Raw genomic sequence first — 115,343 nt, 5'->3', positions numbered from 1 at the left:
CTCCAGCAGCGAATTGGAGGCCATGCGGTTAGCGCCATGCAGGCCGGTATAACTCACTTCGCCAATGGCATACAGGCCACTGACATCGGTCTGACCGTGCCGATCGACGACGACGCCACCGCAGGTGTAGTGCGCGGCAGGCACAATCGGAATCGGCTCTTTGGTCAGGTCAAAGCCAAAGGTCAGCAACTTCTCATAGATCATCGGAAAGTGTGCGCGCACAAATTCTTCAGGCTGGTGGCTGATATCCAGATACATACAGTCAACGCCCAGCCGTTTCATCTCGTGGTCGATAGCGCGGGCAACAATATCGCGCGGGGCCAGTTCGGCGCGTTCATCGAAGTCGGGCATAAAACGACTGCCATCGGGACGTAACAGCCAGGCACCTTCTCCGCGTAACGCTTCGGTTAACAGGAAATTCTGCGCCTGCGGATGAAACAGGCAGGTCGGATGAAACTGGTTAAATTCCAGATTGGCCACCCGGCAACCCGCGCGCCATGCCATCGCGATGCCATCACCGGAGGCGATGTCAGGGTTAGTAGTATATTGATAGACTTTGGCGGCACCGCCGGTTGCAACGACGACGGCCCGCGCCCGACAGGTTTCGACCTGCTCGCGATTACGATTCCAGATCCACGCACCCACCACCCGGCGAGCGCCAGGCAGGCCGATTTTATCTGAAAGAATCAGATCGACCGCGTTGGTGCGCTCCAGAATCCGGATGTTAGGGTGGCTCAATGCCTGGCTCACCAGCGTGGTTTCTACCGCGTGGCCGGTGGCGTCAGCACTGTGCAGAATGCGGCGATGACTGTGGCCGCCTTCGCGCGTCAGGTGATAGCGCATGTCACCCGCCGCCTGCGGATCGAGATCAAACGCAACGCCGTTGTCGATAAGCCATTGCACGCAATGCCGGGCATTACTGGCAATAAACGACACGGCCTCTCGGTCGCATAATCCCGCGCCGGCAATCAGGGTATCTTCGATATGTGACTCGATGCTGTCCGTCTCATCAAACACCGCAGCAATACCGCCCTGTGCATAAAGGGTTGACCCTTCATTGACCTGCGCTTTACTGAGAACGGTCACCTGATAATGTTTTGCCAGCCGTAACGCCAGCGACAGTCCAGCTGCACCGCTGCCCACAATCAACACATCACACTGATAATCCGGGTTCGCATTCATCATTATGTTTAATTTACTAAACAAGACCAGGCCTGAGCATAAGCGTAATAGGGAGTTCTGTGAAGTATTTTAAACATCAGATGCGCGCGTTAATCTGATAATTATTTAAAGTCACCTATAATCAGTAAGTTAAAAGCATGCTGCTTCAGCTGTGGTTTTATATAGCAAACTTATTAAACCTAAAGGATTTAATGATGAAAAAGCTGTTGTCATAGGTTACTCTGCCTGCGATTTACGCTCCTGACACTGAACGAAAACGAACAACCTGTGTTATCTCCATCGGAGCGGTAAATATCACGGCGGGAAGTGAACTTCGCACCACATCACAACTCTAAGCGCATGCTTGCTCAGAACATGAGATGTGCTGGCAGTTACTTTATGCATATGAAAAATTTGGGGAGACATTACCTCGGATGAGCGAGCAGTTAACGGATCAGGTCCTTGTCGAGCGGGTACAGAAGGGAGATCAAAAAGCGTTCAACTTACTGGTGATTCGTTACCAGCATAAAGTGGCGAGTTTGGTTTCACGCTATGTTCCCTCGGGCGACGTGCCTGATGTAGTACAGGAATCGTTTATTAAAGCGTATCGCGCACTGGACTCTTTCCGGGGCGATAGCGCGTTTTATACCTGGCTGTACCGCATTGCGGTAAACACAGCGAAAAATTACCTGGTTGCTCAGGGGCGTCGTCCGCCATCCAGCGATGTGGATGCTATTGACGCAGAAAATTTCGAAAGTGCGGGTGCACTAAAAGAAATTTCGAACCCTGAGAACTTAATGTTGTCTGACGAATTGAAACAAATTGTCTTTCGTACCATCGAGGCGCTACCAGAGGACTTGCGTATGGCAATCACCCTCAGGGAACTGGACGGTCTGAGTTATGAAGAGATCGCCGTCATTATGGATTGCCCGGTAGGCACTGTTCGATCACGTATCTTTCGTGCGCGAGAGGCCATTGATAACAAAGTTCAACCGCTTATCCAACGTTAGTGATAACGGCTACTGGAAGGGTACATAGGCATGCAGAAAGAAAAACTTTCCGCTTTAATGGATGGTGAGACCTTAGATAACGAGCTGTTTTCCGCCTTGTCTAAGGACGCAGAACTACAGAAAAGCTGGGCGAGCTATCATCTTATTCGCGATACCATGCGCGGTGATGTGGGCGATGTCCTGCATTTTGATATCTCTGCGCGCGTCGCTGCTGCTATCGAAAAAGAACCGTTGCGTACGGTTACCACGCTGATCCCTGAAGCTCAGCCAGAACCTTCCCGCTGGGAAAAAATGCCGTTCTTGAAAAAAGCGCGCCCTTGGGCTGCGCAACTGACTCAGGTGGGCGTAGCTGCCTGTGTGTCACTGGCCGTGATCGTGGGTGTTCAGCACTACAACCAGCCGCAGGGTAGCGCCACGCAGACCTCTGACTCTCCGGTGTTTAATACGCTGCCGATGATGGGTAAAGCTTCACCGGTGAGCCTGGGCGTGCCGTCTGATGCCTTTGACACCAACAGTTCAAATCAGCAGGTTCAGGATCAGCGTCGTCGCGTGAACGCCATGCTGCAGGACTATGAACTGCAACGTCGTCTGCATGCTGATCAGCTGCAGTTTGAAACCGATGCGCCAAAACAGGCGCAGGTTGATGTTCCCGGAAACCAGTCATTAGGACAGCAGCAGCAGTAATGAAGCCGTTTTGGTATGCTGTTAGCCTGCTGACAGGCAGCCTGTTGTGGTCATCTGCCGCCCCGGCGCAAACTACTGCGTCCGGGGCGCTATTGCAGCAGATGGAGCAGGCTAGTCAGAACCTCAACTACGAATTTGCCTATATCAACGTCTCGCGCATCGGCATTGAATCGCTGCGTTATCGTCATGCTGTGATCGATAACCGGATATTCGCGCAGCTGTTGCAGATGGACGGGCCACGTCGGGAAGTGATCCAGCGTGGCAACGATATCAGCTACTTCGAACCCGGCCTTGATCCCTTTTCGCTTCCAGGCAATCACATTATTGACGCTTTGCCGTCGGTGATTTTTGCTGACTTCACCAAACTCGCTACTGCCTACGATTTTATTACCGTGGGACGCTCGCGCATTGCCGATCAGATGTGTGATGTGTTGCGCATCGTGTCACGCGATGGCACGCGTTACAGCTATGTGGTCTGGCTGGATGTGGACACCAAGCTGCCGCTGCGCATCGACCTGCTCGATCGTGATGGTGAAACGCTGGAGCAGTTCCGCGTCATCAGCTTTGCGGTGGATGAAGGGGTGCGCAATCTGATGCAGGGGCTGGAGAAAGCGAATCTGCCACCGTCGCTGTCCGTACCGAAAGGGGACGCGGTTACCGTCGCCTGGCAGCCAGGCTGGATACCCGCAGGCATGTCGCTGGTGTCGCAGAATCGTCGCACGCTGCCGGGGCTGAACAAAAATATTGAGTCGAAGCTCTACAGCGATGGTCTGTTTAGTTTCGCGATCAACGTGACGCCAGCCGATAAAAGCAGCACAACCCAGACATTGCGCACTGGGCGTCGTACGGTCCAGACCGTTGTGCGCAATAATAACGAAATTGCGGTGATCGGCGAATTACCGCCCTCAACCGCAAAACGTATTGCGGACAGCATCGACCTGGGGTCACAAAAATGATGAGAGAATGGGCCACCGTGGTGGCATGGCAGGATGGCATTGCCACACTGCACACCGAAGCAAAAACGTCCTGCAACAGCTGCCAGGCACGCAAAGGCTGTGGCAGCCATATGCTGAACAAACTCGGTCCAAAGAATGCTCACGTGATGCAGATTGCCAGCAGCAAGCCGCTGCAGCCGGGACAGCGCATTGAGTTAGGCATCAAAGAGAGCAGCCTGCTGGGTTCAGCGCTGCTGGTCTACATGACGCCGCTGTTTGGCCTGTTTGTGGTTGCCGGCCTGTTTCAATCGCTGTTCAGCAGCGATCTGGCGGCCGCCTGTGGCGCACTGCTGGGTGGCATCGGCGGCTTTATTGTCGCGAAAGGCGTTTCAATGAAATTTGGCGATCGCGAAGCCTTTCAGCCGGTCATTCTGAACATCGCTCTCCCTCCCGATGCGCTGCGTGTTGAAAGCGAAGCGTAATGTACGTCCAGGCCGCGCATCCCGCGGCCTTTGTCCGTTCTGCCTTGCGCAGATATCTGTTTCGCTTCCACCACGTTCCATTCTTTTATGCGCGGCGTTAACAGTGTAATATGCGTCGTCATTAATGAGGCTGACAGGATTGTGGGTAAAGAGCGATCTTCCTGAATGTGTCTGTGCTCAGATTTTCAACTGAATTTTAAGCGAAGATATCCCTATAAATGAAGCACATAAGAAATTTCTCCATCATCGCTCATATCGACCATGGCAAATCTACGCTCTCTGACCGCCTTATTCAGATCTGCGGTGGCCTCTCTGACCGTGAGATGGCTGCGCAGGTTCTTGACTCCATGGATCTGGAGCGTGAGCGTGGCATTACTATCAAAGCACAGAGCGTCACACTCGATTACCACGCGAAAGACGGCGAAACTTACCAGCTCAATTTCATCGATACTCCGGGCCACGTAGACTTCTCTTATGAAGTTTCCCGCTCACTGGCTGCCTGCGAAGGTGCATTGCTAGTGGTGGATGCGGGTCAGGGTGTTGAAGCGCAGACACTGGCGAACTGCTACACCGCGATGGAGATGGATCTGGAAGTAGTGCCGGTTCTGAACAAAATTGACCTGCCAGCCGCCGATCCCGATCGCGCTGCGCAGGAGATTGAAGATATTGTCGGCATCGATGCGGCTGATGCGGTGCGCTGCTCCGCTAAAACCGGCGTCGGCGTTCCGGACGTGCTGGAACGCTTAGTGCGCGATATTCCGCCGCCGGAAGGCGATCCGGAAGGTCCGCTGCAGGCACTGATTATCGATTCCTGGTTTGATAACTACCTGGGCGTTGTCTCGCTGGTGCGTGTGAAAAACGGCACCATGCGTAAAGGTGACAAGATCAAAGTTCTCAGCACCGGGCAGGTCTATAACGCTGACCGCCTGGGTATCTTTACCCCAAAACGTGTTGACCGTAATGAACTGAACTGCGGTGAAGTCGGCTGGCTGGTCTGCGCCATTAAAGATATCCTCGGCGCACCGGTGGGGGATACCCTGACCACCGCACGCAACCCGGCAGACAAAGCGCTGCCAGGCTTTAAAAAAGTGAAGCCGCAGGTTTATGCCGGTCTGTTCCCGATCAGCTCTGACGACTATGAAGCGTTCCGTGACGCGCTCGGCAAGCTGAGCCTGAACGATGCCTCGCTGTTCTATGAGCCAGAAAGCTCAACGGCGCTGGGCTTTGGTTTCCGCTGTGGTTTCCTCGGTCTGCTGCACATGGAGATCATCCAGGAGCGTCTGGAGCGCGAATACGATCTCGATCTGATTACCACTGCACCGACGGTAGTGTATGAAGTTGTGACCACCGGCGGCGAAATTGTTCATGTCGACAGCCCATCCAAGCTGCCGCCACTGAACAACATCGAAGAACTGCGTGAGCCCATCGCGGAATGTCACATGCTGCTGCCGCAGGAGTATCTGGGCAACGTTATTACGCTCTGTATTGAGAAGCGTGGCGTGCAGACCAACATGGTTTACCACGGCAATCAGGTTGCACTGACGTATGAAATTCCGATGGCAGAAGTGGTTCTCGACTTCTTTGACCGTCTGAAATCCACCTCGCGCGGCTATGCCTCACTGGATTACAACTTCAAACGTTTCCAGCCTTCAGACATGGTGCGTGTCGACGTACTGATTAACTCTGAACGTGTGGATGCGCTGGCGCTGATTACTCACCGCGACAATGCGCCTTATCGTGGCCGCGATCTGGTTGAGAAAATGAAAGATCTCATCCCGCGCCAGCAGTTTGATATTGCGATTCAGGCTGCCATCGGTAACCACATTATTGCTCGCTCAACGGTTAAACAGCTGCGTAAAAACGTTCTCGCCAAGTGTTATGGGGGTGACGTCAGTCGTAAGAAGAAACTGTTGCAGAAACAGAAAGATGGTAAGAAGCGTATGAAGCAGGTTGGTAACGTTGAGCTGCCACAGGAAGCGTTCCTCGCCATTCTGCATGTCGGTAAGGACAGCAAATAAGGATTTCCAATGGCTAATATGTTCGCCCTGATTCTGGCGATAGCGACGCTGATTACTGGCATCGTCTGGGTAATTGATCGTTTCAAATGGGCACCCGAGCGTCGCGCAAAACAGGCGGCGGCACAGGCCCAGACCGGTAACGCACTTGACAGCAAAACGCTGGCGAAAGTCTCTTCACAGCCAGGCTGGGTTGAGACCACCGCGTCCGTGTTCCCGGTGCTGGCTGTGGTTTTCATCGTGCGTTCGTTTATTTACGAACCGTTCCAGATTCCCTCTGGCTCGATGATGCCAACACTGCTGATTGGCGATTTTATTCTGGTGGAGAAATTTGCTTACGGCATTAAAGATCCGATTACCCAGACCACGCTGATCCCAACCGGTCAGCCGAAGCGCGGCGACATTGCGGTATTTAAATACCCGAAAGATCCGAGCCTGGACTACATTAAGCGCGTTATTGGCCTGCCAGGCGATAAAGTCATCTATGATCCTTACAGCAAAACGCTGACGGTGAAACCGACCTGTGGTGATGATAAAGCCTGCGACACAGCGTTAGCAGTGACTTACACCGACGTTGAGCCAAGCAACTTTATCCAGACCTTTAGCGGCTTTGATGGCAACGAAACCGGCAACGGTTTTTATCAGGTGCCACAGGGCGATACCCTGCGCGGTGGTCTGCGCCTGGGAACACGTAAAGAGACAATCGGTAACGTGACGCATGACATTCTGCTGGTTAACGAAGCGCAGAGTCAGGCAGGCATGTATTATCAGCAGCCGGGTCAGCCGCAGGCGAGCTGGGTCGTGCCGAAAGGGCAATACTTCATGATGGGCGACAACCGTGATAACAGCGCCGACAGCCGCTACTGGGGCTTTGTCCCTGAGCGTAATCTGGTCGGCAAAGCGGTCGCTATCTGGATGAGCTTTGAGAAACAAGAAGGTCAGTGGCCAACCGGCGTGCGATTCAGTCGCATCGGCGGTATCCACTAATAATTTTGTCTGATTAACAGGCAAATCGGGTGGCCTCCTCAGGGAGGCCACTGCACACCAAACGGAACGTGTTGGACTGCCAGCCCCGTTTGGTATGCAGAGTCACAGACGCAACAAAGAACTGGAATCGCATGAACCCCATCCTGATTAACAAGCTTCAGCGCAAACTGGGCTACACTTTTACTCATTCGGAACTGTTACAGCAGGCCCTGACTCACCGCAGCGCCAGCAGTAAGCACAACGAGCGCCTGGAATTTCTGGGCGATTCTATTCTTAGCTATGTGATTGCGAATGCCCTTTATCACCGCTTCCCGCGTGTTGATGAAGGTGACATGAGCCGCATGCGTGCCACGCTGGTGCGTGGCAATACGCTGGCTGAAATGGCTCGCGAATTTGATCTTGGCGAGTGCCTGCGCTTAGGGCCGGGTGAGCTGAAAAGCGGCGGTTTCCGTCGCGAATCGATCCTGGCGGATACGGTGGAAGCGCTGATTGGCGGCATCTTCCTCGACAGCAGCATCGAGCGGGTAGAGCAGCTGATCCTCGACTGGTATCAGACGCGCCTGGATGAAATCAGTCCTGGCGACAAACAAAAAGATCCCAAAACGCGCCTGCAGGAGTATCTGCAGGGACGTCATCTGCCGCTGCCAAGTTATCTGGTGGTGCAGGTGCGTGGCGAAGCCCACGATCAGGAATTTACCATTCACTGTCAGGTGAGTGGCATGGCCGAGCCGGTCGTCGGCGTCGGCTCCAGCCGTCGTAAAGCCGAGCAGGCAGCGGCTGAGCAGGCACTGATAAAATTAGGTCTCGAATAGGTCTGTCGGGGAGACAGTGCCGGACCGGCGCTGAATCAATCACCCTCTGACAGCTCTATCCCGGCGTCAGAAGACGCTGAATGACACATGACTCAAATAGCACTCTTCGGCGCCGCATCAGGCGCTGAACAATTCAGGACTCGAATGAGCGAAAACGTTACTTATTGCGGCTTTGTCGCGATTGTTGGCCGACCGAACGTCGGTAAATCCACCTTACTGAACCAGTTGCTGGGGCAGAAGGTGTCGATCACCTCGCGTAAGCCGCAAACCACGCGCCACCGCATCATGGGCATTCATACTGAGGGCAACTATCAGGCGATTTACGTCGATACCCCCGGACTGCACATGGAAGAGAAGCGCGCCATTAACCGTCTGATGAACCGTGCAGCCAGCAGTTCTATCGGCGACGTAGAGCTGGTGATCTTCGTTGTTGAAGGAACCCGCTGGACGCCAGATGATGAGATGGTGTTAAACAAACTGCGCGACAATAAAGTGCCGGTTGTGCTGGCTGTGAATAAAGTCGACAACATCCAGGATAAAACCATTCTGCTGCCGCATCTGCAGTTCCTCAGCCAGCAGATGAACTTCCTTGATATCGTGCCTATCTCTGCGGAGAGCGGCAAAAACGTCGATACCATTGCGGCCATTACCCGCAAGCATCTGCCGCAGGCCGATCATCACTTCCCGGAAGATTACATCACCGATCGCTCTCAGCGTTTCATGGCGTCAGAGATGATCCGTGAAAAATTGATGCGCTTCCTGGGCGCTGAACTGCCTTACTCGGTCACCGTGGAGATTGAGCGTTTCGTGACCAACGAACGCGGCGGTTACGACATTCATGGACTGATTCTGGTCGAGCGCGAAGGGCAGAAGAAGATGGTGATTGGCAACAAAGGTGCCAAAATTAAAGTCATCGGAACAGAAGCGCGCAGGGACATGGAAGAGATGTTCGAAGCGAAAGTGCATCTCGAACTGTGGGTGAAAGTGAAATCCGGCTGGGCAGATGACGAACGAGCGCTGCGCAGCCTGGGTTATACAGACGATCTCTGATTCAATGGAAGGCTGGCAACGCGCCTTTGTGCTGCATAGTCGTCCCTTCAGCGAAACCAGCCTGCTGCTCGACCTGTTCAGCGAAAACGAAGGGCGGGTTCGGGTGCTGGCCAAGGGCGCACGCTCGCGGCGCTCCCAGCTGAAAGGTGCGTTACAGCCTTTTACCCCGCTGCTGGTTCGCTGGAGCGGGCGTGGGGACGTTAAAACCCTGCGCAACGCCGAAGCGGTGTCGCTGGCTTTACCGCTCAGCGGCATTACGCTCTACTGCGGTCTCTACGTCAATGAGCTGGTCTCGCGCGTACTGCAGCCGGAATCTCCCTTCCAGGAACTCTTCTTCGACTATCTCAACTGCCTTCAGGCTTTAGCCTCAACGCACGGCAAGCCCGAACCGGCACTACGCCGTTTTGAACTGGCGCTGCTCGGTCACCTGGGCTACGGCGTCGACTTCCTGCATTGTGCCGGCAGCGGCGAGCCTGTCAGCGACGACATGACGTACAGCTACCGTGAAGAGCGTGGTTTTATCGCCAGTCTGGTAGTCAATCAGCGCAGCTTTACCGGCCGTGAGTTGCACGCCCTGTGCGAACGTGAGTTTCCCGATGCCGACACGCTGCGCGCTGCGAAGCGGTTTACCCGTATAGCCCTGAAGCCCTACCTGGGTGGCAAGCCGCTGAAAAGTCAGGAGCTGTTCCGCCAGTTTATCCCAAAGAAAAAGCCCGAACAGGCAGATGAATAGCGCAGGGTGTCCCGACGGTTTATAGTTGCGCGGTACACTCAACATCACGATGGAAAAGAAGTGAGGATGGTTATGGCTGAGTTGCTGTTAGGCGTCAATATCGATCACATTGCCACGGTGCGTAACGCCCGTGGGACAAACTATCCCGATCCGGTGCAGGCGGCATTCATCGCCGAGCAGGCAGGCGCAGACGGCATTACGGTGCACCTGCGCGAAGATCGCCGTCACATTACTGACCGCGACGTGCGTATTCTGCGTGACACCATCCAGACGCGCATGAATCTGGAGATGGCGGTCACTGATGAGATGATCGGCATCGCCTGTGATATCCAGCCCCATTTCTGCTGTCTGGTGCCGGAAAAGCGTCAGGAAGTGACCACGGAAGGCGGACTAGATGTGGCAGGGCAGCAGGAGAAGATGAACGCGGCCGTACGACTGCTGCGTGACGCGGGCATTCTGGTTTCACTGTTTATTGATGCTGACCACCGCCAGATCGAAGCAGCCGTTGCTACCGGTGCGCCTTACATCGAAATTCACACCGGCGCTTATGCCGAGGCTCCCGAGGGACGAGCGCGTGACGCAGAGCTGGCACGTATTCGCCATGCCGCGACCTTTGCCGCCAGCCTGGGGCTGAAGGTGAATGCCGGTCACGGTCTGACCTACCACAACGTGCTGCCGATTGCGGCGCTGCCGGAAATGCATGAGCTGAATATCGGCCATGCGATTATCGGCCGTGCGGTGATGAGTGGCCTGCCGGATGCGGTCAAAGAGATGAAGCAACTGCTGCGTGAAGCCCGCCGCTGATGGCTATTCTGGGTCTGGGCAGCGACATCGTTGAGATTGAACGCATCGCCGACGTGATAGCGCGCTCCGGCGACCGGCTGGCGCGTCGGGTGCTGAGTGAAGCCGAATGGCAGCAGTATCAGGCGCACAAACAGCCGGTGCGCTTTCTCGCTAAACGCTTTGCGGTTAAAGAGGCGGCAGCCAAAGCCTTCGGCACCGGCATTCGCGGTGGTCTGGCATTTAATCAGTTCGAAGTTTACAACGATGCGCTGGGTAAACCGGGGTTACGCTTCTTTCAGCAGGCCGCTGACGTGGCAGAGAAGCTGGGCGTTAACCACGTTCACGTAACGCTGGCCGACGAGCGTCACTACGCCTGCGCCACGGTAATTATTGAAAGCTAGCCGTGCAGCAGCACGAACTTATCCCACAGCGCATCGCGTGATTCGGTGTGCTGTGGGTCAGTGATAATGGTGTTGTCGATGGGGCAGACCCGCTGACAGGTTGGCGCTTCGTAATGCCCGACGCATTCCGTGCAGCGGCTGACATCAATCTCATAGATCGCATCGCCCAGTGAAATCGCCTGGTTCGGGCACTCCGGTTCACACATATCACAGTTAATGCATCTGGACGTAATCAACAGCGCCATTTATCCCACCTGGTAACAACAGAAAAAACGCGGGTATTATACGCGCTGCCACTGATCAGACCAGCTTTTTCACCAGCGCTTCGCTGTGACGAATATGACTCGACGCACGTTCCGGATCGTTTTGCACCAGCGCCATAAACAGCAGATCGGTCAGGGCCAGCTGCGCTGTGGTCGAGGAGATCGCCGCGCTGCGGGTGCTCTGCTCTTCCGCCACCGTGTAGAGACAGTAGCTGGCGCTCTGCTGCAGGGTATTCGGTGTAAAGCCGGTAAACGCCACCACATCGGCCCCAACCTGAACTGCTTCCTGCGCCGCCAGATTAATCTCGCGCCGTTCCCCGGTGTAGGAAATAGCGAGTAGCACATCGCCTGGTCCCATCGCCTGCACGCTGGCCAGCAGGGCGTGCATGTCCTGTTCCGCCACCGCATTGATACCAATCTTCATCAGCTTCCAGGAGAAGTCCTTTGCCACCAGGCCCGATGCGCCGATGCCGACCAGTAAAATGCGCCGGGCATTTTTCAGCAGCTGTAACACATCGTTTAGCTTCTCTTCGCTATTAATATCCAGCGTGGCGCGGATCGCCGAGAGCTTTTCGGTCAGCAGCTTTTCCCCCACCATTTTAAGCGGATCGTCGCTGAGAATATGGTTATGCACGGTAATGGCATCCTTGTCCGCCAGTGACTCACTCAGAGCCAGCTTAAGCGCCGGAAAGCCTTTATATCCCAGCTTCTGAGCAAACTTCACCACGCTCGACTGGCTGACGCCCGACTCTTCCGCCAGCTTTTGCGAACTCAGGTGACGTGCCCGATCGGGTTGCGACAGTAAAAAATCCGCCAGCCGACGCTCGTTCAATGCCAGACGTGGATAAAGCTGGCGAATGCGCAGCAATGAACTCATGCCCAATCCTCGTAATCCAGGGATAATCAGTGAAGAATAAACTATTCATCGGGCATTGTAGTCATCGGAATTAAAAATGACCGTCATCGCCGTACCGCCTGATGATGGCTACACTACTCTTTATCATCCAGGAATCAGCCGTTAAGGAGAGTTGTTTGACCAGGGGAACACAACGTCGCATCGTATTTTTCGACCTCGATGGCACTTTGCATCAGCAGGACATGTTCGGCACCTTTATGCGCTATCTGCTGCGTCGCCGCCCGCTTAATCTGCTGCTGGTGGTGCCCTTACTGCCGGTGGTGGGCATCGGCCTGCTGTTTAAAGGCCGCGCGGCACGCTGGCCTATGAGCCTGCTGCTCTGGTCAATTACCTTTGGCCGATCCGAGCAGACATTGCTGCGCCTCGAAGCCGAGTTTGCCCAGTGGTTTCGCCTGCGCGTAAAAGCCTTTCCGGTGGTACAGCAGCGCCTGACGGATTACCTCGGCAGTGATGACGCTGACGTCTGGCTGATCACCGGATCGCCACAGTCGCTGGTAGAGCAGGTCTATTACGACTCCGCGTTTCTGCCACGCGTGAAGCTGATTGCCAGTCAGATGCGGCGCGGCTGGGGCGGGCGTGTGCTGGCGATGCGCTGCCTCGGTCATGAGAAAGTGGCCCAGCTTGAAGAGAAAATCGGCACGCCGTTACAGCTCTACAGTGGCTACAGCGACAGCAAACAGGACAACCCGTTACTGTTCTTCTGTCAGCATCGCTGGCGTGTAACCCCGGCGGGTGAACTGCAACAGCTGGAATAAGTTTCGACACGCTCGCAGAGATCGCTATAATGCGCCGCTTTTCAGTCGCCCGGAGTGGTCAGCGTGAAACAACAAGATGAATACTGGATGCGCCACGCGCTTAGCCTGGCGCGCCGCGCCTGGGAGCAGGGCGAAGTGCCGGTGGGAGCCGTGCTGGTTCAGAACGACCGGGTGATTGGGGAAGGCTGGAACCGGCCCATCGGCCAGCACGATCCGACCGCGCATGCAGAGATCATGGCGCTGCGGCAGGGCGGTAAAATACTGGAAAATTACCGCCTGCTGGATACAACGCTTTACGTTACGCTGGAGCCGTGTGTGATGTGCGCTGGTGCCATGGTTCACAGCCGTATTAGCCGACTGGTCTACGGTGCGCACGATATTAAAAGTGGGGCGGCGGGATCGCTGCTGGATGTACTGGGCCATCCTGGCATGAATCATCAGGTTGAACTGCATAGCGGCGTGCTGGCTGAAGAGTGTGCCGCCATGCTGAGCGACTTCTTCCGTATGCGTCGCGAGCAGAAAAAAGCGCTGCGTCAGGCGCAACGCCAGGGTTAGTTCATGGCGATCTTCGGTTCGACCGCCGGGTAGCCCTTCGCCAGTTCGGCCTGGGCTTCAGCCTGCCGCGCCAGACGCTTCTCCTGCTCCTGCAGATAACCCACCAGGCTTATCTGATACTTGCGGATATTCTCTACGTAGTTATAGGCTTCATGCCCACGGGCATAGCCATAAGCTGTCTGAGTGTAGTAGCGCTTCTGGCTTAACATGGGCAGACGTAGCTTCACATCCGCCCAGCTGTCCGGATTACCGCCCTGGCGTGCCGTCAGCTTGCGGACGTCAAGCATATGGGCATAACCCATGTTATAAGCCGCCAGCGCAAACCAGATGCGCTCATCTTCCGGGATGGTCTGCGGCACCTTCGCCATCATATCCTGCAGATACTGACTGCCGCCGCGAATGCTCTGTTCGGGATCGGTTCGATCGCCCACATCCAGGCTATCAGCGGTGTTACGCGTCAGCATCATCATGCCGCGCACGCCGGTCGGTGAGGTAGCCTGCGGGTTCCAGTGCGACTCCTGATAAGAGATCGCTGCCAGCAGCCGCCAGTCGATGCTGGTGGCATACTTCTCAAACAGCGGCTTGATGTCGGGCAGCGTATTGTCGATGGCGCGCAGGAATGTGCGGGTATCAACATAGTCAAAGGTGCCGACGTGACCGAGGTATTTCTCCTCCAGCCGCGCCATCGCGCCTTCTTCGCCCATACCATTAAAGAAGTCGAGCATTGCTGCATTCAGACTGTCGTCATCGCTGTGCCGCACATACCAGGTCACCGGCTCTTCATCGGTAACATCGAACGCCACCGCCAGCTGCGGATAGATGCGCTGCAGCAGGGCGATGGTCACCGAGTCACCAATGGTGTAGTCGAGCTTGCCGTCGGCGACCGCTTCCAGCAGGGCTTTAGGACTCTGATCGGTGGAGATCGCCCAGTCCAGATCGGGGAACTGATTGGAACGCGCGCTCTTCAGCGTGGACAGATAGGCCGATCCGGACGCAACCGTCAGCCGCCCCTTTAAGTCACCGAGGTTTTTAGGGCGTGGCTTATCCACGCGATAGACCAGCTGTTGTGAAACGTTGTAGTAACCTGGCCCGGTCTGATAGCGCGTCAGGCGTTCATTGTTGTAGTTCAGGCCAGCGGCCAGCAAATCGGCTTTACCCTCGTCAAGGTCATCAAACAGATCGCTCAGGTTAGGACGAACCGTCACCTTCAGTTTGACGCCAAGATAATCGGCGAAGCGTTTTGCCAGCTCATAATCCATACCGGCCGGTAACTGGTTAACTGTGTAGTACGTTAATGGGGAGTTGATGGTACTGACCCGCAGGACTCCCCGTGATTTAATCTGTGAAATCCTGTCCTGCCCACCCCCATACCAGGGAATGGATGGCCACAGCGCTAACGCTAACAGCACGGCAACCAGACCGATAAACAGATAATTAAATTTTAGGCGTTTCAAATAGTTATCTCTCGCTGGCTCTAAGGCCTCTGTCTTTTAAAGGCAGTATTTATCTTCTTTGAACTCCCAGAGCGAGGGGCATTTTGCGCAACAAAATCACACTGAGCAACTTTTATAGCAGCTTTTGCGCAAAATTCAGGCAAATCCGGGTTGCCAAAAATTGTGCGCAAACGGTTTCGTCGCGAGGTCGCTTTCTCTATAATACGCCCCGTTTTCCCTGTTGCGCCCAATCAAGCGTCGCCCGGCGCCCTGACGAGAGACTTATTAATGGAAATTCTGCGTGGTTCGCCCGCCCTGTCGGCATTTCGTGTAAACAAACTGCTGACCCGCTTTCAGGACGCTCATCTGCCGGTGAGTGATATTTACGCTGAGTACATCCATTTTGCTGATGTCAGTACGCCTTTAACCGCTGACGAACAGAGCCGCCTGCAACGCCTGCTGAAGTATGGTCCCTCTCTCGCTGAACATGCCCCGCAGGGACGTCTGCTGCTGGTGACGCCACGTCCCGGCACCATTTCGCCCTGGTCATCCAAAGCCACCGACATTGCTCATAACTGCGGCCTGCCGCAGGTACGCCGTCTGGAACGCGGTCTGGCTTTTTATGTGCAGGCTCTGCAACTGACAGAAGCGCAGTGGCAGACGCTGGGTACATTTCTGCACGATAGGATGATGGAGACGGTCTATAGCGATCTGGCGCAGGCTGAGCAGCTGTTTGCGCACCATACGCCGCAGCCGGTGAAGAGCGTCGATCTGCTGGGTGAGGGCCGTCAGGCGCTGGTTCAGGCAAATATCTCGCTGGGTCTGGCGCTGGCAGACGATGAAATTGACTACCTGGTGGCGGCATTTACCGCGCTGGGCCGCAATCCCAACGACATTGAACTCTATATGTTTGCGCAGGCGAACTCTGAGCACTGTCGTCACAAGATTTTCAACGCCGACTGGATTATCGACGGCGAGAAACAGCCGAAGTCGCTGTTTAAGATGATCAAAAACACCATGGAGCAGACGCCGGACTTCGTGCTCTCTGCTTATAAAGATAACGCCGCCGTGATGGAAGGGTCAGAGGTTGGCCGCTTCTTTGCTGACGCCGGCGAGAGCGAATACCGCTGGCATCAGGAAGCTGCCCATATCCTGATGAAGGTGGAAACGCATAACCATCCAACGGCCATCTCGCCGTGGCCTGGTGCCGCGACCGGTTCCGGTGGTGAGATCCGTGATGAAGGCGCAACCGGACGCGGCTCCAAGCCCAAAGCGGGCCTGGTTGGATTCTCGGTTTCTAACCTGCGCATTCCGGGCTTTGAACAGCCGTGGGAAGAAGACTTCGGCAAACCGGCGCGCATCGTCAGCGCACTGGAAATCATGACCGACGGGCCCCTGGGCGGCGCTGCGTTTAACAATGAATTTGGTCGTCCGGCACTGAATGGCTATTTCCGTACCTATGAAGAGCAGGTCACCAGCCACAACGGCACCGAGCTGCGCGGCTATCACAAGCCGATTATGCTGGCGGGCGGCATCGGTAACATCCGTGCCGATCACGTGCAGAAAGGCGAAATCACCGTCGGCGCGAAGCTGGTGGTGCTGGGTGGACCGGCTATGAACATCGGCCTGGGCGGCGGCGCGGCATCATCCATGGCCTCGGGCCAGTCGGATGCCGATCTCGACTTCGCCTCGGTTCAGCGTGATAACCCGGAAATGGAACGCCGTTGCCAGGAAGTGATCGACCGCTGCTGGCAGCTGGGCGATGAGAACCCGATTCTGTTTATTCACGACGTAGGCGCGGGCGGCCTTTCCAACGCCATGCCGGAGCTGGTCAGCGATGGTGGCCGCGGTGGCCGGTTTAACCTGCGTGACATCCTGAGTGACGAGCCAGGCATGAGCCCGCTGGAAGTCTGGTGTAACGAATCACAGGAACGTTATGTGATGGCCGTCGCGCCCGATCAGCTCGCACAGTTTGAGGCGATATGCCAGCGCGAACGTGCTCCGTTCGCGGTGATTGGTGAAGCGACCGAAGAACTGCACCTGAGCCTGGAAGATAGCCATTTCGATAATAAGCCAATCGACATGCCGCTTGACGTGCTGCTGGGCAAAACGCCGAAGATGACGCGTGATGTGGTGACACAGCAGGCACAGGGTACCGAACTGCAGCGCGACGGCATTACGCTGGTCGATGCGGTGAATCGCGTGCTGCATCTGCCTGCCGTAGCGGAGAAAACCTTCCTGATCACCATCGGTGACCGCAGCGTGACCGGCATGGTAGCGCGCGATCAGATGGTCGGCCCGTGGCAGATCCCGGTTGCCAACTGTGCGGTGACTACCGCCAGTCTCGACAGCTACCACGGCGAAGCCTTTGCCCTGGGCGAACGTTCTCCGGTTGCGCTGCTGGACTTCGCGGCGTCGGGTCGTCTGGCGGTGGGTGAAGCACTGACTAACCTGGCGGCAACGCAGATTGGTTCGCTGAAACGCGTGAAACTCTCGGCTAACTGGATGTCTGCAGCCGGTCATCCGGGCGAAGATGCCGGTTTATATGCAGCGGTGAAAGCGGTCGGCGAAGAGCTTTGCCCGGCGCTGGGGATCACTATCCCGGTCGGTAAAGATTCGATGTCGATGAAAACCCGCTGGCAGGAAGGCACCGAACAGCGTGAGATGACCTCGCCGCTGTCGCTGGTGATTACTGCATTTGCCCGCGTCGAAGATGTTCGTCGTACCGTCACGCCACAGCTGCAGGCGGAACAGGACAACCTGCTGCTGCTGATTGACCTGGGCAACGGCGCGAATACGCTGGGCGCAACCGCGCTGTCGCAGGTCTATCGTCAGCTCGGCGATAAACCTGCCGACGTGCGTGATGCGACACAGCTGGCGGGCTTCTTCAATGCGATTCAGGCGCTGGTGGCTGAGCAGAAATTGCTGGCCTACCACGACCGCTCCGACGGTGGTCTGCTGGTGACCTTGGCCGAAATGGCGTTTGCCGGTCACTGCGGTATCGACGTTGATATCGCCTCGCTGGGCAACGATGCGCTGGCTGCTCTGTTTACCGAAGAGCTGGGCGCGGTGATCCAGATCAATGCCGCCGATCGCGCGGTGGTTGAGCAGATCCTGGCGGATCACGGCCTTGCCGCCTCGACGCATCTGCTGGGCAGCGCACAGCCGGGCGATCGCTTTGTGATCCGTGCCGGTGACAGCGCGGTTTACAGCGAAAGCCGTACCACGCTGCGCACCTGGTGGGCGGAAACCACCTGGCAGATGCAGCGCCTGCGTGACAACCCGGCGTGTGCCGATCAGGAGCATGAAGCGAAGAAGAACGACAGCGACCCTGGCCTGAACGTGAATCTGACCTTCAATCCGCAGGAAGATGTGGCGGCGCCGATGATCGCAACTGGCGCACGTCCACGCGTTGCGGTGCTGCGTGAGCAGGGCGTGAACTCACACGTCGAGATGGCCGCCGCCTTTGACAGGGCCGGTTTCACCGCCATTGACGTTCATATGAGCGATCTGCTGGCCGGACGTCGCGGTCTGGAAGAGTTCCAGGCGCTGGTGGCCTGTGGCGGCTTCTCTTACGGTGATGTGCTGGGTGCCGGTGAGGGCTGGGCGAAATCGATTCTGTTCAACCCACGCGTGCGCGACGAGTTCGAAACCTTCTTCCACCGTCCACAAACCCTGGCGCTGGGCGTCTGCAACGGTTGCCAGATGATGTCCAACCTGCGCGAACTGATCCCGGGCAGCGATCTCTGGCCGCGCTTCGTGCGTAACCAGTCTGAGCGCTTTGAAGCACGCTTCAGCCTGGTTGAAGTGGCCGCCAGTCCGTCACTGCTGCTGGACGGCATGGCAGGTTCGCATATGCCTATCGCGGTGTCGCACGGTGAAGGCTTTGTCGAAGTCCGCGATGCGACGCATCTGGCAGCGCTGGAGTCGAAAGGGCTGGTGGCACTGCGCTTTGTCGATAACTTCGGCAAGGTGACAGAAACCTATCCGGCTAACCCGAATGGTTCTCCTAACGGCATCACCGCTGTGACCAATGAAAGTGGCCGCGTCACCATTATGATGCCGCATCCGGAACGCGTGTTCCGTACCGTCAGCAACTCCTGGCATCCGGCCGAGTGGGGCGAAGACAGTCCGTGGATGCGCATTTTCCGCAATGCGCGCAGACAGCTGGGCTAATTTAATCCACTGAAATGAACAGGAGGCCAGCGTGCCTCCTGTTCTTTTTTGCGCCGCTGTTGGCAAATGGCGACAACAGAGTCATTGCACTGTCGCTGTATGGTGACATTTATCTCGTTGATTTTTAATGTGTGCTTATCAGACTGGTTTTAGTGTCGCCTTAAGGAGACAGATAGCCTGTGCTGATATAAGATTTTTCGCGACAGTCAGCGGGCGGGACTGCTCAATTTGCTGAAAAATATAATTATTTATTTTCTGGCATGGAACTTGCTATACTCATGCAGCTGCTCATTCACCTGTTTATGATTGCCCCGCTTAGCGGATAAGAGCTCATAAAGCCCGAATGACGCACCAAACGGAGCCTGCCGTCCACCTGACCGATAATCGCTTGCGTTATCAAACACCGGACGTAACGTTGAGTAAGGCTCCACCCATTCTTACGCGATGCACTACGCGTCGTGCCAGCGGCAGGCGATTGAGCCTGCCGTTTTCTTTTGTTCCCCTTTCTTCCGCAGACAGAGTCCGCTAGCATCCAGACAGCGAATCTTAAGGAAGCGGCTGCGTGAAAAAATGGCGTTTATTTCCCCGTTCTCTGCGTCAGCTGGTGCTGATGGCGTTTGTCCTGGTGCTGCTGCCCCTGCTGGTGCTGGCCTGGCAGGCGTGGGAAAGTCTCTCTGCATTAAGCGAACAGGCTGCGGACACCAACCGTAATACCTTTACCGATGTACGCAGAAGTGAGGCGATGGCGCGAACGGCAGTTGAGCTGGAGCGTAGCTATCGCCAGTACTGTGTGCTGGATGATGCCTCGCTGGCGCGCCTCTATCAGACTCAGCATACCCGCTACAGTCAGATGCTGAGCTCACACAGCGCCAGCCTGCCCGAACTGCCCGCATTCCAGACCTTACAGGCGACGCTGCCGCTGCTGACGCCACTAAAATGTGACAATGGCAATCCGGTGCCGGTTGCCGCAGAGGCGCTGGATCGCTTTTCTGCGACCAATGCGCAGATGGTGCAGGACACGCGCGAGGTGGTCTTTTCGCGTGGCTTACAGTTGCAGCGCGAAATTGCCGATCGCGGCCAGTTTTTTGGCTGGCAGGCGCTGATTCTGTTTATCATCAGTCTGGCACTGATGACGCTGTTTACCGGCATGATTATCGGTCCGGTTAAGCGCATTGAACGGATGATTAACCGGCTTGGCGAAGGGCGGGCACTGGGTAACAGCGGGACATTTCGCGGTCCGCGCGAATTACGCTCGCTGGGACAGCGCATCGTCTGGCTCAGCGAGCGGCTTCAGTGGCTGGAATCGCAGCGTCATGAATTTCTTCGCCATCTCTCTCACGAGCTGAAAACGCCGCTGGCCAGCCTGCGTGAAGGCACGGAACTGCTGGCGGACGAAGTCGCCGGCTCGCTGAATGCCGATCAAAAAGAGGTGGTTACTATCCTCGACAGCAGCAGCCGTCATCTGCAGCAGCTGATTGAACAGCTGCTCGATTACAACCGCAAACTGGCGGATGGCCCGATTGCGCTGGAGCCGGTCAGCGTGGCGGAGATTGTGGAAGATGTCGTTAACGCACATGCGCTCTCGGCGCGCGCCAAACTAATGCAGACGGTCGTCGATCTTAAGGTCAGTCACTGCCTTGCAGAACCGATGTTACTGATGCGGGTCATCGATAACCTCTATTCGAACGCCGTGAACTACGGCAGCGAATCCGGTACCATCTGGCTTCGCAGTCAGCAGCAGGGCGATCGGGTCTGGATTGAGGTCGCGAATAGCGGCTCGCCGATCCCGCCGGAAGAGCAGGCAATGATTTTCGAACCGTTCTACCAGGGCAGCCAGCAGCGTAAAGGGCCGGTGAAAGGCAGCGGGCTGGGATTGAGTATCGCCAAAGATTGCCTGCGCCGGATGCAGGGCGACCTGATGCTGGTCTCATGCGAGCAGGCTGACGTCTGTTTTCGAATTGAACTGAACACCACAGCCGGGAAAGTCTGACTGATGAAATATTTACCTGCTTTGCTGTTGAGCACGCTGACTACGCTGCTCCTCAGCGGATGTACGACCTCCCCGGCCACCTCCTCTTTGCCGTCAGGCCATCAGGTGGCGGAACCCGAGGTCAGAATCGCTGATTACCTGGCGACCCGCTGCAGTGACCTGTGGCCGATAGAAAAGAGTACGGCGCTGGGTAACACCCTCTACTGGATGCGGGCGATCGATTGTGCCGAACGTCTTTCTCCCGCGGAGGCCCGTGCCGAAGCCCATCGCTGGCCGGCTGAAAACTGGTCTCGCGCCTTCAAGCAGGGCGTGCTGATGTCCAACGGCAATGTAACGCCGGTTGAGCGTCGTCGCTATGTTGAAACCCTGGATCGCTACAGCAGCGATTTTCCGCAGTCCGTGCGCCCGCTGATTCAGCTGTGGCGCAGTAATCAGACCGCGCAGCTTGACCTCAGTGAAGCGCGCACCCGTTATGCTCATCTGCAGCAGAGCAGTGATACGCAGCTTGAGTCGCTACGCCAGCAGATGGTGAAACAGCAGCAGCAGCTCAGCGACACACAGCATAAGCTGGAGCGGCTGACTGACATTGAGCGTCAGCTTTCATCACGCAAAGCCCCGGATGTGTCTGACAGCGGTCACGGCACGGCACTGCCGCAGGATGAGGAGCAATGATGGTGAGACAAGCGGCAAAATTGCTGCTGGTGGATGACGATCCCAGCCTGCTGAAGCTGCTGGGCATGCGTCTTCGCAGCGAAGGATATCAGGTCACCATCGCGGCCAGCGGACCCGAAGCGTTGCGTCTGCTGCAGAAAGAGAAAATCGAGCTGGTGATCAGCGATCTGCGGATGGATGAAATGGACGGTCTGGCGCTGTTTGGCGAAATCCAGAAACGCCATACCAACTTGCCAGTGATTATCCTGACGGCGCACGGCTCCATTCCGGACGCGGTCTCTGCCACGCAGCAGGGCGTCTTCAGCTTCCTGACCAAACCGGTGGACAAAGATGCGCTCTATAAAGCCATTGATGAGGCGCTGGCACAGCAGGCGCCGGTCAGCGATGACCGCTGGCGCGAAGCGATTGTCACCCGCAGCCCGCTGATGTTGAAGCTGCTGGAGCAGGCGCACATGGTGGCGCAGTCCGATGTCAGCGTGCTCATTAACGGTCAGAGCGGCACCGGTAAAGAGATGCTGGCGCAGGCAATTCACGCCGCCAGCCCGCGTAACGGCAAGCCGTTTGTCGCCATTAACTGTGGCGCACTGCCTGAGCAACTGCTGGAATCAGAGCTGTTCGGTCACGCTAAAGGGGCGTTTACTGGTGCGGTCAGTGCCCGTGACGGTTTGTTTAAAACCGCTGGCGGCGGCACGCTGTTCCTGGATGAGATTGGCGATATGCCGCAACCGCTGCAGGTGAAATTGCTGCGGGTGCTGCAGGAGCGTAAGGTCAGGCCGCTGGGCAGCGATCACGATATTGAGATCGACGTGCGCATCATTTCAGCTACCCATCGCGATCTGCCAAAGGCGATGGAGAAGAAGGAATTCCGCGAGGATCTCTTCTATCGTCTGAATGTGGTGAATCTGAAGATTCCGGCGCTGCATCAGCGCACCGAAGATATCCCGCTGCTGGCTAATCATCTGTTACGTCAGGCGGCAGAACGGCATAAACCGCAGATTCGCAGTTTTTCCGTCGATGCGATGAAGCGTCTGATGGCGGCCAGCTGGCCGGGCAACGTGCGTCAGCTGGTGAACGTGATTGAGCAGTGCGTGGCACTGAGTTCATCGCCGGTAATTAGCGATGCGCTGGTGGAGCAGGCCTTAAGCGGCGAGAACAGCGCGTTGCCGACCTTTGCGGAGGCGCGCAATCAGTTTGAGCTGAACTATCTGCGCAAGTTATTGCAGATGACCAAAGGCAATGTGACCAACGCCGCACGTCTGGCCGGGCGTAATCGCACGGAGTTCTATAAGCTGCTGTCCCGGCATGAACTGGACGCCAGTGATTTCAAAGAGTAGCGGGGGCGACGAAGTGATACCGGGAGGTTGACTGCTCAGGCCCGACGCAGAATGGCTGCAGTCAGCACAATCTGACAGCGCTTGCGGCAACCTGAAGAAACCCGGATATTACCGCCCGACAGCGCCAGTAACATTTATACTTGATAAACCCTCTGACCATGGAGGGAGTGAAAAAGGGTCTGACATGAAAAAGATTGATGCGATTATCAAACCATTCAAACTCGATGATGTTCGTGAAGCCTTAGCGGAAGTGGGCATCACCGGGATGACCGTGAGTGAAGTGAAGGGCTTTGGTCGCCAGAAAGGGCACACCGAGCTGTACCGCGGCGCAGAGTATATGGTCGATTTTTTACCTAAAGTGAAAATCGAGATGGTGGTGGGCGACGATATCGTTGATACCTGCGTCGAGACCATTATGCGCACGGCGCAGACCGGCAAAATCGGTGACGGTAAGATCTTCGTCTTCGACGTGGCGCGCGTAGTGCGTATCCGTACGGGTGAAGAGGATGAAGAGGCGATCTGATTGTCTTTTTATTAGCTCTTTATCAGCATAAAAGAAGCCCGCGCTGCGGGCTTTTTTTATGCTGGAAAAACCTGGTGAGGTTAGCTGTGAGACAGTATTTATCCGGCTTTTAGCTGATTTTTCGCTGCCAGATTTATATTGGATTAGCAGCAGTTTGCAACAGGTAGCTGCTTGATTGTGCCTGCTCAGGAAACACGGTCAGATCGGAAAGGCGCTTAAACCGTCCCTGGCCGCTCGGCCCGCGCCGTCCCTGGCGCGGGACGCTTTCCTCTTCTGCCCGTGTTCCCTTCGCTTTTAGTTTATGCGTAGCTGCCGGTTCACATCGGAGTGCCGGTTATCTAAGCCCGTAGCGCGGGCTTTTTTTATGGCTGAATCACATCCCTTTGTGCGGGCCAAAGAGTTCGTAATGGATGTGTGAATCTGCCACACCGGCATCACGCAGTTGCGCTACCACATGTTGCATAAAAGGCAGGGGGCCGCAGAGGTAGAAGTGGGTGTCAGGTGAGGTGAGACGTTCTGAAAGCGCGGTGATATCCATCAGACCCTGCGCGTCATAGCGACCGGCATCTTCAGTCGCAGGATCACGGTACCAGACATGACTGACGAAATCGGCGAGCTGCGCGCCAGTTGCAATAACTTCTTCGCTAAACGCATGCTGTTTACCGTTCTCTGCGGCGTGCAGCCAGCTGACCGGCGCATGGTGCTGGCTTGCTGCCAGCGCATGCAGCATCGCCAGCATCGGCGTCTGACCCACGCCTGCGGAAATCAGCGTTACTGGCGTGACATGATCGACCTCAAGGAAGAAGTCACCGTGCGGCGCGGCGAGCATCAGCTCATCACCCACCTTGCCATTCTGATGCAGCCAGCCGGAGACGGTGCCCTGCGCTTCGCGTTTCACCGCGATGCGATACGCTTTGCCGTTGCTGAGATGCGTCAGCGAGTACTGACGAATCTGATGATTTTCGAAGCTGGCAGGCTGCAGATGCACCGTCAGATACTGACCGGTCTTAAAGGCGGCGACCGGGCCGCCATCCACCGGCGTGAAGGTAAAGCTTTTAATCACATCGCTCTGCTGCGCAATCGCGCTGATGCGAAACGCCCGGGTGCCGCGCCAGCCACCGGTTTGCTGCTCTGTGGCCTGATAAATTTCCTCTTCGCGATTGATGAATACGCTCGCCAGTACGCCGTAGGCCTGGCCCCATGCCGCCAGCGCCTCTTCGCCTGGATCCAGCAGCTCTTTGATGGTGGCCAACAGATTTTCACCGACGATGGCGTACTGCGCAGGCTGAATATTGAGGCTGGTATGTTTCTGCGCAATCTTTTCCACCGCAGGCAGCAGCGCCGCCAGATTCTCCAGATTCGCGCCATAGGCGCAGATGGCGTTGAACAGCGCTTCACGCTGATCGCCGTTGCGCTGGTTGTTCATGTTGAAGACGTTTTTGAGTTCCGGATGGTGCGACAGCATGCGGTCATAGAAGTGGGCCGTAAGCTTTGGGCCGCAGGCAGCGATGGCAGGCAGGGTCGATTTAACGGTAGCGATGGTTTGGGCATCAAGCATAGAAGTAGCCTCTCAGATAAACATGTATTTTAAATGCATCTTATAGCCGCTCCGTCTGCGGTGTAAATAACCCAATGAACTTTCTGGTTGTTTGAGTGGCAACTTTTTAGTGCATCATGAAAAACCTTTGTCACAGTCTGAAGAAAAATCGTGGCGTCTGAACGGGGTAAAAAGGTGTAAAAATGCCGTGCCAGCAGTCAGCCAATCGTTTGCGTAAAAAGAGGCGGTTCACCCTACCTTCACCTGTTAAAACGGTTTACACTGTGGGCCTTCGCCCCTGAAGGGGGGTAAATACCGTCAGAAAGTTAGCTGAGTCAGGAGATCCGGATGTTAAAGCGTGATATGAACATTGCCGATTACGATGCCGAGTTGTGGCAGGCAATGGAGCAGGAGACAGTGCGTCAGGAAGAGCACATTGAACTGATTGCTTCTGAAAACTACACCAGCCCGCGTGTTATGCAGGCGCAGGGTTCTCAGCTCACCAATAAATACGCTGAAGGCTATCCGGGCAAACGTTACTATGGCGGCTGTGAGTACGTTGATATCGTTGAGCAACTGGCGATCGACCGTGCAAAAGAACTGTTTGGCGCTGATTACGCTAACGTGCAGCCTCACTCTGGTTCACAGGCTAACTTCGCGGTTTACACCGCGCTGCTGCAGCCGGGCGATACCATCCTCGGGATGAACCTGGCGCACGGTGGACACCTGACTCACGGCTCACCGGTTAACCTGTCCGGCAAACTCTATAACGTTGTTGCTTACGGTATCGATGAGACCGGCAAAATCGACTACGACGAACTGGCTGAACTGGCGAAAACCCATAAGCCAAAAATGATCGTTGGCGGGTTCTCTGCGTACTCCGGCGTCTGCGACTGGGCAAAAATGCGCGAAATCGCGGATAGCGTAGGTGCATGGCTGTTTGTCGATATGGCACACGTTGCTGGCCTGATTGCCGCAGAAGTCTATCCAAGCCCGATTCCACATGCGCACATCGTGACCTCTACCACCCATAAAACGCTGGCGGGTCCGCGCGGCGGCATCATTCTGGCGAAAAACGGCGACGAAGATTTCTATAAGAAACTGAACTCTGCTGTCTTCCCTGGCGGCCAGGGCGGTCCACTGATGCACGTTATCGCCGGTAAAGCAGTTGCCTTCAAAGAGGCGATGGAGCCAGAGTTCAAAACCTATCAGCAGCAGGTGGCAAAAAACGCCAAAGCGATGGTAGAAGTGCTGATCGAGCGTGGCTACGACATCGTGTCTGGCGGCACCCATAACCATCTGTTCCTGATCGATCTGGTGAGCAAGAACCTGACCGGTAAAGAAGCCGATGCGGCGCTGGGCCGTGCCAACATCACGGTTAACAAGAACAGCGTGCCAAACGACCCGAAAAGCCCGTTTGTGACGTCCGGTATCCGTATCGGTACACCAGCAGTTACCCGTCGTGGCTTCAAAGAAGCAGACGTGCGTGAGCTGGCTGGCTGGATTGCCGATGTGCTGGATAACATCAATGACGAAGCAACCATTGAGCGCACCAAGAAGAAAGTGCTGGATATCTGCAGCCGTCTGCCGGTCTACGCTTAATCGCTAACCTGTTGTGAGACAGCATAAAAAGGATGGCATCTGCCATCCTTTTTTATTGCCTGTCCCCCGGCGCTCTGCCAGAGTAGCGCCCACTCATGCTGCGAGGCAGCAAACCTGCTGGAGGGAATATGGCAATCGGCTCCGCCAGATGGCTCGGATTGGGCTACTTCACTTACTTCTTCTGTTACGGCATCTATCTGCCATTCTGGGGCGTGTGGCTGAAAGGCACCGGCCTGGATGCTGAGAAAATTGGCCTGCTGCTCGGCTGTGGCATGGTCGCGCGCTTCGTCGGCAGTCTGCTTATCGCTTCTCAGGTCAAAAATCCTTCACGGTTGATTACGGCGCTGCGTCTGCTGGCGTTGATGACCAGCCTGTTCGCCGTCGGTTTCTGGGTAGGTGAGCAGTGGATGTGGCTGCTGACTGTGATGATCGGCTTTAACCTCTTCTTCTCGCCGCTGGTGCCGCTCAGTGATGCGCTGGCTGCGACCTGGACACAGCAGATTGGACTGGCGTACGGGCCGGTGCGGCTGTGGGGATCGCTGGCCTTTGTGATCAGCTCGGCGTTAACCGGCGTGCTGGTCAGTGCTTACTCCTCTCAGGCTATTCTGCTGCTGCTTTCCGTTGGTGTCATCGCCATGCTGGCTGGCATGATGCTGAGACCGGCTACCCAGCCACAGGGTCATGAGCGTCAGAGTGCTGCGGGCGGCGGCTGGCAGGAATGGCGTGCTTTGCTGCGTGAAAATGCAGTATGGCGATTTATGCTCTGCGTAACGCTGCTGCAGGGCGCGCACGCTGCCTATTACGGCTTCAGCGCTATCTGGTGGCAGGAGAGCGGCTACTCCGCCTCGACGGTGGGTTATCTCTGGTCGCTGGGTGTAGTGGCGGAAATTATCGTGTTCGCTCTGAGCAACCGCCTGTTCCGCCGCTGGAGCGCGCGTGACCTGCTGCTGCTTTCAGGCATCTGCGCGCTCATTCGCTGGGGCCTGCTGGGAGCCAGCACCGCGCTGCCGCTGCTGATTGTGGCGCAAATCCTTCACTGTGGCAGTTTCACCGTCTGTCATCTGGCGGCAATGCGCTTTATCGCGGCGCGGCAGGGGACGGAAGTGATCCGGCTGCAGTCGCTCTATTCCGCGCTGGCGATGGGCGGGGGTATTGCAGTAATGACCATGATTTGCGGCGTGCTGTTCGCGCATCTGCAGGGGCATCTTTTCTGGGTGATGGCACTGGTGGCGCTGCCCGCACTGTTTCTGCGTCCCGGCTACGACTCCAGTAAATAACGAATGCGCTGCTGATGGTGCAGCGTCAGCGGCAGTTCCGCATGCACCAGCGGCGGAGAGAATAAGGGCAGCGAAGTAGGGTAGGGCGAAATGATGATGTCGACATCCCGCGGCGCGCCGTCCCGCTGAAACTGCTTTACGTCCAGGTAGGAAATATTGACAGGCAGCAGCGTGATCTCCCGGATCTGCTGCTCCACGTCCTGCTCCAGATCGGCATCGTCGCCGGTCAGGATCAGGACCTGTTTCTCCTGCAGCGCACTCTCCTGCATCAGCCAGGCACCAAATATAATGGTGACTAAACTCACCTCTTCCGGCGTAAAAGTAATGTTGTAATGCTGCTCAAAAGCCTGCAGGGCCTGCTGAGTGGTGCGCAGCAGGCGAGGATAGAGGCGGCTGACATCCAGTGCGACGCTATTGTCGATACCGATAGTAAAGTGAGTGCGATCCAGCGCCTGCGCCAGATGCGGGTAGAGCTGGTGCAGCAGTTCGTCGCGGTCAGCAAAGGTGATTTCGGCGCAGGCTTCAAAGTCATTGATCAGTTGCTGCGTCGCGTTCATCAACTGCTGCTCAGCAGGATGGGTAATTACGTCCACGACCGGCGTATGAATCTGGCTGAACAGCAGCGTCCAGAAGTCGGTTTCACTGACGTGCGGGGCAAGATGGCAGCGTTTTCGCCAGTGATGTATCACATCTTCGGCGGCCTGCCGCTCAGGCTTCTGCTGCAGCCAGAGAGACTGCGCCTCACTGAACAGCACCGGCTGACGCTGGCACAAGCCATACTTCATAAATATCTGCAGAAAAAGCCGGTCACGTTCGCTGAAATCACGTTTCAGACGCAGGCTGCAGTGCTGAATCAGCGCCTGTAAATTAGTCTCATCCCACAACGCTTTTTCAATCTTCATGACCTTCAGGCGCTGACGCAGCGGCGTGGCAAAATGCTGGCAGACAAAGTCCTGCGATAAACGCAGACTGCGTCGCAGGTTGTGCAACAGACAAAGGCGCCGGTCCAGCTCTGTACCATGAAGACGAAAGCTGCCATCCACCATCTGATGCAATTCCAGCTGGTGATATCGGTGTATCTCAAGGCCTACATCCGCGATATCCTGTCGGGCAACGGCAGGATCGATGCCATTCAGCTGGCAGATTTTTTCAAGCGTAAGCACGGGTGCGGGCAGAAACAGCAACAATAAAAGATGGCACTGACGCTGTGAACGGGTGAAGAGTGGTGCCAAAGGGGTAGCAGAACTCATCAATCAGATTTCCAGCAGGCTATTTTGAGCTAAGCGTAGTCAACCCGGTCAGCGCCCGCGCGGTTTACGCGGTTTATTTGCCGGAGGTTTAAGGCGGGTCACAAAATTTTGTTACTTATAGATTCTTTTCATCAGGAACGTTACTTTATAACATTATGAAACGCGCACTCTTTGCCTTACTGATGGTATTAAGTCCGGCTCTGCTGGCCCATCCTCACAGCTTCATCGACATGAAAACCGAACTGGTGGTGCAGGGTGACACCTTCACTGGATTAAAGATGACCTGGACCATGGATGAGATTACCTCCGCCGATCTGCTGTATGACGCCGGCGAGGCGAAGCCAGGCAGCGTGGTGTGGAAAAAGCTGGCGGCGGGCGTGATGGCGAACGTACTGGGCCAGCACTACTTTTCTGAAATCTGGCATAACCAACAGCGGGTAAAGTTTTTGAATCTGCCAACGGAATACAATCTGTCGCGTAGCGGCCACAAAGCGGTACTGGAATTTGTTCTGCCGCTGGCGGAACCCCCGACGCTGGCCGGGCAGCGCTTTGAGATCCTGACCTTCGATCCCACTTACTTCGTCGATATGTTCTATGACAATCCCGGCGCGTTAACGCTGCCGCCGGCGTTGCAGACCCGCTGTAAATTTGCGCTCAATACACCAAAACCCAGTGACTCTCTGAAGCAGTATGCGCTGTCGCTGGATAAAGCCGATGCGCCTGCGGAGGAGATGGATTTAGGTCGCCAGTTCGCACAAACGGTGGTACTGACATGTCAGTAATCTCCGCCCCCCTGCGGGCTTCCCGGCTCTGGCCGCTGTGGTTGCTGGCGGGACTCTTTATCGGCGGCGCATTACTGGTCTGGCTTTACTGGTCGCAGATTCTGCTGCAGAGCGTGTTATGGCAGAAAGATCTGCACCGGCAGATGACCCAGCTATTACAACAGGTGGCGGAGCAGCCCAACAAGGCTGGCCTCTCGCTGGTGATATTCAGCCTGCTCTATGGCGTGCTGCACGCGCTGGGACCGGGCCACGGCAAAGTCGTGATCGCGACCTTTCTGGCGACTCATCCGAGCCGCGTCAGAACGAGTATCAGGCTGACGCTGCTCGCCTCGCTGTTGCAGGGGTCGGTCGCCATTGTGCTGGTGACGGTGATGCTAGTGCTACTGAAAACGTCATCGCGCCAGCTGCATCTCAGCAGTTTCTGGCTGGAGAAGGGCAGTTATCTGCTGGTGATCGGGCTGGGCGTGATAATCGGTTATCGGGCGCTGCGTTCACTGTGGCGGGCATTGCGTCCAGCTCCGGTATTTCGTGCCTTCCGGCCCCACCATCAGCATGATGGGCATTGCGGCTGCGGACATGCGCATCTGCCGACGCCGCAGCAGATGAGCGGCAACGTTAGCTGGAAAACCCAGCTGCTGGTGGTGGTATCAATGGGATTACGTCCCTGTTCCGGCGCGATTATGATGCTGCTGTTTGCCAAAGTGATTGGTGTTTATGGCTGGGGCATTCTCTCTGCTGCCGTGATGGCGGTCGGCACGGCGCTGACCATTTCGGCGATTGGCCTGCTGGTTCAGCAGGCGCGCTCGGTGGCGCAGCGGCTGGCACAGCCTGGTGCTGTCTCAGGCATCTCGCGACTACTGATGCCAACGCTGGCTTTAACCGGCAGCCTGATTTTAATTGTGGCGGGTATCGTCTTATGGCAGTCAGCACAGCTGACGGCAGGTGGCGGAATTCGACCTTTCTGACTATAAACGCAGCGGGAATAACATTCCCGCGGTTATGCTTACCTCGCTAATTATCTCTGAATTCATCTCTTTATTTTTTTCTCTGAGCAGTTTAGTGGAGAAATGACTATTCCCTGTCTACGCTGTTAATACCAAAACGGCATTCCGCCGTCGGGATGATAAAAGATCAGAACAGCTTTCTGTTTATTGCGAGGAGTATATTTCATGGCTGATACCCGTATTAATAATGGCTACACCGAAACGCTGGCGACCGGGCCGGCAGGACTACCGTTAAAACGTATTTCCTGGAGCGCGGTGTTTGCCGGTGTAATTTGTGCATTAATCGTTCATATCATTCTGACGCTGCTGGGAACCGCCATTGGTGCTACCACCATTGATCCGATGAAAGAACAGAATCCGCTGGACGGCCTTGGTACTGGCGCGCTGGTCTGGACAGCCATTGAAATGCTGGTCGCGATGGCGGCGGGTAGTTATGTTGCCGGTCGACTGGCACAGCGTGAAGGCGCACTGCACGGTTTACTGATGTTTGGCCTTAGCACAATTTTCACTATTTACCTGGCTATTGCGCTGGCAACCAGCGTATTAGGTGGCGCGATGAATATTGTGGGGTCAGGCTTCCAGGCGCTGGGTAGTGGTATTTCCGCCGCTGCGCCTTCGGTCACTCAAATGGCAAAAGAAAAGCTGCAGGAAAATAATATTAATTTAGACAACCTGCAGAACGAACTGGAAACCACATTACGCCAGACCGGTAAGCCGGAATTACAGCCAGAGAATCTGAAGCAGGACGCAAATAAAGAAGCGCAGAATGCGGAAAACCAGGCTAACAACACTGCGAACCATCCGCAGACAGCCGATACCGATCTGACTAACTGGGTAAAAGGTGTGATGGATCGTCATTCAGATACCCTGCAGGCAGCCGATCGTGACGCACTGAAAAATATCATTAAAGCGCGCACCGGTAAAAGCGATGAGGAAGTGGATCAAATCGTTGCAAAAACCGAGCAGAGCTATCAGCAGGCTGTCCAGAAGTATAATGAACTGAAACAGCAGGCTGAGCAGAAAGCACGTGAAGCGGGTGAAAAAGCCGCTGCTGCGACCGCTAAAGCGAGCTGGTATGCCCTGATTCTGCTGATCATTGAAGCCGTACTGGCTGGCGTGATGGGTATGGTGGGTCGTCGTACTCAGCCCCGTCAGGTGCTGGCACACGAACGTCGTTAATCATCATGATTAGCAGGCAATAAAAAAGGCGGCTGATAGGCCGCCTTTTTCTGTACTGAAACTCAGCGTTTTAACGCTTCGCTCAGCTCATCACGCATGTTCGACAGCATCGCCTTCACCACGCGCGGGTTACCCGCGACCAGGTTACCTGACAGCAGATAGCCGTGGTTACCGGTGAAGTCAGTGACCAGACCGCCCGCTTCACGAACCAGCAGTTCACCCGCCGCAAAATCCCACGGCTTCAGGCCAATCTCAAAGTAGCCATCTACGCGACCCGCAGCCACATAGGCCAGATCCAGCGCAGCAGAACCGGTGCGACGGAAGTCAGCGCACTGGGTGAAGAGTTTGGTCAGGATGTTCATGTAAGCTGGTGCGTGCTGCTTCATTTTGAACGGGAAGCCCGTTGCCAGAACGGTGCCATCCAGATCGCGGGCAATGCTGCCACGCAGGCGATAGCCATTCAGCTGAGCGCCCTGGCCACGTGAAGAGGTGAACAGTTCATTGCGCATTGGATCGTAAACGACGGCGACTTCAGTGCGGCCTTTGATGCGCACAGCGATCGAAACAGCAAAGTGGGGCAGACGTTTGATGAAGTTGGAGGTGCCATCCAGCGGATCGATAACCCATTGAACATCCTGATCTTCGCCCGCCAGCTCACCGCTTTCTTCAGTGATGATGGTATGTTTCGGGTAAGATTTACGAATAATTTCGATAATCAGGCGTTCTGCTTCGCGGTCAACATTGGTTACGAAGTCGTTGCTGCCTTTCTGGCTGGCTTCGACGGCGTCCGGGGTTTCATAATATTTGGCAATTAAATTTCCGGCCTTGCGCGCTGCGCGCACGGCAATGTTGAGCATTGGATGCATCGGTATCTCTCGCTGGATGTTAAAGAACGGGGAAAACGGCGCGGAGTATAGCAGCGTGTTCGGTAAATGTCCTGCTTTATGTTACGATTCTCTCCACTGATTTTACTGACCCGTTTCTGAGTATCCCTAATCATGTTGCAAAATATTCGTATCGTGCTGGTCGAGACTTCTCACACCGGTAACATGGGCTCCGTTGCGCGCGCCATGAAAACCATGGGCTTAACCAACCTCTATCTGGTTAATCCGCTGGTTAAACCCGACTCACAGGCGATCTCTCTGGCCGCCGGTGCCAGTGACGTTATCGGCGACGCAAAAATCGTCGATTCACTGGATGAGGCAATCGCCGGATGCAGTCTGGTGGTCGGTACCAGCGCACGTTCACGTTCGCTGCCCTGGCCGATGCTGGATGCACGTGAATGCGGCGTAAAAAGTGTGGAAGAGGGCCAGCAGGCACCGGTCGCACTGGTGTTTGGTCGTGAACGCGTTGGCCTGACCAACGAAGAGTTGCAGAAGTGTCATTATCACGTCGCGATTCAGGCTAACCCGGAGTACAGCTCGCTGAACCTGGCGATGGCAGTACAGATTATCGCCTATGAAGTGCGCATGGCATGGTTACAGTCGCAGGAGCAGGCCAGCCCGTCGCCAAAGTTTGAAGGATCGCCTTATCCGCTGGTGGATGACCTTGAGCGCTTCTATCAGCACATGGAACAGATGATGCTGAACAGCGGCTTTATCCGTGAAGCTAATCCAGGCCAGGTGATGAGCAAACTGCGTCGTCTTTATACCCGTGCCCGTCCGGAACGCGATGAACTGAACATCCTGCGCGGTATGCTTTCGTCGTTTGAAAAGCGAAAAAACGAGAAAAAAGAAGCAGATAATAGTTGAGTAAATTACCAGGTTAAATACCTGACTAATTTACCAGGTTAAATAGTTGACCAATTTACTCGGGAATGTCAGACTTCATGGCATCTGTTGCTAATCCTCCGATAACCGGACGCTATTGAGGTCGTACGCTATGAGACTGACATCCAAAGGACGTTATGCCGTTACTGCAATGCTGGACGTTGCCCTTCACTCCCATGAAGGTCCGGTCCCGCTGGCTGATATTTCAGAACGTCAGGGCATCTCGCTCTCCTATCTGGAGCAGTTATTCTCCCGACTGCGTAAAAACGACCTGGTTTCCAGCGTTCGTGGCCCGGGTGGCGGTTATCTGTTGGGGAAAGCGTCAGACACCATCTCTGTCGGCGAAGTGATCACTGCGGTTGATGAGTCGGTTGATGCCACCAAATGCCAGGGCAAAGAAGGCTGCCAGGGCGGTGAGCGTTGTCTGACTCACGTGCTGTGGCGCGATCTGAGCGTGCGTATCAGTGACTTCCTGAACAATATTACGCTGGCTGAGCTGGTGAATAATCAGGAGATTCTGGATGTGGCCGATCGTCAGAATGCGATCGATAATCGTCGCTTCCAGAGCCCGCGTTCGCAGGAAATTAACGTCAACCAGCGCGCCTCGTAATCCCCGCTGTTGCGGCCCTTACTGCTAACGCGGTCAGGGCCGAATCTGCTATAAAGACGTATGATTTTCTATACGGAGCTGTAGCGCAATGAAATTACCGATTTACCTGGATTATGCCGCCACCACGCCGGCCGATCCGCGTGTAGCCAGCAAAATGATGCAGTTTCTGACGCTGGATGGCACGTTCGGTAATCCGGCTTCGCGATCGCACCGTTTTGGCTGGCAGTCTGAAGAAGCGGTCGATGTTGCCCGCAATCAGATCGCCGAACTGGTCAACGCCGATCCGCGCGAAATCGTCTTTACCTCTGGCGCCACCGAATCCGATAACCTCGCGATTAAAGGCGCAGCCCACGCCCATCAGGCGCGCGGCAAACATATCATCACCAGCCAGACGGAACATAAAGCGGTGCTCGACAGCTGTCAGCAGCTGGAGCGCGAGGGCTTTACCGTCACGTATCTGACGCCGGCAGCTAACGGCATTGTCTCGCCTGAACAGCTGCGTGCGGCGCTGCGCGATGACACCATTCTGGTTACACTCATGCACGTCAATAATGAAACCGGCGTGGTTCAGGATATCGCCGCCTTTGGTGAGCTCTGCCGCGAGCGTGAGATTCTGTTTCATGTGGATGCGACCCAGAGCGTGGGTAAGTTGCCCATCGACCTCAGCCAGTTACCGGTCGATTTGATGTCCTTTTCGGCCCACAAACTCTATGGCCCGAAAGGCATCGGTGCGCTCTATGTGCGGCGTAAACCTCGCGTGCAGATTGCCGCGCAAATCCACGGCGGCGGGCATGAACGGGGGATGCGCTCCGGCACCCTGCCGGTGCATCAGATTGTCGGTATGGGCGAGGCCTATCGTATCGCGGCAGAAGAGCGCGAAACTGAGATGGCGCGTCTGCAGGCGCTGCGCGATCGTCTCTGGCAGGGCATCAGCGGATTGCCGGATGTGACCCTCAATGGCGATCCGCATCAGCGTGCGCCGAACATTCTTAACATCAGTTTCGCTGACATTGAGGGTGAATCCCTGATCATGGCGCTGAAAGATCTGGCCCTCTCTTCCGGCTCGGCCTGTACCTCTGCCAGCCTGGAGCCTTCCTATGTTTTACGCGCGCTGGGCGTAAGTGAGGAGCTGGCGCACAGTTCGCTGCGCTTCTCGCTGGGACGCTTCACGACCGAAGAAGAGATCGACTACGCCATTGCCCTGGTGCAGAAGTCGGTGACCCGGCTGCGGGCCTTAATGAAATCCTGATACCCGGTCATAGTCCGGAAACTGCGCCAATATGGGCGCTTCGCTGGCAACGTCCGGCGGAATCTGTTATCAGGTCTCTGCGAAATACATTTAACATCTTATTAAAGCCGTCATAACAATCAGGCTGGATGAAACAGATAACGATTACGGAGCTTTTCGATGACCACACAACCCATGAACATTACGCTTAGCAGCCAGCCCGCCGATGCGCGCTGGGGCGAAAAAGCGATTCTGAGCAGCAACGACAGCGGCATGACGCTGCATCTGACCAGCACGGATGCGCTGAATACCATTCAGCGTGCAGCGCACAAAATCGACAGCCAGGGCATCCGCCACGTGGCGCTGACCGGCGAAGGCTGGCACCTGGAGCAGTGCTGGGCATTCTGGCAGGGCTTCCGTGGCCCGAAAGGCCAGCGTCAGGTTGAGTGGCCAGCGCTGGGCGAACATGAGCAGGCGGAGTTTGATCGCCGTCTGAAAATCATCGACTGGGTCCGCAACGTGATTAACCTGCCTGCAGAAGATCTGGGGCCGGAACAGCTGGCGCATACGGCCGTCGATCTGATCAGTGAAGTAGGCGGCAGCGCCGTCAGCTATCGCATTACCAAAGGCGACGATCTGCGCGTTCAGGGCTATATGGGCCTGCACACGGTGGGACGGGGTTCAAATCGCCCGCCGGTTTACCTGGCGCTCGACTACAACCCAATCGGCGATGAGAATGCACCGGTCTACGCCTGTCTGGTCGGTAAAGGCATTACCTTTGATACCGGCGGCTACAGTTTGAAGCAGAGCAGCTTCATGGACTCGATGAAGTCTGACATGGGCGGGGCGGCGACCGTTACTGGCGCACTGGCAATGGCGATTTCGCGTGGTCTGAACAAGCGCGTCAAACTCTACCTCTGCTGTGCCGATAACATGGTCAGCAGCAACGCCTTCAAGCTCGGCGACATCATTCGCTATCGCAACGGCAAATCGGTGGAAGTCATGAACACCGATGCGGAAGGTCGCCTTGTCCTGGCCGACGGTTTAATCGACGCCAGCGAGCAGAACCCGACGCTGATCATCGATGCTGCCACGCTGACTGGCGCGGCTAAAACGGCGCTGGGCAACGATTACCATGCGCTGTTTACCTTTGATGATGTGATGGCGCAGTCGCTGATGGGCAGCGCGGTAAGTGAGAACGAGCCTTTCTGGCGTCTGCCGCTGGCTGAATTCCACCGCAGCCATCTGCCGTCTAACTTCGCCGATCTCAATAACATCGCCAGCCCGTCTCATGCGGCAGGCGCCAGCAGTGCGGCAGCATTCCTGTCTCACTTCGTGAGCAACTATCAGCAGGGCTGGCTGCACATCGACTGTTCCGCCACCTATCGTAAAGGGGCGGTTGATCAATGGGCTGCGGGTGCAACAGGTCTTGGCGTGCGAACCATCGCTAATCTGTTACTGAAATAAGAAGGGCTCAGCGGTGGCGGATGCCGCCGCTGTTCAGAGGGAAACTATGAACCGTCTTGAAGAGGTGCTGAAGCTGGCAGCCACCGAGCCTGCCCATCGGCCCGAATTTTTTCAACTGCTGCTGGAGTCTGATGTCTTTGTTCCAGGCGAAAGCACCACGCAACAGCTTGATGCCAGCACGCCCGTTGATCTGCAGCACTGGGAAAAAGAGGATGGCAGCAGCATCATTCCTTTTTTCACCTCGGAAGAGGCGATGAGTGAAGCGGTGAGCGGTGAGCAGTCCTGGCTGCGTCTGCCGGTCCGGACGCTGTTTGAGATTACACGCGGCGAGACGCTGTTTCTCAATCCCAAACTGCCTTCCGGTAAAGAGTTCACTGCAGCCGAAATCACCCATCTGCTGGCTGAAGAGGGCAGTGCGCTAAGCCAGCAAACCGTGCTGGAAGGCGGACAGTCCCTGCTGTTGTCTGAAGTGGCCGAGCCGCCTGCGCAGATGATCGATTCGCTGACGCAGCTGTTCAGTAAGCATAAGCAGGTGCGTCGGGCGTTTATCGCCAGCATTCGTGAGCGGGCAGACGAAGCGCCCAATCTGCTGATTGGTATTGAAGCGGACAGCAACATTGAGGCGATTATTCAGGCGGCGGGCAGTGTGGCAACGGACACGCTGCCGGACGATGCACCGATTGATATCTGTGAAGTCACGCTGCAGGACCGTGGCATCAGCCACTTCTTTACCGCCCACATCACGCCATTTTATGAACGTCGCTGGGGCAGTTTCCTGCGTGACTTCAAGGGCAGTGAGCGGATTATCTGATTCACTTAAAAAAACAGGCGGCTCATAGGTCGCCTCAGACAGTTGATAATCCCGAATCAGAGTGAATCTGGCCGCAACGAATAAGCTTAACGCGCAGGGCACAGGGTCAGAAGAGGAAAGCGTCCCGCGCCATGGACGGCGCGGGCCGAGCGGCCAGGGATTGGCTTAAGCGACTTTCCGATCTGACCCTGTTTCCTGTGCAGCGTCGGTATTACAGCTGAACGAACCAGGCATTATCAAAAAAACAGGCGGCTTATCAGCCGCCTGTTTTTTATTTCGCAATCGGTAAGTCGTCGCGACTGCCCCATTCGCCCCAGGACCCGTCATACAGCGTGACATCCCGAGCGCCCAGCGCCGTCAGCGCCAGAATCAATACCACCGCCGTCACGCCAGAGCCACAGCTGGCGACCACCGGCTGGGTAATATCGACGCCTGCGTCAGCAAACAGCCTGCGCAGTTCCGCTTCCGGTTTCAGTTTTCCCTGCTCAACCAGCGTATTCCACGGCACGTTCAGGCTGTTGGGAATATGTCCGCGATGCAGGCCGGGACGCGGTTCGTCCACTTCAGCGTTAAAGCGATTAGCGGCACGCGCATCAACAATCTGTGTGCCGCCTTCATGGCTGATCAGCAGTACGTCCGTCAGGCGTTTAACCCGGCTTTCATCCGCGTGCGCTTCAAACTCACCTTCCGGCAGATTCACGTTGCCGGTTGCCAGCGCAAAACCCGCCTCTTTCCAGCCGTGCAAACCACCGGCCAGAATCGACACCTGCGCCACGCCAAAGGTCTTCAGCATCCACCAGGCGCGAGGTGCGGAAAAGAGGTTGCCCTCGTCATAGACCACCAGATGCTTATCACTGCTCACGCCCAGCTCGCGCATCGCGACGGCAAAAGTCTCGGCGCGCGGCAGCATATGCGGATAAGGGCTGGTGTGATCGGAGAGCGCTTCAATATCAAAGTAAGGCGCGTCGGGTAAATGACCCGCCAGATATTCAGCCTGGACATCGCGAACCGCTTCCATTCCGGGTGGCAGCATACGGGCATCCAGCACCTGAAGCCGCTCATCGTTGTAGTGTTCTTGTAACCAGTCGGCGGACACAAACAGTGGCGTCGTCATAACAACCTCATCTCAGCAATCTGTCATACCAGTGTCAGGGAATGTGCGCACCATCTCAAGAGAAGCGTTGATTAAATGCGAGCATTGATATGAAATTGCGCAGCGTAATCAAACGACACTCCCTGCGTCCCGGTGAAGGAACTACCATGAAGAAACGCACTACCCGGCTGCTGCTCAGCATGCTGATCGGTGGCTCGCTGCTGTCAGCGACCCTGTTACCTGTTCTGCCTCTCCAGGCGGCAGAGGCACCCGCAACCAAACATGTCAGCAAACCGCTGACGATTATCGACCTCTCAGAACTGCAGATCGACGGTGCCGCTGCCCTGGTTTTAACCTTCAGTCAGCCGCTGGATGACAAACAGGATATCGCGCAGAAAGTCAGGCTGACCGACGACAAACAGGGTCGGGTGGATGGCGGCTGGGAGCTTTCCGCTAACCGCAAAACGTTGCGCTTCCGTCATCCCGAGCCATCGCGCCACTTCACCGTTACGGTGGATGCGGGACTGCGTGCGGCCAGCGGTGAGACGCTCGCCACCGATTACAGTAAAAAAATCGCGTCCAGCGATATCCAGCCGATGGTGGGGTTCGCCAGTCGTGGCTCACTGCTGCCGCTGCGTATCACCCAGGGCCTGCCAGTGCTGGCGCTGAATGTTAACCAGGTCGATGTCGATTTTTTCCGCATTAAGAATGCTGGCCTGGCCCAGTTTCTCTCGCAGTGGAATTACGGCAATAACCTCTCCAGCTGGCAGTCACAGGATCTGCTGAAAAGCAGCCAGCTGGTCTACACCGGACGCTTTGAGCTTAATCCGGCGCGAAACACCCGTGAAAAACTGCAGCTGCCGATGAGTGACATTACCGCGCTTCAGCAGCCCGGCGTCTATCTGGCCGTCATGAAGCAGGCCGGGACTTATCACTACAGCCAGCCCGCCACGCTCTTCACTCTGAGCGATATTGGCCTGTCACTGCACCGCTTCCCGACTCAGTTCGAACTCTTCGCCCAGAGCCTGGCAAACGGCCAGCCGTTTTCCGGCGTCAGCGTCAGGTTGCTGGATGAGAAAGGGCAGGTGCTGCAGAGCGACACCAGTGACAGCACCGGTCATCTGCGCCTGAAAGCGGACGAAAAAGGCAAGCTCCTGCTGGCCGTGCAGGGTGAACAGACCTCGCTGATCGATCTGGCGCGTCCGGCGCTGGATCTCGCTGAGTTTCCGGTAGCCGGGCCGCAGGGCTATGACAAACAGCTGTTTGTCTTTGGCCCGCGCGATATCTACCGTCCCGGCGAAATCGTCATCGTCAATGCGCTGCTGCGCGATGCCGACGGACATCCGTTGCCCGCCCAGCCGATTAAAGCAGAACTGGTGCAGCCTGACGGCCAGGTGATGCGGACCTTTGTCTGGCAGCCAGAAGCGGGACTCTATCAGCAGCGACTGGCACTGCCCGCGTCCGCCATGACCGGCGACTGGATGCTGCGGCTCAATACCGGCGATAACCTTAAGCGTGAGTGGAAGTTTCACGTCGAGGATTTCCTGCCGGAGCGCATGGCGTTAACCCTGAAAAATGATCCTCAGCCGCAGCCTGCTGATGCCAGCGTTGCGTTCGGTATTGAAGGACGTTACCTCTATGGTGCGCCAGCTGCCGGGAACACCTTACAGGGGCAACTCTATCTGCGACCGGCTCGTGAAGCCGTGGCTGCACTGCCGGGCTACCAGTTTGGTGACATCACCGAAGAGGGATTAAAGCGCACGCTGGATGAAGTGGACCTCAAGCTCGATGCCAGCGGTAAAGCGCAGCTTACGGTAGAGAATCAGTGGGATCAGCTGCACTCCCCGCTTAACCTGATCCTGCAGGCCAGCCTGCTGGAAACCGGCGGTCGACCGGTCACACGTCGCGCTACCCAGGCTATCTGGCCCGCTGACGCCCTGCCGGGTATCCGGCCGCTGTTCGGTAATAAGGCGGTTTATGACTACCGCAGTGACCGCTATCACGATGAGCCTACCGTGCCGGAAGAGAGCCTGGCCGAATTCGACATTGTCTATGCCAACAGTCAGGGCAGGAAACTGGCGGCAGACAAGCTGGACGTGCGCCTGATCCGTGAGCGCCGTGATTACTACTGGAGCTTCTCTGACAGCGAAGGCTGGCAGTCGCAGTACGGCGACAAGGATCTGCAGGAAGATGAGCGTGCCATCTCAATCCCGGCTGACGGCAGCACTAAAGTCAGCTTCCCGGTTGAGTGGGGCCACTACCGGCTGGAAGTGCAGGCGGGCGAGAAGATCGTCAGCAGCGTGCGGTTCCAGGCCGGTTATGACTGGCAGGACAATACCAACGGCACGGGCGCATTGCGTCCGGATCAGGTCAGGCTGAAGCTGGATAAAGCGGCTTACCAGCCGGGCGACACCGTGCACCTGCAGGTCGAATCACCGGCTGCCGGTAAAGGCTACCTGATGGTGGAGTCGAGCAGCGGCACGCTCTGGTGGCAGCCGCTGACCGTGCCAAAGGGCGGCACAACGGTGGATGTGCCGGTGGCTGAGAGCTGGCGGCGTCACGATCTCTACTTCAGCGCTATTGTGGTGCGTGATGGCGATAAAGTCAGTGGTGCCACACCCAAACGCGCGGTAGGGCTGTTGCACCTGCCGATGGCGACCGAAGCACGTCGCTTAAACCTGACGCTTGCGGCACCCGATAAAATCCGTCCTGAGCAACGCCTGACGGTTAACGTTCACGCCAGTCGTGACGGCGGTCCGCTGCCAGAAAAAGTGAATGTGCTGCTGTCAGCCGTGGACAGTGGCGTACTGAGCGTAACGGATTTTAAAACGCCCGATCCGTGGCAGGCTTTCTTTGGCCGTAAACGCTACAACGTCGATCAGTACGATGTATTTGGTCAGCTGATCGAAGGCGGTGGCCGGCTGGCGGCGCTGCGTTTTGGTGGTGATGGCGAGGATGAATCGATGACGCGCGGCGGTAAAAAACCGGTGACGCACGTCAATATCGTCGCGCAGCAGTTACAGGCGGTGACGCTGGATAAAGCGGGCAACGGGTCGATTACGCTGCCGATCCCGGCCTTTAATGGTGAACTCCGGCTGATGACCCAGGCCTGGAGCGATGACAGCTTCGGTTCTGCAGAGCGCAAACTGGTGGTCGCGGCGCCGCTGATCAGCGAACTGGCTACCCCACGTTTCCTTGCCAGCGGCGATGCCGCATCACTGGCGCTGGATCTCACTAACCTGACCGATCTACCGCAAACCCTGAAGGTGGAACTGTCCAGCAGTGGCCTGGTGGATCTGGCCGGTGCTGCCAGCCAGAATGTGACGCTGGCTAAAGGTGCACGCACCACCTTACAGATTCCGGTTACGGCGAAAACCGGCTTTGGTGATGGCGAGATTACCGTACAGATTTCCGGTCTGAACCTGCCGGGTGAGCAGGTGAAGCCCGGCAGACAGCAGTGGAAAATTGGTGTCAGACCGCCTTATCCGGCGCAGACGCTGAACTTTGATGCCGTAATCAATCCCGATCAGCCCTGGGAGATCGCGGCGGCGGCGCTGACGGGGCTGGATGCACAAACCCTGAGCGGACAGCTGACGCTGAGCAATCGTCCGCCGCTGAATATCGCCAGCTATATCAGTGCGCTTTACGCCTATCCCTACGGCTGCCTGGAACAGACCAGCAGCGGACTCTGGCCTTCGCTTTATACCAGTCATGCTGAGCTGACCGCGATGGGCATTAAAACCAGCAGCGATGAAGCACGACGGGCCGCGGTCGACACCGGCATCGCTCGTCTGGCGGGCATGCAGCGCGCTAACGGCAGCTTCGGGCTGTGGGATAAACAGAGTGAAGAGGAGTTCTGGCTGACGCCTTACGTGACGGACTTCCTGCTGCGCGCCAGCGAGGCGGGCTATGCGCTGCCGGATAATGTGGTGGAGCGCGCTAACGCCCGGCTGCTGCGCTATCTGCAGGATCCCTCGCAGATCAGCGGCGGCGGTGATAACAATGCCGCGCTGCAGTTCAGCGTACAGGCTTACGCCGGGCTGGTGCTGGCGCGTCAGCAACATGCCCCGCTGGGTGCGCTGCGCGCCTTGTATCAGCAACGTGAGAAGTCCCGTTCCGGCCTGGCACTGATGCAGCTTGGCGTCGCGCTGAAGCTGATGGGTGACGGACAGCGTGCACAGCAGGCGATCATGCAGGGAGCTACGCTGACGCGTTCGGATAAAGAGTGGTATGGCGACTACGGCAGTACGGTACGTGATCAGGGGATGATGATTGCGTTGCTGGCGGAAAATAAGCTGCAGCCGGATGTGCAAAACAGTCTGCTGCTGTCGCTGTCCAAAGAGGTCAATGGCAAACGCTGGTTCTCGACTCAGGAAAATAACGCACTTTATCTGGCAGCTCACACTCTGCAACGTGTGCAGGGCGGCAGCTGGCAGGCGCTATTGTCGGGCAATCCAGAACCGCTGCAGGGCGATGCGCCACTGAATAAAGGGCTTTCTGCTGACCGCCTGTTGCAGGGCTTAGCCATCCGTAATCCGGGCAGTGCGCCGCTGTATGGTCGTCTGGATGTGACAGGCTATCCGCTGACCGCCCCGCAGCCGGAGAGCAATGTGCTCGGGATAAAACGTGAATACTTTACCCTGGATGGCAAAGCCGCCGATCTCAGCAATCTGCGCAGCGGGGAGTTGCTGGCGGTACGTCTGACCGTTTCGTCGAAACGCAGCATCAGCGATGCGCTGGTGGTGGATCTGCTGCCTGCCGGTCTGGAGCTGGAAAACCAGAATCTGGCCGACAGCAGCGCCAGCCTCGGTGACAGTGCGGATGCGCTGAAAGAGAGCATGGGCGATATGCAGCAGGCTGACATTAAGCACATTGAGTTCCGCGACGATCGCTTTGTCGCGGCACTGGCCGTGGATACTTATCGTCCCGCAACGCTGGTCTATCTGGCGCGGGCGGTTACGCCGGGTCGCTTCCTGGTGCCGCCTCCCCAGGTCGAGTCGATGTATGTGCCGGAGTGGCGCGCTACCGGCAGTACGCCGCCGCAGCTGCATATCCAGTAAGTGACGCGACGCGTGTTAAAACCTCGCAACCTTAAAAAGTGGTGGCTCGCGCTGCCGCTTTTTTTTCTGGCTTTATGGCTGGTGACGTGGGGACTGGATCGGTTGTTCCCGCTGCCGCTTAAACAGGTGCAGCCTGCGCGGGTCATTGTCGCCAGCGACGGTACGCCGCTGTGGCGCTTCGCTGACAGCAAGGGCATCTGGCGCTATCCGGTCACTCCAGAGGAGGTGGCACCGGCCTATCTGCAGGCGCTGCTCACCTACGAAGATCGCTGGTTCTGGTATCACCCCGGCATCAATCCCCTGGCGCTGGTGCGCGCGGCCTGGCAGGATCTGCGTCATCAGAGTGTGATTTCCGGCGGCAGCACCCTGACCATGCAGGTGGCACGCCTTGTCGACCCGCAACCCCGCACGTTGCGGGGCAAGATGATTCAGGCGTGGCGTGCGCTACAGCTGGAGTGGCATCTTTCCAAACGAGACATCCTGACGCTCTATCTTAATCGTGCGCCCTTTGGCGGTACGCTGGAAGGGGTGGGCGCGGCAAGCTGGAGCTGGCTGGGCAAAGCCCCGTCACAGCTGACGCCGGGTGAGGCGGCGCTGCTTGCCGTGTTGCCGCAGGCACCCAGCCGTCTGCGGCCCGATCGCTGGCCGGAGCGGGCGGAAGCCGCTCGCAATAAAGTGCTGGATCGGCTGGCGGAATACCGCATCTGGTCCGCGGAACAGGTGGCGGAAATCCGTCAGGAGCCGGTGTGGCTGCCGCCGCGACAGATGCCGCAGATGGCACCGCTGCTGGCCCGGCGGCTGCTGTCGATCAGCCGCAGCGATAAGATTGTTTCCACGCTCGATCCTTCACTGCAGCGCGAACTGGAAAGCCTGGCGCTGAACGTTAAAAACCAGCTGCCGCCGCGCACCTCGCTGGCGATGCTGGTGGTGGATCACACCACCATGGCCGTTCGCGGCTATGTCGGATCGGCCGACTTTACCGATGACAGCCGTTTTGGTCATGTGGATATGATCGCCAGCGTGCGCTCGCCAGGTTCGGTGTTAAAACCCTTTATCTACGGCATGGCGCTGGACGAGGGACTGATTCATGCCGAATCGCTGCTGCAGGATGTGCCGCGTCGCTTTGGTGATTACCGGCCCGGCAACTTTGACACCGGCTTTCACGGACCTGTCAGCGCCAGCGATGCGCTGGTGCGCTCCCTGAATCTGCCGGCCGTTCAGCTGCTGGAGGCGCTGGGGCCGAAAAACGTCGCGGCGCGTCTGCGCAATGTGGGTCTGAATTTACGTTTTCCGCCTGGTGCTGAACCCAATCTTTCATTGATTCTTGGCGGCACCGGGGCGCGCATGGATGAAATTGTCGCGGCCTACAGCGCCTTTGCCCGCCACGGCAATGCCGCTCAGCTACGCTGGACGCCCGATCAACCGTTGCAGCAGCGACCGCTGCTATCAAAGGAATCAGCGTGGATCATCCGGCGTATCCTGGCGGGGGAAGCGCAGCCCGCAGGCAACGGCAGCGTACCCGATGTGGTGCCGCTGGCTTGGAAGACCGGTACCAGTTACGGCTATCGTGACGCCTGGTCGGTGGGTATCAATCCCCGCTATCTGATTGGCGTCTGGGTCGGACGACCTGATGCGACGCCGGTTGCCGGCCAGTTTGGTTTTGCCTCAGCCGTGCCGATCATGAATCAGATTAACAGCGTGCTGATGAGCCGTCTCGGCAGGCGTGACGTGCAAGGCGATCCGCGTCCGGCCTCGGTCACGGTCGCGACCATCTGCTGGCCTGGTGGTCAGCCGCTGCCCGCCGGAGATGAAAACTGTCGTCAGCGGCGGCAAAGCTGGGTTGCTTCGGATACGCTGCCGCCAACGCTGCTGGCACCCGGCCAGGAGAGCCTCAGCGGATTACGCCTGAGTTACTGGCAGAATGCGCAGGGGCTGCGCGTTGCTGCCGACTGTCCCGGCGCCACCCGTCACGAAAGGCTGGTCTGGCCGCTGCCGCTGGAAGCCTGGCTGCCGCCTCAGGAGCGGCGGGCGCAGCGTCTGCCATCTGTTAATACGCACTGTCCACCGCTACAGCAGGGCAGCAGTGCACCGCTGATCATTACCGGCGTCATTGAGGGGCAAATCGTTAAGCCGCTGCCGGGCAACAGTGCGCTGGCGATCCCGGTCGCGGTGCAGGGCGGGCAGGGTACGCAGCGCTGGTGGTTCCTGAATGGTCAGCCTCTCATAACGCAAAATGCCGCAGAGATGTTGCTGCATCTCGATCATCCGGGCGAGTATCAGCTGGTGGTGATGGATGAAGAGGGTCAGCTTGTCTCGGTCACTTTTAGTCGGGGCTGACGCTTTTCTGCGCTAAATCATAACCGTTGCGCTTCTGCTTCGACTCAGATCAAGAATTTTCAACAAATCAGGGATCTCTGGTAGGCAATGCCGGACTCAGCCCCTATAATCGGCGCCGTTTCTTAACCGGGGCGGACGCTACCGGTTTCTTCAGAACGTCAAGACAGAGGTCATCATGGCAATCGAACGTACTTTTTCTATCATCAAGCCAAACGCCGTCGCTAAAAATGTGATTGGTGCTATCTACAACCGTTTTGAAAGCGCAGGCTTCAAAATCGTTGGCGCAAAAATGCTGCAGCTGAGCAAAGAGCAGGCTGAAGGCTTTTACGCTGAGCACCAGGGCAAGCCATTCTTCGATGGTCTGGTTGAATTCATGACCTCTGGCCCGGTTGTTGTTTCCGTGCTGGAAGGTGAAAATGCCGTTCAGCGTCACCGTGACCTGATGGGTGCCACTAACCCGGCAAACGCACTGGCTGGCACACTGCGTGCTGACTACGCTGACAGCTTCACCGAAAACGCGACCCACGGTTCAGATTCTGCTGAATCCGCTGCCCGCGAAATCGCTTATTTCTTCGGCGAAAACGAAATCTGCCCACGTACCCGTTAATCGCCTGGCGATAAACGTTACAGCGGCTTTACAAAAATCTGCGTAGGGGAGGTCACTCCCGCCTGTTATCAGGCCGCAGATGTTGTACAATATTGCGCCTTCATTGACATCGCTTAATGAAGGCGCAATTTTTTCACCTATCCCTGAACAGCGCCATAACGTGTAACAACGAGGCCAGAGAATATTATGTCCGAACAGATTGTGACGTCCGCGTCCACATCCCCTATTGTCGTCTCCCCCAAAAGCCAGAAAATCAACCTGCTGGATCTCAACCGTCAGCAGATGCGCGAATTCTTCCTGTCGCTGGGTGAAAAGCCGTTCCGCGCCGATCAGGTCATGAAGTGGATTTATCACTACTGCTGTGATGACTTCGAGCAGATGACCGACATCAACAAAAAGCTGCGTAACCGGCTGATGGAGCTGACGGAGATCCGCGCGCCAGAAGTGGCGGAAGAGATGCGCTCTACCGACGGCACCATTAAATGGGCCATTCGTGTCGGTGACCAGCTGGTGGAAACGGTCTATATCCCGGAAGGCGACCGCGCTACGCTCTGTGTTTCGTCACAGGTGGGGTGTGCGCTGGAGTGTAAATTCTGTTCGACCGCACAGCAGGGCTTTAACCGTAACCTGCGGGTGTCAGAAATTATTGGTCAGGTGTGGCGTGCGGCGAAAATTGTCGGCGCAGCGAAAATCACCGGCCAGCGTCCTATCACCAACGTGGTGATGATGGGCATGGGTGAGCCGCTGCTCAACCTCAATAACGTGGTCCCGGCGATGGAAATCATGCTGGATGACTTCGGTTTTGGTCTTTCGAAGCGTCGCGTGACCCTCTCTACTTCAGGTGTCGTTCCTGCGCTGGATAAACTGGGCGATATGATTGACGTCGCGCTGGCCATTTCCCTGCATGCGCCGAATGATAAGCTGCGCGATGACATCGTGCCAATCAACAAAAAGTACAATATCGAAACCTTCCTGGCGGCGGTGAAACGCTACATTGGTAAATCCAACGCCAATCAGGGACGTGTGACCATTGAGTACGTGTTGCTGGATCATGTCAACGACAGCACCGACGATGCGCATGAGCTTGCCGCATTACTGAAAGAAACACCGTGTAAAATCAACCTGATTCCGTGGAACCCCTTCCCGGGCGCGCCGTATGGTCGTAGCTCAAACAGCCGCATCGATCGTTTCTCCAAGGTGCTGATGGATTATGGTTTTACCACCATCGTGCGTAAAACCCGTGGCGACGATATTGATGCCGCCTGTGGTCAGTTAGCCGGAGAAGTGATTGACCGTACCAAGCGAACGCTGCGTAAAAAAATGGCGGGTGAAGCCATATCTGTGAAGGCTCTCTAGAAGAGTGACAGAGTGCGTTTCCTGAAGTGATGACGCGTGGCAGGCTGCAGCCTGTCAACGTCAACCGGATGGAAACGATTATGCGTAACGGATTACCTGCAATTTTACTGGCGCTGTTTGTTGTAAGCGGGTGTGTCAGCCAGCCGTATGAACCCGGCGCTGAAGAGGTGCGTCTGCAGTTAGGGATGCACTATCTGGCCGGTGGAGACTATGCCGCAGCTGAGCGAAACTTTCTGCGTGCACAGGCCGCCGCGCCCGAAGACTACCGGGTCACGCTTGCACTGGCACGGCTGGCGCAGCAGCAGGGTAATCAGACAGCGGCGCAGGCACGGTTTATACTGGCACAGCAGCAGGCCCCGGATAATGGTTTTGTTGCTAACAATTACGGTGCGTTTCTCTGCGCTTTAAGGCAGTATGACGAAGCGCATCAACAGTTTAGTCGGGCAGGCGCTGCACCTCAGTTTGATGCACGCAATGACGCGCGTGAACTGGCAGGGTTTTGTTATCTGCAGGCGGGCGATGTTGCCGCTGCCCGCAGGACGTTACGCCAGGCCCTTGAGGCCGACAGACGCAAAGCGGATTCGCTGCTGTCGGAAGCTGAAAAGCTGATGGCAGATAACCAGCTGGCTAAGGTGCAGGTTTTGCTCGACGTTTACCAGCAACAGTTGCCCGAAACGGCACGAAGTCTGGCGTTACACTTACGTTTCGCCGCGCTACAGGGAAATGCCGCTGACGTTTCACGTTATGGCGACCAGTTAGCGCGACGTTTTCCGCAATCGATACAGTACCAGCGTTATTTAGCTAATGAATACTGAAGCCACTCAAGAAAACTCTGCATTACATTCAACAGGTGAACGCCTGCGTCTGGCCCGTGAGCAGATGGGGCTGACGCAGCAGAACGTCGCTGAGCGCCTGTGCCTGAAACTCTCTACCGTGCGTGATATTGAGGAAGACAAATCGCCTGCCGATTTAGCCTCTACGTTCCTGCGCGGCTATATTCGCTCTTACGCGCGTCTGGTGCACATTCCTGAGGAGGAACTGCTGCCAATGATGGCGAAACAGACACCGGTTCGGGCTGCAAAAATCGAACCGATGCAAAGTTTCTCACTGGGTAAGCGCCGCAAAAAACGCGACGGCTGGCTGATGATTTTCACCTGGCTGGTGGTGTTTGTGGTAGTGGGGCTGACCGGCGCCTGGTGGTGGCAGAACCATAAGGCGTCGCAGGATGACCTGGTGCCGATGACCGATCAGAACAGCAGTAGCGGCGACAATGGCCAGTCGATTCCGCTGGGTGAATCCAGCGGTGACAGCACGGCCCCAGCAGCACCTGACGAAAGTAATACCACTACCAGTAACAGCGTGGCCAGCACGCCAGCGAGTGCGGCTCCGGCCGCCAGCGCCAGCAATAGCGCGACTGCCGCACAGCAGGACACCAACAGCAATGCGGTGGTGTCGCCGAGTCAGGCACCTGTGGAAAATACGGCGGCTGCCCCTGCAGCCACCCAGTCCGGTACCAGCACGGCACCTCAGATGCCAGTAGGCGCAGCCGCAGTCAGTGAACCGGCTGCTGACCCTAACGCAGTGGTCATGACCTTTAACGCCGACTGCTGGCTGGAAGTGAGCGATGCGACTGGCAAAAAACTGTTCAGCGGTATTCAGCGCAGTGGTGGTAAACTCAGCCTCGCAGGAACGCCTCCGTATCGTCTGAAAATTGGCGCGCCTTCCGCGGTTCAGGTGCAATATCAGAATCAGCCCGTTGATTTAAGCCGTTTTATCCGTAATAACCAGGTTGCTCGCCTGACGTTGGGTGCGCAATAACAGCGTATCGCGTACCGGGCAATTGTGGAGAAGAAATATGCATAACGAAGCACCCATTATCCGCCGTAAATCCAAACGCATTTACGTCGGCAAGGTGCCGGTCGGTGACGGCGCGCCAATCGCCGTACAGTCGATGACCAACACCCGCACCACTGACGTGGAAGCGACGGTAAATCAGATCAAAGCCCTTGAGCGCGTCGGTGTCGACATCGTGCGTATCTCGGTGCCTACCATGGATGCCGCAGAAGCATTCAGACTGATCAAACAGCAGGTAAACGTCCCGCTGGTTGCAGATATTCATTTTGACTACCGCATCGCCCTGAAAGTCGCCGAATATGGCGTCGACTGCCTGCGCATCAATCCTGGTAATATCGGGAACAATGAGCGCATCCGTATGGTGGTCGACTGCGCACGCGACAATAATATTCCGATTCGAATTGGCGTGAACGCCGGTTCGCTTGAAAAAGATCTGCAGGAAAAGTATGGCGAGCCGACGCCACAGGCGTTGCTGGAATCCGCTATGCGGCATGTCGATCATCTCGACCGCCTTAATTTCGATCAATTCAAAGTCAGCGTAAAAGCGTCTGACGTCTTCCTCGCGGTTGAATCTTATCGTCTGCTGGCGAAACAGATCGAACAGCCCCTTCATCTCGGCATCACCGAAGCGGGTGGCGCGCGTGCGGGCGCGGTAAAATCAGCGATTGGCCTGGGGCTGCTGCTGTCAGAAGGTATCGGCGATACGCTGCGCATCTCGCTGGCGGCCGATCCGGTTGAAGAAGTGAAAGTCGGTTTTGATATCCTGAAGTCACTACGCATTCGCTCTCGTGGTATCAACTTCATCGCCTGTCCGACCTGCTCACGTCAGGAGTTTGACGTTATCGGCACGGTCAACGCGCTGGAGCAGCGTCTGGAAGATCTCATCACGCCGATGGATGTGTCGATTATCGGCTGTGTAGTCAACGGACCCGGCGAAGCGACCCTCTCTACGCTGGGCGTTACCGGCGGCAGCAAGAAGAGTGGTTTCTACGAAGATGGTGTGCGTCAGCGCGATCGTCTCGACAACAATGACATGATCGATCAGCTGGAAGCGCGCATTCGTGCCAAAGCGTCGATGCTGGATGCCAGCCGCCGTATTGATGTGCAGCATCTGGAAAAATAATGGCGTGCGCGGCCTGTGTACGTGACTTTTTTGACTGAACCTGTGCGGTTTCATCCTCATAAGGTATGATGCCGGACAGGTTTTTTTGCATTAAGAGATTTTAACGTGGCGAAGAATATTCAGGCAATTCGCGGGATGAACGACTACCTGCCTGCGGATACTGCCCTCTGGCAACGGATTGAAGGCGTTCTCAAGCAGACGCTGGCGAGCTACGGTTACAGCGAAATTCGCTTACCGCTGGTAGAGCAAACCCCACTGTTTAAACGCGCTATCGGTGAAGTCACCGATGTGGTTGAAAAAGAGATGTATACCTTCGATGACCGCAACGGTGAAAGCCTGACGCTGCGTCCGGAAGGCACGGCAGGCTGCGTGCGCGCCGGTATCGAACACGGTTTACTCTACAACCAGGAACAGCGCCTGTGGTATATGGGACCGATGTTCCGCTACGAACGTCCGCAGAAAGGTCGCTATCGTCAGTTCTATCAGATTGGCGTGGAAGTGTTTGGTCTGCAGGGTCCGGACATCGATGCTGAACTGATCATGCTGAATGCCCGCTGGTGGAAAGCCCTGGGTATCTCTGAACACGTTCGTCTGGAACTCAACTCTATTGGTTCGCTGGAAGCCCGTGCTCACTATCGTGACGCGCTGGTCGCCTTTCTTGAACAGCACAAAGAGGTGCTGGACGAGGATTGCAAACGCCGCATGTACAGCAACCCGATGCGCGTTCTCGACAGCAAAAATCCCGATGTTCAGCAGCTGCTGAATGATGCGCCACAGCTTGGCGACTATCTGGATGACGAATCTCGCGAGCATTTCAGCGGCCTGTGTGCCCTGCTGGATGACGCTGGCATCAGCTACACCGTCAATCAGCGTCTGGTACGCGGCCTGGATTACTACAACCGCACTGTGATTGAGTGGGTTACCGATAGCCTAGGTTCACAGGGCACGGTGTGTGGCGGCGGTCGCTACGATGGCCTGGTTGAGCAGCTCGGTGGTCGTGCAACGCCTGCCGTAGGTTTCGCCATGGGCATGGAGCGTCTGGTGCTGCTGGTTCAGGCGGTTAATCCTGAATTTGAACCGACGAGCAATGTGGATGTCTATGTTATCGCTTCAGGTCAGGGCGTGCAGTCTGCTGCGATGCAGCTGGCTGAGAAATTGCGTGATGAAGCGCCGGAACTGAGGCTGATGACTAACTTTGGCGGCGGCAACTTCAAGAAGCAATTTGCCCGTGCTGACAAGTGGGGCGCACGCGTTGCCCTGGTGTTAGGCGAAGACGAAGTTAAAGCCGGTCAGGTCGTGATTAAAGATCTGCGCCGTGGCGAGCAGCAAACGCTGGATCAGGCAGAGGCTGCTGCTGTATTGCGCACGCTGTTACAGTCAGCGTGACACAGCACCAACCATAGAAAGGAGAGGGATTGCGTGGAAGTGTATAGCAATGAGAACGAGCAGACCGACGCGCTGCGCAACTTTTTTGCCAGTAATGGCAAAGCGTTAGCCATTGGCGTAGTCATCGGCATTGCTGCGCTGGGTGGCTGGCGTTACTGGAGCAGTCATCAGGATGATACGGCGAAATCCGTGTCCGCGCAGTATCAGCAGCTCACCAGCGCCATGCAGGCAGGTAAACCGGAAACGCTGGAAGCGGTCAGCCGTTTTGCCAGTGAAAACAGCAATACCTACGGTGCGCTGGCTGCGATGGATCTGGCGAAGCAGTATGTTGACGCCGGTCAGCTTGATAAGGCCGCGACGCTGCTGCAAAACGGACTGAAAGACACCAAAGATGCCAATCTGCAGGCGGTGATTAACCTGCGTCTGGCACGCATTCAACTGCAACAGAATCAAGCGGATGCGGCGCTTAAAACCCTTGACGGTGTGAAGGGTGATGGCTGGACAGCCATTGTGGCCGATATTCGCGGCGAAGCGCTGCTGACCAAAGGTGACAGGCAGGGCGCGCGCGATGCCTGGAGTAAAGGAGTCGAATCTGACGCCTCTCCGGCATTGAAGCAAATGATGCAGATGAAGATGAATAACTTAAGCTAAGCCAGTCAAGAGAGCGCACATGGAATTACGTAAATACCTGCTGCCAGGACTGATTTCAGTCACTTTGCTCAGCGGTTGTTCGCTGTTTAGCGGCGAAGAAGATGTAGTAAAAATGGCCCCGTTGCCAAAGGTAGAAAATCAGTTCACGCCACAGAAAGTGTGGAACACCTCGGTAGGCGATGGTGTCGGTGACTTCTACTCAAATCTGCATCCGGCCTGGCAGGATAACACCGTTTTTGCAGCCGATCGTTTTGGTATTGTCAAAGCGCTGGATGCCGCAGACGGTAAAGAAAAATGGAAAGTCGATCTCTCTGAGAAAACCGGTTTCTTCTCGAAAAACCGCTCAGCGCTGTTATCAGGTGGCCTGACCGCTGATGGCGATCGGGTTTATGTCGGCAGCGAGCGCGGCAAAGTTTATGCCCTGAACAGCAGCGATGGCAGCCTGGCCTGGCAGACCAGCGTCGCAGGTGAAGCGCTGTCTCGTCCTGTTGTCAGCGATGGTCTGGTACTGGTGCATACCAGTAACGGCATGCTGCAGGGACTGGATCAGAGCAGCGGTGCGGTGAAGTGGAGCGTCAACCTGGATATGCCAGCGTTGTCTCTGCGCGGTGAATCTGCACCTGCTGTCGCATTTGGCGGCGCAATTGTCGGTGGCGACAACGGTCGCGTCAGTGCCGTGGTGATGAACCAGGGACAGCTGATCTGGCAGCAGCGTATTTCTCAGGTCAGCGGTGCCACTGAGATCGACCGTCTTAATGACGTCGATACCACGCCGGTTATCGTTAATGGCGTAGTGTATGCACTCGCTTACAACGGTAACCTGTCGGCGCTGGATCTGCGTTCCGGCCAGATTTTGTGGAAACGCGAAATTGGCGGTGTGAAAGATCTGATTGTCGATGCCGGTCGTATCTATCTGGTCGATCAGGATGACCGTATGATTGCGCTGAACGCTGACGGCGGTGTTGCCATCTGGCGTCAGAGCGATCTGCTGCATCGCAACCTGACGTCACCGGTGCTCTACAACGGCTACCTGGTGGTCGGCGACAGTGAAGGTTATCTGCACTGGCTGAACACCACCGATGGTCGTTTTGTCGCACAGCAGAAACTGGATAGCTCAGGCTTCCAGACTGAGCCGGTGGTTGCCAGCGATAAGCTGCTGATCCAGTCGAAAGACGGCGAGGTTTATGCGATTACCCGTTAACGGGTAAACGTCTGGCAGGTGAAATCCTCCGTTCCGACGGCTCCTGATTTAATCAGGGGCCGTTTCGTTTTTAGTCAGGCATGGTATTCTTTGCGCCTTAAGCCTGAACTTAGCGGCCAGAGCCGTTATAATCACGCCATTCGGGCGATTCATTATTTATTGAGGCATTTTGTTATGGTACCTGTGGTCGCGCTGGTTGGGCGTCCCAATGTGGGAAAATCTACGCTATTTAACCGATTAACCCGCACACGTGATGCGCTGGTAGCGGATTTTCCTGGACTGACTCGCGATCGCAAATATGGTCGCGCCGAAGTGGAAGGGCGCGAATTTATTGTTATTGATACCGGTGGTATCGACGGCACCGAAGAGGGTGTTGAAACGCGTATGGCCGAGCAGTCACTGCTGGCGATTGAAGAAGCCGATGTTGTGCTGTTTATGGTCGATGCACGTGCGGGCATGATGGCCGCCGATCAGCAGATCGCTAAGCATCTCCGCTCGCGTCAGAAAGCCACTTTCCTGGTGGCGAACAAAACTGACGGACTCGATCCGGATCAGGCGGTTGTCGACTTCTATTCACTGGGCCTGGGCGAGATTCATGCCATTGCAGCCTCGCATGGTCGTGGTGTGAGCAGCCTGATAGAAGAGGCACTGCTGCCGTGGATGGAAAAAGTTGAGGCGGTTGAGCTCACTGAAGAAGAAGAGAACCAGGCTTACTGGGCTGCGCTTGAAGCTGACGAAATTGCTGAGCAGGAAGCCGCAGAGGAAGAAGAAAACTTCGACCCGACTGGCTTGCCAATCAAACTGGCGATCGTTGGCCGTCCTAACGTAGGTAAGTCAACGCTTACTAACCGCATTCTGGGCGAAGATCGTGTGGTGGTCTACGATATGCCGGGCACCACCCGCGACAGTATCTATATTCCGATGGAGCGTGATGGACGTGAATACGTTCTGATCGACACCGCAGGCGTGCGTAAGCGTGCCAAAATCTCGGATACCGTAGAGAAATTTTCGGTAATCAAGACGCTGCAGGCAATTGAAGATGCCAACGTCGTGATGCTGGTGATTGATGCCCATGCCGGTATTTCCGATCAGGATCTCTCTCTGCTGGGCTTCATTCTTAACAGTGGTCGCTCGCTGGTGATTGTGGTCAACAAATGGGATGGCCTGTCGCAGGAAGTGCGTGATGAAGTGAAAGAGACGCTGGATTTCCGTCTGGGCTTTATCGATTTCGCCCGCATCCACTTTATCTCTGCGCTGCACGGCAGCGGCGTAGGTAATCTGTTTGAGTCGATAACGGAAGCCTATGACTGCTCGACCCGACGCGTTAACACCTCGCTGCTGACCCGCATCATGAACATGGCGGCAGACGATCACCAGCCGCCGCTGGTACGCGGTCGTCGCGTTAAGCTTAAATATGCGCATGCTGGTGGCTATAACCCGCCTATCGTGGTGATTCATGGTAACCAGGTTAAGGATCTGCCTGATTCTTATAAACGCTACCTGATGAACTATTTCCGTAAATCACTTAACGTGATGGGAACGCCAATTCGCATTCAGTTCAAAGAGGGTGATAACCCTTATGAAGGCAAACGTAACCTGCTGACGCCAACGCAGCAGCGTAAACGTAAGCGTCTGATGGCGCATATGAAAAAGAATAAGCGTTAATAAAATGAGGGCCATCTGGCCCTCTTTTTTTTGCGCTGAATAACGCAGGAGGAAAACGTATTGAGTGTACTTTGTGAAAAATGCCAGCAACCGCTGTCGCTCAGCGACGGTGAATTTATCTGCACAGCCTGCGGAGCACATTACCCGGCGCATTCCTGCTGTCCTGAGTGTCATCAGCCACTTGAGGTGCTGAAAGCCTGCGGCGCAGTGGACTATTTTTGCCGCAACGGACATGGTCTGATCTCCCGCAAGCGCGTACTTTTCCAGCCACCCGGTCACTGACCTCGCTTTCAGCTACGCTTAAAATGTCAGATAACGCAGAGTGACCCCTGGCCCTTTTTGTAGCAAAAATGCTATTACGCCGTAACAAACGCGTTGTACATGTTCACTCTGTAATGTACCAGGTGGTACAATCCTGCCGCGTCGTGGGAGGGGTCAGCCACATCCGTGCTCTTCCGGCCCACAGATTCTCACGGACGCGGGTCTGTTTATATTCGATTTGAAACAGAGCAATGCTCTGCGCGGACGTGCATACGCGCCAGAGACCGGACGGCATCTGTCCGGATGCTCTGTTTATTCAGGAGAGTAAGTGTTATGGCTGAAACATCCTCCCGCTCCGGAAAGGGGCTGGGAATCGCATCCGTGCTGCTCGGATTGGTGCTGCTTGCCACCGGTCTGTTTTTTGCCATTGGCGGCGGTAAACTGGTAGCCCTTGGCGGCAGCGGGTACTTCTTAATTGCGGGTATCGTCACTGTACTCTCCGCAATTCAATTCTTCCGTCGCAAATCATCGGCAGTGGTTCTGTTCCTGCTGGTCTTTGTCGGCACCCTGATCTGGTCGCTGTTCGATGCGGGTCTGGAGTTCTGGCCACTGGTTTCACGCCTGATGGTGCCAGCCGGACTGATGCTGCTGGCCTTCCTGATCTGGCCTTCACTGCGTAAGCACGAAGGTAAGCACTCACTGGCAAAACCTTCATACGCCTTCTCTGCGCTGCTGGCGGCAGGCATGGTGGTGACGCTGGTACAGATGTTCCAGCCACATCCTACCGTTGCCGGCACCGGCGAAGAGCTGCCACTGATCCCTGTTGATAAAGCGAAACAGCAGAAAGACTGGGATAACTACGGTAATACCCCGCAGGGCAGCCGCTTTGTGGCGCTGGACCAAATCACCCGTGACAACGTGAAAGATCTGCAGGTCGCCTGGACCTTCCACACCGGTGATACGCCTGTCAGCCCGACCGGTAACGGTGCCGAAGATCAGCAGACGCCGTTGCAGATTGGCAACACACTTTACCTCTGTACGCCGCACAACAACGTCATCGCGGTTGAAGCCAATACGGGTAAGCAGATCTGGAAACGTGAAATCAATGCCAAAGCAGAAGTCTGGCCGCGCTGCCGTGGTCTGGCTTACTTTGACGCAACCAAACCGCTGCAACAGCCGGATAAGCCGGGCTCTTCACCTGTACCTGCCGCTGTGCTGCCAGCCGGTGACAGCTGCCAGCGTCGCATTCTGATGAACACCATCGACGCGCGTCTGATTGCGATCAACGCCGACAACGGTGAGTTCTGTGAAAACTTCGGCGATCACGGCATCGTTGATCTTAAAGCGGGACTGGGCCAGGCACCGGATCCACAGTATCAGCTGACGTCAGCGCCAACGCTGGCGGGCACCACCGTCGTGGTGGGTGGTCGTGTCGCAGATAACGTGCAGACCGATATGCCAGGTGGTGTGCTGCGTGGCTTTGACGTTATCACCGGTAAAATGCGCTGGGCGTTTGACCCAGGCAACGTTGACCCGAATGCGATTCTGATGCCGGGTAAAGATTATACCCGCAGTACGCCGAACTCATGGGCGCCGATGTCGTACGACCCGGCAATGAACACGGTGTTCATCCCGATGGGTAGTTCGTCGGTTGACCTCTGGGGTGCGAACCGTACCGAACTGGATCACAAATACGGTGCTTCAGTGCTGGCGCTGGATGCTACCACTGGTAAAGAGAAGTGGGTTTATCAGACCGTACATAACGATTTGTGGGACTTCGACCTGCCGATGCAGCCAAGCCTGATCGACTTCCCGCAGAAAGATGGCAGCACCACGCCAGCGGTGGTGATTGGTGGTAAAACCGGCATGATCTTCGTGCTTGACCGTATGACCGGCAAGCCGCTGACCAAAGTCGAAGAACTGCCGATGCCGCAGGGTCATATCCCGAACGAGCAGTACACGAAAACACAGCCACACTCGACCGGTATGCCGCAGATTGGCAACCAGACGCTGAAAGAGTCTGACATGTGGGGTGCAACGCCGTTCGATCAGCTGGCCTGCCGTGTTGCCTTCAAATCGATGCGCTACGACGGCCTGTTCACCGTGCCGGACACCGATAAGTCGCTGAGCTTCCCGGGTTCGCTGGGCGGGATGAACTGGGGCAGCATGTCGATCGATCCGAACAACCATCTGCTGTTCGTCAATGACATGCGTCTGGGCCTGTGGGTTCAGATGATCCCGGCGGATACCAGCAACATTGCCCGTGGCAGCAACGGCGGCGAAGCAATCAACACCGGTATGGGTGCTGTTCCGCTGAAAGGCACGCCATATGCTGTGAATAAAAATCGCTTTATGTCACCGCTGGGCATTCCTTGTCAGAAGCCGCCATTTGGTACGCTGTCGGCGATTGACCTGAAAACCCAGAAAATCGTCTGGCAGGTGCCGGTCGGCACCGTGCAGGATACCGGTCCGTTTGGCATTAAAATGCGTGTGAAAATGCCGGTTGGCATGCCAACGCTGGGCGGTACGCTGGCAACACAGGGTGGCCTGGTGTTCATCGCCGGTACGCAGGATTACTATCTGCGCGCCTTTGACTCTTCAACCGGTAAAGAGGTGTGGAAAGCACGCCTGCCGGTCGGCAGTCAGGGTGGCCCGATGAGCTACGTTTCACCAAAAGATGGTAAGCAGTATATCCTGATCTCGGCAGGTGGCGCACGTCAGTCACCGGACCGCGGTGATTACGTGATTGCTTACGCGCTGCCAGACAGCAAGTAACCATGCATAAGGAAAAGGGCCGACATTGTCGGCCCTTTTTTTGAAAAAGTCTTACCCCATTTGCTGTAAAACCGAGCATGCTCAGGGAAAACGGTCAGATCGGAAAGTCGCAAAATCGTCATCCATGACTGCTCGGCCCGCGCCGTCCATGGCGCGGGACGCTTTCCTCCTCTGACCGTGTTACCTTCGCTTTAAGCTTATTCGTTGCTGCAAGATTCACATCAGATTATCAGCTGTCTCCGGGTCGACATTGTCGGCCCTTTTTTGCTTATTTTCCGTCGTGCCACAGCGCTTTTAGCTCAGGCGGGGCTATCTGTTCCGGGATCAGCAGCACAATGGTGCCCGCCTCACGGCGGGTGGCATACTGAATCTGGATGCGAAAATAACGCTGGTCGCCACTGCCCACCTGCGCGGCTTTCTCCTCGGGTTCGCCCAGCGGCATAGCCTGCTCAAGCGCGTGGCAGACGCGCTGTTTTTCAGGGGGCGGCAGCTCGCCCAGCATAAAACGACGTTCGGCGCGCAGCCCCGGAATAAAGGCCATGCCGCCTTCACGCGCGACGACGATGGTCGCATCATCGGTGAGTTCGGGCAGGTCACTCATAGCACGCCAACCTCCTTCCACGCCTGTTCAATGGCACTGCTGACTGACGGGTTAAACCGCTTTTCGCCATGCTTAACGGTGAAGCGGGCAAAGGTTTTAAAATCTGCATCCTGTGGCAGTTCGTCGTCACACACCGTGTCATACCAGGCATATCCCGCCTGTTCCCACGCATGACCACCCAGCGCTTTGGCCGCCAGATAAAAAGCCCGGTTAGGAATGCCGGAGTTGATATGCACGCCGCCATTGTCTTCGCGGGTTTTCACATAGTGATCCATGTGGGCTGGTTGCGGGTCTTTGCCCAGCAGCGGATCATCGTAGGCGGTGCCGGGTTGGGACATCGACCGCAGACCACGCCCGTTAATACCCTTCGCCAGCAGCCCTTCACCAATAATCCAGTCTGCTTCATCCGCACGCTGCTTTTTGCTGAACTGTTTTACCAGCGAGCCAAAGACATCCGACAGCGACTCATTCAGCGCGCCAGCCTGCTCAAAATAGATTAATCCGGCTTCGTTTTCCGTGACGCCATGCGCCAGTTCATGGGCCACAACGTCAATCGCAATGGTGAAGCGATTAAAGATTTCGCCGTCACCATCGCCAAATACCATCTGCTGACCGTTCCAGAAAGCATTCTGGTATTTCTCACCGTAATGCACGGTACCCAGCAACTTCAGGCCCTGACCATCCAGCGAATTACGCTGATACGCCTGCCAGAAGAAGTCATAGGTGACGCCAAGGTAGTCCCAGGCTTCTTCAGCCGCGACATCATCATTACCCGGCTGGCCCTCCTGACGAATCAGCTTACCCGGCAGGGTTTCCTGGTTTTGCGCATCATAAATTTCACGATCAACATGACCGCCCGCCGCCGTTTTCACGCCGGTCGGTTTTTGCCAGTGTTCCGCCATCAGGTGCTGAACGTGCGTCAGAGTGCGGCGAGCCTGCTCCTGCTGATGGCCGGAACTGTGAGCGATGATCTTGCGAAGGATATAGGGAGGAATAACGCAGTAAGCCATGTGAGACTCCTTGGCAAAAAGGAATGAGTCAAAAGTATAGACCCGTCTGGCTGGTTAGACCTCATTAGCGAGGCCAGCGGTAAATGGAAAAATGTGAGGTGGTGCGCAAAGTCAGTGTCAGGGGCGGATTGGAGATAGCGCTTATTTTTCAGACAACCATTCTGACGGGTTCTATGATAATTTGTGGCAGCAAAAATCAGTCATAAACACAATCGGTCAGGCTGGATAGATCTCATGAATGAGGCCAGTGGTAAGTGGAGAGGTGTGAGCTGGCGGAGAGCGTCAGGAAGCGGTTTTACGGCGGCGCTTCTTTTCAGGCAACAGCTGTGTCACCTGGCTTTCAACCCAGCCATCATCCAGACGGGTGCGCAGCAGGTCGCCGCTCTGTAGCTGTGCGGTTTTCTTCACCACCTGACCGGCGGTGTCGGTGGTCACGCTAAAACCACGTGCCAGCGTCGCCAGCGGGCTGACACCTTCGAGCTGTGCGACCAGCTGACCAAACTGTTGTTTATTGCTGTTCAGCTGCGTTGCCATGCTCTGCTGCAGGCGATAGTGCCAGCTTTGCAGCTGTTTTTGCGCCTCGAACAGACGCTGCTGCGGCTGCCGGGCGTTGAGTCGATGCGCCAGGCGATCCTGCTGACGTGTGGCCTGACGCAGGCGCGTTTCCATCGCTTCACCCAGACGCTGTTGCAGGCGGAACAGGGCGGTCTGCTGACGGGCCAGCCGCAGCTGCGGATGCTGCTGCTGCAGGCGATGCTCAAGACGCGTGTAAAGCCGCTGCTGGCGCGCCAGGTAGTAATCCATCGCCATCTCCAGGCGCTGCTGGTGCGACTGCAACTGGCGCAGCAGCTCCAGCTGGTTGCGGCTGACAATTTCTGCGGCTGCTGAAGGGGTAGGGGCGCGTAAATCGGCGACGAAGTCGGCAATGGTGACGTCGGTTTCATGACCGACGGCGCTGACGATGGGAATGCGGCTGGCAAAAATGGCGCGCGCCACCCGTTCGTCGTTAAAGCTCCATAAATCTTCCAGCGAACCGCCGCCGCGCCCGACGATTAACACATCGCACTCGTTACGCAGGTTGGCAATTTCAATTGCCCGGACAATAGCGGCTGGCGCATCGACGCCCTGTACCACGGTCGGGTAGATGACCACGGGCAGGGAGGGATCCCGGCGATGCAGAACGCGTAACACATCGTGCAGCGCCGCGCCGGTGGAGGAGGTGATCACCCCGACCTGACGCGCCGGTTCCGGCAGCGGTTGCTTATGCTGTGGCTCAAATAAGCCTTCGCTCGCCAGCTTTGCTTTCAGCAGTTCAAACTGCTGCTGCAGCAAGCCTTCCCCCGCCGGATGCATGCTTTCGGCAATCAGCTGATAGTCACCACGAGGTTCATAGAGGGTAATGTTGGCACGTACCAGTACCTGCTGACCATGCTGGGGACGGAAGGTGACGCGACGATTGCTGTTGCGGAACATGGCGCAGCGAACCTGAGCGCCATCATCTTTCAGCGTGAAGTACCAGTGACCGGAGGCCGGTTGCGTGAAGTTGGAGATCTCGGCGCTGATCCAGACCAGGCCCATCTCTTTCTCCAGCAGCTGACGCACTGTCGTATTGAGACGGCTGACGGTAAAAATATTGGCGGTAGATGGCAGCGACATGTGACGAAGATCAAATTCCAAATCAGCAGGTTAATTCATCGATACTACAGGGCTGTCAGTGCGGATCAAGAGTTTTTCGTAAATAATGCTGGAGGCAATCGATTACGGCCTGTATAATGCCGCGGCAATATTTTATCTAATCTCAATCACCCGAGGTGGAGTATTGCCATGTTAAGAATCGCTAAAGAAGCACTCACTTTTGACGACGTTCTGCTCGTCCCTGCACACTCCACCGTCCTGCCGAATACGGCCGATCTCAGCACTCAGCTGACCAAAAATATCCGTTTAAATATTCCTATGCTCTCGGCTGCCATGGATACCGTGACCGAAGCGGGTCTGGCGATTGCGCTGGCACAGGAAGGCGGCCTTGGCTTCATCCATAAAAACATGTCGATTGAACGCCAGGCGGACGAAGTGCGCAAGGTGAAGAAACATGAAAGCGGCGTGGTTACTGAACCCCAGACCGTTCTGCCAACGACACCCCTGGCTGATGTTAAAGTGCTGACCGAGCGCAACGGCTTTGCGGGCTACCCGGTTGTTAACCTCGACAACGAACTGGTCGGTATCATCACCGGTCGTGACGTACGCTTTGTCACCGACCTTTCTCAGCCGGTCTCTGCGGTTATGACCCCTAAAGATCGTCTGGTGACGGTGAAAGAGGGTGAAGCGCGTGACGTCGTGCTGCAGAAAATGCACGAAAAGCGCGTTGAGAAAGCGCTGGTGGTGGATGACAGCTTCCATCTGCTGGGCATGATCACCGTTAAAGACTTCCAGAAAGCCGAACGTAAACCTAACGCCTGTAAAGATGCGCAAGGTCGTCTGCGTGTCGGTGCGGCAGTAGGCGCGGGTGCCGGTAACGAAGAGCGTATCGATGCGCTGGTTGCTGCGGGCGTTGACGTGCTGCTGATCGACTCTTCACACGGCCACTCTGAAGGTGTCCTGTCACGTATCCGTGAAACCCGTGCTAAATATCCGGACCTGGAAATTGTCGGCGGTAACGTCGCCACTGGTGCAGGCGCACTGGCGCTGGTCGCGGCAGGCGTCAGTGCCGTTAAAGTCGGTATCGGCCCTGGCTCAATCTGTACGACCCGTATCGTGACTGGCGTGGGCGTTCCGCAGATCACTGCCGTTTCTGACGCGGTCACCGCGCTGGAAGGCACCGGCATTCCGGTCATTGCCGATGGCGGTATCCGTTTCTCTGGTGACATCGCCAAAGCGATCGCCGCCGGTGCCTCCTGTGTGATGGTGGGTTCCATGCTGGCGGGGACCGAAGAGTCACCGGGTGAAATCGAACTCTATCAGGGCCGTTCATTCAAATCCTATCGCGGTATGGGCTCACTGGGCGCGATGTCCAAAGGTTCTTCTGACCGTTACTTCCAGACCGATAACGCGGCTGACAAACTGGTGCCGGAAGGCATCGAAGGCCGCGTGGCCTATAAAGGCCGTCTGAAAGAGATCGTACATCAGCAGATGGGCGGCCTGCGTTCGTGCATGGGCCTGACCGGTTGCCCGACCATTGACGACCTGCGCACCAAAGCGGAATTTGTCCGCATCAGCGGCGCGGGCATCAATGAGAGCCACGTGCATGACGTGACCATCACCAAAGAGTCACCGAACTACCGCATGGGTTCATAATCCCAATTTCCCGCCCGGCTCATGCCGGGCGCTTTTATTGATCAAGTCACCGTTCTGGAAACCCCTCAATGACGACGGAAAATATCCATAAGCACCGCATTCTGATTCTCGATTTCGGCTCACAATATACTCAGCTGGTTGCCCGCCGCGTGCGCGAACTCGGCGTTTACTGTGAACTCTGGGCATGGGATGTCACCGAAGAGCAGATCCGCCAGTTCAACCCAAGCGGCATCATCCTTTCCGGTGGCCCGGAAAGCACCACCGAGCTGAACAGCCCGCGTGCACCTGAATATGTCTTCAGCGCTGGCGTGCCGGTACTGGGTGTCTGCTACGGTATGCAGACCATGGCGATGCAGCTGGGCGGCACCGTTTCAGGATCAAATGAGCGCGAATTTGGTTATGCGCAGGTCGAAGTCACCACGCCAAGCGCGCTGGTTCGCGACATCGAAGATGCGATTAGCGCTGCGGGTAAACCGCTGCTGGATGTCTGGATGAGCCACGGCGACAAAGTCACGGCGATCCCGGCTGACTTCGTGACCGTTGCCAGCACAGAAAGCTGTCCGTTCGCCATCATGGCCAACGAAGAGAAGCGTTTCTACGGCGTGCAGTTCCACCCGGAAGTGACCCATACCCGCCAAGGGCTGCGGATGCTCGAGCGCTTCATCATCGATATCTGTGAATGTGAAGCCCTGTGGACCCCTGCCAAAATCATTGAAGATGCCGTTGAGCGTCTGCGTGAGCAGGTGGGTAATGACAAAGTGATCCTCGGTCTGTCAGGTGGCGTGGACTCCTCTGTCACCGCAATGCTGCTGCATCGCGCCATTGGCGACCGTCTGACCTGCGTATTCGTGGATAACGGCCTGCTGCGTCTGAACGAAGCACAGCAGGTGATGGATATGTTTGGCGACCACTTTGGTCTCAACATCATCCATGTACCAGCTGAAATGCGCTTCCTGGATGCGCTGGCGGGTATTGATGAGCCTGAAGCCAAGCGTAAAACCATTGGTCGCGTCTTTGTGGAAGTGTTCGACGAAGAAGCGCTGAAGTTGCAGGACGTGAAATGGCTGGCGCAGGGCACCATCTATCCGGACGTGATTGAATCGGCGGCGTCTGCCACCGGTAAAGCGCACGTGATCAAATCGCACCACAACGTCGGTGGCCTGCCGAAAGAGATGAAGATGGGCCTGGTTGAGCCGCTGAAAGAGCTGTTCAAAGACGAAGTGCGCAAGATTGGTCTGGAGCTGGGCCTGCCATACGACATGCTGTTCCGCCATCCGTTCCCGGGTCCAGGCCTTGGCGTGCGCGTGCTGGGTGAAGTGAAGAAAGAGTATTGTGACCTGCTGCGTCGTGCCGATGCTATCTTCATCGAAGAACTGCACAAAGCGGATCTCTACAACAAAGTCAGCCAGGCGTTCACCGTCTTCCTGCCGGTTCGTTCGGTCGGCGTGATGGGTGATGGCCGTAAATATGACTGGGTTGTCTCGCTGCGCGCGGTAGAAACCATCGACTTTATGACCGCACACTGGGCGCACCTGCCGTATGATTTCCTGGGCCGTGTCTCTAACCGCATCATTAATGAAGTAGACGGTATTTCCCGTGTTGTTTATGACATCAGCGGTAAGCCACCGGCGACGATTGAGTGGGAATAAACCGGTTCGCGCCGATTAAACCCTGATGCCTAAAAAGCCCGCTTCCAGCGGGTTTTTTATTGCCTGAAACACACGCAGACTCCCCGCTTTAACCTTTCGGCACATCCGGATAGCCATCTGGCGGTTTTCTGTTCACATTGCCGGGAATTACGCTATCCTCCATGCAGTAAAAGCTGCACTTCACTTCAGCTGTGTCCCGCTTTCACCGATCTATCCCAACGCCACCGCTTACTGAAACCGCCTGCTTATCAGGCGTTTCGTGATTCTTACGTCACCAGGAATGTTGTTATGCTCTCACTGAAAGTGTTCAGCCTGTTTTTTGTTGCCGTACTGCTGTTATCGTTCGGAGCCAGCATTGCGCAGGCAACGCGTCACGGCGAAAGTTCAGAGTCAGGTGGCTGGGCGACGGCCCGGCGCGATTCGGCTGGCATAGCGCCCGATCCGCGCGCTTTATATAGCCTGGCTATCGTGCAGGTCTATGCCGCGCCGACCTATGGCTGGAAAGGGCGGGTGGCGGTGCATCCGTGGATCATCTTCAAGCGTGCGGGTGAAACACGCTACACGCGCTATGAAGTGATTAGCTGGGGCAGTGGTGATAAGGTCCGCCGCAACACCAACCTGCCGGATGGCTACTGGTATGGCGCAAAACCGCGGCTGCTGGTGGAACATCGCGGACCGGAAGCCGAGGCGATGATCCCACAGATAGAAGCCGCCATTAAATCGTATCCGTGGCCGACAACCTATCGTGCGTGGCCTGGACCGAACAGCAACACCTTCCTGGCACACATTGGCCGTGAAGTGCCCGCCCTGAGGCTGGATCTCCCCGCCAATGCGCTGGGCAAAGATTACCGGCCACTGTGGCGTCCTGTCGGGCTGCCGCCATCCGGGCGCGGTGTGCAGGTGTCGATTCTGGGCGTGGCGGGCGTGACACTGGGTGCAGAAGAGGGATTTGAAATGAACCTGCTGGGTCTGAACATGGGACTCGATTTTTCGCCATTCCGGCTGCGGCTGCCGTTTATTGGCGGTCTGGGCAACGACAATCTTCAGCAGGACAAGCCCTGACAATATGGCCCCGTCAGGGGCCGTTTTGCCTCAGCACACGCCAAAGTCACCTTCTTCATGATAGAGGTTGACGCTCTCTGCCTTCACTTCGATCTCTTTCTTCGCCGCATCATCAACGCGCGCGCACCACAGGGTGTCGCCTTCTACGCGCAGCACCTGCATTTTAGGGCCGCCGGTTTTCGACTGAACAAAATCCTCTGCTTTAAACATATTGCCTCCATTAATTTTCGTTACTGCTGCCGATCGTTTTTTGCGTGACGTTTTCCAGTTTATACCCTGACTGTTTTACTGCGAGAAAAAGTCTCCGCATGCTGAGCCATATTAAGAAATATTCATTGAGTTGTCAGTTGACAACTCATTCATTCGGCGTCAGCATAGGGGCACATATGGCAAGGAAGCGGCATCCCAGTAAAGAGATAGAGATGGCGTTACGTTACGCCGAATCCCACGGCTGGCTGGTGGTTACCGGAGGCCAGCATGCCTGGGGCAAAATGTACTGCCCGAAAAATCTGTTGATGTGCCGATGCGGGGAGTTCTGTCTGACCTGTATCTGGAGTACACCAAAAAACGTACATCATCATGCCCGTGCGCTGCGGCGCGTTGTCGATAACTGTCACTATCTGAAGTCCTGATACAGCACAAGGAGAGGCATATGGAATATTGTTTTACGCTGCGGTTCAGCCTGCCGGACGGGCATACGCCGGTGGATGAGATGCTGGAAACGCTGGCAGCAGCAGGCTGTGATGATGCGCTGATCGGTCTGGGGATGCCGGGACGAATTGCACTGGAGTTCACCCGGGAGTCTGACTCTGCAACGGACGTATTAAAGCAGGCGGAAGAGGATGTACTGCGCGCGATACCGGGCGCCACGCTGGTAGAAGCTGCACCTGATTTTGTGGGCCTGACAGATGTGGCGGAGATCATCGGCATGTCGCGACAGAATATGCGCAAACTGATGCTCAGCCACCGCCCGCCGTTTCCGCTGCCGGTGCATGACGGTAAAACCGCCATCTGGCACTTAGCGGATGTACTGGAATGGCTGAGCCAGCGCGGTAATTATACGCTGCCTGCGGCGACCCGTGAGCTGGCACAGGTGACGCGACAGCGCAATCTTAACGGGTCGCTGCAACGTTACGGCCTTCGCAGCTAATCAGTGCGGCAGCAGGAAGATCGTTGCCAATCCCAGGAAGATAAAGAAGCCGCCGGTATCGGTTAGCGCGGTGATCAACACGCTGGAACCCACGGCCGGATCGCGCTTCATTTTGGTCATCACCAGCGGCACCAGCACGCCCATCAGTGCGGCCAGGAGCAGATTGAGCGCCATGGCCAGCATCATGACACCGCCCAGTGCCATATTGTCATACATGAGCCAGGTAATGCCGCCCATGATGCCGCCCCAGAAGAGGCCGTTGATCAGTGCTACGCCAAGCTCACGGACGATCAGGAAAGAGAAGTTACCTGGTTCAACCTGATGTAAGGCTAGCGCCCGCACAATCATGGTGATGGTCTGGTTACCGGTGTTGCCGCCGATACCCGCGACGATCGGCATCAGGGTCGCCAGCGCGACGATCTGCGAAATCGTCCCTTCAAACAGCCCGATGACGCGCGAGGCGACAAAGGCGGTGCAGAGATTAATTGCCAGCCAGGCCCAGCGTTTACGCACCGATTTACGCACCGGCGCGAAGACATCCTCTTCCTGACTGATACCACCCATTTTACGGATGTTGCTTTCGTTTTCGGCATTCACCAGGTCGATGATGTCTTCAATGGTCACACGGCCAATCAGTTTGCCTTTTGCGTCAGTGACGGCGGCAGAGATCAGGTTATAACGCTCAAAGGCACTGGCGGCATCTTCGGCCTTATCGTTGAGCTGGAAGGTGGTCGGGCGCGCATTCATAACGTCGCTCACCAGGGTTTTAGGTTTGTTAAGCAGGATATCTGTCAGCATCAGCTCGCCCAGCAGCTGATTCTCTTTATTGGTGATAAAGATTTTATCGGTGCCGTCCGGCATGCTTTTGCGCTTGCGCAGAAAACGCTGCACCGTTGCCAGCGTGACATCGTCGCGCACCGTCAGGATATTGAAATCCATCACCCGGCCTACGCGATCGCGGTCGAGCTGCACCATATCGAGCATGCGGGCGCGCAGAGCAGGCTCCACGGTTGCCAGCAGGCGTCCGGTCAGGTCACGCGGCAGATAACGCGCCAGCCAGACCTGGTCATCGATATCCAGCGGCTGAATAGCACGCAGAATATCGCGATCGCTCATCTCCTCGGTGAGGCTGGCCCAGACCGTTTCAGAGGCTTCAACCAGCACGTGGCCGCGCCGCTCATTCGGCACCAGTCGCCACAGCGCCTGACGCTCCTCTTCGGGCAGGGCTTCGAGAATATCCGCGAGGTCAGCGGCATGCAGTTGCAGAATGTCCTGTTCCAGCGCATCACGCTGGGCCGCATTTTCACGTTGCTGTTCAGGATTGAGATCGCCGGATTTCTCCAGCAGAGAATCAACCAGATCGTGCTCGTTGAGCAGCAGCGTCAGAATACGATGACGTATTTCACTTAAACGTTGAGAGTGAGAGGCAGACACAATGAGATCCCTTTAGTCTGAAAGCACCAGCACGAAGTGTAGCGTTTCGCCTGAAAAAGGGATGCAAAAAAGAGTCCAGTTGTCTGGATAACATTTACTTTTAAGGCGTCTTTCAGGCGAAAAGTCAGTATTCGTTAGCGCGTATCACCTGACGTAACGGTAACCGGTTCAGGAATCGCTTTCTGTTGCTGATGATGCTCGAAGGCAGCGGGCAGGATAAATATCAGGCGACTAAAGAGAATGATAAAACTGATCAGCAGCACAATACGGGTCATGGTGCCGGTTTTTTGACGTCTTCGGGGAGAAATAGCGCTGTTCACGCGGGGTGGTTCCTGTAAGGACCCCATCAGGGGCGACTGCAATATTTAGTCACAGTCGCCTGATGAAATCAATCGCTGTTGAAAAAAACAGCAGATAAAGATCAGTAACTCGCTTTTTGCGCCAGCAGCGTAGCAAAGCGGCAGGTAATGCGGTTGCCATTTTCATCTTTGCGATGCAGCTGGCCGGGATGTTCGTTGTACTTCACGATGTGCCAGTTACGATAGTAGTGGCTCAACTCGCCCGACTTAAAAGCAAAGGAGAAATCAGCCGGGCAGGGCATATCTTCCGTATTCATCGCCGCCACAATCAGGTTGAAACCATCCCTGACCGTACAGGCCTGCATGTCGGCAATCAGCTGTGGAATGGTCTGCGGTTGCAGAAACATCATCACCACGGTCGAGAGCACAACGTTAAAGCCGCCATTAAAGCGCGTGTTGTTCAGGTCGCGCTGCTCGGTGTGAATTCCGCTGAGGTTTTCCCGGGCAATAATATCCTGCAGGCGCGCCAGGCTTTGCGGATTATGGTCCCATGCTGTGACGTCAAAGCCGTGCTGGTTCAGAAACAGCGTATTGCGTCCCACGCCACAGCCCAGATCCAGCGCCTTGCCGACGTTGAGCTGAGGCAGAGCCGCAACCACTTCAGAGTGGGGCGGCGTCAGGCCATAGGTTTCGGCAAAATAGTTTTCGCCTGAAAGTGGTGCAGTTAGTTGTGTCATATTCATCAATTCAGTTAAACGGGCGCCAGGCGCCCGGGTTGTCAGGCTTCTTCTTCGAGGATCAGCTTCCATCCTGTGACGTCGTTCCAGTAAACCTGCTCACGTTCCAGATCGAGCTGAACCAGGTTGTTCTGGTTGAAGTAGCCCACCGGGAAAATCAGCGTCCAGTGGCCGTCATCGCATTTCAGAGTTAACGCATCCGGACGCGTAGTGGCCTGGCGCTGATTGTTCAGCAGGGTACCCAGGCGCAGCAGGAAAATCAGCGGCACAAACTGCTTTTTCTTGAACAGCGTGACGCGCGGCAACTCGTCGAGCTTCACTGCTTTGCGGTGGAATCTGACCAGCGCCGCCAGCAGCATCTGCTGATCCTGATTGAAGCCCGGCAGGTTGGTATTTTGCAGGATATAGGCGGAATGACGTTGCAGGGCGCTGTGATTAATCGTCAGACCCACTTCGTGCAGCATCGCCGCCCACTTCAGTAGGGCTGCCAGCTGCGGATTGGCCAGTTTCGGGTTCTGCTCGCTCCACTGCAGATAAAGCTGCTCTGTGGTTTCCAGCACGCGGCGCGCCTGATCGCTGTCAATGGCGTAATGATTCGCCAGACTTTGTGCCGTACGGCTGCGAATATCCTGATGGCGGAAACGGCCCTCCATCTCATAGAGCACGCCTTCACGCAGCGCACCGTCAGAAAGACGCAGCTCGCGAATCGCCAGCGCATCAAACACGCCACACAGAATCGCCAGTCCGGGCACAAACACCCCTTTGCGTTCTTCCGACAGGCCCGGCAGGCTGAGGGCCGCAAAGGATTTGTGCTTCATCACCTCGTCGTAGAGCTTGTCGAGGCGCTCAGGCGTAATCAGCTTCTCTTTTTCATCCATCGCCTGCAGCACTTCGCAGGCGGCCTTGATGGTGCCGGACGCACCCAGCGCATATTGCCAGCCATGCAGACGGTATTGCCACGCCAGCGTTTCCAGCTTCTGCGCAGCCGCTAAGCGGGCGCGACGGAAGTTTTCACGACTGATTTCCCCTTTCGGGAAATAGAGCTGGGCGAAACTGACGCAACCCATGCGCCGGCTCTCAACCAGTTGCGGTTCAAAATCCTCGCCAATCACCAGCTCGGTGGAGCCGCCGCCGATGTCGATCACCAGCTTACGGCCTTTCTCCGGCTGCGTGTGTTCAACACCCATAAAGATCAGACGCGCCTCTTCATGGCCTGAAATCACTTCGATCGGATAGGGGATCACCTCAGCCGCACGCTGCAGGAAGGTTTCGGCGTTGACCGCCTCGCGCAGCGTATGGGTGCCGACAATCGTCACGTTGCTGGGACTGAAGCCCTGCAGGCGCTCGGCGAACAGGGCCAGACAGGCTAATCCCCGCTCCATTGCCTCTTCGCTGAGATTGTGTTGAGCATCCAGCCCGTCAGCCAGATGGACACGCTGTTTAAGGCGGCCCAGTACCTGCATCGCACCATCGACGACCCGCGCAATCACCATATGGAAACTGTTCGAGCCCAGGTCAATCGCCGCAAACTCCTGGGGTTTTGGCGTACTTTTATGAGAAATTGGCATAGGATTTATTCAGGTTGTTCCAGTTTCTTGATGTAATCATAGATGGCCAGCTGCGAGCGCACTTTACGACGGTTGCCGCGCTGGACGTAATGGTTACTCAACTCTTTATCGACGATGCGGGCTTTCACCGTATCACTCAACTGAATAGCAATAATGTCGAGTATGCGCTGCCGGATGTGGGGATCGAGAATCGCCACGGCCACTTCGATGCGGTAATCGATGTTACGTGTCATCCAATCAGCGGAGGAGAGGAACACCTTCTTATCGCCGCCATTCTCAAAAATATAGACGCGATCGTGTTCCAGATAACGGTCAACAATACTGATGACTCGAATATTTTCACTGATCCCCGGCAGGTCCGGGATTAATGAGCACATTCCGCGCACCAGAAGATTGACCTTCACCCCTACGCTGGAGGCTGTATAAAGCCGATCTACCAGACCTTTGTCCACCAGATTGTTGATTTTCAGAGTAATGCCGCAGGGCTTATTCTGCTGTGCATTGGCAATTTCGGTGTCGATCAGTTCATACAGCATCCGGCGCGAGTTCTGTGGCGACACCATCAGGTGATCGAACGTCACGGGCCGGTAAGGATTCTCAATAAAGTTGAACACCCGGCGTACTTCATTGGTGATGCGTGCATCCGCGGTCAGTAACGAGTAGTCGGTATAAAGCCGCGCGGTCTTCTCATTAAAGTTGCCGGTGCCGATATGCGCGTAGCGCACAATCTCTTCGCCTTCGCGGCGTGAAATCAGGAACAGCTTGGCGTGGATCTTCAGGCCAGGTGCAGAGAAAATGACATGCACGCCCGCTTCGGTCAGGCGTTTCGCCCAGTAAATATTGGCTTCTTCATCGAAGCGCGCCTGCAACTCTACTACCACCGTGACCTTTTTACCGTTATAGGCGGCATGGATCATCGCATCCATGATGCGGGAGTGTTTAGCGACGCGGTAGATGTTGATTTTGATCGCCAGCACGCTGGGGTCAAACGACGCCTGACGCAGCAGTTCCAGCACGTGCTCAAAGGTGTGGTACGGATAGTAGAGCAGTACGTCGCGGTCGCGGATCGCATCAAAGCCGTTGCGGAAGCCATCAAAACCGATGTGGCGAATCTGCGGCAGCGGGCGGTTGACCAGGTTGTTTTTACCGACGTTCGGGAAGCCGATAAAGTCTTTGAAGTTGTGGTAGCGGCCGCCCGGCAGTATTGAGTCAAAGTTGGAAATCGAGAGCTTGTGGCACAGCAGCTCAACCATCGCCTCTGGCATGTCGCGCTGATAGACAAACCGCACCGGCTCCGCCGTCAGTCGCTGCTTCAGGCTGGAGGACATCAGTTCCAGCAGGCTCGACTCCATCTCTGTGACCAGATCGTACTCGGCGTCACGCGTCATTTTCATTGAATAGGCGTTAAGCGCGTCGTAGTCATAGAAGCCTTTGAAAATATCATCCAGGCAGTAACGTAAGATGTTGTCCAGCAGGATCATTGGCTTGCGACGGCGCGGTGGCTCTGCCGGTAAATTGATGAAGCGCGGCACTTTATCGGACGGGATCTCCAGCAGTGCATAACGAATATCGTCACCACGAATAATCTCTACCGCCAGGTAGGTGTAATCATCTTTAAGGAATTCGGTCAGGTCAGTTTCATGGGTGATCAGAATCGGGGAGATATGCTGACGCAGTTCATGTTTGAAGTAGTGGCGCAGCCACGCCTGCTGGTTGGGCGACAGCTGGCGTTCGTTGATCAGGAAGATTTGGTTACGTGCCATCTCCAGCAGCAGGTCGTTATAAAGTGCGTCGAACTCCTGATCGGACTTCATCACCCGCTGCTGAATTTTCTTAAACAGATGGCGTGGCGTACTGGCGGAACCCTGCTCTTCACCAATCAGAATGCGGCGTTTGAGGTCGGCGAAACGCACTTTATAGAATTCGTCGAGATTGTTGGAGTAGATGCCCAGAAAGCGCATCCGCTCAATCAGTGGATTGCTTTTGTCTGCTGCTTCCTGCAAAACCCGTTCATTAAAGGATAACCAGCTTAATTCTTTTTCTATATAAAGCTTTACCTGACCCATTCTCACTCCATTTAGCGGTTGCAGGACTGAAGATCCAGTATCCACCAACATTATGGCGAGAGTATGGCAGCGTTGTCCAACGCCAGGAGTTGTCTTATCAATCGGCTACGGGCAACATAGCGGCTTATTTTGGCCTGCTACCGGAACCGCATGAGCGCAAACCACATTCCTGTCCAATTCAGCGATCGCAAGCGTCGTGCCGTTGATCGTCTGACGCGGCGGCTGATCACCTGCTGTGGCGTCGCGATCCTGCTGCTGATGCTGCTGCTGTTCTGCTGGCTGATTGGCGTGGTATTACCGCTGTTTAATGCGCCGGGCCTGCAAATGGCGGCCAGCCAGCAACTCTGGGATCGTACGCCCGCTTTAGCAATAGGCAATCAGGGCAACACTGGCTGGCGTATCAGCGCGCACGGTGCAGCACGTTTTATTCCGCTGGATGGTCAGCCTGCGGAACCGGCGCTGGCGCTGACCCCGGCGCCCAATGAGGTGGTGCAGAGTGCCGATGGGCAGACGCTGCTACTGAATATGCAGGGCGCGCTGACGCTGATGCAGCCTGCGACCGACCAGCAGTGGCGCTTCCCGCTGGGCGACAAACCCTTTCATCTGCCTGATGGCGCAGTGACAAAGATGGCGCTGGCGACGCGTCATGCGGGTCAGTGGCGCATCGCTGCTCTCACTGAGGCCGGACTGCGGGTGCTGACGCTGGGCACCGATCGTCAGGCGTCGGTTATCCCGCTGCCGCAACGCCAGCTGGATCTGCTGGCGCTCTCGCCCTCCGGCGATCTGCTCTACACCACCGAAGGCACGCTGCTGCGGGTCTGGCAGCTTGACGATGACCGTGCCCTGCTGCGCGAAACGCATACTCTGTTGCAGCCCCCACAAAGTCTGCATCTGCTGGTGGGCGGAAAAAGCCTGCTGATTCAGGATCGCAGCGGTGTCACCCAGTGGTTTGCTATCGCCAGCGATCAGGGGCCGCGCCTGCAGCGTATCCGGACCTTTGCGCACAGCGATGGCGAGACGATTCTGGTAACAGAATCACAGCGTCGCGTGTTTGCGACGCTCAGTAAACAGGGGATGCTGCGACTGTTCGCCAGCAAGCAGACTGGCCCGATACTGCAGCGTCAGCTTGAACCCGGCATCGTGCAGGCGCAGTTTTCACCCCATGGCGACAGCCTGCTGATTGAGCGGGCGGGAAGCTGGCAGACCCTGCGGCTTGATAATCCGTGGCCGGATGTGACCTGGCGTAATTTCTGGCAGAAAATCTGGTATGAAAACTACCCCGGACCCGACTGGGTCTGGCAATCCACTGCGGCCGGTGACAGCTATCAGGCCAAGTTCAGCCTGATGCCGATGGTCACGGGAACGCTGAAAGCGGCCAGTTTAGCGCTGCTGTTTGCCACGCCGCTGGCGCTGGCCGCGGCGATGTACACCGCATGGTTCATGGCACCGGGGCTGCGGCGCTGGGTTAAACCAGCCATTGAAATGATGGGCGCGCTGCCAAGCGTAGTGGTGGGGCTGATTGCCGGGATCTGGCTCGCGCCGCATATTGGTCAGGCGCTGGTGGGGGTACTGCTGCTGCCCCTGACGCTGGCAGGCGCGCTGCTGTTGTGTGGTGTATTCAGCGCGCGTTTACCGCCGCAGTGGCGTCAGCCGGGCCGGGAAGTATTGATTCTGCTACCGCTGTTGCTGCTGGTTACGCTGTTGACGCTGTGGCTGCCGACGCTATTTATTCCGGATGCGGGCGACTGGCTGCCCCATTACGAGCAGCGCAATCTGCTGGTGGCCGCGCTGGCGATGGGCTTTGCGCTGGTGCCGCTGATCTTCACCCTCTCTGAAGATGCGCTGTTCAGCGTACCTGCGGCGCTGGGCCAGGGTTCGCTGGCACTGGGCGCAACGCCATGGCAAACCCTGACCCGCGTCGTACTGCCGGGCGCCTCCGCCGGGATTTTTGCCGCGCTGATGATCGGTCTGGGACGCGCCGTGGGAGAAACCATGATTTTGCTGATGGCGACCGGGAACACGCCGCAAAGCGAAGGTGGCCTGTTCAGCGGTCTTCGCGCATTGTCCGCCAACATCGCTATTGAGATGCCGGAAGCGGCAGCGGGCAGTGCGCACTATCGCGTGCTGTTTCTCAGCGCCCTGATGCTGCTGCTGTTTACGCTGGTGATCAACACGGTTGCCGAGCTGATCCGTCAGCGGCTGCGTCAGCGCTACAGCCAGCATGAGGAGCAGGCATGAAGGCGATGCGACAAAACGATCGCTGGCGCTGGTTAACCGCTGGTGCCGTTGTCGTCTGCCTGCTGGCCTTCACGCTGCTGATTGGGCTACTGGCGTGGCAGGGCGTCCGTGCTTTCTGGCCGCAGCGCGTGGATCTCTATACCTTCAGCCAGCCTGAAGGCGGTGAAACGCGCCTGTTGGGTGAAACCCTGGAACATCAGCGGCACTTTCCAGCGCCGGCCGATGGGCAGGGCAACAGCGGTGGTCAGGTGAATCGCTATCTGATTAAAACCGGTAACCGCGACTGGGATGCTCCCGATTTCCGCGTGGTCTACAGCCGTGCAGCGGCAACAATCAGTCAGCCGCCGGACGTCATGGTGCTGCAGCGGCGCAGCCACGGTCAGGCCTATGGCTGGTTTGTCGGCCTGCGTGAAGATAACGAAGAGTTAACTGCACAGAATCCCGATGCGCTGCTGCATCAGCGGCTCGGTCAGGTACAGATGCTGGTGCGGCAGGCTAACCAGATTCGCCGGGTGGATATGGCGCGCCTCAATAGCCAGCGTGAAGAGCTTGATGAGCAGGCGGCCACAAACCGGGCTGCCAGACGCTTTGATTTGCAGGCAGAGTCAGAATATCAGGCGAATCAGGCCGCACTGCAGCGCCGCTTTAATCAGCTGAGTGAGACACTGGCTTCTCTGCAACAGCAGAGTCAGCGCGATCTGTTAATCCTGCGGGATGGGCAGGGTAACGAACATGCGATTCCGCTGACCGAAATCGTCGACAGCTGGAAGCCGAACGCGATGACGCTGACCGGCAAAACCGGACATTTTCTGCATCAGCTGTGGCGTTTCGTCAGTGATTCACCTGCCGGGGGCGAAAGTGAATCCGGCGCGTTTCCGGCGATCTTTGGTACCGTGCTGATGGTGCTGCTGATGTCGGTGGTGGTGATGCCGCTGGGCGTCGTCGCCGCTATCTGGCTGCATGAATATGCCGGACGCAATGCGCTGACAAGGCTGGTGCGCATCGCGGTAGTCAACCTGGCCGGCGTTCCTTCCATTGTTTATGGCGTGTTTGGTCTGGGCTTCTTTGTCTGGCTGGTGGGCGGCACGATTGATCAGCTCTTTTTTGCCAGCGCACTGCCCAATCCCACCTTCGGCACGCCAGGTTTACTCTGGGCGTCGCTGACCCTGGCGTTACTGACGCTGCCGGTAGTGATTGTGGCGACCGAAGAGGGCTTATCGCGTATTCCCAACAGCCTGCGGCAGGGTTCGCTGGCGCTGGGCGCGACCCAGGCGGAAACGCTGTGGAACGTGGTGCTGCCAATGGCAGTGCCGGCCATGCTGACCGGCCTGATTCTGGCGGTGGCGCGTGCAGCAGGTGAAACCGCGCCGCTGATGCTGGTGGGCGTGGTGAAAATGGTGCCGGAACTGCCGGTCGACGCGGTGTTCCCTTATCTGCATCTGGATCGCAAGTTTATGCATCTGGGCTTCCAGATTTACGATCTGGCGTTTCAGAGTCCGAATATTGAAGCTGACCGGCCGCTGGTGTTCGCCACCGCGCTGCTGCTGGTGCTGATTATTCTGTCACTTAATCTGCTGGCGATGGGCCTGCGTCACCGTCTGCGTGAACGCTATCGCCTTATGACTCAATAACAGGCTATGACTATGACGTCCGACATGGATATCGCGCTGACCGTTAACCATCTGTCGCTGTGGTATGGCGAGCGCCAGGCGCTGCAGGATATTTCGCTGCAGGTGCCGAAAAACAGGATTACCGCGCTGATTGGCCCCTCGGGCTGCGGCAAGTCGACGCTGCTGCGCTGCTTTAATCGCATGAATGACGTGATTGATCACTGCCGGGTAGAGGGGGAGGTGTTGCTGGGATCGCAGCCGATCCTGCGCCCCGAACAGGATCTTTCCGCGCTGCGCCGTCGGGTTGGCATGGTGTTTCAGCGACCTAATCCTTTTCCAAAATCGATTTATGAAAATGTGGTTTACGGGCTGCGATTACAGGGTGTACGCGATCGGCGGGTACTGAACGAGGCGTGTGAGCGTGCGCTGCGTGCGGCGGCGCTGTGGGGTGAGGTGAAAGATCAGCTGTCACAGAATGCGCTGACGCTCTCGACCGGACAGCAGCAGCGGCTGGTGATTGCCCGCGCCATTGCCATTGAGCCGGAAATGCTGCTGCTGGATGAGCCGACCTCCGCGCTGGATCCGATCTCCACGCTGGTGATTGAAGAGCTGATGACCACGCTGAAGCAGCATTTCACGCTGGTGCTGGTGACGCACAACATGCAGCAGGCCTCGCGCGTGTCCGATTTCACCGCGTTTATGCATCAGGGCGCGTTAGTGGAGTTTGATGAGACCGACCGGATCTTTACCGCGCCGAAACAGCGACGGACCGAAGATTACATTACGGGACGCTACGGTTAAGAAAGGGGAAAAGTCAGGGGGCGTCAGGTGTGGAATAGAGTATCGGCTCAGGGAGCCAGTGCCCTTCGTAAAGACGCAAAACCGCCATCCCTGGCATGCTCAGCGCGGGCGATTACGCACCTCATCCCTGATGTGCGCCCGTTACCGGGCCAACGCTTTGCGTTGTTCAAAAACGCTCCCGGCCGTTTTTAACCGGGCGGCGCGATGCTTTACTACGGGCACAGGCTCCCCTCGCATCAAGCTTTTCAGCCGTCTGTAGGAAAACCTGTCACGGCTTTTAGAACGTCAGTCGTTAGCATAGCCCTGTGGCGGCAGCGCTTCGCCATCCAGCCAGGCTTTACCGTCACGCATCAATAGCCGGCCTTCAACAAACCAGCCGATCACCAGCGGATAGATCGCGTGTTCCTGGTGCTGCACCCGCTCGGTGATCTCCGCTTCGCTATCGTCAGGAAAGACCGGGACTTTAGCCTGCAGGATCACCGGACCCCCATCCAGCTCGTCAGTCACGAAATGCACGGAAGTACCATGTTCGCTGTCGCCGTTCTCCATCGCCTGACGGTGCGTATGCAGACCCGGATATTTCGGCAGCAGGGAAGGGTGAATATTCAGCAGGCGATCGTGAAAATGCGCCACGAATGCGCTGCTGAGAATACGCATATACCCAGCCAGGACGACAAGGTCGGGCGAGTACGCTTCAATCTCAGCGATCAGCTGGCGATCAAAGGCGTCGCGGTCAGCGAAATCGCTGGCGGCAAGCGCGTGGGCGGGGATCCCCGCCTCCTGCGCCCGCGTCAGGCCATACGCGGCGGCACGGTTGCTGAACACGGCAGCGACGCTGCCGTGAATCCGCCCGCTTTCACAGGCGTCAAGGATGGACTGAAGGTTACTTCCGTTGCCGGAAATCAGTACAACCAGCTTTTTCATCCGTTGATGACCACACGCTCTTCAGCATCTGACGCTTTAATCACGCCGAGCTTCCAGGCTTTCTCGCCTGCGGCCTGCATCAGCGCAATGGCGTTGTCTGCGTCTGCCGGGCTCAGTGCGATGATCATGCCGACGCCACAGTTAAAGGTACGATACATCTCGAAACGGCTGACGTTGCCCGCCTGCTGTAACCAGCTGAAGACCGCCGGCCACTGCCAGCTCTTCTCGTCGATGACAGCCTGGGTGTTTTCGGGCAGGACGCGCGGGATATTTTCCCAGAAGCCGCCGCCGGTCAGGTGCGCGATAGCGTGCACATCGACCTGCTCAATCAGGCTCAGGATATTTTTCACGTAGATGCGGGTCGGTTCCAGCAGATGATCGGCCAGCGGTTTACCTTCCAGCTGTTCAGCCAGCGGATCGGTATTGCTGACTTCCAGAATCTTACGCACCAGCGAATAGCCGTTGGAGTGTGGGCCGCTGGAGCCGAGGGCGATCAGTACGTCGCCATCCTGCACCTTGCTGCCGTCGATAATTTCTGACTTTTCCACCACGCCGACACAGAAACCGGCCACGTCGTAATCTTCGCCGTGATACATGCCTGGCATCTCAGCGGTTTCACCGCCCACCAGCGCACAACCTGACTGCAGACACCCTTCGGCGATGCCGGTGATCACCGCAGAGGCGGTATCCACATCCAGTTTGCCGGTGGCGTAGTAGTCGAGGAAGAAGAGCGGCTCGGCGCCCTGAACCACCAGGTCATTGACGCACATCGCGACCAGGTCAACACCAATGGCATCGTGACGTTTGAGATCCATCGCCAGACGCAGCTTGGTGCCCACGCCATCGGTGCCGGAGACCAGCACGGGTTCACGGTATTTTTGCGGCAGCGCGCAAAGCGCACCAAAACCGCCCAGTCCACCCATCACTTCCGGGCGACGCGTCTTTTTCACTACGCCTTTAATACGGTCAACCAGAGCGTTACCAGCATCAATATCAACACCGGCGTCTTTGTAACTGAGAGAGGTTTTGTCGGTCACTGCGAGGTCCCCACGCGAGTTGCGGTTGGTGGTTTAAAATAAAGCGCGGCAATTCTATCAGTGCAGGCAAACGTTTGCGAGTCCGGCATTGCGCATCGGGCGATTTTCATTAATCCTTTATTTGTCCCGGTAAAACCCACGGCTTTGCGCAAGAGCAGGTGGCGCAGCGTGCAAAAGGCGGTATAATCCCGCGATTTTTTTTAGCTCAACTCATTCCGGGAGAACACCAATGAAGATCGTGGAAGTCAGACACCCGCTGGTCAAACATAAACTGGGCCTGATGCGTGAGCATGATATCAGTACAAAGCGTTTTCGCGAGCTGGCCTCTGAAGTGGGCAGCCTGCTGACCTACGAAGCGACCGCCGATCTGGAAACAGAGCGCGTGACCATTGAGGGCTGGAATGGCCCGGTAGAGATCGATCAGATCAAAGGCAAAAAAATCACGGTGGTCCCGATTCTGCGTGCCGGCCTGGGCATGATGGAAGGGGTGCTCGAACACGTTCCCAGCGCCCGTATCAGCGTGGTGGGTGTTTACCGTGATGAAGAGACGCTGGAGCCGGTTCCCTATTTCCAGAAGCTGGTCTCTAACATCGAAGAGCGCCTGGCGCTGGTGGTCGACCCGATGCTGGCGACCGGTGGTTCGATGATTGCCACCATCGACCTGCTGAAGAAAGCGGGCTGCACCAGCATCAAAGTGCTGGTTCTGGTTGCCGCGCCAGAGGGGATTGCCGCGCTGGAGAAAGCGCATCCTGACGTCGAGCTTTACACCGCGTCAGTGGATCAGGGACTGAACGAAAAGGGTTACATCATTCCCGGGCTCGGCGATGCCGGGGACAAGATTTTCGGAACCAAATAAATCGCACAGCCGACCAGAGAGTCGGCTTTTTTTTGACAAAAATAATGCCCTGAACGGATTCGCTCTGTCGCAAGGCGCACCGGCTTGCCTGCTGCTGTGCCAGAGGCGCGAACCCACGGGGATACAAAACATAAGGGGATAAATGATGACTCGTCGCGCCATTGGCGTCAGTGAACGGCCGCCGTTACTGCAAACCATTCCACTCAGCCTGCAACACCTGTTTGCCATGTTTGGTGCCACGGTACTGGTACCGATTCTGTTCCACATCAACCCGGCGACGGTGCTGTTGTTTAACGGCGTCGGCACACTGATTTATCTCTTTATCTGTAAAGGCAAAATCCCCGCCTATCTCGGTTCCAGTTTTGCCTTTATCTCGCCGGTGCTGCTGTTACTGCCACTGGGTTACGAGGTCGCGCTGGGCGGATTTATCCTGTGCGGCGTGCTGTTCTGTATCGTGGCGCTGATTGTGAAACGCGCGGGCACCGGCTGGCTCGACGTGATGTTCCCCCCGGCGGCCATGGGCGCGATTGTCGCCGTCATCGGTCTGGAGCTGGCGGGTGTCGCCGCCAATATGGCTGGCCTGCTGCCCGCTGAAGGCAGTGCGCCCGATAGCAAAACCGTGCTGATTTCGCTGGTCACGCTGGCGGTAACGGTCTTCGGTTCGGTACTGTTCCGTGGCTTCCTGGCGATTATCCCGATTCTGGTCGGTGTGGTGGCAGGCTATCTGCTCTCTGCCTTTATGGGCATCGTTGACTGGAGTGGCGTGGTGAAAGCCCCGTGGTTTGCCCTGCCAACCTTCTATACACCGCGTTTCGAGTGGGTGGCAATGCTGACGATTCTGCCTGCGGCGCTGGTGGTGATTGCCGAGCATATCGGTCATCTGGTGGTTACGGCCAACATCGTGAAGAAAGATCTGATTCGCGACCCTGGCCTGCATCGTTCGATGTTCGCCAACGGCTTATCCACCGTTATTTCTGGCTTCTTTGGTTCGACGCCGAATACGACCTACGGTGAAAACATCGGCGTGATGGCGATTACCCGCGTCTATAGCACCTGGGTGATTGGCGGTGCGGCGATTCTGGCGATTCTGCTCTCCTGCGTCGGCAAACTGGCGGCGGTGATCCAGGCGATCCCGGTGCCGGTGATGGGCGGCGTGTCGCTGCTGCTGTATGGCGTGATTGGCGCATCCGGTATCCGCGTGTTGATCGAATCCAAAGTCGATTACAACAAAGCGCAGAATCTGATCCTGACCTCGGTGATTCTGATCATCGGCGTCAGCGGGGCGAAGGTACATATCGGCGCGGCAGAGCTGAAAGGCATGGCACTGGCGACGATCGTGGGTGTTGGCCTGGCGCTGCTCTTCCGCGTGATCTCGCTGTTGCGTCCGGAAGAAGTGGTGCTGGAGGCTGAAGAACCGCGCGAACATTGATCGCAGCGCGCCTGACAGGATCCGGGGCAGGGACGCCCCATTCATCTCTTTCTGAAAACTGTGTTAGACTTCCCCCGATTTTTTGCTTGTTCTCTTGCTGAGGTGCTTCTGAACACGCCGGCACAATTGTCATTGCCACTCTATTTACCTGACGATGAAACCTTCTCCAGCTTCTGGCCGGGGGAAAACCCGTCGCTGATTGCCGCACTCAAAGGCGCTCTCAACCAACAACATGGCAGCTATCTCTACTTCTGGTCACGCGAAGGCGGTGGGCGGAGCCATCTGCTGCACGCCGCGTGCGCTGAAATGTCCGCGCGCAGCGAAGCGGTCGGGTACGTTCCGCTGGATAAACGCACCTGGTTTGTTCCGGAAGTACTGGAAGGGATGGAGCAGCTGTCACTGGTCTGCATCGATAACATCGAGTGCATTGCAGGCGAACCGGAGTGGGAGATGGCGATCTTCGATCTCTATAATCGCATTCTGGAAACCGGCAATACGCGCCTGTTTATTACCGGCGATCGTCCGCCACGTCAGCTGAATCTGCAGCTGCCCGATCTCGCCTCGCGGCTGGACTGGGGGCAAATCTATCGCCTGCAGCCGCTCTCCGATGAAGACAAACTGCAGGCGCTGCAACTGCGTGCCGGGTTACGTGGTTTTGAGCTGCCGGAAGATGTGGGTCGCTTCCTGCTGAAGCGACTGGATCGGGAAATGCGCACGCTGTTTGATACGCTGGATCGGCTTGATCGCGCCTCGATCAGCGCACAGCGTAAACTCACCATTCCCTTCGTTAAAGAGACGCTCGGCCTTTAAACAATGTCGAGCACCGCTTCTGGCGGACGTCCGATCCGCGCCTTTTCGCCATTGATCACAATCGGCCTTTCAATCAGCACCGGATTTTCGACCAGCGCATCCAGCAGCGCACTTTCGTTTTTGTCGCCGAGTGCCAGCTCGCTGTAGATCGCCTCTTTGGTACGCATCAACTCTCGTGCACTCTGCATCCCCAGTTTTTGTAGCAGGATTTGAAGCATCTCGCGATCGGGCGGCGTCTGCAGATAGAGCACTACCTCCGGCTCAATCCCGCAGGCGTTCAGTAGCGCCAGCGTTTCGCGGCTCTTGCTGCAGCGCGGGTTGTGGTAAATCGTCACCATTTCAGACTCTCCTTCTGTTCACGACGTGTCAGCGGCATGAATGCTTAGCCTTTCTGATACTGTTTAAAGCGCTGTTGTAACTGGCGCAGCTGATCGATACGGGCATCGTAGCGCGCCTGCTTCAGGCTGCCGAGTGGCACCTGTGCGCTGGCGCTGCCTAATGCGGTGATGGCCTGATCAAGCTGGCCATTCAGCGCCAGGCTCTCTGCACGCGCAGATAACTCTTCATCATTCAGTCCCTGCTGTGCAGAAGCCTGTGCCAGTAAATCCCAGCCGTTGGGATCGTCTTTATTGGCCCAGGTATAGCGGTTCAGAATACGGCTGGCACTGGCATACTGCTTCGCTTCCACGTAGGCGTTCGCCAGGTTGAGCTGCACCACCGGGCTGTTTTTGGCACCGGTTGCGGCGGTGAGCAGGGCGATAGCCTGTTGTGGCTGGTTCAGGCCGATGTCGATGTCCGACATGATATCCAGGAACCAGACATTATTAGGCTGTTTCGCCAGCAGTGGCGTCATAATGCGCTTCGCATCGGCATAGCTCTTCGCCTGTAAAAACTGTATGGCTTTGCCATATTGTGACGCCAGCTGTTCACGGGCATTGCCGCTGGCATACTGACTCAGCAGTTCATCGGTAAGCTGATTACGCCCGGTGGCGTACATTCCCAGCGCACGTACCTTCGCCAGGTAAAAATCTTCAGTGGACTGCACGACGACCGGGCGCATCTGGTTAGCACGGTTGCGGGCATCCGCCAGACGACTGTCGGGCAGGGGGTGCGTCAGCAGAATTTCAGGTGGCCTGGAGGAGAAGCGGCTCTGATCGGCCAGCTTCTGCAGAAAGTTCGGCATCGCCTGGGGATCGAAACCGGCGCGCTGCAGCACCTGAATGCCGATGCGGTCAGCCTCCTGCTCATTGCCCTGCGTAAAGCTGATAATCCCCTGCTGCGTACCCGCCAGGGTGCCGGTCAGTGCGGCCATACCCGCCTGCGGACTCGCCATCGCCAGCAGTATCGAGCCCAGCGCACCGACCCAGGTGAGTGGGGCATTACGCTTCTGATCTTCCATGGCGCGCGCCAGATGGCGCTGGGTGACGTGTGAAATTTCATGCGCCATCACGGATGCCAGCTGACTTTCGTTTTCGGTAAAGCGGAACAGCGCGGAGTGCAGCACCACGTTGCCACCGAAGAAGGCAAAAGCGTTGAGCTCATCGTTCTGAATCAGAAAGAAGTGGAACGGGGTTTTGACGGAGTCAGCATGCGAGACCAGCCGCTGCCCCAGCTGATTAATATACTGATTAAGCAGCGGATCGTTGATCAGCGGCGCACTGGCACGCAGCTGGCGCACATAGAAGTCGCCCATCTGCAGTTCCTGATTAATCGACAGCGTCGAACCGGCCGTGGTGCCAATATCGGGAAGTGAATCACTGACATCGGCATGGGCCGGTGTCAGAGTGGTGAAAATGAGCGTCGGGAGGAGCGCGGCGATCAGCGTTTTCTTTAACCGGTTCAACATGCCTTAATCCTGTAGAGAGGCCCTGAAAATGGACAGGTGCGCAGCGGGAATGTTCCATTTTTCGCAGATAACGGCGGTTCGGGACTATCTTAACCAGAGCATCAAAAGAAAGAAATGTCGTTTTCTGGCCAGTGCCTGGCGTAATTTGTGCAAGATCGCAGATTTTGACGAAAAAAACTGAACATCCCGCCAACTTAAACCACAGTTAAACGAGGTAAATCCGGCGAGGTTTTACCGGTGTCCTGAGCCGCTAATTTGCCTCTTATCTGTTCATTTCCGTCGTGCTTCGACTGAATAAAGCAGAATCTGCTGGCAGATATCCGGAACCCTAATCGTTCTTTTTTTAAAGTTATGTAAATTCAATCAGAAAAACTGAATATGGCACGCGTTTTTCCAGGTCTACTCTGAAAAAACAGCCCGCGCTGAGCCGCAAAATGTTTCTGCACCATTGATAAATTAAATTGTATTACTTGCAACACTCTTCCTGATTCCAGCTAAGCCTGGCTGTTATTTTCTCGCATCAACTTAACAGGAAGAGATTAAATTCGTGATAGTCAGATCCACTGCGGCTAAGACCCTTTTTTCTGCATGATGAAAATCTTCGATTAATTCTCTGAGTGAATAATTTCAGTGGTTACCAATGGCGCGTTGACCTGAATTTACAGAAGAGAGAATTAAACCTGCGCTGTGGTATAGATAGCCGACCTGATTCAGCCCTGAATCTGACAGACATTATTTATTTGCCGGAGAGAAGTGTTATGCGTTCAGTGGTTTCATACGCGTTAATCGCCATTATTGGCGGCGTCGTTGGCGCGGCTGTCACACAGAGTGGCGAGATTTACGACAAAGTGACACGTCATTTTGCAACCGAGCCACAGGAAGCGCCTGGATTCTGGAGTACCCCGGCGATTGAAGGTTACGGCAAAATTCATTACGAGCCTGACGCTGCGTTTAAACCGGTGGCGGGCCTGAGCAACAAAATCGTTTTCCAGATTACCCGCAGCGACGGCGCGATGACCGCACCGAATCTGGGACTGGAGCGTGTGGCGCGCGTGGTGAATTTGTATATCGCCTCTGGCGTGCCGGCCGACCAGCTGAAGTTTGTGGTTTCGGTCACCGGTGACGCAACGCCTGCCATGCTGGATAACGCCCATTTCAAACAGTTTTATGGCATCGAAAATCCAAACCTGAAGCTGATTAATGAGCTGAATCAGGCGGGAGTGAAAGTCTCGGTCTGCGATCAGTCCGTGGCATTCCATCACTATCCGAATAACTGGATTGATAAATCAGTCATCCATGCGCTTTCCAGTCCAACCACCGTGTCCACTCTGCAAAACCAGGGGTACGCGTGGCTGGCAATGTAATTGATGTTTTAAACGACCGGGAGAAGAGTGAATGCGTCCAGCAGCGTTAGTAGTGATGGCAGCCGTAGCAGGATTTATTGGCGGCAATGTTTTACAGTTGCCGGAATTATTCGATAAGGTCAGCGGAAAAATGGCAGATAATAAATCTGAGCCTGCTGATTTCTGGAGTACGCCTGCGATTGAAGGCTACGGCAAAATACATTATGTCGATACGCCGGCATTTAAACCCGGCACCACAGCGGGTCTGAGTAATAAAATTGTTTTCCAGATTAACCACAATGACGGCGATATTCGTAAGCCGAATCTGGGCCTGGAGCGTGTGGCGCGTGTCACCAACCTCTATTATGCGGCGGGTGTGCCACTCGACCAGCTGAAATTTGTGGTGTCGATCAACGGCGACGCGGTGTCGTCAGCGCTGAATAATGACCAGTTCAGCAAAGCCTACGGCGTGGATAACCCGAACCTGAAGCTGATCAGCGAACTGAAAAAAGCGGGCGTTCAGGTCACTATCTGTGATCAGTCCGTGGCGTTTCATCAGCTCGATCGCAACTGGATCGACCCGATGGTCACCCACACTATCTCCAGCGGCACCACCGTTGCCACGCTGGAAAACAGCGGTTACGCCTTCCTGATGCTTTAATTCCCCGCAGCGGCGTCACTGCCGCTGTCACCTGCCGGTCATGTTACCGTGATGCGCCTGTCATATAACGCCGCTAGTTTACGTCGCAATGAGATCGATCTCATCGACGATAAACGAGGCAGTGATGACAGATTTAATCAGCGTAGCCCGACTGGCAGGGGTCTCCCGCGCAACCGCCGCGCGCGCCTTCTCTGATCCTCATCTGCTGAAACCGGGCACGCTGCAAAAGGTGCTTGCCGCCTCGGAACAGATCGGTTTTCGCCCGAATCATATTGCCCGTCAGCTCCGCACTCAACACTCCACCACGCTTGGCGTACTGCTGCCTTCGCTGCTTAATCCGGTTTTTGCCCTGCAACTGCAGGCGATGGAGCAGCAGGCCCGTCAGGCTGGGTATGCGCTGCTGGTGGCAACCAGTGATTATCAGGCAGAGCGGGAAGCAGCCATTGTCGAACATATGCTGCACCAGCGTGTCGCCGGTCTGGTTCTGACGGTGGCAGACGCCGACCACAGTGCGCTGCTGCCGACGCTGGCGGCAACAAAGATGCCCTTCGTGCTGACCCACAACGTGCCGCAACAGCACGACTGGCCCGCGCTGTGCGTCGACAACCGTAAAGCGATGGCAGAAGCGACTGCCCATCTTATCACTCTCGGCCACCGCCACATCGTGATGGCTGCTGGACCTATGCAGCAATCTGACCGTGCGCGTCTGCGCTACCTCGGCTACTGCGAGGCGATGCAGCAGGCCGGTCTCCAGCCGCGGGCAATGATTGAGATGCCCAGCCATATTCAGTCCGACTTCCGGCTGCTGCTGCCCCTGATGAAGGCCCCTTCGCCGCTGACCGCCGTGATTTGCAGTAACGATCTGCTGGCTATCAGCCTGCTGGGGGCTGCTGCGCGTGCCGGTGTCAGCGTACCGAATCAATTGTCAGTCATCGGCTTCGACGGCATCGAGCTGGGTGAACAGCTTTCACCGTCACTGGCCAGCGTGGTGCAGCCGATTGCGCTAATGGGCACGCGCGCCATCGATCTGCTTCTGAATCCGGGCGGCAAAACCCACTTGCTAGCCCATCATTTACGGCTCGGGGAGAGTATCGCCCCGGCATTTCATGGTTCTATTTCAGGGAAACATCATGTCACTCAACCTTAATATCAGACAGGTCGCCAGCGCTGCGCTGCTGGCCGGATGCTCGCTTACCAGTTCGTGGGCGCAGGCGGCGGAAAATGCGATCTGCTATAACTGCCCGCCAGAGTGGGCCGACTGGGCCACCCAGCTTCAGGCGATTGAAAAAGCGACCGGCATCCATGTGCCGCAGGATAATAAAAACTCAGGTCAGGCACTGGCGCAACTGGTGGCGGAGAAAAACAATCCGGTCGCCGACGTGGTCTATTATGGCGTCAGCTTTGGTATTCAGGCCGTCAGTGCCGACGTGGTCAGCGCTTATAAACCGGCTAACTGGGATGAGATCCCGGCAGGCATGAAAGATCCCAATGGCAAGTGGGTGGCGCTGCACTCCGGGACCATGGGCTTTATGGTTAATGTTGATGCACTGGGTGGCGCGCCGGTGCCGCGCGCCTGGGATGATCTGCTGAAGCCGGAATATAAAGGCATGGTGGGCTATCTCGATCCGGCCAGCGCCTTTGTGGGCTATGTCGCAGCGGTGGCAGTGAATCAGGCCAAAGGCGGCAGCCTGCATGACTTCACCCCGGCGATAAACTGGTTTAAGGCGCTGCAGCGCAATCAGCCAATTGTGCCTAAGCAGACCGCCTATGCGCGGCTGATTTCGGGCGAAATCCCGATTCTGATCGACTATGACTTCAACGCCTATCGCGCCCGCTACAAAGATCACGCCAACGTTGAGTTTGTGATCCCAGGCGAGGGAACAGTCACAGTGCCGTACGTCATCAGCCTGGTGAAGAATGCGCCGCATCCGGCCAACGGTAAGAAAGTGATTGATTTCGTGCTGTCAGATGCCGGTCAGGCTATCTGGGCCAATGCCTGGCTGCGTCCGGTGCGGGCGGGAGCGATGTCACCCGAGGCGAAAAAATATTTCCTGCCTGACAGCGATTATGCGCGCGCCCACACGGTCGATTATCAGCAGATGGCCGATGCGCAGAAGGGCTTCTCCGCCCGCTATCTGAGTGAGATTCGCTGATGTCACTGTCAGCTATCACTCCCTCTGCCGCTGGCGGGCCGGTTCGCCAGCGGCTCCGGCCGCTGGGGGCGAACTGGCCGTGGATGCTGCTGCCTGCGCTGCTCTTCTTCGCGGCCTTCTGGCTGCTGCCGTTTGCCCGTCTGTTGCAGATCGGCATGACGGAGGATCGCACCACGCACCACAGCGGTTACTGGACGGTGATCAGCCAGCCGCAGTATCTGCAAAGCCTGCTGAACACCGTGCTGCTCTCGGCGGCGGTCACGCTGGTGACGCTGCTGATTGCGGCGGTAGTCGGCTGCTTTCTGGCGCGGCAGCGCTTTACCGGGCGCGGCACGCTGCTGGCGCTGCTGACCTTTCCGCTGGCTTTTCCGGGCGTGGTGGTGGGATTTCTGATGGTGATGCTAGCGGGGCGCCAGGGTGTGCTGGCACAACTCAGCCTCAGCCTGTTTCATGAGCGCTGGGTTTTCGCCTATTCGCTCAGCGGCTTATTCATTGGCTATCTCTATTTTTCGCTGCCGCGCGCCATCGTGACGCTGGTGGCGGCGAGCGAGAAGCTGGATCGATCGCTGGAGGAGGCGGCCCGTTCGCTGGGGGCCAGCCAGTGGCGCATCATCATCGACGTGATCATTCCGGGGCTGAAACCGGCGCTGCTCTCCTGTGGCGCGCTCTGTTTCGCTACCAGCATGGGCGCGTTTGGCACCGCCTTTACCCTGGGCACAGAGCTGGCCGTGCTGCCACTGACCATTTACGGCGAGTTCACTAATTACGCCAACTTTGCCACTGCGGCGGCACTCTCCGTGGTGATGGGGGCAGTGGCCTGGCTGGCGCTGATGCTGGCTAATGGGCTTGCGTGCCGGAAGGAGCGTTCATCATGAAGCGCCGGGGTCTGTTCTGGCTGCAGGTGGCGATCACCAGCCTCACCGCGCTGTTTATGATCGTGCCGGTGGTGCTCTCAATGCTGGCGGGCGTCACGCAGAACTACTTCGCGGGTCTGCGCAGCGGCCTGACGCTGAAGTGGGTAGAGCAGGTGTGGCAGATGTATGCCGACACCTTCTGGCTGTCGCTGCTGATCGCCCTGAGTTGTCTGGCGGTGACGGTCATCGTGGGTGTGCCCGCCGCCTGGGGCTTACTGAAGTCACCGTCACGCTGGGCATCACGCATTGAGGAGTGCCTGATGCTGCCGGTTGCGTTGCCGGGTCTCGCCACCGCGCTGGGTATCATTCTGCTTTATGGTCAGTTCAGCGGACTGCGCGACAGCTGGCTCTTCATCCTGATCGGCCATGTGCTCTTTACGCTGCCCTTTATGATCCGACCGGTGCTGTCGGTAATGCAGGCGATTGATCTGCCGCGTCTGGAAGAGGCCGCCGCCAGCCTGGGGGCGGGCTTCTGGCGTCGCTTTTTTACCGTGGTCGTCCCGAACTGTCGCAATGGCATTCTGGCGGGTGCGTTTATGGTGATTACGCTGTCGGTAGGGGAGTTCAACATCACCTGGATGCTGCACACGCCCCTGACCAAAACCCTGCCGGTCGGGCTGGCCGACAGCTACACCTCGATGCGGCTGGAAGTCGGATCCGCCTACACCCTGATTTTTATCATGATGATTTTACCGCTGCTGCTATTGCTCAACGCCTGTAATCACTGGCTGGAACGGCAATCAGCGCGGCAGCAGAGAGAGGAAACTCTATGAAAGAGGCCGTCAACGTGACGCTGCGCCACTGCTCGCGTCGCTTCAATCAGCAGGTCGCGCTGCATCCGCTCGATCTGCGGGTCCACGCCGGAGAAACGCTGGTGCTGCTGGGGCCATCCGGCTGCGGAAAAACCACACTGTTGCGTATCATCAGCGGTCTGGAAAGCAGCGATGCGCCAGGGGAAGTCTGGTTTGATCAGCGGAACGTTACCGCGCTGCCGATTGAGAAACGCAGCGTTGGCATGGTGTTCCAGAACTACGCGCTGTTCCCGACGCTCAACGTGGCGCAGAACGTCGCCTATGGCCTGAAGGTGCAGGGCGTGCCGCGAGCCGAACGTGAGGCGCAGGTGGCAGAGATGCTGGCGCTGGTGGATCTGACGCATCTGTCACATCGCGCGATAGATAAATTGTCCGGCGGGCAGAAGCAGCGGGTGGCACTGGCTCGCGCGCTGGCCGCCCGGCCTAAAGTGCTGCTGTTTGATGAGCCGCTGGCGGCGCTTGATGCCAGGCTGCGCGATCGACTGCGGCTGGAGATCGGCGCACTGCTCAAACGGCTGGCGATCACTGCCGTTTACGTCACGCACGATCAGCAGGAGGCGATGGCGCTGGGCGATCGTATCGCGGTGATGGAGCAGGGCCGTCTGGTGCAGCTCGATACGCCGCAGGGCATCTATCAGCGCCCGGCCTCCCGTTTTGTGGCCGACTTTGTGGGTGCCATTAACTGTATTGCGCACGATTCCCATGGTCAGCCCCTGCGTTTTTGCCGCCCGGAAGAAGTGCTGCTGGCCGACGACACGCGCTATCCCCAGCGCGGCGTAGTGGTGGGCAGTACCTTCCTCGGCGCTTCGCAGCGCTTACTGATCGATATCGGACTGGATAGCCCCATTCAGGTAGAGCGTCATGCGCGCGAAATCTGGCAGGCCGGGCAGCGCATCAGCTGGTCGCTGACCAGTCAGGCCGCGCTGGAATTCAGTTGCTAAGGAGTCTGTTGTGTCTGTTCAACCCACGATGATTGCGCAAATCAGCGATCTGCATATCAAGGCCCATGGCCGCCTCTCTTACAAACAGGTCGATACCTATGCGGCATTACTGCAGGTTATCGATACCCTTAATGCGCTGCAGCCGCGGCCCGATGTGGTGGTGATTACCGGCGACCTGGTCGATTTTGGCCGGGCGGAAGAGTACCAGACGCTGCGGGAAGCCCTGCAACGCCTGCAGCTGCCGTTTTACCTGATGGCGGGCAATCACGACGACCGCGAGGCGCTGCGTGCCGCTTTCCCGGATCACGCCTATCTGCAGGAGGGGTCCACCCTGAACTGGCAGCTTCGCGTCGGCGACGTCAGGCTGCTGGCGCTGGACTCCAGCGTACCGCAACAGCCGTGGGGAGAGCTGGACGAACACCAGCTGCAATGGCTGGATCAGGCACTGAGCGCGGCTGCCGATCAGCCCACGCTGGTGATGCTGCACCATCCTCCTTTTGCCTGCGGCATTGCCCATATGGACCGGCAACGATTATGTCATCCGGAGGCCCTTGAGGCGATCATCGCCCGTCATCCGCAGGTTGAGCGGGTGTTATGTGGTCATCTGCATCGCAGTCTGCAGACCCGCTTTGCCGGCACGCTGGCCTGTGTCGCGCCGGGCGTGTCGCATCAGGTGGCGCTGGACCTGCATCCCGACGGGCCGGCTCACTTTATTCTGGAGCCGCCCGGCTTTTTGCTGCATTGCTGGCAACCCGGGCAGGGAATGGTCACGCATCAGTGTGCGATTGGCCGCTTTTCGGGACCCTGGCCTTTTTACGATAGTCAGGGATTAATCGATTAGTGCCAGTCAACTCTGGATTCTCAGGCGTGAAATTTGTCTTAATGCTGCTCAAAAATGCCGACACCGTGTAGACTTAAGCCCGGATATCAGGGCTTCTGGCACACATTAAAAAAATAATCAGGCATTGACGACATGACATTTATCTCCGCGGCGGCGACGCCATGTTAAAGCTCTTTCGGCCCAAGGCCGATTTGCGCAATCTGATCGCCCTGCTGGTGATTGTCAGCATTGTTATCACGCTCGCGAATACGCTTTACGCCACCTGGCGGGTTCAGCGCCAGGTGCTGATTGACACCACGCTTGAGGCCAACCGGGCCTACGCCGCCAAACTGGCCTCCACCAGTGAGATTTTCTTTCAGCTGGCGCAGTCACAGCTGCACTACAGCGCCAACCAGCTCAGTCGCGACTTTAATAATGATGCACTGCTGGAAAGCGAAGTCAGTCGCCTGCGCGAGCAGACCAGCAGTTTCAACTCGGTGGCGATAGTGGATGCGCAGGGCGTGATCAAAGCGATTTCGCCGGAATCTTTGACCCTGAAAGGTATGCACCTCACCAGCGACGCCTCACGGGAAGCGCTGACCCTGCGGCAGCCGATCATCAGTAAACCCACGCTCTCTGCCGCCAATAATCTGCTGGTGTTTGTCTCCTGGCCCGTCTGGAGTGCCGATGGCGACTACCTGGGCTACATCGGCGGCACCATCTATCTGAAGAAAAAAAGCATTCTGAATGCGCTGCTGGGTGAGCAGTTCTACCGGGATGGCACCACGGTCTATGTGCTCGACAGCAATAATGAGGTGCTGTATCACCAGAACCGGCAGCTGGTGGGTAAAACGCTGCCGGCCATCGTCAGTCCGCGTGACGAGCAGACCAATGGCTCGCTGATGCTTGCCGGTCCGGGTGAGTCAGCTCAACTGGCGGGCTTTGCGATCGTGCCGACCACCGGCTGGACGGTGGTGGCCCTGAAGCCGATTAACGTCACGCTGGATCCGCTGTCGGGCCTGTTAATGAAAGTCCTGAAAAATTCTGTGCCGTTCGCGCTGCTGACCCTGCTGGTGGCCGTGGTGCTGGCGCGGCTGATCGCCCGGCCACTCTTCCAGCTGGCCCGCAAAGCCAGCCGGATGGATGCGCAGGGGGTATCAAAAGAGATTGGTGGCATCACCGCCTGGTATTTTGAGGCGGCTCAGGTCAAACGTGCACTGCTCACCGGTATTGGTCTGGTGCAGGACAAGATTGGCCGTCTTAGCTCGGAAGCGCAGACCGATCCGCTGACTCAGTTGCTGAATCGCCGTGGTCTGAATGCGGTGCTGGAGTATTACCGCACGCTGCGCCAGCCTTTCTCGGTGCTGGCTCTGGATATCGACCACTTCAAAAACGTCAACGACAGCTGGGGTCATGATGTCGGTGACCGGGTGATTCAGCAGGTGGCGAGCACGCTGCGTGCCAGCGCCCGTCAGTCTGATGTGGTGTGTCGCAACGGCGGAGAGGAGTTTCTGATGCTGCTGCCGGGCACGGCCCTGGATGAGGCACAGATCATCGCGGAGCGCGTTCGGCTGGGTATTGCCGAAGCCTGGCTCACGGATGTAGGACGAATTACCTTGTCTATTGGCGTGGCGGCCTGGAACGGCACCCAGGATGCCGGGCTGGAAACGAGTCTGAAACAGGCGGATGCAGCGCTTTACGCGGCGAAAAATGCCGGGCGAAACTGCGTTATTGTCGCCACAGCTTAATCGCACGACTTAATCGCAAGTAAAGCAGATGTTTTTTTACGGCAGGCAAGCGTGAAGGGAAAGAAGATAAGCAGGGCGCGGCGGTCGGGCTACCGCGCCCCTCAACATCAGGCTGACTTAACGTAATCCAGCACCATGTCGTGGTGATTCGAGGTCTTAAAGTTATCAAACACTTTCTCGATCCTGCCCTCAGCATCGATCAGGAAGCTGATGCGATGAATACCGTCATAGGTTTTCCCCATAAAGGTTTTTTCACCCCAGACGCCAAACGCCTGGCAAACTTCATGATTTTCATCTGACAGCAGCGTGAAGTTCAGCAGCTCTTTTTCGACAAACTTTGACAGTTTTTCCGGTTTGTCGGTGCTGATGCCCAGGACTTCCACGCCCGCTTTTTTCAACTCATCCATGTTGTCACGCAGACCGCACGCCTGCACGGTGCAGCCTGGCGTCATCGCTTTCGGGTAGAAGTACACCAGAACGCGCTGTCCCTGGAAGTCGGTCAGATTCACGTGTTCGCCGTCCTGGTCGGGCAGGCTAAATGCAGGTGCAGTATCTCCGGCTTTCAGTGGATTCATCACATCTCTCCATTTTCTTATTCAGGCTGTGGGTAATACACCATCTGGCCCGAAACGACCAGAGGGGATATGACCATCAGGGGGTATTTCACCACATAGCCGATCACACGTCAGGCATGTGGAGAAATAACTCCGGTATATTAACTAAAGCTTAGCGTACCGCGCTGACCGATTCGCTGTTGTCAGCGTCAGACACACTGTAGAGACGCAGTGTTCCCTGGGCATTCAGCTCCTGACACAGGTTATTAAAAGCCTGCTCAAAAGTGGTGCCACTGGTTCGTGTCGGACTGTGGGCGGTCATTTGAATATAGAGCGTTGGTGGCAAATCGTGTTGCGCGGGTGTGATGCGCGACACCAGTTCGGCCACGTTCATCTGATGCTTATCAATAAGATCGGTAAAGCGTTCAATAATATGCGGCGAGTCGGCCACTTCAACCTGAATGAACGCGGTATCGGGCATCGGCGGACGAACCCCGGCGTTGGTGCGCTTCATGACGATCAGCAGCTCCAGCTCTGCGCCTTTCAGCGGCAGCGTCGATTCAATCAGCGTAATCGCGTTCCAGCTACCTGACAGCAGCATGATAAAGGTGAATTCATCCCCAAGCATGGCAAGACGGCTATCTTCAATATTGCAACCGCAGCTGCTGACGTGTCGGGTAATCGTATTGACGATACCCGGACGGTCAACACCGAGCGCGGTGATCACCAGATGATGAGGCTGAGATTGCGGCAAAATGGCTTTTCCTCTGCTTTCGCTAATAACCATAAGGTAAACATAAAAAAAACTGCTGACAAGCGCGGGAATGGCGTGGCTTGCTTGCTTTTCCCTAAGTGTAAAACGTACCATGAAGCACTTGTTTGTCGAGGGGATCGCCAATGTTTACGGGAAGTATTGTTGCACTCGTTACGCCAATGGATGACAGCGGTAATGTCTGCCGGTCGAGTCTGAAAAAACTGATTGATTATCACGTCGCCAGCGGCACCGCGGCGATCGTTTCCGTCGGCACCACAGGCGAATCTGCAACCCTGAGCCATGAAGAACATGGTGATGTGGTGATGCTGACCCTGGAACTGGCCGATGGCCGGATTCCGGTGATTGCCGGAACAGGTGCCAATGCCACCGCTGAAGGCATCTCTCTGACGAAGCGTTTTGAAAATTCCGGCGTAGTGGGCTGTCTGACTGTGACGCCATACTATAACCGTCCCACGCAGGAAGGGCTGTTCCAGCACTTTAAAGCGATTGCGAATAGCACCAGCCTGCCGCAGATGCTGTATAACGTTCCCTCGCGTACCGGTTGTGACATGCTGCCGGAAACCGTTGCCCGCCTGGCCGAAATTAAAAATATTATCGGAATCAAAGAGGCAACCGGGAACTTATCGCGGGTTAGTCAGATCCAAGAGCTGGTTAATGAAGACTTTATTCTGGTGAGTGGCGATGACGCGACTGCGCTGGACTTTATGCAACTGGGCGGCAAAGGCGTCATTTCGGTGACCGCAAATGTGGCTGCACGTGAAATGGTCGAGCTGTGTCAACTCGCACAGCAGGGCAATTTCGTTGAGGCACGCCGCCTGAATCAGCGTCTGATGCACCTGCACCAGACGCTTTTCTGTGAACCCAATCCTATCCCGGTGAAATGGGCTGCGAAACAGCTAGGATTAATCGCTAACGACACGCTGCGTCTGCCAATGACGCCACTGACTGCAGCCGGCCAGCCGAAAGTGGAGCAGGCGCTGGTGAAAGCGGGTTTGCGATAATTTAGGGAGTTTGAATGAATTACTCAGTAAAGCGGTCAACAGTAGCCACAGTAGTCGGGCTTTCTACTCTGATGCTGTTGTCGGCCTGTTCAAGCGATCAGCGTTATAAGCGCCAGGTCAGCGGTGACGAATCTTATCTTGAAGCCAGCCAGTTAAGTGAACTGAAAGCGCCAGCCGGTATGATCCTGCCGGTTCAGCGTGGTGACTATGATGTGCCGCGCACCAGCAGCCAGGCACCCACCGGTAAGCAGCTCGACATTCGTCCGCCAGCCCAGCCGCTGGCGCTGATGAACGGGACCCGCGCGCAGTTCAGTAACAATACCGGTGCGCTGATGATCGATAACAGCCGCGGTTCAGTCTGGTCACGGGTCGTTAACGTCGTTGAGTCAAACAAATTCCCGATTGCTTCACGTAACGATGCTGGTCAGCAGCTGACGACCGACTGGGTGCAGTGGAACCGTGCTGATGAAGATCAGCAGTATCGTGGACGCTATCAGATCAGCGTGCAGTCGCAGAGCTATCAGCAGCAGCTTACCGTGCGTCTGCTGGAGCTGCAGCAGGATGGTAAAACCATTACGTCACCTGTGCAGATCCAGCGTTACACCGCGCAGATGCTGAATGAAATCAGCACCGGTCTGGACAAAATTGATACCGCCAGTGAAAACGCGGCATCAGGCCGGGTAAGTGGCGCTATTGATGTGCAGAGCGGCGCAGATGACACCGGTCTGCCAATGCTGATCCTGCGTACGCCATACAACGTGGCATGGCAGCGTCTGCCAGATGCGATGAAACGCGTCGGGATGGAAGTGACAGATACCACCCGCTCAACCGGCAGCATGAAGGTGACCTACAAGTCACCGGGCAGCAGCGACTGGGATGCAGTCGGTGCGAAAGATCCGGAATTACCTAACGGTGATTACAAAGTGCAGGTCGGCGATCTCGACAACCGCACCAGCCTGCAATTCATCGACCCGAAAGGGCATGTGCTGACCCAGTCGCAGAACGATGCGCTGGTGGCCGTGTTCCAGGCGGCGCTGAACAAATAAAGTTGCCTCAGGCCGGAGATTCTCCGGCCTTTTTATTTTGTTTTTGGCATAATAGCGCGCGGCGAAGTAAACGATTGCGTCAAGGCAATCGCCGCAGCGGCACTGGTCGCTGAACACCCGTTATTTCAAGTCTGGAGTGAACAAGATGCAAAAGCGAGCTGAGTTGTATCGCGGTAAAGCGAAAACCGTATACAGCACCGATAACCCGGATCTGCTGATACTCGAATTCCGCAATGATACGTCAGCAGGTGATGGCGCCCGAATCGAGCAGTTTGATCGCAAGGGAATGGTTAACAACAAGTTTAACCACTTCATCATGACCAAATTGCAGGAAGCAGGTATCCCGACCCAGATGGAAGCGCTGCTGTCCGATACCGAAGCGCTGGTGAAAAAGCTGGAGATGGTGCCGGTCGAGTGCGTGGTGCGTAACCGTGCCGCAGGCTCGCTGGTAAAGCGTCTGGGCGTGGAAGAGGGCATTGTGCTCAATCCGCCGCTTTTTGATCTTTTCCTGAAAGATGATGCAAAGCACGACCCAATGGTCAACGAATCCTACTGCGAAACCTTTGGCTGGGTCAGCAAACAGAACCTGGCGCGGATGCAGGAGCTGACCTTTAAAGCCAACGACGTGCTGAGCAAACTGTTCGACGATGCGGGCCTGATTCTGGTCGACTTCAAGCTGGAATTTGGTCTGTTTAACGGCGAAGTGACGCTGGGCGATGAGTTTTCACCAGACGGTGCGCGCCTGTGGGACAAAGAGACGCTGGATAAAATGGACAAAGACCGTTTCCGTCAGAGCCTGGGCGGCGTGGTTGAAGCCTATGAGGCGGTGGCACAGCGGCTTGGCGTAAAACTCGACTGAGTTTGTCTTTAGCGCACAAAGAAAGCACAAAGAAAGAGGAGAGCCCCGGCTCTCCTCTTTTCATTTCAGGGTAAAGCTGGTGATTGCTCCGTCACGCAACTAAAATCATGCCATCTGAAAAAATGACTGAGGGAATACAGCATGCGCTGGCAAGGGCGTCGCGAAAGCGACAATGTAGAGGACCGTCGCGATCAATCGTCCGGTTTAGGTGGCGGAGGCCGCCAGATTCGTCTGCCGCGTGGCAAAGGCGGTATCGTGTTGCTGATCGTGGTGGCAGTCGCCGGTTATTACGGATATGACCTGACCGGACTGCTGACGGGGGGTGACGTCGCACCGACCAGCCAGCAGCAACAGCGCAACGTCAGTGCCAATGATGACGAGGCCGCGAAATTCACGAAAGTGATTCTGGCCACCACGGAAGACACCTGGGGCAAGTTGTTCCAGCAGATGAACAAACAGTATGTGGCGCCGAAGCTGGTGATGTATCGCGGTGCAACCCGCACCGGCTGCGGAACCGGACAGTCTGTGATGGGACCGTTTTACTGTCCTGCTGACCAGACTGTCTATATTGACCTCTCTTTCTATGACGAGATGAAAACTAAGCTGGGCGCAGGCGGTGACTTCGCTCAGGGCTACGTCGTCGCGCATGAAGTGGGCCACCATGTCCAGAAACTGCTGGGCATTGAGCCGAAAGTGCGTGAAATGCAGCAGGGTGCCAGCGAAAAGCAGGTGAATCAGCTCTCCGTCAAAATGGAGCTGCAGGCGGACTGCTTTGCCGGTGTCTGGGGACACTACATGCAGAAGGAAAACATCCTTGAAGCAGGCGATCTGCAGGAAGCGCTGAATGCTGCTGAGGCGATTGGCGATGACCGTCTGCAGCAGAAAGGCCAGGGCCGCGTCGTGCCGGACAGCTTCACCCACGGCACCTCTGAGCAGCGCTACACCTGGTTTAAGCGCGGGTTTGATGGTGGCGATCCAGGACAGTGCAACACCTTCGCCAGCAACTGATGATCCCAACGCAGCTTATGCAACAGGCCGGTGTGCGTCGTCTGGCAGTCATCAGCGGCGACCCGGCCTGGTGCTTAGATCGGGCTGCGGCATGGCGTGAAGCGTTGCCAGGCGACTGGCTGGCGCTGAGTCCGGCGCCGCTATTCTCTGACGAGTCAGATTTGCACAGGCAGCCTGGCGCGGTTCGCACGCTGCTGGGACGCGAATTCCATCATGCGATATTCGACGCCCGCCAGGGCTTTCATGCGGAGGCTTTCGCGGCGCTTGCCGGTACGCTCACCGCCGGAAGCTGGCTGCTGCTGCTGGTGCCGCCCTGGCAAGCGTGGTCGCAACAGCCTGACAGTGACAGCCTGCGCTGGGCGGACGTCGCTGAACCCATCGCAACACCTCATTTCGTTCACCACCTGCAACAGCTGATCCTGGCGGATGACCAGGTGCTGCTGGAGCGGCAGCATCAGCCCTGCCATTTTCCGGCGCAGCGTGACTGGCCGCTGTGGCACTGTCAGGCTCCGCAACAGCAGCAGGCGATACTCGATCAGCTGATGACGCTGCCCTCGGGTGTCGCTGTGCTGACCGCTGCCCGTGGGCGGGGTAAATCGGCACTGGCGGGGATGCTGGCCCGGCAGAACAGCCATTGTCTGGTAACGGCACCGGCCAAAGCCTCAACAGAGGTGCTGGCCACCTTTGCCGGGGATCATTTTCACTTTATGGCACCCGATGCGTTGCTGGCGCTGGAGACGCCGCCTCAGGCGGAGTGGCTGATTGTAGATGAAGCCGCAGCGATCCCGGCACCACTGCTGCAGGCGCTGGTCAGCCGCTATCCCCGCGTATTGCTCACCACCACCGTGCAGGGCTACGAAGGCAGTGGACGCGGCTTTATCCTTAAATTCTGTGCCGGGCTTGCAGATGCACACTATTTCACGCTGGATGAGCCGCTGCGTTGGTCGCGTTTTGATCCGCTGGAGCAGTGGCTGAACCAGGCGCTGCTGTTTGACGATGCCACCGCCATCGCACCCGATACTCCGGCAATACCGCATCGTATTGAATGTCACGATTTCAGCGCGCTGGAAGCCGCTTATCGTCTGCTCACCAGCGCGCACTACCGCACGTCGCCGCTTGATCTGCGCCGCCTGCTGGATGCACCCGGTATGCAGCTGTGGCGGGCGGGAGATACAACCGCGTTACAGGGTGCGCTCTGGCTGGTGGAAGAGGGCGGTCTTGAAGCTCAGCTGGCGCAGGCGGTCTGGGCGGGCACCCGGCGACCGCGCGGCAATCTGGTTGCGCAGTCGCTGGCAGCTCACGCCGGTCTGGCTGAAGCGGCAATCCTGCGCTCGCAGCGCATCAGCCGGATTGCCGTGGCGGCAGAAAGCCGTCGTCGGGGAACCGGACAGCAGCTTGTTGCGGCGGCGGCTGATACGGCTGCCGATCACGACTACCTCTCTGTCAGCTTCGGCTACACTGAATCACTCTGGGCGTTCTGGCGCGCCTGCGGTTTTACCCTGGTAAGAATTGGCAGTCAGCGCGAAGCCAGCAGCGGCTGCTACGCAGCGATGGCGATATTGCCCTGTTCTGCTGCGGGTGAGGCACTGACGCGCCGGGCGGCAGAGCAGCTGGCGCGTGACTGGCCGCGGTTGCGGCAGCATATCGCGCTGGACCTGCAGTTTGATCAGACCACAGATGACGGATTGAACGCTCAGGATAGCCATCTGGCCGTCGGTTTTGCCTGGGCGCAGCGGCCATTGGAGGCGAGTCTGCCAGTGTTGCAGCGTCTGGCAGAGGCCAGTGCCGTCTCCGTACCGCTGCTGGCCGCCGCGGTTGCTGCACCTGATGCGCTAAGCGACCTGTCCCGGCAGACGGGCTTAAGCGGCCGCAAGGCGTTGATAGCTAAGCTGCGTCAGCAGGCGGCTTCAGCCCTCGAAAGCCTGGGCGTTACTGCGGACGCGCTGCACCGACCGTTGAAATAATTCGACCATCTGCCTCAAATTATCCTCATATCATTTTGTGCCAGGCGGCGTAGAGTGAACACAGGAGGTCAACATGACACTGAAATATGTAATCGTTCAACAGCCTGCTACCACCGCACAGCTGTTTCTGCTCTACCATGGCGTTGGTGATAACCCGGATTCTATGGGTGAGATTGGCAACTGGTTTGCGAAAACGTTTCCCGACGCGCTAGTGGTCTCCGTCGGCTCACCCGGCGCGGGTCGTCAGTGGTTCGGCGAAACCGACCTGCACGATCAGACCATCCAGCAGCGGGTGGATGCGGCGATGCCACAGTTTTTTGCTTCGGTACGTCACTGGCAGAAAAAGAGTGGCGTGCGGCCGGAAGCGACAGCCTTAATCGGTTTTTCGCAGGGCGGCAGTATGGTGCTGGAAGGCGTCAAAGCCTATCCGGATCTGGCGGGTCGCGCAGTGGTGTTTAGTGGCCGGTTTATTACTCTGCCAGAGAAAGCGAGTACCCGCACCACGATTCACCTGATCCACGGTGATTATGATGAGCAGATCCCGATGCACCATGCCCGGCAGGCAGAACAGCGGCTGACCGCCTGCGGTGGCGACGTCACGCTGGATATCGTTGACGATCTGGCGCACGCCATCGATCACCGCAGCATGGAACTGGCGCTGAATCATCTGCGTTATACGGTGCCAAAACGCTACTTTGATGAAGCGTTAAGCGGCGCAAAACCGGGTGATGATGACGTTATCGCAATGATGTAAAAAAGCCCCTGCATAGCAGGGGCTTTTTCGTTTACTTCTTCTTCGGCCAGTTGTCGTCGTCATCCCACTTATCGTTGAAATCACGATGCGGCGGCAGGTCAGGTTTGTTATCCATAAATTTTTTGTGATCGATGCGTTTCAGATCTTTATAAACGTTCATCAGCACGCCAACCATCAGCAGGATCACCAGGATCCACCAGTAATCTTTAATAAATTCCATTTGATGCTCCTTAACATCGCCGTCAGGCGATCAGTTGTTCCATGATGCGCTGATACATCCGGCTCAGCATCTGCAGGTCGGAGGCTTTCACACACTCATTGATTTTGTGAATGGTGGCATTCACCGGCCCCAGCTCCACCACCTGCGCCCCCATCCGGGCGATAAATCGGCCATCGGAGGTGCCGCCTGTGGTCAGCAGCTGTGGCTTAATTTCATTATAGTGCGCCACAGCTTTCACGACGGCATCCACCAGCTTACCGCGCGAGGTCAGGAAGGGCTGACCCGAGAGTTTCCACTCGATGGTGTAGCGCAGCTGGTGACGATCCAGCAGTTCCGCGACCCGCTGGCGGATCATCTCATCGGTGAGTTCAGTGCTGAAGCGGAAGTTAAACTGTACAAACAGCTCGCCGGGGATCACATTGTTGCTGCCGGTGCCTGCCTGGACATTCGCAATCTGCATGCTGGTGGCCGGGAAAAACTCATTCCCCTGATCCCACTCCGTCGCGACCAGCTCCGTCAGCGCGGGCATCGCCCGGTGAACCGGGTTATCCGCCAGATGCGGATAGGCGACGTGGCCCTGCACACCGTGCACCGTCAGATTGGCGGTAATCGAGCCGCGTCGGCCATTCTTCACCACGTCACCGACGACTTCTGTGCTGGACGGTTCGCCGACCAGGCAATAGTCAAGCCGTTCACGGCGCGCCATCAGCCGTTCAACCACTTTAACCGTGCCGTTGGTACCACTGGCCTCTTCATCCGAGGTAATCATGAAGGCGAGGCGGCCCCGGTGATTGGGACGCACCGCCACAAAACGTTCGGCGGCCACCACCATGGCTGCCAGTGACCCTTTCATGTCAGCCGCGCCACGGCCAAACAGCATGCCATCGCGGATCGTCGGTTCAAAGGGCGGGTTAATCCAGCGGCTGGCATCGCCAGGCGGCACCACATCGGTATGACCGGCAAACGCCAGCGTTTCACCTTCGCCACGGGTGGCCCAGAAATTCAGGGTGTCGTCGATGTTCATCGTTTCAATCTTAAAGCCAATGGCTTCAAGACGGGCGATCAGCAGAGCCTGACATCCGGCATCATCGGGGCTGAGAGAGGGACGACGAATAAGCTGCTGCGTCAGCTCAATGACCGGGCAAAACATATTATGACTTCTCCTGAATAGCATTCTGATAGGTGGCTTCGCTGAAACCGGCGAGCAGGGAGCCATCCGGAGCACGCAACAGCGGACGCTTAATCATGGCGGGATGCACCAGCATCAGCGCTTTGGCGCTGCTGGCATCGTTAACCGCTTCACGATCAGCTTCGGGCAGTTTACGCCAGGTCGTGCCGCGGGTGTTAAGCAGGGCTTCATAGCCCAGTGCATCGATAAATTCCTGCAGCAGGGCATCGCTCAGGCCATCGGCACGGTAGTCGTGAAAGTGATAATCAACGCCTGCATCTGTTAAAAAGCGCCGGGCTTTTTTTATGGTGTCGCAATTTTTAATCCCGAACATCACCCACTGCGTGCTCATTGCCCGATCCTTATTATCCTGTGAAAAGAGAAAGCTGAAAAAAGCAGCCAAAGCGCGAGTTTAACATAGTGTGATCGGTTGCGGCATCCGCGCTGGCGCGGGAATCAGTCCGGATCTCCTGCGCGCCGTGTCGTTATTTCGTTGCGGGTAACCGCTATCAATTTCGCAGGCAATTATTACCCTGCTTATCGATGCGTGCTTAAGAATTTCGCCATGTTGATAAAATCGTCTACCGCTGGGCTTAAAATAAATTATCTTCAATCAGGTTAAGGGGTTGCTGAAATGTGCTTCAGCTTCCAGAATCAGAAACATTCATGTTTTTATAGTCTCTGCCGATAGAGTTAACAGGTGTAAACGTATTCACCTGCTTAAAAAAAGCACGTAATATTGCCAGCACAATAAGAGAGGGCATTATGATTGACACTGAAATGGGAACCTGGAAAGAATTTATCGAAGCGATGTTACGCAACAAGTAACACGTGGAGATTAAAGCAGGTCAGTCCCACTTGCTGGAATTCTTACCACACACAGAAATAAAGCGGCCACTGAACTCAGTGGCCGCTTTTTATTTAGCTTTAGTCGTGCGGTTTCTCTTTAAGCGGGAAACGACGGCGGACCAGCACAAAGAACAGCGGCACAAAAAAGATTGCCAGCAGCGTGGCGGAGATCATCCCGCCCATCACGCCGGTTCCCACGGCGTGCTGGCTGCCGGAACCTGCACCGCTACTGATTGCCATCGGCAGCACCCCAAAAATAAAGGCCAGCGAGGTCATCAGAATCGGCCGCAGACGCTGACGCGATGCCTCCAGCGTCGACTCCACCAGTTCACGTCCCCGGCTGTTAATCTCATTAGCAAACTCAACAATCAGGATGGCGTTTTTGGCAGATAGTCCCACCACCGTCAGCAGGCCAACCTGGAAGTAGACATCATTCTCCAGCCCGCGCATCCAGGTGGCGATAAGTGCGCCCACCACGCCCAGCGGCACCACCAGCATTACCGAGAACGGGATCGACCAGCTCTCATACAGCGCGGCCAGGCAGAGGAACACCACCAGCAGCGAAATTGCATAAAGCGCCGGAGCCTGCGAGCCGGAGAGGCGCTCCTGATAAGAGGCTCCGGTCCACTGGAACCCGACGCCAAGCGGCAGGGCATTGACCAGCTTTTCCATTTCATCCATCGCTGTACCGCTGCTGACCCCATTGGCCGCTTCGCCGACAATCTCCAGCGATGAATAGCCGTTGTAACGTTCAAGACGGGGTGAACCGGTCTCCCAGCGGCTGCTGGCAAACGCGGAGAAGGGCACCATTTTGCCGCTGCTGTTGCGCACGTACCATTTGTTGATGTCGTCCGGCAGCATGCGGAATTCGGCGGCGGCCTGCACATAGACCTTTTTCACCCGGCCCCGATCCAGGAAGTCGTTCACATAGCTGGAGCCCCACGCGGTAGTCAGGGTGTCGTTAATGGTGTCCAGCGACACGCCCAGCGCCTGCGCTTTACGGGCATCCACATCGATCTGCAGCTGCGGGCTGTCATCCAGTCCATTGTGCCTTACCCGCGATAGCGACTTATCGTTGCCCGCCATCTCCAGCAGTTTGTCGCGCATCGCCATCAGTTGCGTATGACCGATACCCGCGTGATCCTGTAGTTGCATGTCAAAGCCCGAGCTGCTGCCCATGCCGGTAATGGCGGGCGGACTGCTGGCAATCACACGCCCCTCTTTAATCTTCTGAAACGCCTGAGTTGCGCGATCAATAATAGCGAATGAGGTGCGATCGGCACCGGGCCGATCTTCCCAGTCTTTCAGCCGCACAAACAGACGCGCCACGTTCTGCCCATTGCCGCCCGGGCCGGCACCGATGGTGGAGAAGACCGACAGCACGTTGGCCTTCTCCTCGGTGAGATAATAGTGTTCGACTTTCGCGACCACGCTGGCGGTTTGCTCAAGCGTTGCGCCAGCCGGAAGCTGAACCTGAGTCAGGAAGACGCCGCGATCTTCCAGCGGCAGAAACGAGGTGGGCAGACGCAGAAACAGAAACGCCATCAGGACGATAATGCCGAGATAGAGCAGCAGCCAGCGACCCCCCCGGCGCAGAATGCCTGCAACGCCGCGCTCATAGCGGTCAGCATTACGATTAAAGTGACGATTGAACCAGCCGAAGAAGCCGCGACGCTCAGGCTGCTCGCCCTGCGCCACGGGTTTGAGCAGCGTGGCACAGAGCGCCGGTGTCAGGATCATCGCCACCAGCACCGACAGCACCATCGCCGACACAATGGTAATTGAGAACTGACGGTAGATGGCGCCGACGGTGCCGCCGAAAAACGCCATCGGCACAAACACCGCAGAGAGCACCAGCGCGATCCCGACCAGCGCCCCCTGAATCTGGCCCATCGATTTTCGCGTGGCGGCACGCGGCGAGAGTCCCTCTTCGTGCATGATGCGCTCAACGTTTTCCACCACCACGATGGCATCGTCCACCAGCAGTCCTATGGCCAGCACCATGGCAAACATGGTCAGGGTATTGATACTGAACCCGCAGGCATAGAGCACGCTGAAGGTACCGAACAGCACCACCGGCACCGCAATAGTCGGGATTAACGTGGCGCGGAAGTTCTGCATAAACAGGTACATCACGCCAAATACCAGCACAATCGCCTCCAGCAGCGTCTTCACCACATCGGTGATCGACGCTTTAACGAACGGCGAGGTTTCGTAGGCAATTTTTGCTTCCAGCCCGTGCGGGAAGTAGTGCGACAGCTCCTCTATGCGCGCGCGTACCAGCTTATCGGTGTTCATCTCGTTGGCACCGGACGCAAGCTTTACACCCAGGCCTGACGCGGGCTGGCCGTTGTAGCGGCTCAGATAATCATACTTCTCCGCGCCCAGCGCCACGGTGGCGACATCACCCAGCGTCACCACGGAACCGTCGGGATTGTTCTTCAGGGTAATGGCCCGGAACTGCCCGGGGGTCTGCAGCATCGACTGGGCATTCACCGTGGCGTTCAGCGCCTGCTTCTCTACGGATGGCAGACCACCGACCTGACCCACGGCAACCTGGGTGTTCTGCGACTGAATTGCACTGACCACATCGTCGGTGGTCAGCGCGTAGGCGATCAGTTTGTTAGGATCGAGCCAGATGCGCATCGCATATTGCGAGCCGTAAGCATCTACCTGACCGACGCCGTCAATACGGCTCAGCGGGTCCTGAATATTACTGGCGACATAGTCTGAAATATCCTGCTTATCCATACTGCCGTCGGTTGAGACGAAGGCGACCATCAGAATATTGCTGTCACCGGTTTTATTGACCGTCACGCCCTGCGACTGTACCGCCTGCGGCAATTTGCGCAGTGCTGACTGCAACTGGTTCTGAACCTGCTGACGGGCTTCATCGGGATTGGTGCCAGCGGTAAAGGTGAGGGTGATCTGTGCCTGACCGGTATTGCTGCTGTTCGAGGACATGTACATCAGATTATCGATGCCGGTCATGTTCTGCTCGATGACCTGGGTAACGGTGTTCTCCAGCGTCTGGGCGGATGCGCCCGGATAGTTGGCGGTGATGCGCACGTTGGGGGGTGCCAGATCGGGATATTGTTCAACAGGCAGCGAAATAATCGAAAGCGTGCCGCACAGGCACAGCAGAATCGCCAGAACCCAGGCAAAGATGGGACGGTCGATAAAGAAATTCGACATTAAATCGACACTCCTCAGGGACTTTTATAAGCGTTCAGGCCCAGCGGCAACGGGCGCGCTGGCGGGCAAACCGGATGGTCTTTGCCACGATTTTCCGCCGCCATTTACTCTACGTGCGGTAGCGGGGGAAATCGTGGAGAAATTGAGGAGAAAATGTAAATTCGTTGGCTATTTGCGGCTTTCAAGCCACATCACCGTGGCAGCGACGCGTGAGCGGACATCCAGCTTACGCAGCAGGTTGCGGATATGCACTTTTACGGTCTCTTCAGAGATATGCAGAATAGCCGCGATCTCTTTATTCGACAGGCCGCGCGCTACCTCCTGCAGCACGTCGCACTCGCGCCCGGTGAGCTGACGCAGGGGATCGGCACTGTGCTGGCGATTAGCCAGATAACGGGCCACACCTTCACTGAAGACCTTTTCACCCTGCGATGCCTGCAGAATATGCCCCAGCAGAATTTCCGGCTCGCTGTCCTTAAGCAGATAGCCATCGGCACCCGCATCCACCATGGCGAAGATATCACTGCGGGCGTCAGAGACAGTCAGGACCAGAATGCGTGAACTGATCCCTTCATGGCGCAGCGCCTTCAGCGTATCCAGCCCGGACATACCTTTCATATTCAGGTCGAGCAGAATGATATCGGGTTCCTGACGGCGGGCCTCTGCCAGCGCTTCCGTGCCGTTGTTGGCTTCTGCGATGACCTCAAGTCGGGGATCCAGCGCCAGCAGCTGACGGATACCGCGGCGCATCAGCGGATGGTCATCCACAATCATCAATGTTAATGCGGGCTGTTGCATAGGTTCTCCATTTCATCGGCTTCAGACGGCGGCAGAAGAGCAGGGCTGGCAACAGATGGCGCCGTATCCGCTGGCCTGCACGCTGAGACCGATAGATTATCTGAATAAGTTAACATCATGCCGGGCGCTTTATGTCAGTGAACGCGCCGGTTGCGGTGGAAAGCGCAGTTCGACCCGTGTACCCCGTTGCTGAGTGTGAATCGTCAGATTGCCACTCAGACGCTGGGCACGCTCCGTCATAATCGTCAGGCCGTAATGGCCCGCGGGTTCGTCAGTGCTGTTCATTCCCACCCCGTCATCCGTAATTGTCAGTAAGTGCTCACCTTGTTCGCTATGCTGATAATCCACCCGAATCACCTGCGCGCTGGCGTGACGAATGGCATTCAGCAGCGCCTCACGGGCGATCTGCAACACATGCACCTGCTGTTGTGCCTCCAGACTCTGCAGGCCGGTCTGGTAGTTAAAGTGTATCTCTGCGCCGCTTTTCTCCTGCAACGAGGCGATCATCGCCTGCATCGCCGCTACCAGATCCGCCTGCTCAATGGTCAGGCGGAAGGTGGTCAGCAGCTCACGCAGCTGACGGTAGGCATCGGCCAGTGCCTGATCGAAGTCAGCGATAATGGCGTGGGCGGCGCTGTCATCCTTATCCACAGTGCGGCGCAACAGGGTCAGCTGAATACGTAAAAACGAGAGCGACTGGGCCAGCGAGTCGTGTAATTCCCGGGCAATGGTGGTGCGCTCTTCTATCAGTAGCATCTGCTGATACTGCTGCTGTGCCTGCCAGATCCAGATTGCCCGTCCCAGCATCGCCGCCAGGCTGCGCATCAGCTCATTGGGATGGGTGACGCCAGGCGACTGCCAGCGCAGTTCGCCAATCTGCTGATCGTCCTGCTGTAACGGCAGGCGTTGCCACTCACCGTCAGCCTGAGCATCCCCGGCGCAGAACTGAAACTGGTCGCTGTCGAGCCGGATTGCTGTCAGTTTTTCGCGCGTCAGTACGGTGGTTAACACTGCCTCAAACAGTGCCGGGTGCAACGGGCTGGCCGTCAGCATCTGCGAGCTGTCGTAAAGCAGTGACAGCGTACGATTCGCCTGGGTTAAGTCTTCCGTTTTCGCGCGTACCGTGCTCTCCAGCAGCTGGTAATGCGAATGCAGACGTGCCGCCATGCCGCTGAAAGCGTGCGACAGTACCCGCAGTTCATTCTGCTGCTCAACGTGCAGCGGCGGAAAAGCAAAGTTACCGCTTTCAACGTAGCGACTGGCCGTGACCAGCGCATTGAGTGGCCGCACCACGTGCAGCCGGGTAAAGCGAATCGTCATCAGTGCCAGCACGACAATCGCGATGACACCCGCCAGGCTGCTGGCCGCCACCAGACGCATTTTCAGCTCGGTATAGCGCTGCAGACCCAGCACAAAGCGATCGATTTCACCGACGTAGATCGGCACCTGCTGCTGGTATGCCACGGGATCACCCTGCTGCAACTGCTGCTGCAGGGAAGGCCAGGCAGCGCGCAGTCGCTGATAGCGAGCGCTGACTTCGCGTGGTACCCAGGGCCGATCCAGCTTTTGCAGCACCGGGGCATCCAGCGTTTGCTGATAGAGCGTCAGGTGATGCGCCAGATTTTGTGGCTGACGGCTGGCATCCCACGCCATGCGATAGCTCTGCATGCGCAGGGATCCCGCCAGATTGATCGCCTCCGCATCGCGCTGACTGCTGAGCAGCGTGACTAAGGCCAGACCGGTGGTGAGTAGCGATAGCAGGACGATGGCGCTGAGCGCCTTAGCGATGCTTTGGGTAACGGAACGTTTAACAATCACATGGATGGCCCTGTTGAAAGTGCGGGAATTATAAGAGCGCAAGAACGTAACGCAAATGATCCATCCCCTGTTTATCACACAGGCGGTTACACATCGCACACAAAATGACCACAACTGACAGTTCCCAGGATGGGCTACCGTTTTGTGGTTAAAAAAGGAACAGGTTTACATCGGCCCGATGTTGCTTTTCATTGCAAGGCTAATAATTCATCCAGTCATCAGCTCAACCCCGATCACAGATTATGGAGCATCCAATGAAAAAACTGAATGCTGTACTGGCGGGCGCATTACTGGCTACCGCTTCCTTTGCCACTTTCGCTGCTGCGCCGGTCGACCCGTCACAGGCGCATAACATGCAGAGCATCGGCAGCGTGTCGGTGTCCGGCGTTCGCGGCTCACTGGACGATGCTAATCGCCAGCTGTCGCAAAAAGCGGAAGAGATGGGCGCCAGCCATTACCGCGTTATTGGTATCGATAACCCAGGCGACTCCAGCCTGTGGAGCGGCACCGCAGAGATTTATCGCTAACCCAACCCTCCTGTTTCCATCCCTGTAGCTTTTACCGGCCTGAAAATGGCCGGTTTTTTTGTTTTTGTGCATCAGGATGGATTCTTACAAATCAGCCTGTGCATCTGCCCGGTATATTTTGCTTCGTTCTTGCAGAACGGGTAGGATTCATCGCCGTAAATTCCCGCGTTGCCCGGCACTCACTCACGGGCAAAGGCACAGAGGAAAATCCCCCATTTTGCAGGACGTTACGTCCGCATTGGGGAGACGACGACTGATGGTCAGGACAAACAGGAATGCTATGAAATCTAAAAAGAAAACCCCAAGTGAGATGCGCGCTGCGAAGCGCCGCTGGCTGAATTCTCACGATGCTGGTTACCAGAAAGCGATGGGTAACCGTCACGTACAGATGATTGCGATCGGCGGTGCCATCGGTACCGGTTTGTTCCTGGGCGCAGGTGGCCGTTTGCAGGCTGCTGGCCCCGCGTTAGCCATCATCTATCTGGTGTGTGGCATTTTCTCCTTCTTTATTCTGCGTGCGCTGGGCGAACTGGTATTACACCGTCCCAGCAGCGGCAGCTTCGTCTCCTACGCCCGTGAATTCCTGGGCGAGAAAGCCTCCTACGTGGCGGGCTGGATGTACTTCGTCAACTGGGCGATGACCGGCATCGTCGATATCACCGCCGTCGCGCTCTACATGCACTACTGGGGCGCGTTTGGTGATGTGCCGCAGTGGGTGTTCGCCCTGGGCGCGCTGGCGATTGTCGGCACCATGAACATGATCGGCGTTAAATGGTTTGCCGAGATGGAGTTCTGGTTCGCGCTGGTAAAAGTGCTGGCGATTGTCATCTTCCTGGTGGTGGGCGTGGTGTTCCTTGGCACCGGCAAACCGCTGGATGGCAACAGCACCGGCTTCCATCTGATCACCGATAACGGTGGCCTGTTCCCGCACGGTTTACTGCCTGCGCTGGTGCTGATTCAGGGCGTGGTGTTCGCCTTTGCCTCTATCGAACTGGTGGGTACGGCGGCCGGCGAATGTAAAGACCCGAAAACCATGCTGCCGAAAGCGATCAACAGCGTGATCTGGCGTATCGGCCTGTTCTATGTCGGCTCTGTGGTGCTGCTGGTGCTGCTGCTGCCATGGAACGCCTATCAGGCGGGTCAGAGTCCGTTCGTGACCTTCTTCTCGAAACTGGGCGTGCCTTATGTTGGCAGCATCATGAATATCGTCGTATTGAGTGCGGCGCTCTCCAGCCTGAACTCCGGCCTCTACTCGACCGGGCGTATCCTGCGCTCCATGTCGATGGGTGGCTCTGCACCGAAATTCATGTCGAAAATGAACAGTCAGCAGGTTCCTTATGCCGGTATTCTGGTGACCGTCGCCGTCTATGTGATTGGTGTGGTGCTTAACTACTATGTGCCTTCTCAGGTGTTTGAGATCGTCCTGAACGTGGCTTCCCTGGGCATTATCTCCTCCTGGGCCTTTATCGTGGTTTGCCAGTTGCGTCTGCGCAAAGCGATCAAAGAGGGCAAGGCGGATGATGTCAGCTTCAAGCTGCCAGGCGCGCCGTTTACCTCGTGGCTGACGCTGCTGTTCCTGTTCAGTGTGCTGGTGCTGATGGCGTTTGACTACCCGAACGGGACGTACACCATCGCCTCCATTCCGCTGATTGCGGTATTGCTGGTGCTGGGATGGTTTGGCGTGCGTAAGCGCGTTCACGCCATAGCTGAGACCGAACAGGATCATCACGAAGAAGAGCCTCAGCCGACCCGCCTGGCTGATGACACCTCACGCTGATAAGCGCTGCAGCAATCAGGCCAGCCTCCGGGCTGGCTTTTTTTTACCCGCAAATCGACAGGTTACGACAAGAATTAGGATAGTTTTCCCGTAAGCCCCCCTCTATGATGAGAGGCTCCCTTTATGCGGTAGCGGAGTCCTCATGTCGTTCAAGATCAACATCATCAAAGATAAGCTCCTGTCTGAAAACTGGTTTGTGCTGCGTAACTACACCTATGAGATTACCGATCGTCGTGGCGAGGTTATCCGCCATAAGCGTGAAGTCTACGATCGCGGAAACGGGGCAACCATCCTGCTCTACAACCGTGAAAAGAACAGCGTGGTCCTGACGCGCCAGTTCCGTATTGCGACTTACGTCAACGGTAACGACGACGGCATGTTAATCGAAGCCTGTGCGGGCTTGCTGGACGACGACTCCCCGGAAGATTGCATCCGCAAGGAGGCGATTGAAGAGACCGGTTATGCGGTGGGCGAGGTGGAAAAACTTTATGCCTGCTATATGTCGCCGGGCGGCGTGACTGAGCTTATCCACTTTTTCGCAGCAGTTTATAATGAATCGTTGCGCGACAATGCCGGCGGTGGCGTCGAAGATGAGTCAATCGACGTGCTGGAATTACGCTTTCCGGATGCGCTGGCAATGGTCGCTGAGGGTCGCATTCGAGACGGCAAAACCATTATGCTGCTTCAGCATGCACAGATTGCGGGCTGGCTGACGCCATAAAACCGTGCCACTAAGCCTGTTGCCGCGTGACAGCGTTGAGGGAGAGTGGTGAGCGTTAATCCACTTTATGCACGCTTTTTAAGCAGTTAACTGCGCTTTTTGCACAGGTTCACAGAATGCGAACCCTGTCAGGCCCGTTGATGCGCTATTCTCTCCACTCTGGGTATTCGGGGATCGATCTTCTTAATGTCGTATTGGATGAAATCGCTTTGGCTGTTGCCGTCTCTGTGGGTTGCCTCTGTTCAGGCGGAACCGTTGCAAAAGTCATTCAACGACTGGAAAATCACCTGCAACAATGAAGCCTTCTGCGTGGCGCGGAATATTCCGGGGGACAAAGGGCTGGTGATGACGATTTCGCGCCATGCGGGCGTCAACGATCGCCCTTTGCTGCGCATCGACTACGGCAGCGCCTACAGTGGTGCGTTGCCGGGTGGCCCGCTACAGGATAACCTGCTGCTCGATCAGCGCCGGCTTAAACCCGACCTCAAACACTGGACGGTAGAGCCGCATCACCTCGCCACCAGCAATGCTATCGCTATTGATGAATTTTTTGATCTGGTGATGGAGGCCAAAAACCTGCAGCTCACCTATGACCCCAACGCGATGATCTCTCTGCGCGGCATGAAGGCCGCGCTGTTGCTGATGGATGACACGCAGGGACGGGTCAACAGCATGAGCGCGTGGATCAAACGTGGCGACAGAGCCAGCTGGGATGTTCCGCCACCGCCTGCACTGCCGCCGCTGCCGCCTGCGGTCAGGTCACCCGCTGCACTGACACGCGATGAGACCAGCGGATTAATTGATTACGGCACCTGGCGGGTTAATACCGACTCCTGCTCACTCGATCCGCTGCGCCGCGAAGTCAGCGTGGCGCCGCTTACCGACCAGCGCGCGCTGCTGCTGGTGAGTTGTGAAATGGGGGCGTATAACGTGATCGATCTGGC

101 protein-coding genes (2 of these 101 only partly in view) are annotated in these 115,343 nt (G+C 56.6%); 72 read left to right on the top strand and 29 right to left on the bottom strand.

Annotated features, from left to right (window positions below):
* A protein-coding gene (gene nadB, locus AC6I8C_RS14310) for an L-aspartate oxidase (protein WP_497823347.1) crosses the window boundary here: on the bottom strand, positions 1 to 1,182 show its 5' portion. Its footprint begins 438 nt before the window's first position; only the first 1,182 of its 1,620 coding nucleotides appear in the window; the start codon lies at positions 1,180 to 1,182; its stop codon lies beyond the left edge, outside the window.
* A 413-nt stretch (positions 1,183 to 1,595) separates the two neighbouring features.
* On the opposite strand from nadB, the gene rpoE reads away from it, so the two are divergent.
* From rpoE to acpS, 11 genes are all read left to right on the top strand, one after another.
* Positions 1,596 to 2,171 (top strand): RNA polymerase sigma factor RpoE, encoded by a 576-nt coding sequence (gene rpoE, locus AC6I8C_RS14305; protein ID WP_013358764.1) that lies wholly within the window; start codon positions 1,596 to 1,598, stop codon positions 2,169 to 2,171.
* 30 nt (positions 2,172 to 2,201) lie between these two features.
* Positions 2,202 to 2,855, top strand: coding sequence for an anti-sigma-E factor RseA (rseA, locus tag AC6I8C_RS14300; RefSeq protein WP_497822866.1), 654 nt, complete (start codon positions 2,202 to 2,204; stop codon positions 2,853 to 2,855).
* Positions 2,855 to 3,811, top strand: a complete 957-nt coding sequence (gene rseB / locus AC6I8C_RS14295; protein ID WP_013358762.1) for a sigma-E factor regulatory protein RseB — start codon at positions 2,855 to 2,857, stop codon at positions 3,809 to 3,811. The genes rseA and rseB overlap by 1 nt, the downstream gene beginning before the upstream one ends.
* The gene (rseC, locus tag AC6I8C_RS14290) at positions 3,808 to 4,272 is read left to right on the top strand and encodes a SoxR-reducing system protein RseC (RefSeq protein WP_033783909.1); all 465 of its coding nucleotides are present in this window, start codon (positions 3,808 to 3,810) and stop codon (positions 4,270 to 4,272) included. The genes rseB and rseC overlap by 4 nt, the downstream gene beginning before the upstream one ends.
* Before the next feature lie 218 nt (positions 4,273 to 4,490).
* Entirely contained in the window at positions 4,491 to 6,290 is a 1,800-nt protein-coding gene (gene lepA / locus AC6I8C_RS14285; protein WP_033783908.1) for a translation elongation factor 4, read from the top strand.
* A gap of 9 nt (positions 6,291 to 6,299) precedes the next feature.
* Positions 6,300 to 7,274, top strand: a complete 975-nt coding sequence (gene lepB, locus AC6I8C_RS14280) for a signal peptidase I (protein ID WP_033733550.1) — start codon at positions 6,300 to 6,302, stop codon at positions 7,272 to 7,274.
* 131 nt (positions 7,275 to 7,405) lie between these two features.
* Positions 7,406 to 8,086 carry a ribonuclease III gene (gene rnc / locus AC6I8C_RS14275; RefSeq protein WP_010257656.1) on the top strand — a complete coding sequence of 227 codons (681 nt, stop codon included), beginning with the start codon at positions 7,406 to 7,408 and terminating at the stop codon, positions 8,084 to 8,086.
* A gap of 144 nt (positions 8,087 to 8,230) precedes the next feature.
* Positions 8,231 to 9,136, top strand: a complete 906-nt coding sequence (gene era / locus AC6I8C_RS14270) for a GTPase Era (protein WP_033733549.1) — start codon at positions 8,231 to 8,233, stop codon at positions 9,134 to 9,136.
* Positions 9,137 to 9,140: 4 nt separating this feature from the next.
* Positions 9,141 to 9,869 (top strand): DNA repair protein RecO, encoded by a 729-nt coding sequence (recO, locus tag AC6I8C_RS14265; protein WP_033733548.1) that lies wholly within the window; start codon positions 9,141 to 9,143, stop codon positions 9,867 to 9,869.
* A gap of 72 nt (positions 9,870 to 9,941) precedes the next feature.
* Positions 9,942 to 10,673 (top strand): pyridoxine 5'-phosphate synthase, encoded by a 732-nt coding sequence (gene pdxJ, locus AC6I8C_RS14260; protein WP_013358756.1) that lies wholly within the window; start codon positions 9,942 to 9,944, stop codon positions 10,671 to 10,673.
* A complete protein-coding gene (gene acpS, locus AC6I8C_RS14255) occupies positions 10,673 to 11,053 on the top strand; it encodes a holo-ACP synthase (RefSeq protein WP_013358755.1) in 381 nt (126 codons plus the stop codon). Before pdxJ ends, acpS begins: the two co-directional genes overlap by 1 nt.
* On the opposite strand, the gene AC6I8C_RS14250 is transcribed toward acpS, so the two are convergent.
* On the bottom strand, positions 11,050 to 11,298 hold the full coding sequence (locus tag AC6I8C_RS14250) for a YfhL family 4Fe-4S dicluster ferredoxin (RefSeq protein ID WP_033733547.1): 249 nt from the start codon (positions 11,296 to 11,298) through the stop codon (positions 11,050 to 11,052). The genes acpS and AC6I8C_RS14250 overlap by 4 nt on opposite strands.
* A 55-nt stretch (positions 11,299 to 11,353) precedes the next feature.
* Positions 11,354 to 12,193 (bottom strand): MurR/RpiR family transcriptional regulator, encoded by an 840-nt coding sequence (locus AC6I8C_RS14245; protein ID WP_010257643.1) that lies wholly within the window; start codon positions 12,191 to 12,193, stop codon positions 11,354 to 11,356.
* Between the two features lie 155 nt (positions 12,194 to 12,348).
* Here AC6I8C_RS14245 and yfhb point away from each other — a divergent pair, with 155 nt between their 5' ends.
* Positions 12,349 to 12,987: a phosphatidylglycerophosphatase C gene (gene yfhb / locus AC6I8C_RS14240; RefSeq protein WP_033733545.1), complete on the top strand. Its 639-nt coding sequence runs from the start codon at positions 12,349 to 12,351 to the stop codon at positions 12,985 to 12,987.
* A gap of 63 nt (positions 12,988 to 13,050) precedes the next feature.
* Entirely contained in the window at positions 13,051 to 13,542 is a 492-nt protein-coding gene (tadA, locus tag AC6I8C_RS14235) for a tRNA adenosine(34) deaminase TadA (RefSeq protein ID WP_147789540.1), read from the top strand.
* Here tadA and mltF read toward each other — a convergent pair.
* The gene (gene mltF / locus AC6I8C_RS14230; protein WP_013358751.1) at positions 13,539 to 14,996 is read right to left on the bottom strand and encodes a membrane-bound lytic murein transglycosylase MltF; all 1,458 of its coding nucleotides are present in this window, start codon (positions 14,994 to 14,996) and stop codon (positions 13,539 to 13,541) included. The two genes, tadA and mltF, sit on opposite strands and share 4 nt — an antisense overlap.
* A 267-nt stretch (positions 14,997 to 15,263) precedes the next feature.
* Here mltF and purL point away from each other — a divergent pair, with 267 nt between their 5' ends.
* The 5 genes from purL to glnB all read left to right on the top strand — a co-directional run bounded on the left by purL (position 15,264) and on the right by glnB (position 23,670).
* Positions 15,264 to 19,151, top strand: a complete 3,888-nt coding sequence (gene purL, locus AC6I8C_RS14225) for a phosphoribosylformylglycinamidine synthase (RefSeq protein ID WP_497822865.1) — start codon at positions 15,264 to 15,266, stop codon at positions 19,149 to 19,151.
* A 562-nt stretch (positions 19,152 to 19,713) separates the two neighbouring features.
* A complete protein-coding gene (locus AC6I8C_RS14220; RefSeq protein ID WP_497822864.1) occupies positions 19,714 to 21,141 on the top strand; it encodes a sensor histidine kinase in 1,428 nt (475 codons plus the stop codon).
* Between the two features lie 3 nt (positions 21,142 to 21,144).
* On the top strand, positions 21,145 to 21,813 hold the full coding sequence (qseG, locus tag AC6I8C_RS14215) for a two-component system QseEF-associated lipoprotein QseG (protein WP_497822863.1): 669 nt from the start codon (positions 21,145 to 21,147) through the stop codon (positions 21,811 to 21,813).
* Positions 21,813 to 23,147 carry a two-component system response regulator GlrR gene (gene glrR / locus AC6I8C_RS14210; RefSeq protein ID WP_497823346.1) on the top strand — a complete coding sequence of 445 codons (1,335 nt, stop codon included), beginning with the start codon at positions 21,813 to 21,815 and terminating at the stop codon, positions 23,145 to 23,147. Before qseG ends, glrR begins: the two co-directional genes overlap by 1 nt.
* Before the next feature lie 184 nt (positions 23,148 to 23,331).
* A complete protein-coding gene (glnB, locus tag AC6I8C_RS14205; protein WP_003848647.1) occupies positions 23,332 to 23,670 on the top strand; it encodes a nitrogen regulatory protein P-II in 339 nt (112 codons plus the stop codon).
* A gap of 373 nt (positions 23,671 to 24,043) precedes the next feature.
* On the opposite strand, the gene hmpA is transcribed toward glnB, so the two are convergent.
* The gene (hmpA, locus tag AC6I8C_RS14200) at positions 24,044 to 25,228 is read right to left on the bottom strand and encodes an NO-inducible flavohemoprotein (RefSeq protein WP_497822862.1); all 1,185 of its coding nucleotides are present in this window, start codon (positions 25,226 to 25,228) and stop codon (positions 24,044 to 24,046) included.
* 327 nt (positions 25,229 to 25,555) lie between these two features.
* On the opposite strand from hmpA, the gene glyA reads away from it, so the two are divergent.
* Both glyA and AC6I8C_RS14190 read left to right on the top strand, forming a co-directional pair.
* Positions 25,556 to 26,809 carry a serine hydroxymethyltransferase gene (gene glyA / locus AC6I8C_RS14195; RefSeq protein WP_013358744.1) on the top strand — a complete coding sequence of 418 codons (1,254 nt, stop codon included), beginning with the start codon at positions 25,556 to 25,558 and terminating at the stop codon, positions 26,807 to 26,809.
* 128 nt (positions 26,810 to 26,937) lie between these two features.
* Positions 26,938 to 28,086: a 3-phenylpropionate MFS transporter gene (locus tag AC6I8C_RS14190; RefSeq protein WP_497822861.1), complete on the top strand. Its 1,149-nt coding sequence runs from the start codon at positions 26,938 to 26,940 to the stop codon at positions 28,084 to 28,086.
* Here AC6I8C_RS14190 and csiE read toward each other — a convergent pair.
* Positions 28,068 to 29,336 carry a stationary phase inducible protein CsiE gene (gene csiE, locus AC6I8C_RS14185; protein WP_497822860.1) on the bottom strand — a complete coding sequence of 423 codons (1,269 nt, stop codon included), beginning with the start codon at positions 29,334 to 29,336 and terminating at the stop codon, positions 28,068 to 28,070. The genes AC6I8C_RS14190 and csiE overlap by 19 nt on opposite strands.
* Positions 29,337 to 29,491: 155 nt before the next feature.
* Between csiE and AC6I8C_RS14180 the strand changes: the two genes are divergently transcribed.
* The 3 genes from AC6I8C_RS14180 (at position 29,492) to AC6I8C_RS14170 (ending at position 32,301) form a co-directional block, all read left to right on the top strand.
* Positions 29,492 to 30,118 carry a DUF1007 family protein gene (locus AC6I8C_RS14180; protein WP_497822859.1) on the top strand — a complete coding sequence of 209 codons (627 nt, stop codon included), beginning with the start codon at positions 29,492 to 29,494 and terminating at the stop codon, positions 30,116 to 30,118.
* Complete coding sequence (locus AC6I8C_RS14175; RefSeq protein ID WP_497822858.1) at positions 30,109 to 31,083, top strand: nickel/cobalt transporter; 975 nt, start codon at positions 30,109 to 30,111, stop codon at positions 31,081 to 31,083. Before AC6I8C_RS14180 ends, AC6I8C_RS14175 begins: the two co-directional genes overlap by 10 nt.
* 204 nt (positions 31,084 to 31,287) lie before the next feature.
* The gene (locus tag AC6I8C_RS14170; protein ID WP_013358739.1) at positions 31,288 to 32,301 is read left to right on the top strand and encodes a TIGR04086 family membrane protein; all 1,014 of its coding nucleotides are present in this window, start codon (positions 31,288 to 31,290) and stop codon (positions 32,299 to 32,301) included.
* A 62-nt stretch (positions 32,302 to 32,363) separates the two neighbouring features.
* On the opposite strand, the gene suhB is transcribed toward AC6I8C_RS14170, so the two are convergent.
* On the bottom strand, positions 32,364 to 33,167 hold the full coding sequence (suhB, locus tag AC6I8C_RS14165) for an inositol-1-monophosphatase (RefSeq protein WP_013358738.1): 804 nt from the start codon (positions 33,165 to 33,167) through the stop codon (positions 32,364 to 32,366).
* Between the two features lie 132 nt (positions 33,168 to 33,299).
* On the opposite strand from suhB, the gene trmJ reads away from it, so the two are divergent.
* From trmJ to sseB, 5 genes are all read left to right on the top strand, one after another.
* The gene (gene trmJ, locus AC6I8C_RS14160; RefSeq protein ID WP_497822857.1) at positions 33,300 to 34,052 is read left to right on the top strand and encodes a tRNA (cytosine(32)/uridine(32)-2'-O)-methyltransferase TrmJ; all 753 of its coding nucleotides are present in this window, start codon (positions 33,300 to 33,302) and stop codon (positions 34,050 to 34,052) included.
* A gap of 130 nt (positions 34,053 to 34,182) precedes the next feature.
* Complete coding sequence (gene iscR / locus AC6I8C_RS14155; RefSeq protein WP_013358736.1) at positions 34,183 to 34,680, top strand: Fe-S cluster assembly transcriptional regulator IscR; 498 nt, start codon at positions 34,183 to 34,185, stop codon at positions 34,678 to 34,680.
* Between the two features lie 88 nt (positions 34,681 to 34,768).
* Complete coding sequence (locus AC6I8C_RS14150) at positions 34,769 to 35,929, top strand: IscS subfamily cysteine desulfurase (protein ID WP_497822856.1); 1,161 nt, start codon at positions 34,769 to 34,771, stop codon at positions 35,927 to 35,929.
* 159 nt (positions 35,930 to 36,088) lie between these two features.
* The gene (pepB, locus tag AC6I8C_RS14145; RefSeq protein ID WP_497822855.1) at positions 36,089 to 37,375 is read left to right on the top strand and encodes an aminopeptidase PepB; all 1,287 of its coding nucleotides are present in this window, start codon (positions 36,089 to 36,091) and stop codon (positions 37,373 to 37,375) included.
* Positions 37,376 to 37,421: 46 nt separating this feature from the next.
* Positions 37,422 to 38,186 carry an enhanced serine sensitivity protein SseB gene (sseB, locus tag AC6I8C_RS14140; protein WP_033733530.1) on the top strand — a complete coding sequence of 255 codons (765 nt, stop codon included), beginning with the start codon at positions 37,422 to 37,424 and terminating at the stop codon, positions 38,184 to 38,186.
* Between the two features lie 271 nt (positions 38,187 to 38,457).
* Here sseB and sseA read toward each other — a convergent pair whose 3' ends face one another.
* The gene (sseA, locus tag AC6I8C_RS14135; RefSeq protein ID WP_497822854.1) at positions 38,458 to 39,300 is read right to left on the bottom strand and encodes a 3-mercaptopyruvate sulfurtransferase; all 843 of its coding nucleotides are present in this window, start codon (positions 39,298 to 39,300) and stop codon (positions 38,458 to 38,460) included.
* A 146-nt stretch (positions 39,301 to 39,446) separates the two neighbouring features.
* Here sseA and AC6I8C_RS14130 point away from each other — a divergent pair, with 146 nt between their 5' ends.
* From AC6I8C_RS14130 to AC6I8C_RS14070, 13 genes are all read left to right on the top strand, one after another.
* Entirely contained in the window at positions 39,447 to 44,339 is a 4,893-nt protein-coding gene (locus AC6I8C_RS14130; RefSeq protein WP_497822853.1) for an alpha-2-macroglobulin family protein, read from the top strand.
* 12 nt (positions 44,340 to 44,351) lie between these two features.
* Positions 44,352 to 46,676, top strand: coding sequence for a peptidoglycan glycosyltransferase PbpC (gene pbpC / locus AC6I8C_RS14125; protein WP_497822852.1), 2,325 nt, complete (start codon positions 44,352 to 44,354; stop codon positions 46,674 to 46,676).
* 175 nt (positions 46,677 to 46,851) lie between these two features.
* Positions 46,852 to 47,283: a nucleoside-diphosphate kinase gene (gene ndk, locus AC6I8C_RS14120; protein ID WP_003848684.1), complete on the top strand. Its 432-nt coding sequence runs from the start codon at positions 46,852 to 46,854 to the stop codon at positions 47,281 to 47,283.
* 186 nt (positions 47,284 to 47,469) lie between these two features.
* Complete coding sequence (rlmN, locus tag AC6I8C_RS14115) at positions 47,470 to 48,639, top strand: dual-specificity RNA methyltransferase RlmN (protein WP_497822851.1); 1,170 nt, start codon at positions 47,470 to 47,472, stop codon at positions 48,637 to 48,639.
* Between the two features lie 80 nt (positions 48,640 to 48,719).
* Positions 48,720 to 49,454, top strand: a complete 735-nt coding sequence (pilW, locus tag AC6I8C_RS14110; protein ID WP_497822850.1) for a type IV pilus biogenesis/stability protein PilW — start codon at positions 48,720 to 48,722, stop codon at positions 49,452 to 49,454.
* Positions 49,444 to 50,457 carry a cytoskeleton protein RodZ gene (gene rodZ, locus AC6I8C_RS14105; protein ID WP_033733527.1) on the top strand — a complete coding sequence of 338 codons (1,014 nt, stop codon included), beginning with the start codon at positions 49,444 to 49,446 and terminating at the stop codon, positions 50,455 to 50,457. The genes pilW and rodZ overlap by 11 nt, the downstream gene beginning before the upstream one ends.
* Positions 50,458 to 50,494: 37 nt before the next feature.
* Positions 50,495 to 51,616: a flavodoxin-dependent (E)-4-hydroxy-3-methylbut-2-enyl-diphosphate synthase gene (ispG, locus tag AC6I8C_RS14100; protein ID WP_003848692.1), complete on the top strand. Its 1,122-nt coding sequence runs from the start codon at positions 50,495 to 50,497 to the stop codon at positions 51,614 to 51,616.
* 105 nt (positions 51,617 to 51,721) lie between these two features.
* Positions 51,722 to 53,002, top strand: coding sequence for a histidine--tRNA ligase (gene hisS / locus AC6I8C_RS14095; protein ID WP_497822849.1), 1,281 nt, complete (start codon positions 51,722 to 51,724; stop codon positions 53,000 to 53,002).
* 33 nt (positions 53,003 to 53,035) lie between these two features.
* On the top strand, positions 53,036 to 53,653 hold the full coding sequence (locus tag AC6I8C_RS14090; RefSeq protein ID WP_497822848.1) for a YfgM family protein: 618 nt from the start codon (positions 53,036 to 53,038) through the stop codon (positions 53,651 to 53,653).
* A gap of 19 nt (positions 53,654 to 53,672) precedes the next feature.
* The gene (bamB, locus tag AC6I8C_RS14085) at positions 53,673 to 54,854 is read left to right on the top strand and encodes an outer membrane protein assembly factor BamB (RefSeq protein WP_497822847.1); all 1,182 of its coding nucleotides are present in this window, start codon (positions 53,673 to 53,675) and stop codon (positions 54,852 to 54,854) included.
* A gap of 174 nt (positions 54,855 to 55,028) precedes the next feature.
* Positions 55,029 to 56,519, top strand: coding sequence for a ribosome biogenesis GTPase Der (gene der / locus AC6I8C_RS14080; RefSeq protein WP_315313263.1), 1,491 nt, complete (start codon positions 55,029 to 55,031; stop codon positions 56,517 to 56,519).
* A 60-nt stretch (positions 56,520 to 56,579) separates the two neighbouring features.
* Positions 56,580 to 56,801 (top strand): zinc ribbon domain-containing protein, encoded by a 222-nt coding sequence (locus AC6I8C_RS14075; protein ID WP_497822846.1) that lies wholly within the window; start codon positions 56,580 to 56,582, stop codon positions 56,799 to 56,801.
* 312 nt (positions 56,802 to 57,113) lie between these two features.
* Positions 57,114 to 59,555 (top strand): glucose/quinate/shikimate family membrane-bound PQQ-dependent dehydrogenase, encoded by a 2,442-nt coding sequence (locus AC6I8C_RS14070; RefSeq protein ID WP_497822845.1) that lies wholly within the window; start codon positions 57,114 to 57,116, stop codon positions 59,553 to 59,555.
* Positions 59,556 to 59,823: 268 nt separating this feature from the next.
* On the opposite strand, the gene AC6I8C_RS14065 is transcribed toward AC6I8C_RS14070, so the two are convergent.
* The 3 genes from AC6I8C_RS14065 to xseA all read right to left on the bottom strand — a co-directional run bounded on the left by AC6I8C_RS14065 (position 59,824) and on the right by xseA (position 62,822).
* Positions 59,824 to 60,156 carry a protealysin inhibitor emfourin gene (locus AC6I8C_RS14065; RefSeq protein WP_033733520.1) on the bottom strand — a complete coding sequence of 111 codons (333 nt, stop codon included), beginning with the start codon at positions 60,154 to 60,156 and terminating at the stop codon, positions 59,824 to 59,826.
* Positions 60,153 to 61,166 carry a M4 family metallopeptidase gene (locus AC6I8C_RS14060; RefSeq protein ID WP_497822844.1) on the bottom strand — a complete coding sequence of 338 codons (1,014 nt, stop codon included), beginning with the start codon at positions 61,164 to 61,166 and terminating at the stop codon, positions 60,153 to 60,155. The genes AC6I8C_RS14065 and AC6I8C_RS14060 overlap by 4 nt, the downstream gene beginning before the upstream one ends.
* Positions 61,167 to 61,448: 282 nt before the next feature.
* Positions 61,449 to 62,822, bottom strand: a complete 1,374-nt coding sequence (gene xseA, locus AC6I8C_RS14055) for an exodeoxyribonuclease VII large subunit (protein WP_497822843.1) — start codon at positions 62,820 to 62,822, stop codon at positions 61,449 to 61,451.
* Between the two features lie 168 nt (positions 62,823 to 62,990).
* Between xseA and guaB the strand changes: the two genes are divergently transcribed.
* From guaB to AC6I8C_RS14040, 3 genes are all read left to right on the top strand, one after another.
* The gene (guaB, locus tag AC6I8C_RS14050; protein ID WP_497822842.1) at positions 62,991 to 64,457 is read left to right on the top strand and encodes an IMP dehydrogenase; all 1,467 of its coding nucleotides are present in this window, start codon (positions 62,991 to 62,993) and stop codon (positions 64,455 to 64,457) included.
* Between the two features lie 68 nt (positions 64,458 to 64,525).
* Positions 64,526 to 66,106, top strand: a complete 1,581-nt coding sequence (gene guaA, locus AC6I8C_RS14045) for a glutamine-hydrolyzing GMP synthase (RefSeq protein WP_033733517.1) — start codon at positions 64,526 to 64,528, stop codon at positions 66,104 to 66,106.
* Between the two features lie 288 nt (positions 66,107 to 66,394).
* The gene (locus AC6I8C_RS14040; RefSeq protein WP_497822841.1) at positions 66,395 to 67,168 is read left to right on the top strand and encodes a DUF3750 domain-containing protein; all 774 of its coding nucleotides are present in this window, start codon (positions 66,395 to 66,397) and stop codon (positions 67,166 to 67,168) included.
* Positions 67,169 to 67,198: 30 nt separating this feature from the next.
* Here the strand turns inward: AC6I8C_RS14040 and AC6I8C_RS14035 are convergent, their stop codons facing one another.
* Entirely contained in the window at positions 67,199 to 67,378 is a 180-nt protein-coding gene (locus AC6I8C_RS14035) for a GDFGVC terminal motif YodC-like protein (protein WP_022624131.1), read from the bottom strand.
* Positions 67,379 to 67,554: 176 nt separating this feature from the next.
* On the opposite strand from AC6I8C_RS14035, the gene AC6I8C_RS14030 reads away from it, so the two are divergent.
* Positions 67,555 to 67,800, top strand: a complete 246-nt coding sequence (locus tag AC6I8C_RS14030) for a hypothetical protein (RefSeq protein WP_497822840.1) — start codon at positions 67,555 to 67,557, stop codon at positions 67,798 to 67,800.
* A gap of 20 nt (positions 67,801 to 67,820) precedes the next feature.
* A complete protein-coding gene (locus AC6I8C_RS14025; RefSeq protein WP_497822839.1) occupies positions 67,821 to 68,318 on the top strand; it encodes a helix-turn-helix transcriptional regulator in 498 nt (165 codons plus the stop codon).
* On the opposite strand, the gene mgtE is transcribed toward AC6I8C_RS14025, so the two are convergent.
* The 5 genes from mgtE to ppk1 all read right to left on the bottom strand — a co-directional run bounded on the left by mgtE (position 68,319) and on the right by ppk1 (position 74,422).
* Positions 68,319 to 69,752 (bottom strand): magnesium transporter, encoded by a 1,434-nt coding sequence (gene mgtE, locus AC6I8C_RS14020; RefSeq protein ID WP_497822838.1) that lies wholly within the window; start codon positions 69,750 to 69,752, stop codon positions 68,319 to 68,321.
* A gap of 134 nt (positions 69,753 to 69,886) precedes the next feature.
* The gene (locus tag AC6I8C_RS14015) at positions 69,887 to 70,072 is read right to left on the bottom strand and encodes a YfgG family protein (protein ID WP_013358709.1); all 186 of its coding nucleotides are present in this window, start codon (positions 70,070 to 70,072) and stop codon (positions 69,887 to 69,889) included.
* A gap of 101 nt (positions 70,073 to 70,173) precedes the next feature.
* Positions 70,174 to 70,788 carry a tellurite resistance methyltransferase TehB gene (tehB, locus tag AC6I8C_RS14010; RefSeq protein ID WP_497822837.1) on the bottom strand — a complete coding sequence of 205 codons (615 nt, stop codon included), beginning with the start codon at positions 70,786 to 70,788 and terminating at the stop codon, positions 70,174 to 70,176.
* A gap of 41 nt (positions 70,789 to 70,829) precedes the next feature.
* Positions 70,830 to 72,356: an exopolyphosphatase gene (ppx, locus tag AC6I8C_RS14005; RefSeq protein ID WP_497822836.1), complete on the bottom strand. Its 1,527-nt coding sequence runs from the start codon at positions 72,354 to 72,356 to the stop codon at positions 70,830 to 70,832.
* Positions 72,357 to 72,361: 5 nt separating this feature from the next.
* A complete protein-coding gene (ppk1, locus tag AC6I8C_RS14000) occupies positions 72,362 to 74,422 on the bottom strand; it encodes a polyphosphate kinase 1 (RefSeq protein ID WP_033733510.1) in 2,061 nt (686 codons plus the stop codon).
* A 150-nt stretch (positions 74,423 to 74,572) separates the two neighbouring features.
* On the opposite strand from ppk1, the gene AC6I8C_RS13995 reads away from it, so the two are divergent.
* From AC6I8C_RS13995 to pstB, 3 genes are read left to right on the top strand one after another with little or no spacing between them, the layout of a single operon-like run.
* Positions 74,573 to 76,660: an ABC transporter permease subunit gene (locus AC6I8C_RS13995; protein ID WP_497822835.1), complete on the top strand. Its 2,088-nt coding sequence runs from the start codon at positions 74,573 to 74,575 to the stop codon at positions 76,658 to 76,660.
* The gene (gene pstA / locus AC6I8C_RS13990) at positions 76,657 to 78,291 is read left to right on the top strand and encodes a phosphate ABC transporter permease PstA (protein WP_497822834.1); all 1,635 of its coding nucleotides are present in this window, start codon (positions 76,657 to 76,659) and stop codon (positions 78,289 to 78,291) included. Before AC6I8C_RS13995 ends, pstA begins: the two co-directional genes overlap by 4 nt.
* 12 nt (positions 78,292 to 78,303) lie before the next feature.
* The gene (pstB, locus tag AC6I8C_RS13985; protein ID WP_497822833.1) at positions 78,304 to 79,071 is read left to right on the top strand and encodes a phosphate ABC transporter ATP-binding protein PstB; all 768 of its coding nucleotides are present in this window, start codon (positions 78,304 to 78,306) and stop codon (positions 79,069 to 79,071) included.
* 285 nt (positions 79,072 to 79,356) lie between these two features.
* On the opposite strand, the gene purN is transcribed toward pstB, so the two are convergent.
* Both purN and purM read right to left on the bottom strand, forming a co-directional pair.
* Entirely contained in the window at positions 79,357 to 79,995 is a 639-nt protein-coding gene (gene purN / locus AC6I8C_RS13980) for a phosphoribosylglycinamide formyltransferase (RefSeq protein ID WP_497822832.1), read from the bottom strand.
* Positions 79,992 to 81,032, bottom strand: coding sequence for a phosphoribosylformylglycinamidine cyclo-ligase (gene purM, locus AC6I8C_RS13975; protein WP_497822831.1), 1,041 nt, complete (start codon positions 81,030 to 81,032; stop codon positions 79,992 to 79,994). The genes purN and purM overlap by 4 nt, the downstream gene beginning before the upstream one ends.
* Positions 81,033 to 81,261: 229 nt before the next feature.
* Between purM and upp the strand changes: the two genes are divergently transcribed.
* The 3 genes from upp to hda all read left to right on the top strand — a co-directional run bounded on the left by upp (position 81,262) and on the right by hda (position 84,127).
* Positions 81,262 to 81,888: a uracil phosphoribosyltransferase gene (gene upp, locus AC6I8C_RS13970; RefSeq protein ID WP_009088774.1), complete on the top strand. Its 627-nt coding sequence runs from the start codon at positions 81,262 to 81,264 to the stop codon at positions 81,886 to 81,888.
* Between the two features lie 145 nt (positions 81,889 to 82,033).
* On the top strand, positions 82,034 to 83,317 hold the full coding sequence (gene uraA / locus AC6I8C_RS13965) for a uracil permease (RefSeq protein WP_497823345.1): 1,284 nt from the start codon (positions 82,034 to 82,036) through the stop codon (positions 83,315 to 83,317).
* A gap of 108 nt (positions 83,318 to 83,425) precedes the next feature.
* Positions 83,426 to 84,127 carry a DnaA inactivator Hda gene (gene hda / locus AC6I8C_RS13960; RefSeq protein ID WP_195719715.1) on the top strand — a complete coding sequence of 234 codons (702 nt, stop codon included), beginning with the start codon at positions 83,426 to 83,428 and terminating at the stop codon, positions 84,125 to 84,127.
* On the opposite strand, the gene arsC is transcribed toward hda, so the two are convergent.
* On the bottom strand, positions 84,124 to 84,465 hold the full coding sequence (gene arsC / locus AC6I8C_RS13955) for an arsenate reductase (glutaredoxin) (protein ID WP_497822830.1): 342 nt from the start codon (positions 84,463 to 84,465) through the stop codon (positions 84,124 to 84,126). The genes hda and arsC overlap by 4 nt on opposite strands.
* A 44-nt stretch (positions 84,466 to 84,509) precedes the next feature.
* Entirely contained in the window at positions 84,510 to 85,973 is a 1,464-nt protein-coding gene (gene bepA / locus AC6I8C_RS13950; protein WP_497822829.1) for a beta-barrel assembly-enhancing protease, read from the bottom strand.
* Between the two features lie 758 nt (positions 85,974 to 86,731).
* Between bepA and AC6I8C_RS13945 the strand changes: the two genes are divergently transcribed.
* The 9 genes from AC6I8C_RS13945 (at position 86,732) to AC6I8C_RS13905 (ending at position 95,365) form a co-directional block, all read left to right on the top strand.
* Positions 86,732 to 87,337: a DsrE family protein gene (locus AC6I8C_RS13945; RefSeq protein ID WP_497822828.1), complete on the top strand. Its 606-nt coding sequence runs from the start codon at positions 86,732 to 86,734 to the stop codon at positions 87,335 to 87,337.
* A gap of 31 nt (positions 87,338 to 87,368) precedes the next feature.
* Positions 87,369 to 87,977, top strand: coding sequence for a DsrE family protein (locus tag AC6I8C_RS13940; protein WP_033733500.1), 609 nt, complete (start codon positions 87,369 to 87,371; stop codon positions 87,975 to 87,977).
* 124 nt (positions 87,978 to 88,101) lie between these two features.
* Positions 88,102 to 89,124, top strand: a complete 1,023-nt coding sequence (locus AC6I8C_RS13935; RefSeq protein WP_497822827.1) for a LacI family DNA-binding transcriptional regulator — start codon at positions 88,102 to 88,104, stop codon at positions 89,122 to 89,124.
* Positions 89,108 to 90,130: an ABC transporter substrate-binding protein gene (locus tag AC6I8C_RS13930; protein WP_497822826.1), complete on the top strand. Its 1,023-nt coding sequence runs from the start codon at positions 89,108 to 89,110 to the stop codon at positions 90,128 to 90,130. The genes AC6I8C_RS13935 and AC6I8C_RS13930 overlap by 17 nt, the downstream gene beginning before the upstream one ends.
* Complete coding sequence (locus AC6I8C_RS13925; protein ID WP_497822825.1) at positions 90,130 to 91,005, top strand: ABC transporter permease; 876 nt, start codon at positions 90,130 to 90,132, stop codon at positions 91,003 to 91,005. The genes AC6I8C_RS13930 and AC6I8C_RS13925 overlap by 1 nt, the downstream gene beginning before the upstream one ends.
* Entirely contained in the window at positions 91,002 to 91,817 is an 816-nt protein-coding gene (locus AC6I8C_RS13920) for an ABC transporter permease (RefSeq protein ID WP_497822824.1), read from the top strand. Before AC6I8C_RS13925 ends, AC6I8C_RS13920 begins: the two co-directional genes overlap by 4 nt.
* The gene (locus AC6I8C_RS13915; protein ID WP_497822823.1) at positions 91,814 to 92,797 is read left to right on the top strand and encodes an ABC transporter ATP-binding protein; all 984 of its coding nucleotides are present in this window, start codon (positions 91,814 to 91,816) and stop codon (positions 92,795 to 92,797) included. The genes AC6I8C_RS13920 and AC6I8C_RS13915 overlap by 4 nt, the downstream gene beginning before the upstream one ends.
* A gap of 10 nt (positions 92,798 to 92,807) precedes the next feature.
* Complete coding sequence (locus AC6I8C_RS13910) at positions 92,808 to 93,638, top strand: phosphodiesterase (protein WP_497822822.1); 831 nt, start codon at positions 92,808 to 92,810, stop codon at positions 93,636 to 93,638.
* A 161-nt stretch (positions 93,639 to 93,799) separates the two neighbouring features.
* A complete protein-coding gene (locus AC6I8C_RS13905; RefSeq protein WP_497822821.1) occupies positions 93,800 to 95,365 on the top strand; it encodes a sensor domain-containing diguanylate cyclase in 1,566 nt (521 codons plus the stop codon).
* 107 nt (positions 95,366 to 95,472) lie between these two features.
* Here the strand turns inward: AC6I8C_RS13905 and bcp are convergent, their stop codons facing one another.
* Entirely contained in the window at positions 95,473 to 95,940 is a 468-nt protein-coding gene (bcp, locus tag AC6I8C_RS13900; protein ID WP_010260016.1) for a thioredoxin-dependent thiol peroxidase, read from the bottom strand.
* Positions 95,941 to 96,091: 151 nt separating this feature from the next.
* Entirely contained in the window at positions 96,092 to 96,673 is a 582-nt protein-coding gene (locus AC6I8C_RS13895) for a glycine cleavage system transcriptional repressor (RefSeq protein ID WP_033783854.1), read from the bottom strand.
* 143 nt (positions 96,674 to 96,816) lie between these two features.
* Here AC6I8C_RS13895 and dapA point away from each other — a divergent pair, with 143 nt between their 5' ends.
* The 6 genes from dapA to ypfH all read left to right on the top strand — a co-directional run bounded on the left by dapA (position 96,817) and on the right by ypfH (position 103,326).
* Entirely contained in the window at positions 96,817 to 97,695 is an 879-nt protein-coding gene (gene dapA, locus AC6I8C_RS13890; protein WP_010260008.1) for a 4-hydroxy-tetrahydrodipicolinate synthase, read from the top strand.
* Between the two features lie 14 nt (positions 97,696 to 97,709).
* Positions 97,710 to 98,741 carry an outer membrane protein assembly factor BamC gene (bamC, locus tag AC6I8C_RS13885; protein ID WP_195857787.1) on the top strand — a complete coding sequence of 344 codons (1,032 nt, stop codon included), beginning with the start codon at positions 97,710 to 97,712 and terminating at the stop codon, positions 98,739 to 98,741.
* 145 nt (positions 98,742 to 98,886) lie between these two features.
* Entirely contained in the window at positions 98,887 to 99,600 is a 714-nt protein-coding gene (gene purC / locus AC6I8C_RS13880) for a phosphoribosylaminoimidazolesuccinocarboxamide synthase (protein ID WP_013358686.1), read from the top strand.
* Positions 99,601 to 99,741: 141 nt separating this feature from the next.
* Positions 99,742 to 100,608 (top strand): KPN_02809 family neutral zinc metallopeptidase, encoded by an 867-nt coding sequence (gene ypfJ, locus AC6I8C_RS13875; RefSeq protein WP_497822820.1) that lies wholly within the window; start codon positions 99,742 to 99,744, stop codon positions 100,606 to 100,608.
* Complete coding sequence (locus AC6I8C_RS13870) at positions 100,608 to 102,572, top strand: tRNA(Met) cytidine acetyltransferase TmcA (protein WP_497823344.1); 1,965 nt, start codon at positions 100,608 to 100,610, stop codon at positions 102,570 to 102,572. The genes ypfJ and AC6I8C_RS13870 overlap by 1 nt, the downstream gene beginning before the upstream one ends.
* A gap of 73 nt (positions 102,573 to 102,645) precedes the next feature.
* Entirely contained in the window at positions 102,646 to 103,326 is a 681-nt protein-coding gene (gene ypfH, locus AC6I8C_RS13865) for an esterase (protein ID WP_135907888.1), read from the top strand.
* Positions 103,327 to 103,357: 31 nt separating this feature from the next.
* Here ypfH and AC6I8C_RS13860 read toward each other — a convergent pair whose 3' ends face one another.
* Genes AC6I8C_RS13860 through AC6I8C_RS13850 form a run of 3 tightly spaced genes read right to left on the bottom strand, consistent with a single transcriptional unit; the run spans position 103,358 to position 105,066 of the window.
* A complete protein-coding gene (locus tag AC6I8C_RS13860) occupies positions 103,358 to 103,546 on the bottom strand; it encodes a YpfN family protein (protein ID WP_003848800.1) in 189 nt (62 codons plus the stop codon).
* Positions 103,547 to 103,568: 22 nt separating this feature from the next.
* Positions 103,569 to 104,696 carry a succinyl-diaminopimelate desuccinylase gene (gene dapE / locus AC6I8C_RS13855; protein WP_013358682.1) on the bottom strand — a complete coding sequence of 376 codons (1,128 nt, stop codon included), beginning with the start codon at positions 104,694 to 104,696 and terminating at the stop codon, positions 103,569 to 103,571.
* A gap of 1 nt (position 104,697) precedes the next feature.
* On the bottom strand, positions 104,698 to 105,066 hold the full coding sequence (locus tag AC6I8C_RS13850; RefSeq protein ID WP_497822819.1) for an ArsC family reductase: 369 nt from the start codon (positions 105,064 to 105,066) through the stop codon (positions 104,698 to 104,700).
* A 413-nt stretch (positions 105,067 to 105,479) separates the two neighbouring features.
* On the opposite strand from AC6I8C_RS13850, the gene ypfM reads away from it, so the two are divergent.
* Positions 105,480 to 105,542 (top strand): protein YpfM, encoded by a 63-nt coding sequence (ypfM, locus tag AC6I8C_RS13845; protein ID WP_376747919.1) that lies wholly within the window; start codon positions 105,480 to 105,482, stop codon positions 105,540 to 105,542.
* Between the two features lie 99 nt (positions 105,543 to 105,641).
* On the opposite strand, the gene acrD is transcribed toward ypfM, so the two are convergent.
* The 3 genes from acrD to narQ form a co-directional block, all read right to left on the bottom strand.
* Positions 105,642 to 108,758, bottom strand: a complete 3,117-nt coding sequence (gene acrD / locus AC6I8C_RS13840; RefSeq protein WP_497822818.1) for a multidrug efflux RND transporter permease AcrD — start codon at positions 108,756 to 108,758, stop codon at positions 105,642 to 105,644.
* Between the two features lie 168 nt (positions 108,759 to 108,926).
* Entirely contained in the window at positions 108,927 to 109,556 is a 630-nt protein-coding gene (locus AC6I8C_RS13835; RefSeq protein ID WP_497822817.1) for a response regulator, read from the bottom strand.
* Positions 109,557 to 109,685: 129 nt separating this feature from the next.
* On the bottom strand, positions 109,686 to 111,374 hold the full coding sequence (gene narQ / locus AC6I8C_RS13830) for a nitrate/nitrite two-component system sensor histidine kinase NarQ (protein ID WP_497822816.1): 1,689 nt from the start codon (positions 111,372 to 111,374) through the stop codon (positions 109,686 to 109,688).
* 254 nt (positions 111,375 to 111,628) lie between these two features.
* Between narQ and AC6I8C_RS13825 the strand changes: the two genes are divergently transcribed.
* The 4 genes from AC6I8C_RS13825 to AC6I8C_RS13810 form a co-directional block, all read left to right on the top strand.
* A complete protein-coding gene (locus AC6I8C_RS13825; protein WP_497822815.1) occupies positions 111,629 to 111,901 on the top strand; it encodes a YdgH/BhsA/McbA family protein in 273 nt (90 codons plus the stop codon).
* A 280-nt stretch (positions 111,902 to 112,181) separates the two neighbouring features.
* Positions 112,182 to 113,678 carry an L-asparagine permease gene (gene ansP / locus AC6I8C_RS13820; RefSeq protein ID WP_497822814.1) on the top strand — a complete coding sequence of 499 codons (1,497 nt, stop codon included), beginning with the start codon at positions 112,182 to 112,184 and terminating at the stop codon, positions 113,676 to 113,678.
* Between the two features lie 142 nt (positions 113,679 to 113,820).
* On the top strand, positions 113,821 to 114,399 hold the full coding sequence (gene nudK / locus AC6I8C_RS13815) for a GDP-mannose pyrophosphatase NudK (protein ID WP_497822813.1): 579 nt from the start codon (positions 113,821 to 113,823) through the stop codon (positions 114,397 to 114,399).
* 186 nt (positions 114,400 to 114,585) lie between these two features.
* Positions 114,586 to 115,343: the 5' portion of a DUF1176 domain-containing protein gene (locus AC6I8C_RS13810; RefSeq protein WP_497822812.1), read on the top strand. It continues 316 nt past the right edge of the window; 758 of the gene's 1,074 nt are visible here — the first part of the coding sequence; its start codon is at positions 114,586 to 114,588; the stop codon falls past the right edge of the window.

Source organism: Pantoea sp. X-Soil-YNGN-844 (genome assembly GCF_059730595.1).
This window is presented reverse-complemented; position numbering and strand designations above follow the sequence as displayed.

Excerpts from the sequence above, each read along its gene's own strand:
- rpoE (WP_013358764.1), top strand. The coding sequence starts at position 1,596 with ATGAGCGAGCAGTTAACGGATCAGGTCCTTGTCGAGCGGGTACAGAAG.
- rseA (WP_497822866.1), top strand. The coding sequence starts at position 2,202 with ATGCAGAAAGAAAAACTTTCCGCTTTAATGGATGGTGAGACCTTAGAT.
- rseB (WP_013358762.1), top strand. The coding sequence starts at position 2,855 with ATGAAGCCGTTTTGGTATGCTGTTAGCCTGCTGACAGGCAGCCTGTTG.
- rseC (WP_033783909.1), top strand. The coding sequence starts at position 3,808 with ATGATGAGAGAATGGGCCACCGTGGTGGCATGGCAGGATGGCATTGCC.
- lepA (WP_033783908.1), top strand. The coding sequence starts at position 4,491 with ATGAAGCACATAAGAAATTTCTCCATCATCGCTCATATCGACCATGGC.
- lepB (WP_033733550.1), top strand. The coding sequence starts at position 6,300 with ATGGCTAATATGTTCGCCCTGATTCTGGCGATAGCGACGCTGATTACT.
- rnc (WP_010257656.1), top strand. The coding sequence starts at position 7,406 with ATGAACCCCATCCTGATTAACAAGCTTCAGCGCAAACTGGGCTACACT.
- era (WP_033733549.1), top strand. The coding sequence starts at position 8,231 with ATGAGCGAAAACGTTACTTATTGCGGCTTTGTCGCGATTGTTGGCCGA.
- recO (WP_033733548.1), top strand. The coding sequence starts at position 9,141 with ATGGAAGGCTGGCAACGCGCCTTTGTGCTGCATAGTCGTCCCTTCAGC.
- pdxJ (WP_013358756.1), top strand. The coding sequence starts at position 9,942 with ATGGCTGAGTTGCTGTTAGGCGTCAATATCGATCACATTGCCACGGTG.
- acpS (WP_013358755.1), top strand. The coding sequence starts at position 10,673 with ATGGCTATTCTGGGTCTGGGCAGCGACATCGTTGAGATTGAACGCATC.
- AC6I8C_RS14250 (WP_033733547.1), bottom strand. The coding sequence starts at position 11,298 with ATGGCGCTGTTGATTACGTCCAGATGCATTAACTGTGATATGTGTGAA.
- AC6I8C_RS14245 (WP_010257643.1), bottom strand. The coding sequence starts at position 12,193 with ATGAGTTCATTGCTGCGCATTCGCCAGCTTTATCCACGTCTGGCATTG.
- purL (WP_497822865.1), top strand. The coding sequence starts at position 15,264 with ATGGAAATTCTGCGTGGTTCGCCCGCCCTGTCGGCATTTCGTGTAAAC.
- qseG (WP_497822863.1), top strand. The coding sequence starts at position 21,145 with ATGAAATATTTACCTGCTTTGCTGTTGAGCACGCTGACTACGCTGCTC.
- glrR (WP_497823346.1), top strand. The coding sequence starts at position 21,813 with ATGGTGAGACAAGCGGCAAAATTGCTGCTGGTGGATGACGATCCCAGC.
- glnB (WP_003848647.1), top strand. The coding sequence starts at position 23,332 with ATGAAAAAGATTGATGCGATTATCAAACCATTCAAACTCGATGATGTT.
- hmpA (WP_497822862.1), bottom strand. The coding sequence starts at position 25,228 with ATGCTTGATGCCCAAACCATCGCTACCGTTAAATCGACCCTGCCTGCC.
- glyA (WP_013358744.1), top strand. The coding sequence starts at position 25,556 with ATGTTAAAGCGTGATATGAACATTGCCGATTACGATGCCGAGTTGTGG.
- AC6I8C_RS14190 (WP_497822861.1), top strand. The coding sequence starts at position 26,938 with ATGGCAATCGGCTCCGCCAGATGGCTCGGATTGGGCTACTTCACTTAC.
- csiE (WP_497822860.1), bottom strand. The coding sequence starts at position 29,336 with ATGAGTTCTGCTACCCCTTTGGCACCACTCTTCACCCGTTCACAGCGT.
- AC6I8C_RS14180 (WP_497822859.1), top strand. The coding sequence starts at position 29,492 with ATGAAACGCGCACTCTTTGCCTTACTGATGGTATTAAGTCCGGCTCTG.
- AC6I8C_RS14175 (WP_497822858.1), top strand. The coding sequence starts at position 30,109 with ATGTCAGTAATCTCCGCCCCCCTGCGGGCTTCCCGGCTCTGGCCGCTG.
- AC6I8C_RS14170 (WP_013358739.1), top strand. The coding sequence starts at position 31,288 with ATGGCTGATACCCGTATTAATAATGGCTACACCGAAACGCTGGCGACC.
- suhB (WP_013358738.1), bottom strand. The coding sequence starts at position 33,167 with ATGCATCCAATGCTCAACATTGCCGTGCGCGCAGCGCGCAAGGCCGGA.
- trmJ (WP_497822857.1), top strand. The coding sequence starts at position 33,300 with ATGTTGCAAAATATTCGTATCGTGCTGGTCGAGACTTCTCACACCGGT.
- iscR (WP_013358736.1), top strand. The coding sequence starts at position 34,183 with ATGAGACTGACATCCAAAGGACGTTATGCCGTTACTGCAATGCTGGAC.
- AC6I8C_RS14150 (WP_497822856.1), top strand. The coding sequence starts at position 34,769 with ATGAAATTACCGATTTACCTGGATTATGCCGCCACCACGCCGGCCGAT.
- pepB (WP_497822855.1), top strand. The coding sequence starts at position 36,089 with ATGACCACACAACCCATGAACATTACGCTTAGCAGCCAGCCCGCCGAT.
- sseB (WP_033733530.1), top strand. The coding sequence starts at position 37,422 with ATGAACCGTCTTGAAGAGGTGCTGAAGCTGGCAGCCACCGAGCCTGCC.
- sseA (WP_497822854.1), bottom strand. The coding sequence starts at position 39,300 with ATGACGACGCCACTGTTTGTGTCCGCCGACTGGTTACAAGAACACTAC.
- AC6I8C_RS14130 (WP_497822853.1), top strand. The coding sequence starts at position 39,447 with ATGAAGAAACGCACTACCCGGCTGCTGCTCAGCATGCTGATCGGTGGC.
- ndk (WP_003848684.1), top strand. The coding sequence starts at position 46,852 with ATGGCAATCGAACGTACTTTTTCTATCATCAAGCCAAACGCCGTCGCT.
- rlmN (WP_497822851.1), top strand. The coding sequence starts at position 47,470 with ATGTCCGAACAGATTGTGACGTCCGCGTCCACATCCCCTATTGTCGTC.
- pilW (WP_497822850.1), top strand. The coding sequence starts at position 48,720 with ATGCGTAACGGATTACCTGCAATTTTACTGGCGCTGTTTGTTGTAAGC.
- rodZ (WP_033733527.1), top strand. The coding sequence starts at position 49,444 with ATGAATACTGAAGCCACTCAAGAAAACTCTGCATTACATTCAACAGGT.
- ispG (WP_003848692.1), top strand. The coding sequence starts at position 50,495 with ATGCATAACGAAGCACCCATTATCCGCCGTAAATCCAAACGCATTTAC.
- bamB (WP_497822847.1), top strand. The coding sequence starts at position 53,673 with ATGGAATTACGTAAATACCTGCTGCCAGGACTGATTTCAGTCACTTTG.
- der (WP_315313263.1), top strand. The coding sequence starts at position 55,029 with ATGGTACCTGTGGTCGCGCTGGTTGGGCGTCCCAATGTGGGAAAATCT.
- AC6I8C_RS14070 (WP_497822845.1), top strand. The coding sequence starts at position 57,114 with ATGGCTGAAACATCCTCCCGCTCCGGAAAGGGGCTGGGAATCGCATCC.
- AC6I8C_RS14065 (WP_033733520.1), bottom strand. The coding sequence starts at position 60,156 with ATGAGTGACCTGCCCGAACTCACCGATGATGCGACCATCGTCGTCGCG.
- AC6I8C_RS14060 (WP_497822844.1), bottom strand. The coding sequence starts at position 61,166 with ATGGCTTACTGCGTTATTCCTCCCTATATCCTTCGCAAGATCATCGCT.
- xseA (WP_497822843.1), bottom strand. The coding sequence starts at position 62,822 with ATGTCGCTGCCATCTACCGCCAATATTTTTACCGTCAGCCGTCTCAAT.
- guaB (WP_497822842.1), top strand. The coding sequence starts at position 62,991 with ATGTTAAGAATCGCTAAAGAAGCACTCACTTTTGACGACGTTCTGCTC.
- guaA (WP_033733517.1), top strand. The coding sequence starts at position 64,526 with ATGACGACGGAAAATATCCATAAGCACCGCATTCTGATTCTCGATTTC.
- AC6I8C_RS14040 (WP_497822841.1), top strand. The coding sequence starts at position 66,395 with ATGCTCTCACTGAAAGTGTTCAGCCTGTTTTTTGTTGCCGTACTGCTG.
- AC6I8C_RS14035 (WP_022624131.1), bottom strand. The coding sequence starts at position 67,378 with ATGTTTAAAGCAGAGGATTTTGTTCAGTCGAAAACCGGCGGCCCTAAA.
- AC6I8C_RS14030 (WP_497822840.1), top strand. The coding sequence starts at position 67,555 with ATGGCAAGGAAGCGGCATCCCAGTAAAGAGATAGAGATGGCGTTACGT.
- AC6I8C_RS14025 (WP_497822839.1), top strand. The coding sequence starts at position 67,821 with ATGGAATATTGTTTTACGCTGCGGTTCAGCCTGCCGGACGGGCATACG.
- tehB (WP_497822837.1), bottom strand. The coding sequence starts at position 70,788 with ATGACACAACTAACTGCACCACTTTCAGGCGAAAACTATTTTGCCGAA.
- ppx (WP_497822836.1), bottom strand. The coding sequence starts at position 72,356 with ATGCCAATTTCTCATAAAAGTACGCCAAAACCCCAGGAGTTTGCGGCG.
- ppk1 (WP_033733510.1), bottom strand. The coding sequence starts at position 74,422 with ATGGGTCAGGTAAAGCTTTATATAGAAAAAGAATTAAGCTGGTTATCC.
- AC6I8C_RS13995 (WP_497822835.1), top strand. The coding sequence starts at position 74,573 with ATGAGCGCAAACCACATTCCTGTCCAATTCAGCGATCGCAAGCGTCGT.
- pstA (WP_497822834.1), top strand. The coding sequence starts at position 76,657 with ATGAAGGCGATGCGACAAAACGATCGCTGGCGCTGGTTAACCGCTGGT.
- pstB (WP_497822833.1), top strand. The coding sequence starts at position 78,304 with ATGACGTCCGACATGGATATCGCGCTGACCGTTAACCATCTGTCGCTG.
- purN (WP_497822832.1), bottom strand. The coding sequence starts at position 79,995 with ATGAAAAAGCTGGTTGTACTGATTTCCGGCAACGGAAGTAACCTTCAG.
- upp (WP_009088774.1), top strand. The coding sequence starts at position 81,262 with ATGAAGATCGTGGAAGTCAGACACCCGCTGGTCAAACATAAACTGGGC.
- uraA (WP_497823345.1), top strand. The coding sequence starts at position 82,034 with ATGACTCGTCGCGCCATTGGCGTCAGTGAACGGCCGCCGTTACTGCAA.
- arsC (WP_497822830.1), bottom strand. The coding sequence starts at position 84,465 with ATGGTGACGATTTACCACAACCCGCGCTGCAGCAAGAGCCGCGAAACG.
- bepA (WP_497822829.1), bottom strand. The coding sequence starts at position 85,973 with ATGTTGAACCGGTTAAAGAAAACGCTGATCGCCGCGCTCCTCCCGACG.
- AC6I8C_RS13945 (WP_497822828.1), top strand. The coding sequence starts at position 86,732 with ATGCGTTCAGTGGTTTCATACGCGTTAATCGCCATTATTGGCGGCGTC.
- AC6I8C_RS13940 (WP_033733500.1), top strand. The coding sequence starts at position 87,369 with ATGCGTCCAGCAGCGTTAGTAGTGATGGCAGCCGTAGCAGGATTTATT.
- AC6I8C_RS13935 (WP_497822827.1), top strand. The coding sequence starts at position 88,102 with ATGACAGATTTAATCAGCGTAGCCCGACTGGCAGGGGTCTCCCGCGCA.
- AC6I8C_RS13930 (WP_497822826.1), top strand. The coding sequence starts at position 89,108 with ATGTCACTCAACCTTAATATCAGACAGGTCGCCAGCGCTGCGCTGCTG.
- AC6I8C_RS13925 (WP_497822825.1), top strand. The coding sequence starts at position 90,130 with ATGTCACTGTCAGCTATCACTCCCTCTGCCGCTGGCGGGCCGGTTCGC.
- AC6I8C_RS13920 (WP_497822824.1), top strand. The coding sequence starts at position 91,002 with ATGAAGCGCCGGGGTCTGTTCTGGCTGCAGGTGGCGATCACCAGCCTC.
- AC6I8C_RS13915 (WP_497822823.1), top strand. The coding sequence starts at position 91,814 with ATGAAAGAGGCCGTCAACGTGACGCTGCGCCACTGCTCGCGTCGCTTC.
- AC6I8C_RS13905 (WP_497822821.1), top strand. The coding sequence starts at position 93,800 with ATGTTAAAGCTCTTTCGGCCCAAGGCCGATTTGCGCAATCTGATCGCC.
- bcp (WP_010260016.1), bottom strand. The coding sequence starts at position 95,940 with ATGAATCCACTGAAAGCCGGAGATACTGCACCTGCATTTAGCCTGCCC.
- dapA (WP_010260008.1), top strand. The coding sequence starts at position 96,817 with ATGTTTACGGGAAGTATTGTTGCACTCGTTACGCCAATGGATGACAGC.
- bamC (WP_195857787.1), top strand. The coding sequence starts at position 97,710 with ATGAATTACTCAGTAAAGCGGTCAACAGTAGCCACAGTAGTCGGGCTT.
- purC (WP_013358686.1), top strand. The coding sequence starts at position 98,887 with ATGCAAAAGCGAGCTGAGTTGTATCGCGGTAAAGCGAAAACCGTATAC.
- ypfJ (WP_497822820.1), top strand. The coding sequence starts at position 99,742 with ATGCGCTGGCAAGGGCGTCGCGAAAGCGACAATGTAGAGGACCGTCGC.
- AC6I8C_RS13870 (WP_497823344.1), top strand. The coding sequence starts at position 100,608 with ATGATCCCAACGCAGCTTATGCAACAGGCCGGTGTGCGTCGTCTGGCA.
- ypfH (WP_135907888.1), top strand. The coding sequence starts at position 102,646 with ATGACACTGAAATATGTAATCGTTCAACAGCCTGCTACCACCGCACAG.
- AC6I8C_RS13860 (WP_003848800.1), bottom strand. The coding sequence starts at position 103,546 with ATGGAATTTATTAAAGATTACTGGTGGATCCTGGTGATCCTGCTGATG.
- dapE (WP_013358682.1), bottom strand. The coding sequence starts at position 104,696 with ATGTTTTGCCCGGTCATTGAGCTGACGCAGCAGCTTATTCGTCGTCCC.
- AC6I8C_RS13850 (WP_497822819.1), bottom strand. The coding sequence starts at position 105,066 with ATGAGCACGCAGTGGGTGATGTTCGGGATTAAAAATTGCGACACCATA.
- acrD (WP_497822818.1), bottom strand. The coding sequence starts at position 108,758 with ATGTCGAATTTCTTTATCGACCGTCCCATCTTTGCCTGGGTTCTGGCG.
- AC6I8C_RS13835 (WP_497822817.1), bottom strand. The coding sequence starts at position 109,556 with ATGCAACAGCCCGCATTAACATTGATGATTGTGGATGACCATCCGCTG.
- AC6I8C_RS13825 (WP_497822815.1), top strand. The coding sequence starts at position 111,629 with ATGAAAAAACTGAATGCTGTACTGGCGGGCGCATTACTGGCTACCGCT.
- ansP (WP_497822814.1), top strand. The coding sequence starts at position 112,182 with ATGAAATCTAAAAAGAAAACCCCAAGTGAGATGCGCGCTGCGAAGCGC.
- nudK (WP_497822813.1), top strand. The coding sequence starts at position 113,821 with ATGTCGTTCAAGATCAACATCATCAAAGATAAGCTCCTGTCTGAAAAC.